The 94,815-nt window shown below is 60.9% G+C and carries 88 protein-coding genes (1 of these 88 only partly in view); 24 read left to right on the forward strand and 64 right to left on the reverse strand.

Annotated features, from left to right (window positions below):
* The 7 genes from LOY45_RS26420 to LOY45_RS26450 form a co-directional block, all read right to left on the reverse strand.
* Positions 1-454, reverse strand: the 5' portion of a protein-coding gene (locus LOY45_RS26420) for a response regulator (RefSeq protein ID WP_115084644.1). Its footprint begins 443 nt before the window's first position; only the first 454 of its 897 coding nucleotides appear in the window; the start codon lies at positions 452-454; its stop codon lies off the left edge, out of view.
* A 152-nt stretch (positions 455-606) separates the two neighbouring features.
* Positions 607-1,365: a phosphate signaling complex protein PhoU gene (gene phoU, locus LOY45_RS26425; RefSeq protein ID WP_038997986.1), complete on the reverse strand. Its 759-nt coding sequence runs from the start codon at positions 1,363-1,365 to the stop codon at positions 607-609.
* A 121-nt stretch (positions 1,366-1,486) separates the two neighbouring features.
* Entirely contained in the window at positions 1,487-2,320 is an 834-nt protein-coding gene (gene pstB, locus LOY45_RS26430; RefSeq protein WP_115084643.1) for a phosphate ABC transporter ATP-binding protein PstB, read from the reverse strand.
* Between the two features lie 97 nt (positions 2,321-2,417).
* On the reverse strand, positions 2,418-4,034 hold the full coding sequence (gene pstA / locus LOY45_RS26435) for a phosphate ABC transporter permease PstA (RefSeq protein WP_177414932.1): 1,617 nt from the start codon (positions 4,032-4,034) through the stop codon (positions 2,418-2,420).
* A 71-nt stretch (positions 4,035-4,105) separates the two neighbouring features.
* Positions 4,106-6,394, reverse strand: a complete 2,289-nt coding sequence (locus tag LOY45_RS26440; RefSeq protein WP_258578584.1) for an ABC transporter permease subunit — start codon at positions 6,392-6,394, stop codon at positions 4,106-4,108.
* 139 nt (positions 6,395-6,533) lie between these two features.
* Positions 6,534-7,532: a phosphate ABC transporter substrate-binding protein PstS gene (locus LOY45_RS26445; RefSeq protein WP_010225946.1), complete on the reverse strand. Its 999-nt coding sequence runs from the start codon at positions 7,530-7,532 to the stop codon at positions 6,534-6,536.
* 161 nt (positions 7,533-7,693) lie between these two features.
* Complete coding sequence (locus LOY45_RS26450) at positions 7,694-8,983, reverse strand: MFS transporter (protein ID WP_115084638.1); 1,290 nt, start codon at positions 8,981-8,983, stop codon at positions 7,694-7,696.
* Positions 8,984-9,354: 371 nt separating this feature from the next.
* Here LOY45_RS26450 and LOY45_RS26455 point away from each other — a divergent pair, with 371 nt between their 5' ends.
* Positions 9,355-9,756, forward strand: coding sequence for an acyl-CoA thioesterase (locus LOY45_RS26455; RefSeq protein ID WP_009402429.1), 402 nt, complete (start codon positions 9,355-9,357; stop codon positions 9,754-9,756).
* A gap of 72 nt (positions 9,757-9,828) precedes the next feature.
* Positions 9,829-10,725: a D-hexose-6-phosphate mutarotase gene (locus LOY45_RS26460; RefSeq protein WP_115084636.1), complete on the forward strand. Its 897-nt coding sequence runs from the start codon at positions 9,829-9,831 to the stop codon at positions 10,723-10,725.
* 52 nt (positions 10,726-10,777) lie between these two features.
* Here LOY45_RS26460 and LOY45_RS26465 read toward each other — a convergent pair whose 3' ends face one another.
* The 5 genes from LOY45_RS26465 to LOY45_RS26485 form a co-directional block, all read right to left on the reverse strand.
* On the reverse strand, positions 10,778-11,311 hold the full coding sequence (locus LOY45_RS26465; protein ID WP_166675759.1) for a DUF3299 domain-containing protein: 534 nt from the start codon (positions 11,309-11,311) through the stop codon (positions 10,778-10,780).
* Positions 11,312-11,361: 50 nt separating this feature from the next.
* Positions 11,362-11,610 (reverse strand): GlsB/YeaQ/YmgE family stress response membrane protein, encoded by a 249-nt coding sequence (locus LOY45_RS26470; RefSeq protein WP_010222807.1) that lies wholly within the window; start codon positions 11,608-11,610, stop codon positions 11,362-11,364.
* 93 nt (positions 11,611-11,703) lie between these two features.
* Positions 11,704-12,786: a 5-(carboxyamino)imidazole ribonucleotide synthase gene (locus tag LOY45_RS26475; RefSeq protein WP_115084632.1), complete on the reverse strand. Its 1,083-nt coding sequence runs from the start codon at positions 12,784-12,786 to the stop codon at positions 11,704-11,706.
* A 10-nt stretch (positions 12,787-12,796) separates the two neighbouring features.
* Positions 12,797-13,288: a 5-(carboxyamino)imidazole ribonucleotide mutase gene (gene purE, locus LOY45_RS26480; protein ID WP_115084630.1), complete on the reverse strand. Its 492-nt coding sequence runs from the start codon at positions 13,286-13,288 to the stop codon at positions 12,797-12,799.
* 200 nt (positions 13,289-13,488) lie between these two features.
* The gene (locus LOY45_RS26485; protein WP_010222804.1) at positions 13,489-14,400 is read right to left on the reverse strand and encodes a LysR substrate-binding domain-containing protein; all 912 of its coding nucleotides are present in this window, start codon (positions 14,398-14,400) and stop codon (positions 13,489-13,491) included.
* 177 nt (positions 14,401-14,577) lie between these two features.
* Between LOY45_RS26485 and aspA the strand changes: the two genes are divergently transcribed.
* The 6 genes from aspA to LOY45_RS26515 all read left to right on the forward strand — a co-directional run bounded on the left by aspA (position 14,578) and on the right by LOY45_RS26515 (position 22,140).
* A complete protein-coding gene (aspA, locus tag LOY45_RS26490) occupies positions 14,578-16,002 on the forward strand; it encodes an aspartate ammonia-lyase (RefSeq protein ID WP_045199650.1) in 1,425 nt (474 codons plus the stop codon).
* Positions 16,003-16,337: 335 nt separating this feature from the next.
* Positions 16,338-17,747: an alanine/glycine:cation symporter family protein gene (locus LOY45_RS26495; RefSeq protein WP_115084628.1), complete on the forward strand. Its 1,410-nt coding sequence runs from the start codon at positions 16,338-16,340 to the stop codon at positions 17,745-17,747.
* A 62-nt stretch (positions 17,748-17,809) separates the two neighbouring features.
* Positions 17,810-18,802: an asparaginase gene (locus tag LOY45_RS26500; protein WP_258578585.1), complete on the forward strand. Its 993-nt coding sequence runs from the start codon at positions 17,810-17,812 to the stop codon at positions 18,800-18,802.
* 60 nt (positions 18,803-18,862) lie between these two features.
* Complete coding sequence (locus LOY45_RS26505) at positions 18,863-19,855, forward strand: AraC family transcriptional regulator (protein WP_258578586.1); 993 nt, start codon at positions 18,863-18,865, stop codon at positions 19,853-19,855.
* 141 nt (positions 19,856-19,996) lie between these two features.
* Positions 19,997-21,043 (forward strand): histone deacetylase family protein, encoded by a 1,047-nt coding sequence (locus LOY45_RS26510; protein WP_258578587.1) that lies wholly within the window; start codon positions 19,997-19,999, stop codon positions 21,041-21,043.
* The gene (locus tag LOY45_RS26515) at positions 21,040-22,140 is read left to right on the forward strand and encodes a polyamine ABC transporter substrate-binding protein (protein ID WP_115084624.1); all 1,101 of its coding nucleotides are present in this window, start codon (positions 21,040-21,042) and stop codon (positions 22,138-22,140) included. The genes LOY45_RS26510 and LOY45_RS26515 overlap by 4 nt, the downstream gene beginning before the upstream one ends.
* Positions 22,141-22,143: 3 nt before the next feature.
* Here the strand turns inward: LOY45_RS26515 and pdxR are convergent, their stop codons facing one another.
* Positions 22,144-23,673, reverse strand: coding sequence for a MocR-like pyridoxine biosynthesis transcription factor PdxR (gene pdxR, locus LOY45_RS26520; RefSeq protein WP_258578588.1), 1,530 nt, complete (start codon positions 23,671-23,673; stop codon positions 22,144-22,146).
* 90 nt (positions 23,674-23,763) lie between these two features.
* Between pdxR and LOY45_RS26525 the strand changes: the two genes are divergently transcribed.
* The 3 genes from LOY45_RS26525 to LOY45_RS26535 are packed head-to-tail and all read left to right on the forward strand — an operon-like array spanning position 23,764 to position 25,533.
* Positions 23,764-24,393: an FMN-binding negative transcriptional regulator gene (locus LOY45_RS26525; protein ID WP_258578589.1), complete on the forward strand. Its 630-nt coding sequence runs from the start codon at positions 23,764-23,766 to the stop codon at positions 24,391-24,393.
* Positions 24,394-24,405: 12 nt separating this feature from the next.
* Positions 24,406-24,852, forward strand: a complete 447-nt coding sequence (locus LOY45_RS26530) for a GNAT family N-acetyltransferase (protein WP_115084621.1) — start codon at positions 24,406-24,408, stop codon at positions 24,850-24,852.
* A gap of 15 nt (positions 24,853-24,867) precedes the next feature.
* The gene (locus tag LOY45_RS26535; protein WP_258578590.1) at positions 24,868-25,533 is read left to right on the forward strand and encodes a GNAT family N-acetyltransferase; all 666 of its coding nucleotides are present in this window, start codon (positions 24,868-24,870) and stop codon (positions 25,531-25,533) included.
* Positions 25,534-25,601: 68 nt separating this feature from the next.
* Here the strand turns inward: LOY45_RS26535 and oadA are convergent, their stop codons facing one another.
* Both oadA and LOY45_RS26545 read right to left on the reverse strand, forming a co-directional pair.
* Complete coding sequence (oadA, locus tag LOY45_RS26540) at positions 25,602-27,410, reverse strand: sodium-extruding oxaloacetate decarboxylase subunit alpha (protein ID WP_115084619.1); 1,809 nt, start codon at positions 27,408-27,410, stop codon at positions 25,602-25,604.
* A 10-nt stretch (positions 27,411-27,420) separates the two neighbouring features.
* Positions 27,421-28,836: an acetyl-CoA carboxylase biotin carboxylase subunit gene (locus tag LOY45_RS26545; RefSeq protein WP_010222792.1), complete on the reverse strand. Its 1,416-nt coding sequence runs from the start codon at positions 28,834-28,836 to the stop codon at positions 27,421-27,423.
* Positions 28,837-29,038: 202 nt separating this feature from the next.
* Here LOY45_RS26545 and LOY45_RS26550 point away from each other — a divergent pair, with 202 nt between their 5' ends.
* Positions 29,039-29,986 (forward strand): LysR family transcriptional regulator, encoded by a 948-nt coding sequence (locus tag LOY45_RS26550; protein ID WP_258578591.1) that lies wholly within the window; start codon positions 29,039-29,041, stop codon positions 29,984-29,986.
* Here LOY45_RS26550 and LOY45_RS26555 read toward each other — a convergent pair.
* Positions 29,928-30,146 carry a PA3496 family putative envelope integrity protein gene (locus LOY45_RS26555; protein ID WP_026001293.1) on the reverse strand — a complete coding sequence of 73 codons (219 nt, stop codon included), beginning with the start codon at positions 30,144-30,146 and terminating at the stop codon, positions 29,928-29,930. The two genes, LOY45_RS26550 and LOY45_RS26555, sit on opposite strands and share 59 nt — an antisense overlap.
* Positions 30,147-30,291: 145 nt before the next feature.
* Positions 30,292-31,158 (reverse strand): transcriptional regulator HexR, encoded by an 867-nt coding sequence (gene hexR, locus LOY45_RS26560; protein ID WP_010222789.1) that lies wholly within the window; start codon positions 31,156-31,158, stop codon positions 30,292-30,294.
* Between the two features lie 104 nt (positions 31,159-31,262).
* On the opposite strand from hexR, the gene zwf reads away from it, so the two are divergent.
* Positions 31,263-32,705 carry a glucose-6-phosphate dehydrogenase gene (gene zwf, locus LOY45_RS26565; RefSeq protein ID WP_115084618.1) on the forward strand — a complete coding sequence of 481 codons (1,443 nt, stop codon included), beginning with the start codon at positions 31,263-31,265 and terminating at the stop codon, positions 32,703-32,705.
* On the opposite strand, the gene LOY45_RS26570 is transcribed toward zwf, so the two are convergent.
* Complete coding sequence (locus tag LOY45_RS26570) at positions 32,702-35,572, reverse strand: EAL domain-containing protein (protein WP_115084617.1); 2,871 nt, start codon at positions 35,570-35,572, stop codon at positions 32,702-32,704. The genes zwf and LOY45_RS26570 overlap by 4 nt on opposite strands.
* 223 nt (positions 35,573-35,795) lie before the next feature.
* Here LOY45_RS26570 and uvrD point away from each other — a divergent pair, with 223 nt between their 5' ends.
* From uvrD to LOY45_RS26585, 3 genes are all read left to right on the forward strand, one after another.
* Positions 35,796-37,979 (forward strand): DNA helicase II, encoded by a 2,184-nt coding sequence (uvrD, locus tag LOY45_RS26575; RefSeq protein WP_115084616.1) that lies wholly within the window; start codon positions 35,796-35,798, stop codon positions 37,977-37,979.
* A 179-nt stretch (positions 37,980-38,158) separates the two neighbouring features.
* Positions 38,159-39,013: a Tim44 domain-containing protein gene (locus tag LOY45_RS26580; protein WP_115084615.1), complete on the forward strand. Its 855-nt coding sequence runs from the start codon at positions 38,159-38,161 to the stop codon at positions 39,011-39,013.
* Between the two features lie 112 nt (positions 39,014-39,125).
* Positions 39,126-39,533, forward strand: a complete 408-nt coding sequence (locus tag LOY45_RS26585; RefSeq protein ID WP_115084614.1) for an SMI1/KNR4 family protein — start codon at positions 39,126-39,128, stop codon at positions 39,531-39,533.
* Positions 39,534-39,667: 134 nt separating this feature from the next.
* Here LOY45_RS26585 and LOY45_RS26590 read toward each other — a convergent pair whose 3' ends face one another.
* Positions 39,668-41,428, reverse strand: a complete 1,761-nt coding sequence (locus tag LOY45_RS26590; RefSeq protein WP_115084613.1) for a cation:proton antiporter — start codon at positions 41,426-41,428, stop codon at positions 39,668-39,670.
* A gap of 324 nt (positions 41,429-41,752) precedes the next feature.
* Between LOY45_RS26590 and LOY45_RS26595 the strand changes: the two genes are divergently transcribed.
* Positions 41,753-42,238: an acyl-CoA thioesterase gene (locus LOY45_RS26595; protein WP_010222782.1), complete on the forward strand. Its 486-nt coding sequence runs from the start codon at positions 41,753-41,755 to the stop codon at positions 42,236-42,238.
* On the opposite strand, the gene pdxY is transcribed toward LOY45_RS26595, so the two are convergent.
* Positions 42,235-43,107 (reverse strand): pyridoxal kinase PdxY, encoded by an 873-nt coding sequence (gene pdxY, locus LOY45_RS26600; protein WP_134065240.1) that lies wholly within the window; start codon positions 43,105-43,107, stop codon positions 42,235-42,237. The two genes, LOY45_RS26595 and pdxY, sit on opposite strands and share 4 nt — an antisense overlap.
* Before the next feature lie 118 nt (positions 43,108-43,225).
* Between pdxY and LOY45_RS26605 the strand changes: the two genes are divergently transcribed.
* Positions 43,226-43,618 (forward strand): DUF3301 domain-containing protein, encoded by a 393-nt coding sequence (locus LOY45_RS26605; RefSeq protein WP_010222780.1) that lies wholly within the window; start codon positions 43,226-43,228, stop codon positions 43,616-43,618.
* Here LOY45_RS26605 and LOY45_RS26610 read toward each other — a convergent pair.
* Genes LOY45_RS26610 through zigA form a run of 3 tightly spaced genes read right to left on the reverse strand, consistent with a single transcriptional unit; the run spans position 43,615 to position 46,445 of the window.
* Positions 43,615-44,586: a CobW family GTP-binding protein gene (locus LOY45_RS26610; RefSeq protein WP_233673840.1), complete on the reverse strand. Its 972-nt coding sequence runs from the start codon at positions 44,584-44,586 to the stop codon at positions 43,615-43,617. The genes LOY45_RS26605 and LOY45_RS26610 overlap by 4 nt on opposite strands.
* A gap of 42 nt (positions 44,587-44,628) precedes the next feature.
* The gene (locus tag LOY45_RS26615; protein ID WP_233673841.1) at positions 44,629-45,237 is read right to left on the reverse strand and encodes a DUF1826 domain-containing protein; all 609 of its coding nucleotides are present in this window, start codon (positions 45,235-45,237) and stop codon (positions 44,629-44,631) included.
* Entirely contained in the window at positions 45,237-46,445 is a 1,209-nt protein-coding gene (zigA, locus tag LOY45_RS26620) for a zinc metallochaperone GTPase ZigA (RefSeq protein ID WP_115084609.1), read from the reverse strand. The genes LOY45_RS26615 and zigA overlap by 1 nt, the downstream gene beginning before the upstream one ends.
* A 119-nt stretch (positions 46,446-46,564) precedes the next feature.
* Here zigA and LOY45_RS26625 point away from each other — a divergent pair, with 119 nt between their 5' ends.
* Positions 46,565-46,951, forward strand: a complete 387-nt coding sequence (locus tag LOY45_RS26625; RefSeq protein WP_115084608.1) for a glutamine synthetase — start codon at positions 46,565-46,567, stop codon at positions 46,949-46,951.
* A 24-nt stretch (positions 46,952-46,975) separates the two neighbouring features.
* On the forward strand, positions 46,976-47,863 hold the full coding sequence (gene folE2, locus LOY45_RS26630) for a GTP cyclohydrolase FolE2 (RefSeq protein WP_115084607.1): 888 nt from the start codon (positions 46,976-46,978) through the stop codon (positions 47,861-47,863).
* Between the two features lie 6 nt (positions 47,864-47,869).
* Here folE2 and LOY45_RS26635 read toward each other — a convergent pair whose 3' ends face one another.
* Complete coding sequence (locus tag LOY45_RS26635; RefSeq protein ID WP_115084606.1) at positions 47,870-48,397, reverse strand: DUF3617 domain-containing protein; 528 nt, start codon at positions 48,395-48,397, stop codon at positions 47,870-47,872.
* 127 nt (positions 48,398-48,524) lie between these two features.
* On the opposite strand from LOY45_RS26635, the gene cls reads away from it, so the two are divergent.
* Positions 48,525-49,964 carry a cardiolipin synthase gene (gene cls / locus LOY45_RS26640; protein WP_115084605.1) on the forward strand — a complete coding sequence of 480 codons (1,440 nt, stop codon included), beginning with the start codon at positions 48,525-48,527 and terminating at the stop codon, positions 49,962-49,964.
* Between the two features lie 6 nt (positions 49,965-49,970).
* Here cls and cfaB read toward each other — a convergent pair whose 3' ends face one another.
* Positions 49,971-51,155: a C17 cyclopropane fatty acid synthase CfaB gene (gene cfaB / locus LOY45_RS26645; protein ID WP_115084603.1), complete on the reverse strand. Its 1,185-nt coding sequence runs from the start codon at positions 51,153-51,155 to the stop codon at positions 49,971-49,973.
* Positions 51,156-51,364: 209 nt separating this feature from the next.
* Here cfaB and lpdA point away from each other — a divergent pair, with 209 nt between their 5' ends.
* Positions 51,365-52,765, forward strand: coding sequence for a dihydrolipoyl dehydrogenase (lpdA, locus tag LOY45_RS26650; protein WP_258578592.1), 1,401 nt, complete (start codon positions 51,365-51,367; stop codon positions 52,763-52,765).
* Here lpdA and LOY45_RS26655 read toward each other — a convergent pair whose 3' ends face one another.
* The 12 genes from LOY45_RS26655 to LOY45_RS26710 all read right to left on the reverse strand — a co-directional run bounded on the left by LOY45_RS26655 (position 52,766) and on the right by LOY45_RS26710 (position 65,304).
* Entirely contained in the window at positions 52,766-53,971 is a 1,206-nt protein-coding gene (locus LOY45_RS26655; RefSeq protein WP_115084600.1) for a benzoate/H(+) symporter BenE family transporter, read from the reverse strand.
* A gap of 111 nt (positions 53,972-54,082) precedes the next feature.
* Positions 54,083-55,015 (reverse strand): catechol 1,2-dioxygenase, encoded by a 933-nt coding sequence (gene catA / locus LOY45_RS26660; protein WP_134065250.1) that lies wholly within the window; start codon positions 55,013-55,015, stop codon positions 54,083-54,085.
* A 39-nt stretch (positions 55,016-55,054) separates the two neighbouring features.
* The gene (catC, locus tag LOY45_RS26665; protein WP_115084596.1) at positions 55,055-55,345 is read right to left on the reverse strand and encodes a muconolactone Delta-isomerase; all 291 of its coding nucleotides are present in this window, start codon (positions 55,343-55,345) and stop codon (positions 55,055-55,057) included.
* A 15-nt stretch (positions 55,346-55,360) separates the two neighbouring features.
* Positions 55,361-56,482 (reverse strand): muconate cycloisomerase family protein, encoded by a 1,122-nt coding sequence (locus LOY45_RS26670; RefSeq protein ID WP_258578593.1) that lies wholly within the window; start codon positions 56,480-56,482, stop codon positions 55,361-55,363.
* Positions 56,483-56,501: 19 nt separating this feature from the next.
* On the reverse strand, positions 56,502-57,260 hold the full coding sequence (locus tag LOY45_RS26675) for a 1,6-dihydroxycyclohexa-2,4-diene-1-carboxylate dehydrogenase (RefSeq protein ID WP_115084592.1): 759 nt from the start codon (positions 57,258-57,260) through the stop codon (positions 56,502-56,504).
* A gap of 65 nt (positions 57,261-57,325) precedes the next feature.
* Entirely contained in the window at positions 57,326-58,336 is a 1,011-nt protein-coding gene (gene benC, locus LOY45_RS26680; protein WP_134065254.1) for a benzoate 1,2-dioxygenase electron transfer component BenC, read from the reverse strand.
* Positions 58,337-58,361: 25 nt separating this feature from the next.
* On the reverse strand, positions 58,362-58,850 hold the full coding sequence (gene benB / locus LOY45_RS26685; protein WP_233673847.1) for a benzoate 1,2-dioxygenase small subunit: 489 nt from the start codon (positions 58,848-58,850) through the stop codon (positions 58,362-58,364).
* Entirely contained in the window at positions 58,847-60,205 is a 1,359-nt protein-coding gene (gene benA / locus LOY45_RS26690; protein ID WP_134065258.1) for a benzoate 1,2-dioxygenase large subunit, read from the reverse strand. Before benA ends, benB begins: the two co-directional genes overlap by 4 nt.
* Before the next feature lie 106 nt (positions 60,206-60,311).
* The gene (locus tag LOY45_RS26695) at positions 60,312-61,268 is read right to left on the reverse strand and encodes an AraC family transcriptional regulator (protein ID WP_134065260.1); all 957 of its coding nucleotides are present in this window, start codon (positions 61,266-61,268) and stop codon (positions 60,312-60,314) included.
* A 185-nt stretch (positions 61,269-61,453) separates the two neighbouring features.
* On the reverse strand, positions 61,454-62,707 hold the full coding sequence (locus tag LOY45_RS26700) for an OprD family porin (protein WP_258578594.1): 1,254 nt from the start codon (positions 62,705-62,707) through the stop codon (positions 61,454-61,456).
* A 147-nt stretch (positions 62,708-62,854) separates the two neighbouring features.
* Positions 62,855-64,186, reverse strand: a complete 1,332-nt coding sequence (locus tag LOY45_RS26705; RefSeq protein ID WP_115084584.1) for an aromatic acid/H+ symport family MFS transporter — start codon at positions 64,184-64,186, stop codon at positions 62,855-62,857.
* A gap of 161 nt (positions 64,187-64,347) precedes the next feature.
* Positions 64,348-65,304 (reverse strand): AraC family transcriptional regulator, encoded by a 957-nt coding sequence (locus tag LOY45_RS26710; protein WP_115084583.1) that lies wholly within the window; start codon positions 65,302-65,304, stop codon positions 64,348-64,350.
* 130 nt (positions 65,305-65,434) lie between these two features.
* Between LOY45_RS26710 and LOY45_RS26715 the strand changes: the two genes are divergently transcribed.
* Positions 65,435-66,319 (forward strand): LysR family transcriptional regulator, encoded by an 885-nt coding sequence (locus tag LOY45_RS26715; RefSeq protein WP_233673849.1) that lies wholly within the window; start codon positions 65,435-65,437, stop codon positions 66,317-66,319.
* Positions 66,320-66,337: 18 nt separating this feature from the next.
* On the opposite strand, the gene hcnC is transcribed toward LOY45_RS26715, so the two are convergent.
* From hcnC to LOY45_RS26745, 6 genes are all read right to left on the reverse strand, one after another.
* The gene (gene hcnC, locus LOY45_RS26720; protein WP_115084579.1) at positions 66,338-67,594 is read right to left on the reverse strand and encodes a cyanide-forming glycine dehydrogenase subunit HcnC; all 1,257 of its coding nucleotides are present in this window, start codon (positions 67,592-67,594) and stop codon (positions 66,338-66,340) included.
* 3 nt (positions 67,595-67,597) lie between these two features.
* Complete coding sequence (gene hcnB, locus LOY45_RS26725; RefSeq protein WP_134065266.1) at positions 67,598-68,992, reverse strand: cyanide-forming glycine dehydrogenase subunit HcnB; 1,395 nt, start codon at positions 68,990-68,992, stop codon at positions 67,598-67,600.
* Positions 68,989-69,303, reverse strand: a complete 315-nt coding sequence (gene hcnA / locus LOY45_RS26730) for a cyanide-forming glycine dehydrogenase subunit HcnA (protein ID WP_038997941.1) — start codon at positions 69,301-69,303, stop codon at positions 68,989-68,991. Before hcnA ends, hcnB begins: the two co-directional genes overlap by 4 nt.
* 484 nt (positions 69,304-69,787) lie before the next feature.
* Positions 69,788-71,797: an FUSC family protein gene (locus tag LOY45_RS26735; RefSeq protein ID WP_258578595.1), complete on the reverse strand. Its 2,010-nt coding sequence runs from the start codon at positions 71,795-71,797 to the stop codon at positions 69,788-69,790.
* Positions 71,797-72,708 (reverse strand): efflux RND transporter periplasmic adaptor subunit, encoded by a 912-nt coding sequence (locus LOY45_RS26740; protein WP_258578596.1) that lies wholly within the window; start codon positions 72,706-72,708, stop codon positions 71,797-71,799. The genes LOY45_RS26735 and LOY45_RS26740 overlap by 1 nt, the downstream gene beginning before the upstream one ends.
* A 10-nt stretch (positions 72,709-72,718) precedes the next feature.
* The gene (locus tag LOY45_RS26745) at positions 72,719-72,907 is read right to left on the reverse strand and encodes a DUF1656 domain-containing protein (protein ID WP_258578597.1); all 189 of its coding nucleotides are present in this window, start codon (positions 72,905-72,907) and stop codon (positions 72,719-72,721) included.
* Between the two features lie 108 nt (positions 72,908-73,015).
* Between LOY45_RS26745 and LOY45_RS26750 the strand changes: the two genes are divergently transcribed.
* Complete coding sequence (locus LOY45_RS26750) at positions 73,016-73,819, forward strand: AraC family transcriptional regulator (RefSeq protein ID WP_258578598.1); 804 nt, start codon at positions 73,016-73,018, stop codon at positions 73,817-73,819.
* A 173-nt stretch (positions 73,820-73,992) separates the two neighbouring features.
* On the opposite strand, the gene glmS is transcribed toward LOY45_RS26750, so the two are convergent.
* From glmS to rpmH, 21 genes are all read right to left on the reverse strand, one after another.
* Complete coding sequence (gene glmS, locus LOY45_RS26755; RefSeq protein WP_115084574.1) at positions 73,993-75,828, reverse strand: glutamine--fructose-6-phosphate transaminase (isomerizing); 1,836 nt, start codon at positions 75,826-75,828, stop codon at positions 73,993-73,995.
* A complete protein-coding gene (locus LOY45_RS26760) occupies positions 75,828-76,607 on the reverse strand; it encodes a DeoR/GlpR family DNA-binding transcription regulator (protein WP_134065270.1) in 780 nt (259 codons plus the stop codon). The genes glmS and LOY45_RS26760 overlap by 1 nt, the downstream gene beginning before the upstream one ends.
* Before the next feature lie 186 nt (positions 76,608-76,793).
* Positions 76,794-78,161, reverse strand: a complete 1,368-nt coding sequence (glmU, locus tag LOY45_RS26765) for a bifunctional UDP-N-acetylglucosamine diphosphorylase/glucosamine-1-phosphate N-acetyltransferase GlmU (RefSeq protein ID WP_258578599.1) — start codon at positions 78,159-78,161, stop codon at positions 76,794-76,796.
* A 123-nt stretch (positions 78,162-78,284) separates the two neighbouring features.
* Complete coding sequence (locus tag LOY45_RS26770) at positions 78,285-78,704, reverse strand: F0F1 ATP synthase subunit epsilon (RefSeq protein WP_038997917.1); 420 nt, start codon at positions 78,702-78,704, stop codon at positions 78,285-78,287.
* A 44-nt stretch (positions 78,705-78,748) separates the two neighbouring features.
* Positions 78,749-80,125 (reverse strand): F0F1 ATP synthase subunit beta, encoded by a 1,377-nt coding sequence (gene atpD, locus LOY45_RS26775; protein WP_115084568.1) that lies wholly within the window; start codon positions 80,123-80,125, stop codon positions 78,749-78,751.
* Positions 80,126-80,152: 27 nt separating this feature from the next.
* Entirely contained in the window at positions 80,153-81,013 is an 861-nt protein-coding gene (gene atpG, locus LOY45_RS26780; RefSeq protein ID WP_038997915.1) for a F0F1 ATP synthase subunit gamma, read from the reverse strand.
* Between the two features lie 50 nt (positions 81,014-81,063).
* Positions 81,064-82,608, reverse strand: coding sequence for a F0F1 ATP synthase subunit alpha (atpA, locus tag LOY45_RS26785; RefSeq protein WP_038997914.1), 1,545 nt, complete (start codon positions 82,606-82,608; stop codon positions 81,064-81,066).
* A gap of 21 nt (positions 82,609-82,629) precedes the next feature.
* Positions 82,630-83,166, reverse strand: a complete 537-nt coding sequence (locus tag LOY45_RS26790) for a F0F1 ATP synthase subunit delta (protein WP_115084566.1) — start codon at positions 83,164-83,166, stop codon at positions 82,630-82,632.
* Positions 83,167-83,178: 12 nt separating this feature from the next.
* Positions 83,179-83,649, reverse strand: coding sequence for a F0F1 ATP synthase subunit B (locus tag LOY45_RS26795; RefSeq protein WP_010222733.1), 471 nt, complete (start codon positions 83,647-83,649; stop codon positions 83,179-83,181).
* Positions 83,650-83,706: 57 nt separating this feature from the next.
* Positions 83,707-83,964 carry a F0F1 ATP synthase subunit C gene (gene atpE, locus LOY45_RS26800; protein WP_003097235.1) on the reverse strand — a complete coding sequence of 86 codons (258 nt, stop codon included), beginning with the start codon at positions 83,962-83,964 and terminating at the stop codon, positions 83,707-83,709.
* Positions 83,965-84,107: 143 nt separating this feature from the next.
* Positions 84,108-84,977, reverse strand: coding sequence for a F0F1 ATP synthase subunit A (gene atpB, locus LOY45_RS26805; RefSeq protein WP_115084564.1), 870 nt, complete (start codon positions 84,975-84,977; stop codon positions 84,108-84,110).
* A 16-nt stretch (positions 84,978-84,993) separates the two neighbouring features.
* Entirely contained in the window at positions 84,994-85,401 is a 408-nt protein-coding gene (locus LOY45_RS26810; RefSeq protein WP_010222722.1) for a F0F1 ATP synthase subunit I, read from the reverse strand.
* A 149-nt stretch (positions 85,402-85,550) separates the two neighbouring features.
* Positions 85,551-86,423 carry a ParB/RepB/Spo0J family partition protein gene (locus tag LOY45_RS26815; RefSeq protein WP_258578600.1) on the reverse strand — a complete coding sequence of 291 codons (873 nt, stop codon included), beginning with the start codon at positions 86,421-86,423 and terminating at the stop codon, positions 85,551-85,553.
* Between the two features lie 9 nt (positions 86,424-86,432).
* Positions 86,433-87,224 (reverse strand): ParA family protein, encoded by a 792-nt coding sequence (locus LOY45_RS26820; protein WP_010222720.1) that lies wholly within the window; start codon positions 87,222-87,224, stop codon positions 86,433-86,435.
* Between the two features lie 18 nt (positions 87,225-87,242).
* Positions 87,243-87,887, reverse strand: a complete 645-nt coding sequence (rsmG, locus tag LOY45_RS26825) for a 16S rRNA (guanine(527)-N(7))-methyltransferase RsmG (protein ID WP_115084562.1) — start codon at positions 87,885-87,887, stop codon at positions 87,243-87,245.
* Positions 87,884-89,776, reverse strand: a complete 1,893-nt coding sequence (gene mnmG / locus LOY45_RS26830) for a tRNA uridine-5-carboxymethylaminomethyl(34) synthesis enzyme MnmG (RefSeq protein ID WP_115084996.1) — start codon at positions 89,774-89,776, stop codon at positions 87,884-87,886. Before mnmG ends, rsmG begins: the two co-directional genes overlap by 4 nt.
* A 517-nt stretch (positions 89,777-90,293) precedes the next feature.
* Positions 90,294-91,664: a tRNA uridine-5-carboxymethylaminomethyl(34) synthesis GTPase MnmE gene (mnmE, locus tag LOY45_RS26835; protein ID WP_258578601.1), complete on the reverse strand. Its 1,371-nt coding sequence runs from the start codon at positions 91,662-91,664 to the stop codon at positions 90,294-90,296.
* 83 nt (positions 91,665-91,747) lie between these two features.
* A complete protein-coding gene (yidC, locus tag LOY45_RS26840) occupies positions 91,748-93,430 on the reverse strand; it encodes a membrane protein insertase YidC (RefSeq protein WP_258578602.1) in 1,683 nt (560 codons plus the stop codon).
* Between the two features lie 2 nt (positions 93,431-93,432).
* Complete coding sequence (gene yidD / locus LOY45_RS26845; RefSeq protein ID WP_080764817.1) at positions 93,433-93,678, reverse strand: membrane protein insertion efficiency factor YidD; 246 nt, start codon at positions 93,676-93,678, stop codon at positions 93,433-93,435.
* Positions 93,671-94,075 carry a ribonuclease P protein component gene (gene rnpA, locus LOY45_RS26850; protein WP_010222710.1) on the reverse strand — a complete coding sequence of 135 codons (405 nt, stop codon included), beginning with the start codon at positions 94,073-94,075 and terminating at the stop codon, positions 93,671-93,673. The genes yidD and rnpA overlap by 8 nt, the downstream gene beginning before the upstream one ends.
* A 13-nt stretch (positions 94,076-94,088) precedes the next feature.
* Positions 94,089-94,223 carry a 50S ribosomal protein L34 gene (gene rpmH, locus LOY45_RS26855; protein ID WP_002551315.1) on the reverse strand — a complete coding sequence of 45 codons (135 nt, stop codon included), beginning with the start codon at positions 94,221-94,223 and terminating at the stop codon, positions 94,089-94,091.
* Positions 94,224-94,815 lie beyond the last annotated feature (592 nt).

The raw sequence follows: 94,815 nt of genomic DNA on the forward strand, positions 1-94,815 counted from the left end.
GGGCACTCAGCGAGTCGTTGGCAAACGCCGAAGTAGCGCGGGTCGGTGCACTGGCCAGCAAAGTGTCGAGCTTGCCGACCTTGGTCAGGGCTTTTTTCACCTTGGTCAGCAGCTGCTCGTTGGTGAATGGCTTGCCGACAAAGTCCGAGACCCCGGCCTGGATCGCCTGAACCACGTTCTCCTTGTCGCCACGGCTGGTCACCATGATGAACGGCAGGGTCTTCATCGACTCCTGCTGGCGACACCAGGTCAGCAGCTCAAGGCCGGACATTTCCGGCATTTCCCAGTCGCACAGGACCAGATCGAAGGTCTCACGGCTCAACAAGGTCTGGGCCTTGCGACCGTTGACCGCGTCTTCGATCACAACACCGGGGAAGTAGTTACGCAGGCACTTCTTGACCAGATCGCGAATGAACGGCGCATCATCCACAACCAACACACTGACTTTACTCATCGCCACTCCTATTGAATCCCGACTAGCATAACGCTGACTGATGGCCATTTGCCAAACATTGGGTCACGCCGGGACTCGTTGTTTCGTTCGCGGCTGCCTCACCCGCAAACGAAAACGCCCGGCCAAGGCCGGGCGTTCATTCTCGGGCAGTCTTAGTTATCGTCAGATTTGCCCGGAACATTAGCCTTTTCGCCGCTGCGCTGAACCTCTTCCTGCATGCGCTTGAGGCCCAGGTGACGGACGTCGGTGCCGCGCACCAGGTAGATCACCAGCTCGGAGATGTTGCGCGCGTGGTCGCCGATACGCTCCAGCGAGCGTAGGGCCCAAATTACGCTGAGAACACGCGAGATCGAGCGTGGATCTTCCATCATGTAGGTGACCAGCTCGCGCAGGGCGGTCTTGTACTCGCGGTCGATGGTCTTGTCGTACTGGGCCACCGACAGCGCCAGGTCGGCGTCGAAACGGGCAAAGGCATCGAGGGCATCGCGGACCATGTTGCGCACCTGGTCGCCGATATGGCGCACTTCGACGTAACCGCGGGGCGACTCGCCTTCTTCGCACAACTGGATGGCGCGGCGGGCGATCTTGGTCGACTCGTCGCCGATGCGCTCCAGGTCGATCACCGACTTGGAAATGCTGATGATCAGGCGCAGGTCGGACGCCGCCGGCTGACGACGGGCCAGAATGCGCACGCACTCTTCGTCGATGTTGCGCTCCATCTGGTTGATCTGCTCGTCGACTTCGCGCACCTGCTGGGCCAGGCCCGAGTCGGCCTCGATCAGCGCGGTAACCGCGTCGTTGACCTGCTTCTCGACCAGGCCGCCCATCGCCAGGAGGTGGCTGCGAACCTCTTCGAGTTCGGCGTTGAACTGCTGGGAGATATGGTGGGTAAGGCTGTCTTTATCGATCATGCTTTCGCTCCGCGAAAAAGCTTCAAGTAGCAAGCTTCAAGCTTCAAGTTTGTTCGTGTCGTTCCCGGGCTTCACGCTCGCCACTTTCTTGCAGCTTGCGGCTTGAAGCTTGCAACTGCCGTTAGCCGTAACGGCCAGTGATGTAGTCTTCGGTCTGCTTCTTCGCCGGGTTGGTGAACAGCGTGTCGGTATCACCGAACTCCACCAGCTTGCCCATGTACATGAATGCGGTGTAGTCCGAGACCCGCGCCGCTTGCTGCATGTTATGGGTAACGATGACGATGGTGTACTTGGACTTGAGCTCGTAGATCAGCTCTTCGACCTTCAGCGTCGAGATCGGGTCGAGTGCCGAGCAGGGTTCGTCGAGCAGCAGTACTTCCGGCTCCACGGCGATGGTGCGGGCAATCACCAGACGTTGCTGCTGACCACCGGACAGACCCAGCGCCGACTCGTGCAGGCGGTCCTTGACCTCTTCCCACAGCGCCGCGCCCTTGAGCGCCCACTCCACGGCTTCGTCGAGCACACGCTTCTTGTTGATGCCCTGGATGCGCAGGCCGTAGACCACGTTCTCGTAGATGGTCTTGGGGAACGGGTTGGGCTTCTGGAACACCATGCCGACCCGGCGGCGCAGCTCGGCAACGTCTTCGCCCTTGCGGTAGATGTTGTTGCCGTAGAGGTTGATCGCGCCTTCCACGCGGCAGCCGTCAACCAGGTCGTTCATGCGGTTGAAGGTACGCAGCAAGGTCGACTTGCCGCAGCCGGACGGGCCGATGAAGGCGGTCACGCGCTGCTTGGGGATGTTCATGCTGACATCGAACAGGGCTTGCTTGTCGCCGTAGTACAGGCTCAGGCCAGGCACTTCGATGGCTACGGTTTCTTCAGCCAGGCGCAGGCTCTGTTTGTCGCGACCCAGGGCCGACATGTCTATACCGTGAGAATGGGTTTCATGTTGCATGATTTCACTCCGTTTGTAGCTGCTAGCTTCTCGCTGCAAGCTGCAAGTTTGAGCAAAAGCGGCTTGTAGCTTGCCGCTTATGGCTAATAGCTTTCAGTCAGCTGTCCAGCGCCTTGTACTTCTCGCGCAGGTGGTTACGAATCCATACCGCCGAGAGGTTCAGGGTGGCGATTACCAGCACCAGCAGCAACGCGGTGGCGTACACCAGCGGCCGCGCGGCCTCGACGTTCGGGCTCTGGAAGCCGACGTCATAGATGTGGAAGCCCAGGTGCATGATCTTCTGGTCCAGGTGCAGATACGGGTAGTTGCCGTCCACCGGCAGCGAAGGCGCCAGCTTGACCACACCCACCAGCATCAGCGGCGCGACTTCACCTGCGGCGCGGGCCACGGCGAGGATCATGCCGGTCATCATCGCCGGGCTGGCCATCGGCAAGACGATCTTCCACAGGGTCTCGGCCTTGGTCGCACCGAGCGCCAGCGATCCTTCGCGGACCGTGCGCGGAATCCGCGCCAGACCTTCTTCGGTGGCCACGATCACCACCGGCACCGCCAGCAGCGCCAGGGTCAGCGAAGCCCAGAGCAGGCCCGGGGTACCCAGGGTCGGCGCGGGCAGCGCTTCAGGGAAGAACAGGCGGTCGAGCGAGCCACCCAGCACATAGACGAAGAAGCCCAGGCCGAACACGCCGTAAACGATCGCCGGAACACCCGCCAGGTTGTTCACCGCAATACGAATCAGGCGGGTCACCGGGCCCTGACGCGCATACTCACGCAGGTACACCGCCGCCAGCACGCCGAACGGGGTGACGATCACCGCCATGATCAGGGTCATCATCACGGTACCGAAGATCGCCGGGAAGATCCCGCCTTCGGTGTTGGCTTCACGCGGGTCGTCGCTGAGGAATTCCCAGACCTTGGCAAAGTACACGCCCAGCTTGGTGAACACGCCCATGCCGTTCGGCTGGTAGGCGTGCACCACCTTGCTCAGGTTGATTTCCACCTCACGACCATTACCGTCCTTGGCTACCAGGCTGTCGCGGCCGAAGTCCTGGTGCAGGCCGCCCAGGCGCTCTTCGATGGCCTTGTAACGGTTGTTCAGCTCGGCGCGCTCGGCTTCGATATCGGCCTGGGCAGCGGCATCCAGCTTGCCATCCAGTTCCAGCTTGCGGGTCTGCAGGCGCAGGCGCTCAAGGCCGTAGTTGATCGCACCGATGTCTTTCTTCTCAAGCTTCTGCAGTTCGCCGGCCAGTTTGTCGGCACGCTTGAGGCGGTTTTGCAGTTCGTTCCAGGCCGCCTGGCCTTCGGCGACAACCTTGCCGTTTTCCTTGACGCTGACCAGGTAACCGTAGAAGTTGCCCCACTCGCGGCGCTCCAGGGCGATCAGCTCGACCGGCTTTTGCTGGTCGGCCAGCCATTCGCCGACCACCCAGGTGAAGTCGCTGCCGTTGAGGTCGCGGTTACCGACCTTGATCAGCTCGCGGGTCATGAACTCCGGGCCTTCGTCAGGCACCGGCAGGCCGGCGCCCTTGAGACGGGCACGAGGTACTTCTTCCTTCTGTACCACTTCGCCCACGACGATGTGATTGGCCTGGCCAGGCACGTTGTAGCTGGCTTGCAGCAGGTCGGCCGGCCAGAAGTGGCCGAGGCCGCGCACGGCGATCACGGCGAGCAGACCGATGGTCATGATCACCGCGATGGCGACCGCGCCACCGCTCATCCAGACGCCGGGGGCGCCGCTCTTGAACCAGCTTTTGAGGGAATCCTTTTTCACGGATCGCTACCTTTCTATCAAAGCGACGAGTATTTCTTGCGCAGACGCTGGCGAATCAGCTCGGCCAAGGTGTTCATCACGAAGGTGAACATCAGCAGCACCAGCGCGGCGAGGAACAGCACGCGGTAATGACTGCCACCGACTTCCGACTCGGGCATCTCCACCGCAACGTTGGCCGCCAGGGTGCGCATACCTTCGAACAGGTTCATTTCCATGACCGGGGTGTTGCCGGTGGCCATCAGCACGATCATGGTTTCACCCACGGCGCGGCCCATGCCGATCATCAGCGCCGAGAAGATCCCCGGGCTGGCGGTCAGGATGACCACACGGGTCAGGGTCTGCCACGGCGTGGCACCGAGCGCCAGCGAACCCAGGGTCAGGCTGCGCGGCACGCTGAACACGGCATCTTCGGCGATCGAATAGATGTTCGGGATCACCGCGAAGCCCATGGCGATACCGACCACCAGAGCGTTGCGCTGGTCGTAGGTGATGCCCAGATCGTTGGTGATCCACAGGCGCATGTCGCCGTCGAAGAACCAGGTCTCGATGAACGGGCTCATGTACAGGGCGAACCAGCCGGTGAACAGGATCACCGGGATCAGGATCGCCGCTTCCCAGCCGTCCGGTACCCGCAGGCGCAGCGACTCGGGCAGACGGCTCCAGGCAAAACCAGCCACCAGAACACCCAGCGGCATCAACAGGAACAGGCTGAACACGCCCGGCAGGTGCCCTTCAAGGAACGGCGCCAGGAACAGGCCGGCGAAGAAGCCGAGAATCACCGTCGGCATCGCTTCCATCAGCTCGATCACCGGCTTGACCTTGCGGCGCATGCCCGGGGCCATGAAGTAGGCGGTGTAGATGGCGGCGGCAATGGCCAGCGGCGCGGCGAGAATCATCGCGTAGAACGCCGCCTTCAGGGTACCGAAGGTCAGCGGCGACAGGCTCAGCTTGGGTTCGAAGTCGGTGTTCGAGGCGGTCGACTGCCAGACGTACTTCGGCTCATCGTAGTTCTCGTACCAGACCTTGCTCCACAGCGCACTCCAGGACACTTCCGGGTGCGGGTTCTTCAAAGTCAGCGGCAGCAGCTTGCCGCCTTCTTCGATGATGATGCGGTTGGCCCGTGGCGACAGCGCCAGGACGCCCGCGCCTTCAGCGGCCGGCTCGACCAGCAGGGTACGGTGCGCGGTGCTGTGGAACACACCGAGCTCGCCATCGGCATCGAGGGCGATGAAGCCCTTGCGGCGTTCTTCAGCATCGATCTGGACGATCGGCGCCTTGCCCATCTGGAACTCGCGAATGCGCTTGAAGCGCTGTTCGCCGTCCGGATCGCGGGCCATGAACCACTGGGCCAGGCCACCTTTGGAGTCACCGATGATCAGCGAGATACCGCCCACCAGCTGAGTGCTGGCAGTAACTTCGGCATTGCCGTCGTCGAGCAGTTTGTAGCGGCCGTTGAGGCTCTTGTCGCGCAGGCTGAAGACGTCGGCCTGGGCGCGACCGTTGATTACATACAGCCACTGCTGGCGCGGATCGATGAAAATGGCTTTGACCGGCTCGGTCATTTGCGGCAGCTCGATACGGCTCTGCTCGCTGGTGACTTCGCCGGTCATCATGTTTTCTTCGCGGCTCAGCGACACAACCTGCAGGTGCGCACCGGTAGAGCCGGCCACCACCAGGGTCTCGCCATTCACGTTGAGGCTGACATGCTCCAGCGCCCGGCCCTGTTCATCCAGGGTGAACGGCGCCTGGCCATAAGGGAAGTCGATGCCCGGGCTGATGGTTTTCTTGTTGTCCGGGTAGGTGATCTTGTAGCTGTGGCTGAACGCCAGCGCCTGACCGTTGGACAAACCCAGCACCACCAGCGGGTTGCCCGGCTGATCGGCACCGATCGAGGTCACCTGGGTACCGGCTGGCACCGGCAACTCGACGCGCTTGAGCTCGGCACCGGTCTTGGTGTCGAAGAACAGCGCCTGGCCCTTGTCGGAAACCCGCATGCCGACCAGGTTCTGTTCTTCCAGGGCGATCATCAGCGGCTTGCCGGCGTCCTGCTGCAGCCAGGTCGGCTCCAGGGCCTTCTTGCTGGTCAGTTCGGCGCCCTGGAACAGCGGCACGACCACGTAGGCCAGGTAGAAGAAGATCAGGGTAATTGCCGCCAGCACGGCAAGCCCGCCCACCAGTACATACCAGCGGGTCAGGCGGTCCTTGAGCGCACGCATGCGCCGCTTGCGTTGCAGTTCGGGCGTATTGAAGTCAATCCGCACGGGGGGAGAATTTTGGGTCATTGTGGAGTTGGCCAGATCATTCATGCGCACACCCTAGCGGTCCCGTATGACAAAAACATGACAATGCAGTGACGCAAAAAAGCCCGCCGCGCAGATACCCCTGGCAGCGGACTCGCAATTTGTGGCGAGACCAGGTCAAAACCTGACCCCGCCGGTCTTTCAGTTACTTCTTCGCAACGTTGCCGTTGTGATTCAGACCCAGGTCCGCCAGGGCTTTATCAACCACTTTGGCAGGGAGTGGGATATAACCGTCCTTGACCACGACTTGCTGGCCGGCTTGCGACAGGACCAGTTTGACGAACTCGGCTTCCAGCGGGGCCAGAGGCTTGTTCGGTGCCTTGTTGACATAGACGTAGAGGAAGCGCGACAGCGGGTAGGTGCCGTTCAGGGCGTTGGCTTCGTTGTCTTCAACGAAAGCACCGCCTTCCTTCTTGGCCAGTGGCACGGTCTTGACGCTGGCGGTCTTGTAGCCGATGCCCGAGTAACCGATGCCGTTCAGCGAGCTGCTGATCGACTGCACGACCGAAGCCGAGCCAGGTTGTTCGTTGACGTTAGGCTTGAAGTCGCCTTTGCACAGGGCTTCTTCCTTGAAGTAGCCGTAGGTGCCGGACACCGAGTTACGACCGAACAGCTGCACTGGCTTGTTGGCCAGGTCGCCGGTCACGCCCAGGTCGCCCCAGGTTTTGACGTCGGCCTTGGCGCCGCACAGGCGGGTCGAGGAGAAAATTGCATCGACCTGGGCCATGGTCAGGCCTTTGATCGGGTTGTCCTTGTGCACGAATACGGCCAAGGCGTCGACGGCAACCGGGATGGCGGTTGGCTTGTAGCCGTATTTCTGTTCGAAGGCCTGCAGCTCGACGTCCTTCATCTTGCGGCTCATCGGGCCGAGGTTGGCGGTGCCTTCGGTCAGCGCGGGTGGCGCGGTGGAGGAGCCGGCAGCCTGAATCTGGATGTTTACGTTCGGATATTCCTTCTTGTAGGCCTCGGCCCACAGGGTCATCAGGTTCGCCAGGGTATCGGAACCGACGCTGGAGAGGTTGCCCGACACACCGGTGGTCTTGGTGTAGGTCGGAATAGCTGGGTCAACAGCGGCAACCGCATTGGCGGTGGCAACGCCAGCGGCGACGAAAGTCAGGGCCGCCATCAAACGCTTCAGTTTCATGCCTTGCTCCTAGCAGGAATTGGGGTGAGATGGATCGGGCCCAAGTATCTGCAGGCCGTATGACTACTCTATGAATCGAATGTGACAATTAGATGAAAGGCCATCACCGGCTAGCGGTGATGGCCTTTTCAAAATGTTGCGAGGGTTGTGTTAGAGCGGTTTCAGCGCTTCTTCGCCGTCAGATAAATACCCACGAGCAGACCAATGGCACAGATGCCAGCAACATAGTAGGCCGGTGCCATCGGGCTGAACTTGAGCAACGCGGTCACTACCATCGGCGTCATCCCGCCAAAAATCGCGTAGGCCAGGTTGTAGGAAAACGACAGTCCGCTGAAACGTACGACAGGCGGGAAGGCTTTGACCATGACGTAAGGCACGGCGCCGACAATGCCGACACACAGTCCGGTCAGGGCATACAGCGGGAACAGCCACTCCGGGTGGGTAGGCAAGGTGTGATAGAAGGTCCAGGACGTGACCAGCAGCGCCAGGCTACCGACGATGAATACCCGGCCGGCGCCAAAGCGGTCGGCCAATGCACCGGTGCCGATGCAGCCGAGGCTGAGCAGGACGATGGCCAGGCTATTGGCCTTCAGCGAGTCGGTCGGGCTGACCTGGTAAAGACTCTGCAGCAGCGCCGGGGTCATCAAAATCACCACGACGATGCCAGCCGACAGCAGCCAGGTCAGCAGCATCGACAGGACAATGGCACCACGGTGGTCACGCAACACCGCGCGCAACGGCACCTCTTCGGCCAGCGCCTTGCGCGCCTGCATCTCGGCAAACACCGGGGTTTCATGCAACCAGCGGCGCAGGTACACCGCGAACAGGCCGAACACCCCGCCGAGCAGGAACGGGATACGCCAGGCGTAATCGGCGACTTCCTGCTGGCTATAAACAGTGTTGATCAGCGTTGCCACCAGCGAACCGAGCAGGATCCCGGCGGTCAGGCCCGCCGTCAGCGTACCGCAGGCGTAACCGGTATTGCGCGCCGGCACGTGCTCGGAGACGAACACCCAGGCGCCCGGCACTTCACCACCAATCGCCGCGCCCTGGATCACCCGCATCACCAGCAACAGGATCGGCGCCCACAGGCCGATCTGCGCGTAGGTCGGCAGCAGGCCCATGATCAGCGTCGGCACGGCCATCATGAAGATGCTCAGGGTGAACATCTTCTTGCGCCCCAGCAGGTCGCCGAAGTGGGCCATGACGATGCCACCCAGAGGCCGTGCCAGGTAGCCGGCGGCGAAGATGCCAAACGTTTGCATCAAACGCAGCCATTCAGGCATTTCGGCGGGAAAGAACAGCTTGCCGACCACCGTGGCGAAGAACACGAAGATGATGAAATCGTAGAACTCCAGCGCACCGCCCAGGGCGGAAAGCGACAGGGTCTTGTAGTCACTGCGGGTCAGCGGCCTCGAAGGCTGCGCGATACTGCCGGGCACGGAGGTCATAGGTCTCTCTTGTTGGCATTTCTTATTGGGGTGCAGGCCGCCTGGCACGCGGGTTTCGGCCTGGGAAGCATCGAAAGATAGCAAATTGGCGGAAAAAGCACATAGCAGTACAAATTCAATACAAGTATTCATGACTGCATGGTCGTCGCTGCGCTTTCGGCTCTATATACTGGCCGCTTGTAGGAAAAGGTTGGGTCTTCTGAAGGATGTTGTGCGAAAACGCCGCTAGGTATGCTTAGTCGGTTTCGCAGAGTTTCCCTTCGCCGCCTGGCAAAGCGAAAGCAGCGTAGAATAGTTGTGCTGAATCGTTTTTCGAGGCGTCTGTCATAGCGCCAACCAACGAAGCGTCATGGGTCAGAGGCACCCCCGGCATGATTGAACTCGAACAAGAAGATCCTATCCCGCAAGGCGACCTGGCCTTGCAGATCACTGCATTGCCCCGTGAAACCAACGGTTTTGGCGATATCTTCGGCGGCTGGCTGGTCGCTCAGATGGACCTGGCCGGTACCGCCATGGCCAGCCGCGTTGCGGGTGGCAGAGTGGCTACCGTAGCCATCGATCGCATGGCATTCCTGGTGCCGGTGGCTGTCGGCGCGCAGTTGTCCTTTTATACCCAGACCCTGGAAATCGGCCGCAGCTCGATCCAGATGATGGTCGAGGTGTGGAGTGACGATCCGCTGTCCAGCGAATGGCGCAAGGTTACCGAAGCCGTATTCGTGTTCGTCGCCATCGACGGCAGCGGTCGCACCCGTTCGGTTCCTCCTCGTCGCTGAGACCGCTGCGCGGTAAACTCGAAGGCATGCAAGCGGTCCAAGGCCGTACGGCAAACCAACGAGATAAAGCGCATGTCCACACCCAAGGTCGAATCCGAAAAGCACGGCGAGCTCAATTGCTGGCGCATCACCAGCGACACGGCTGAATTGCTGGTCGCCCAGCAGGGCGCGCAGGTGCTGAGCTATCAGCGCCTCGGCGAGCCGCCTTTGCTGTGGCTCAGCGAACAAGCCATCTTCAGGCAGGGTAAATCCGTGCGCGCCGGGGTTCCGGTGTGCTGGCCCTGGTTCGGCATTTTCAAGCGCAACCCCGAAGCCGTGCAGGCCATGTATCACGGTGAAGACGGCCCGGCCCATGGCCTGGTGCGCGGCCGTGACTGGCAGTTGCTGGGCATCGACAGCAGCGGCGACAGCGTGCGCGCCGAGTTCACCCTGCCCGCCAGTCAGGGCGATCTCCCCGGCTGGCCTCACATTGTCGAGCTCAAGCTGACCATCGTCATGGGCGAACAGCTGAGTATCACCCTCTCCAGCTACAACCTCGACAACGTTCCGGTCACCCTGAGCCAGGCGCTGCACAGCTACTTCGCCGTCAGCGATGTGCGGCAGGTGCAGGTCGAAGGTGTCGATGGCCTGAGCTACATCGAAACCCTGGCCAACTGGGAGCAGCGCCAGCAGCAAGGCGCGCTGGGCTTTGCCGGTGAAACCGACCGCATTTATCTGCAGGCGCCCGAGCAACTGAGCATCGTCGACCCGGCCTGGAACCGCCGCGTGGTGATAACGGCCAAGGGTTCGCGTACGGCAGTGATCTGGAACCCCTGGACCGAGCGTGCCGCCGAGTTGCCGGACATGGCCGAGGATGGCTGGCAGCGCATGCTCTGCATCGAGACCGCCAACGTGGTGGATGACCTGGTGACACTGGCGCCGGGGGCGACCCATTCGCTGAGCCTGACGATCGGCAGCCAGGCGCTCTAGATCGCTATCGCGGGGCGCATGATCTGTGGGAGCGGGCTTGCCCCGCGATCATTCACAAATCTGCGTCTTCAACCACTCGCACCTTGGCCGCATCCATTGCATAGGCGGCATCGGCCAGGTCATTGCTGACCGTTTCCACCTTCAAGGTGCCGTTGACCCATAGCGGCGTGTAGATATCGTCGAGCTTCAGGCCCTTGGGGTAGCGCACCAGCACCAATTGGTTCGGTGGCGGTGGCGGCACGTGGATGCAGGCGCCCGGGTAAGGCACCAGGAAGAACAGTGTGCTGTTGCCCTTGGCGTCGGTTTCCAGCGGCACCGGATAACCGCCCAGCCGGATGTGCTTGCCGTTCATGGCCGGCACGGTCTTGGTCGAATACATCACCGCCGGCAGGCCCTTGCTCTGCTTCAGGCCACCCTTGTCGGTGAAGGTGCCCATGGCTTCCGGGGAGTTGTGGTCGATTTCGGGCATCTGCTCGAGGGCTTTCTGGTCCGACTTGGGCATCAGTTCCAGCCAGTCGGTTTCCGGCATTTCAGCCCGGGCCAGGCCGCTCAGCAGCAATAGGGAGAGAAGTAATACACGGTGCATGAAAAAGCTCGGCAACGAAGGAGTTCGGTGCCGAGCATTCTAGCCTGCCGTCAGCTCTTTTTGACGACCAGGCCGTAGATCACCAACAGGACAATCGCGCCCACCAGCGCGCCGAGGAAACCCGCACCCTCTCCGGCCTGATAGATGCCCAGCGCCTGGCCGCCGTAGGTCGCGGCAAGCGAACCGGCAATACCCAGCAGAATGGTCATGATCCAGCCCATGCTGTCGTCGCCCGGCTTTAGAAAGCGTGCCAGCAGACCGACGATCAGGCCGATGAAGATGGTTCCGATGATACCCATGGCAATCCCTCTGAGTTGAATGGCGCATGCCAAAGCCTAGTCAGCGCTTTGGCATCCTGCCATCAGAGGGATAGAGCAGCGGGAAGGTTCCCTTCAGCCCTTGATCAGGGCTTCGACTTGCTGGATTTTTTGCTCCAGGGTCGCCATGTCGTCGCAACGCAGGGTGGCATGGCCGACCTTGCGCCCGACCTTGAAGGCCTTGCCGTAGTGGTGCAGGTGGCATTCGTCGATGGCAATCACCTTGTCGACCGCCGGCACTTCACCGATGAAGTTGAGCATGGCGCTTTCGCCGACCTTGGCAGTCGAACCCAGCGGCAGGCCGGCAACGGCGCGCAGGTGGTTTTCGAACTGGCTGCACTCGGCGCCTTCGATGGTCCAGTGCCCGGAGTTGTGCACCCGCGGGGCGATCTCGTTGGCCTTGAGGCCGCCATCGACTTCGAAGAATTCGAAGGCCAGCACGCCGACATAGTCAAGTTGCTTGAGCACGCGGCCGGCGTAGTCTTCGGCCAGGCTCTGGAGCAAGTGGTCTTCGCTGGCCACCGACAGGCGCAGGATGCCGCTCTCGTGGGTGTTGTGCACCAACGGGTAGAAACGGGTTTCGCCATCACGGGCGCGCACGGCGATCAGCGACACTTCGCCGGTGAACGGCACGAAACCTTCGAGCAGGCACGGGACGCTGCCCAGTTCGGCGAAGGTGCCTACAACATCCTCGGCAGTTCGCAGCACTTTCTGACCTTTGCCGTCATAACCCAGGGTGCGGGTCTTGAGCACGGCAGGCAGGCCGATGCTGGCAACGGCGGCATCCAGGTCGGCTTGCGACTGAATATCGGCGAAGGCCGGAGTGGGAATGCCCAGGTCCTTGAACATGCTCTTTTCGAACCAGCGATCGCGGGCGATGCGCAGCGACTCGGCACTCGGGTAGACCGGCACGAACTGCGACAGGAAGGCCACGGTTTCAGCCGGGACGCTTTCGAACTCGAAGGTCACCAGGTCAACTTCGTCAGCCAGCTGCCGCAGGTGATCCTGGTCACCGTAATCGGCGCGCAGGTGCTCGCCCAGAGGCGCCGCGCAGGCGTCCGGAGCCGGGTCGAGGAAAGCGAAGTTCATGCCCAGCGGGGTACCTGCCAGGGCCAACATGCGGCCCAGCTGGCCGCCACCGATTACACCGATTTTCATGCTTTTGACCTCAGGCCTGGCGCGGATCTGGATGGTCCAGAACGTTGTCTGTCTGTTCAGTGCGGAACTGTTTGAGCACAGTGTGGAACTGCGGGTGCTTGGCGCCGAGGATGCTCGCCGAGAGCAGCGCGGCGTTGATCGCACCGGCCTTGCCGATGGCCAGGGTGGCTACCGGAATACCGGCTGGCATCTGCACGATCGACAGCAGCGAGTCGACACCGGAAAGCATCGACGACTGTACCGGCACGCCCAGCACCGGCAGGTGGGTCTTGGCCGCGCACATGCCTGGCAGGTGGGCAGCGCCACCGGCTCCAGCGATGATCACCTCGATGCCACGGCCTTCGGCCTCTTCGGCATACTGGAACAGCAGGTCCGGGGTCCGGTGGGCAGACACCACCTTGACCTCGTAGGGAATGCCGAGTTTTTCCAGCATATCGGCGGTGTGGCTAAGGGTGGACCAATCGGACTTGGAGCCCATGATCACGCCAACCAGTGCACTCATCGTCGAGCCTCTTCTCTTGGGCGCCCGCAGGCGCGTCAAAAAACAACAAGCCACGCGGGACGACCGGCGTGGCTTGTTATACGAATTAGGGCCGGGCATACCGACCAAAGGCCGCGCAGTATACCGCAAAGGAACGTCTTGGATGCACCCTGACGACCAACTGTCGGCCTTATTTTTCGGGGCTTTGGCTGACTTTCGGGTCAAGCCCCGGCGGCTGGCGAACCACCCTCCAGCTTGCGCCACAGCAGGCGCACGTTGGCCTTGCGCACCAGGGCGCAGCGATACAGGCGGATTTCCAGTGGTACGTGCCACTGGCTGCCGCCGCAAATCACCAGCTCACCGCGCTCAAGCTCGGCCCGCGCCGACAGCCGTGGTACCCAGGCGATGCCCAGGCCTTCAAGGGCCATGCTCTTGAGGCTGTCGGCCATCGCCGTTTCATAGACAGTGGTAAAACGCAGGTTGCGCTGGCGCAGCAGCAGATTGACCGAACGTCCGAGGAACGCCCCAGCGCTGTAGGCCAGCAACGGCACACTGCCCTCGCCTTCCAGGTCGAACAGCGGCTTGCCCTCGGCATCGGCGGCGCACACCGGCAACATCTCGGTGTGGCCCAGGTGCAGCGACGGGAAAATTTCCGCATCCATCTGCAAGGCTGCATCCGGGTCGTAGAAGGCCAGCATCAGGTCGCAGCCGCCTTCGCGCAGGGCATGCACGGCGTCGCCGACGTTGGTCGCCACCAGGCGCGTGGCAATGTTCAGGCCGTCGTTACGCAGTTGCGCAATCCAGCGTGGAAAGAACCCCAGCGCCAGCGAGTGCGCCGCCGACACCTGGATCACCTCGCCCTGCCCGCCTTCCAGGTGATGCAGATGGCGCAGCACCTCGCCCAACTGATCAACCACCGTACGCGCCGTCACCAGAAACAACTGCCCCGCCGCCGTCAGCTCGATAGGCGTGCGTGAGCGGTTGACCAGGGTCAGCCCCAGCGCCGCTTCCAGGCTGCGAATCCGCCGACTGAAGGCCGGTTGGGTGACGAAACGGCGCTCGGCGGCCTGGGAAAAACTGCGGGTCGCGGCCAGGGCACTGAAGTCTTCCAGCCATTTGCTCTCAAGGTTCATGGGCTCTCCAGGCATGCACCAAAATTGAACACGCTCGATCGGCAGTTGGCGTCACACCAACCTGTATGCCGTTTGTGCATAGGTTAGCGCGCAACAGCATTGGCCGCAAAATCGGCGCAAGCCTAGGATTGGCGCCATTCCGGCATGTGCCGGGCCAAACTCGAGATGATATCTATCATGTCCGCTGCTGCATCGTTCCGTGTCGAAAAAGATCTGCTTGGCACCCTCGAAGTCCCTGCTGATGCCTACTACGGTATCCAGACTCTGCGTGCTGCCAACAACTTCCACCTCTCCGGCGTTCCGCTGTCGCACTACCCTAAACTGGTTGTGGCCCTGGCCATGGTCAAGCAGGCTGCTGCCGACGCCAACCGTGAGCTGGGTCACCTGAGCGATGCCAAGCACGCTGCCATCAGCGAGGCTTGCGCCCGCCTGATCCGCGGCGACTACCACGAGCAGTTCGTGGTCGACATGATTCAAGGCGGTGCTGGTACTTCTACCAACATGAACGCCAACGAAGTGATCGCCAACATCGCGCTGGAGGCCATGGGCCACCAGAAAGGCGAGTACAAGTACCTGCACCCGAACAACGACGTGAACATGGCGCAGTCGACCAACGACGCCTACCCGACCGCGATCCGCCTGGGTCTGCTGCTGGGTCACGACGCCCTGCTGGCCAGCCTCGACAGCCTGATCCAGGCCTTCGCTGCCAAAGGTCAGGAATTCGACCACGTACTGAAGATGGGCCGTACCCAGCTGCAGGACGCCGTGCCGATGACCCTGGGCCAGGAATTCCGCGCCTTCGCCACCACCATGACCGAAGACCTCAACCGTCTGCGTTCCCTGGCGCCAGAGCTGCTGACCGAAATCAACCTGGGTGGTACCGCCATCGGTACCGGCATCAACGCCGACCCAGGCTATCAGCTCCTGGCCGTACAGCGCCTGGCCACCATCAGCGGCCAGCCGCTGGTACCGGCTGCCGACCTGATCGAAGCCACCTCGGACATGGGCGCCTTCGTCCTGTTCTCGGGCATGCTCAAGCGTACCGCGGTCAAGCTGTCGAAGATCTGCAACGACCTGCGTCTGCTGTCCAGCGGCCCACGCACCGGCATCAACGAAATCAACCTGCCGGCGCGTCAGCCAGGCAGCTCGATCATGCCAGGCAAGGTCAACCCGGTAATCCCGGAAGCGGTCAACCAGGTGGCCTTCGCCATCATGGGCAACGACCTGGCCCTGACCGTCGCGGCCGAAGGTGGCCAGCTGCAGCTGAACGTCATGGAGCCGCTGATCGCCTACAAGATCTTCGACTCGATCCGCCTGCTGCAACGCGCCATGGACATGCTGCGCGAGCACTGCATCGTCGGTATCACCGCCAACGAACAGCGCTGCCGCGAACTGGTCGAACATTCGATCGGCCTGGTCACTGCCCTGAACCCGTACATCGGCTACGAAAACGCGACCCGTATCGCTGCCATCGCCCTGGAAAGCGGCCGTGGTGTGCTGGAACTGGTACGTGAGGAAGGCCTGCTGGACGAAGAGATGCTCAACGACATCCTGCGTCCGGAAAACATGATTGCTCCGCGTCTGGTGCCGCTCAAGGCGTAACCGATGCTGTAACACGCTCACCAGGTCGAGGGACTAGACACCTCTCACCTTTTGAGGGCCCAGGGATCACTCCCCGGGCCCTTTTTTTATGCCCTCCTGCCGCACCTTCTATCCCTGTGGGAGCCGGCCTTGCCGGCGATAAAACCCGCACGGTTTCAGCTACTGCGCGGCGCCCGCATCGCTGGCAACGCCAGCTCCCACAACGGCAACCACAGGGCATATCCGCCACGCCAAGGCAGACGCGCGGCGCTCGCATCGGTATAGTGCCCGCCCTCTTGCGTGCCAGCACCCCGGCGCTACACGCAGTAAAAGCCATTAAAAGCGAGGAACACTCCATGCTTGAAGTCATTAACGACTTCCTCTCGGGCAAGGTACTGATCGTGCTCATTGTCGGTCTGGGCAGTTACTTCACGATCCGCTCGCGTTTCGTTCAGTTGCGTTACTTCACCCACATGTTTTCGGTATTTCGCGACAGCCTGCGCAGCAGCAGCGAACAGCTCAGCTCGTTCCAGGCGCTGATGCTCAGCCTCGCCGGCCGCGTCGGTGCGGGCAATATTGCCGGTGTCGGCATCGCCGTGACCCTCGGCGGCCCCGGCGCGGTGTTCTGGATGTGGGTGACGGCGCTGGTGGGTATGTCCAGCAGCTTCATCGAATGCACCCTCGGCCAGCTGTACAAGCGTTGCGACAGCGAAGGCCAGTACCGCGGCGGCCCGTCGTATTACATCGAACATGGCCTGGGCAAACGCTGGCTGGGCATGGTCATGGCGTTCCTGCTGCTGATCACCTTCGGCTTCGCCTTCAACGGCCTGCAAGCCCACGCCGTGACCCACTCGCTGAACAACGCCTTCCAGTTCGACACCACCTATACCGGCATTGCCCTGGCCGTGCTGCTGGGCCTGGTGTTCATCGGCGGCATCAAGCGCATCGCCGCCGTCGCCGACCTGCTGGTACCGGTCAAGACCCTGGCCTACATCGCCGTGACCCTGTACGTGATCGTGCTGCAGTTCGACCAGGTACCGGACATGCTGATGACCATCGTCAAGAGCGCCTTCGGCCTGGATCAGGCCTTCGGTGGCCTGGTCGGCAGCGCCATCATCATGGGCGTCAAACGCGGCGTGTTCGCCAACGAAGCCGGCCTTGGCAGCGCACCCAACGTCGCCGCCGTGGCCCAGGTCGACCACCCGATTGCCCAGGGCGTAGTCCAGGCGTTCTCGGTGTTCCTCGACACCTTCATCATCTGCACCTGCACCGCCTTGCTGATCCTGCTCTCGGGCTTCTATACCCCGGGCTTCGAAGGCGACGGCATCGCCCTGACCCAGAACTCGCTGGCTGCCGTAGTCGGTGACTGGGGGCGGATCTTCATCAGTGTCGCCCTGGCGCTGTTCGTGTTCACCTCGATCCTCTACAACTACTACCTGGGCGAGAGCAACCTGCGCTTTCTGGTCGGTGACAACCGCAAGGCCCTGATCGGCTACCGCGCACTGGTGTTGCTGCTGATCTTCTGGGGCGCGGTGCAGAACCTGGGCACGGTGTTCGCGTTCGCCGACATCACCATGACCTGCCTGGCCTTCGTCAACCTGATCGCCCTGGCCCTGTTGTTCAAGGTGGCCATGCGCGTGCTGCGCGACTACGACGACCAGCGCGCTGCCGGGGTGAAAACGCCGGTGTTCGATTCGGCCAAGTTCGCCGACCTCGACCTCGACACCAAAGCCTGGCCAGCCAAGGTCGAAGACTCCAAGCGCTGACAGCCTGCGCGGTGATGGCGTACTGTGGTCGGTCTTCCTCAAGCTGACCACGGAGACAGGCGATGGCAACTGCGCAACCGGCCCGCAACATCATGGTGCTGTACACCGGCGGCACCATCGGCATGCAAAACAGCGCCAATGGCCTGGCCCCGGCCTCGGACTTCGAGCAAAGGATGCGCGAGCATCTGGCCGGGCAGGCCGACCTGCCCGCCTGGCAGTTCCGAGAACTGCTGCCACTGATCGACAGCGCCAACATGACCCCGCAGTACTGGCAGCGCCTACGCGCAGCGATTATCGAGGCGGTCGACGGGCAAGGTTGCGATGCCGTGCTGGTGCTGCATGGCACCGACACCCTGGCTTACAGCGCCGCGGCGTTGAGCTTCCAGTTGCTTGGCCTGCAGGCCGCGGTGCTGTTCACCGGCTCCATGCTGCCAGCCGGCGTGGCCGACAGCGATGCCTGGGAAAACCTCACCGGGGCACTACAAGCCCTGGCTGCCGGCGTCCCGCCGGGTGTGCAACTGTACTTTCACGGTGAACTGCTGGCCCCGCACCGTACGGCCAAGGTACGCAGTTTTGGCCGTCATCCATTCGTCACCCTGAAGCGCTTTGCAGGTTCTGCCACGCCGCAGCCCTTGCCGGCAGCGCTCGACTATCGCCAGCCAAAACAGCTCGCCAATGTCGCGGTGCTGCCCCTGGTGCCGGGGTTTGGCGCGCCGCTGTTGCAGGCCGCGCTCGCCAGCGGTGCACAGGGCCTGATCCTGGAGTGCTTCGGCAGTGGCACCGGCCCATCCGACAACCCCGACTTTCTCGCGGCCCTGGCTGAGGCTCGGGCACGTGGCATCGTCGTAGTCGCCATCACCCAGTGCCATGAAGGCGGGGTCGAACTGGATGTCTACGAGGCCGGCAGCCGCTTGCGTCAGGTCGGCGTGCTGTCGGGGGCCGGCATGACCCGTGAGACGTTGTTCGGCAAGTTGCAGTTGCTGCTGGGCTGTGGCTTGCCGGTTACCGAGGTACGCCGCCTGGTCGAACAGGATCTTTGCGGTGAATTGCTATAAGCGGCTGAAGGCATACAAATTGCTCGACTTGTTCGGCCAACCTGTCGAAAGAAGCCGAGCATGCTCCATTCACACCTCACCACCCTGAACGCCGTGTCCTTGGTTCTACAAGCCTTTCAAGGCCAGGGCCCTGGCGATGAAGCCTTGCTTGCCGGCAGCGGCATCAGCCCGGCACACCTGGGCCGCGCCGACTCGCGCATCACCACCCGCCAGGAGATGCTGGTGTGTGCCAATGCCGTGGCCCGGCGCCGCGAAGTGGGGCTGGAGTTAGGCCGGCGCATGCATGTTTCCTGCTACGGCATGCTCGGTTACGCCCTGCTCTCCAGTGCCACCTTAGGTGACGCTTTGCGTCTGGCGATGCAATACCCGGCGCTACTGGGAACACTTTTCCAGCTGCGCCTGATCGACGATGGCGAGCGGGTCTGGTTCAGCGCCAGCGATTATCGCGAAGAACCACAGCTGGCAGCCTTCAATGCCGAGTTCTGCCTGACCTCGCTGAAAGTCATCTGCGACGACCTGCTTGGCCAGCCGCTGCCACTGCTGGCTGCACGCTTCGCCCACCCGACCCCGGATTACCATGCGCTGTATGGCGACAGCTTCGCCTGCCCGTTGCGCTTCGACGCCGCGGACAATGCCTTCGCCTTCGCCCGCACATGGCTGGACCAACCTCTGCCGCTGGCCGACCTGATCACCCACCGGGCCATGAGCGAGCGCTGCCGGCGGCTTAACCTGGAATTCACCGGCCGCCAGGCCTGGCTCGGTCGGATCCGCCAGCTGCTGCTCGACCAACTCGATGCAGCTCCCGGCCTGGAAGGCCTGGCGCGACAGATGAACTGCTCGTCACGCACCTTGCGCCGGCACCTGCAGGAGCTGGGCAGCAGTTATCAACAGCTGCTCGATGAACTGCGTTTCGAGCGAGCCAAGCAGCTGTTGGCCGAAGATCAGCTGCCCATCTACCGCATCGCCGAACTGCTGGGCTTCAGCGAAACCGCCAGCTTTCGCCACGCCTTCATGCGCTGGAGCGGGGTTGCACCGAGTCACTTCCGCGCCTGAATACAACGGTTGCACCGCCAGGGGGCGAAATCCGGACAACCAGGTTGGCCATATTGATCCCCTTTTGGCCGTTTCCGTCGTTCTGCCCCGGACCCGCGCCACCAACAATGGAGCGACGCCAGTGACCCGGAGAACAACAAAATGCTGACGATCTATTCCGATGACCACCGCCTGCACCACGGCCGCTGCGAGCTGATCGACGGGCAACTGATGCCCTGCTTCGAGATGCCCTCGCGCGCCGACCATGTTCTGGAGCGGGTAAAAACCCGCGAGCTGGGCGCAATCAAGGGCCCTGCCGATTTTGGCCGCGCGCCCTTGCTGCGCGTGCACAGTGCCGATTACCTGAACTTCTTCGAAGGTGCCTGGCAGCGCTGGACCCAACTGGGCCACGAAGGCGACCTGCTGCCCTTCACCTGGCCGGCGCGCACCCTGCGCAGCGTCAAACCCACCGGCCTGCACGGCGAACTCGGTTACTACAGCTTCGATGCCGGCGCGCCGATTACCGCTGGCACCTGGCAAGCGGCCTACAGCGCCGCGCAAGTGGCCCTGACCGCCCAGGCTGCGATCCAGGCCGGTGCCCACAGCGCCTTCGCCCTCTGCCGACCACCGGGACATCACGCCGCCAGTGACATCATGGGTGGCTACTGCTACCTGAACAACGCCGCCATTGCCGCCCAGGCGTTCCTCGACCAGGGCCGGCGCAAGGTGGCAATCCTCGATGTCGACTACCATCACGGCAACGGTACCCAGGAAATCTTCTACCAGCGCCGTGACGTGTTCTTCGCTTCGATTCACGGTGATCCGCAGGCCGAGTTTCCATTTTTCCTCGGCTATGCCGACGAGCAAGGGGAAGGTGAAGGCCTGGGCTGCAACGTCAACTATCCGCTGCCTGCCGGCAGCGACTGGCCGACCTGGAGCAAGGCCCTGGATGAGGCCTGTGAACGCATCGCCGCCTATGGCCCGGACGTGCTGGTGATTTCCCTCGGCGTCGACACCTTCAAGGACGACCCGATTTCCCAGTTCAAGCTCGACAGCCCCGACTACCTGAAGATGGGCGAACGCATCGCCCGCCTCGGCAAGCCGACGCTGTTCGTCATGGAAGGTGGTTATGCCGTCGAGGAAATCGGTATCAACGCGGTGAACGTACTCGAAGGTTTCGAACGCGCCCAACAGGAAGCTCAAGCATGACCCGACTCAAGCGCCTGCTCGCCCCCCTGCTCTGCAGCACCCTGCTCGCCGGTAGCCTGGAAGCTGCCGAACAACGCACCCTGCGGGTCTACAACTGGTTCGACTACATCACCCCGCAAACCCTGGTGGACTTCCAGAAAGACAGCCAGGTCAAACTCATCTACGACATCTTCGACACCAACGAAGCCCTGGAAGCCAAGCTGCTGACCGGCAACTCCGGCTACGACGTGGTGGTGCCGTCCAACGTGTTCCTGGCCAAGCAGATCGAAGCCGGGGTGTTCCAGCCGCTGGACCGCAGCAAGCTGCCGAACTGGCAGCACCTGGACCCGAAACTGATGAAGCTGATCGAGGCCAACGACCCCGGCAACAAGTTCGCCGTGCCGTATATGTACGGCACCGTGCTGATCGGCTTCAACCCGGCCAAGGTCAAGGCGGCGCTGGGCGACAATGCTCCGGTCGACAGCTGGGACCTGATCTTCAAGGAAGAGAACATCGCCAAGCTCAAGCAGTGCGGCGTGGCCTTGCTCGACTCGCCGTCGGAGATCCTGCCGCTGGCCTTGCAGTACCTGGGCCTGCCACCGAATAGCACGAAGCCGGCGGACTACAAAAAGGCTGAAGAACTGCTGCTGAAAATCCGCCCGCACGTCACCTACTTTCACTCCTCGAAGTACATGGCCGACATAGCCAATGGCGACATCTGCGTGGCCGTGGGCTACTCCGGCAGCTTCTCCCAGGCGGCCAACCGCGCCACTGAAGCGAAGAACGGCGTGGTGGTCGATATGCGCCTGCCCAAGGAAGGCGCGCCGATCTGGTTCGACATGCTGGCGATCCCCAAAGGAGCGGCCAATGCGCAAGATGCCTACACCTTCATCAACTACCTGCTGCAACCGAAGGTGATCGCGCCCATCAGCGACTTTGTCGGTTACCCGAACCCGAACAAGGACGCCACCGAGTTGGTTGCCCCGGCCATCCGCAACAACCCCAACCTTTACCCGACAGAAGAGGCCATGGCCAAGCTCTACACCCTGCAACCGCTGCCGCGGGATGCCGAGCGGGCGCGCACCCGCGCCTGGACCAAGATCAAGGCCGGGACCTGATCGTCACTCACGCCAGGCCCGGCGCAAGCGGGCCAGGGCGTCGGCAATAGCGGCTTCGTCCACTGCGGCGAAGCCCAATACCAGGCCAGCACGCTTATCCACAGGGGTGAGCGAGTCCGGCAGCCAGTAATCGCTCAGGGCGTTGAGCTCGACGCCCACCGTTTCTGCACGGGCAATGAGTTCCTGCTCGCGGGCGAAACTCTCGACATCGACTTTCACATGCAGCCCCGCTGAAACTTCGGGCATCGGCCCAAGACCGGGAACATCAACCGCCCAGCCGGCCTTCAATGCGTTGCGCCGGTTCAACGCAGCTCGGCGCATGCGCCGGATATGCCGCTGAAAATGCCCCTGGGCCATGAACTGCGCCATTACCGCCTGGGTGCCCACCTCCGAATGCCGCACCGCCAGCGCCCGGCAGCGGGAAAACGCCTGCACCAGTTGCCTGGGCAATACCAGGTAGCCCAGGCGCAGCGCCGGGAAGGCAATCTTGCCGAAGGTCCCGACGTACAACACCCGCCCGGTACGATCCAATGCCGCGAGCGGCGCCAGTGGGTCACCGCTGTAGCGGTACTCGCCGTCGTAGTCGTCCTCGATGATCCAGCCGTCCCTGCGCTCGGCCCAGGCCAGCAGTTCCAGGCGTCGGGCCAGGCTCATGGTGACCCCGGTCGGGTACTGGTGGGACGGCGTCACGTAACTGAGGCGGCAATGTTCCACGGCATTGAGCGCTGTGCAGTCCAGACCTTCGTGATCCACCCCTACACCCTGCACCTTTGCCCCGGTCAGCGCGAAGGCATTGCCGGCGGCACGGTAACCGGGGTTTTCCACAGCCACTACCTCACCAGGCTCCAGTAGCAGCTGTGCACAAAGGCTGATTGCCTGCTGCGCGCCACTGGTGATCACAATTTGTTCACCCGTGCAGGAAAGCCCACGAGATCGGCGCAAATAGGTGGCGATCAGCTCTCGAAGTTGCGGCTCGCCTGCAGGATCACCATACCCAAGCGCAGCAGCTCCGGGATTTCGCCAGAAACCCGCCTGCAGCTTGGCCCAGACGTCGAACGGGAACAGGTCGAACGCCGGCAACCCGACGCGAAAAGCCCGCGGCGGACCGCTTTTAGGTTCCGGCAAATGGTTATTTTCCAGGCGGCTCAAAGGACCACTGTGGATAACTTTACTGGATAAACCCTCAGTGCTTTCAGCGGTTTTTGTGGATAACCCTGTGGAAAAACCCAGGGATAACCCTGTGGATACTTTTGTGGATAATTTTGGCAGCTGACTGACATAGGTGCCATCGCCGACCCGGCTTTCGATAAAGCCTTCGGCGTACAACTGGTCATAGGCGCGCACCACACTGTTGCGTGACAGCGCCAGCGCCGCCGCCATGTCGCGGCTGGCCGGCAGGCGCGTACCACTGCTCAGGCGGCCGTCCAGCACCCGCATGCGCAGGGCCTGATAAAGCTGGCGGCTGAGTCCCTGGCGGCGATCAAGAACGATGCCCGTTGGGTCGAACGGCAAGGTGAAGGGACGCTCGCTCATGACAATGGACCTATGAAATTAGCTGGAAATGGCTCTTACCATAGGCCAATAGCCTGCCTAGGATTGAGCCATTCGCCAAGGACAATCCATATGTTCACACCTTCGAGCCACAAGGAAACCGATCTCGACCGCCTGCATCAGCAGATCGAACAAACGCGCCTCGCCGTGCTGGTCACCCACGGCGCCCAAGGTTTGCAGGCCAGCCACCTGCCCTTGCTGCTGGATCGCAGCCAGGGCAGCAACGGCACCCTGTACGGCCACTTCGCCCGCGCCAACAAGCAATGGCAGGAGCTGGCCAACGGCGCCGAGGCGCTGGTGGTGTTTGCCGGGCCTGATGCTTACGTCAGCGCCGGCTACTATCCCAGCAAAGTCGACGACCCGCGTACGGTGCCGACCTGGAACTACGTGACGGTGCACGCCTGGGGCAAGGCCGAGGTGTATCACGACGCCGAGCGCCTGCTGGCTATCGTCCAGCGCCTGAGCGATCACCATGAACAGCGCCAGTCCAAACCCTGGTCAGTGGATGAGGCGCCGGCCGACTACATGGCCGGCATGCTCAAGGCGATCGTCGGCTTCGCCCTGCCCATCGAACGCCTGCAAGGCACACGCAAACTCAGCCAGAACCGTTCGGCCATCGATATCGAAGGCGTGCGCAACGGCCTGGCCAACAGCACCGACCCCCTGGACAACCAACTGGCCGCCCTGATGGGCCAACCTTGAAGGAACATACCTATGCCTGGCGTAACCATCCGTCCCGTCACTGCCGATGATCACACTGCCTGGCTGCCGCTGTGGCAGGCTTATCAACGCTTCTACGAAACCCGGATCGCCGACGAGGTCAGCGCCGTGGCCTGGGAGCGTATGCTCGACCCAAACGAACCCACCAACGCCGCGTTGGCCTGGGTCGACGGCAAGGCGCTGGGCATGGTTCACTGGATCTATCACCGCTCCAACTGGAGCATCGAGAATTCCTGCTACCTGCAAGACCTGTACGTGCACAGCGAACAACGGGGCCTGGGTGTCGGCCGCCAACTGATCGAACACGTCTACGCTACGGCAAAGGCGGCAGGTTGCGCCAAGGTGCACTGGCTGACCCACGAAACCAATGCCACGGCCATCAGCCTGTACGAACAGGTTGCCGAGCGGCCCGGCTTCATCCAGTTCCGCAAACCGCTGTAAGCCAGAGGAGCCACCATGAGCAGCCCATTGAACTGGCATCCGGCCAAGCGCCCACAACCTGCAACACTGACCGGGCGCTTCGTGCGCCTGGAGAAACTCGACCCCAAACGCGACACCGAAGACCTCTGGGAAGTGTTCCAGGGCCCCCGGGCCGATAACAAACTGTGGGATTACCTGGCCTACGGTCCGTTCAGCGAACGCGAGGATTTCGATCACTGGCTCGACACCAACGCCGCCAGCAGCGATCCGCTGTTCTATAGCGTCATCGACCTTGCCAACGGCCAGACCCAGGGCATCCTCAGCCTGATGTCGATCGTTCCTGACCAGGGCCGCATCGAGATTGGTCATATCGCCTTCGGCGCCGCCATGCAACGCACGCCCAAGGGCAGCGAGGCCGTCTACCTGCTCGGCAAGCTGGCGTTCGCGCTGGGCAACCGCCGCCTGGAATGGAAGTGCAACAACGACAACGCCCGCTCCAAGCGTGCCGCGCTACGCTTTGGCTTCACCTTCGAAGGGGTGTTTCGCAAGCACATGGTGATCAAGGACCGTAACCGCGACACGGCGTGGTTCTCGATTACCGATGATGAATGGCCGGCAATTGCGGCGGGGTTCGAGCGCTGGTTGGCGGAGGATAACCAGCGGCCCGAGGGGCAGGTGCACACACTGCAAGCGTGCCGGTAGGAGCGGGCAAAAAAAAGGGGAGCATACGCCCCCCAGAGGTTAACCGCTTGTAGATGAGGGCGTGAAAATCAGCCCTCGATCTCGATCAGGATCTCGCCCGGGTTGACCCGGTCGCCCTTGGCCACATGAATGGCGGTGACCTTGCCGGCAATCGCGGCCTGCACTTCGGTCTCCATCTTCATTGCCTCGGTGATCAGCACTGGCTGGCCGGCCTTGACCATGTCGCCTTCCTTGACCAGCACATCGACGATGTTGCCCGGCATGGTGGTGCTGACATGGCCCGGCGCGCTGGCCTGCTTGCGTTTGCTGCTGCCGCCGCCGACGAACTCGTTGAGCGGCTCGAACACCACTTCTTCCGGCATGCCGTCGATGGACAGGTAGAAGTGGCGTTTGCCTTCGGCCTTGACGCCAACACCGGTGATGTCCACCCGGTAAGTTTCGCCGTGCACGTCGATGACAAACTCGGTCGGTACGCCTTCGCCACCAGCCGAAGCCACAGCGCCTGCTTCCGGAATCGGCAGCAGCACTTCAGGGGTCAGGGTGCCGGCCTCACGCTCCTCGAGGAATTTGCGCCCGATGTCCGGGAACATGGCGTAGGTCAGTACGTCTTCTTCCGACTTGGCCAGGGCGCCAATGTCGTTGCGCAGCTTGGTCATTTCTGGCTTGAGCAGGTCGGCCGGACGGACGTCGATGACTTCTTCGCTGCCGATGGCCTGGCGCCGCAGGTTTTCGTCGACCACACCCGGGGCCTTGCCGTAGCCGCCTTGCAGGTACAGCTTCACCTCGTTGGTGATGGTCTTGTAGCGCTCGCCGGCGAGTACGTTGAAGAACGCCTGGGTGCCGACGATCTGCGAAGTCGGGGTCACCAGTGGCGGGAAGCCGAGGTCTTCGCGGACCCGCGGGATTTCCGCCAGCACTTCGTTCATGCGGTTGAGCGCGCCCTGCTCCTTGAGCTGGTTGGCCAGGTTGGAAATCATCCCGCCCGGAACCTGGTTGACTTGCACGCGGGTATCGACAGCGGTGAACTCGCTTTCGAACTGGTGGTACTTCTTGCGCACGGCATAGAAGTACAGGCCGATTTCCTGCAGCAGTTCCAGGCTCAGGCCAGTGTCGAATTCGCTGCCCTTGAGGGCCGCGACCATCGACTCGGTGCCCGGGTGGCTGGTGCCCCAGGCAAAGCTGGAGATGGCGGTGTCGATATGATCGGCGCCGTTCTCGATAGCTTTGAGCTGGCACATGGCAGCCAGGCCGGCGGTGTCGTGGGAGTGGACGAACACCGGCAGCGACTGCTCGGCCTTCAGCGCCTTGACCAGCTCGCCGGTGGCGTACGGGGTCAACAGGCCGGCCATGTCCTTGATCGCCACCGAGTCGCAACCCATCGCTTCCATCTGCTTGGCCTGGGCGACGAAAGCTTCGATGGTGTGCACGGGGCTGGTGGTGTAGGCGATGGTGCCTTGGGCATGCTTGCCAGCGGCCTTCACCGCTTCGATGGCCACGCGCAGGTTGCGCACGTCATTCATGGCGTCGAAGATGCGGAACACGTCAATGCCGTTGACCGCCGCCTTGGCGACGAAGGCTTTGACCACGTCATCGCTGTAGTGGCGGTAGCCGAGCAGGTTCTGCCCGCGCAGGAGCATCTGCAGGCGGGTGTTGGGCAGTGCCGCGCGCAGCTTGCGCAGGCGCTCCCACGGGTCTTCCTTGAGGAAGCGCACGCAGGCGTCGAAGGTTGCGCCACCCCAGACTTCCAGCGACCAGTAGCCGACCTTGTCGAGCTTGTCGCAGATCGGCAGCATGTCTTCGGTACGCATGCGGGTGGCCAGCAGGGACTGGTGGGCGTCGCGCAGGATTGTGTCGGTTACAAAGATCTTCTTGGACATTATGGGTTCCTCACAGGCCTGCGTGGGCGGCGATGGCGGCAGCGATGGCCAGGGCCAGCTCTTCGGGTTTGCGCTTGATCGAGTAGTTGGTCAGTTCCGGGTGGCTTTCAACGAAGCTGGTATTGAACTGACCGCTGCGGAATTCCGGATTGCGCAGGATTTCCTGGTAGTAGGCGGCGGTGGTCTTCACCCCTTGTACGCGCATGTCGTCCAGGGCACGCAGGCCACGGTCCATGGCTTCTTCCCAGGTCAGCGCCCAGACCACCAGTTTCAGGCACATCGAATCGTAGAACGGTGGAATGGTGTAGCCGGTATAGATCGCCGTGTCGGTGCGCACACCGGGGCCGCCGGGCGCGTAGTAGCGGGTGATCTTGCCGAAGCTGGGCAGGAAGTTGTTCTTCGGGTCTTCGGCATTGATCCGGAACTGCAGGGCGAAGCCGCGGTGCTGGATGTCTTCCTGCTTGACCGAGAGCGGCAGGCCGGAGGCAATGCGGATCTGCTCGCGAACGATATCGATGCCGGTGATTTCTTCGGTGATGGTGTGTTCCACCTGCACCCGGGTGTTCATCTCCATGAAGTACACCTCGCCATCGGCGAGCAGGAACTCCACGGTGCCGGCGTTCTCGTAACCCACAGCCTTGGCCGCACGTACCGACAGGTCGCCGATGTAGGCGCGCTGTTCGGGGGTCAGTTGCGGGCTCGGGGCGATTTCGATGAGTTTCTGGTTGCGCCGCTGGATCGAGCAGTCGCGCTCGAACAGGTGCACGACGTTGCCGAAGCTGTCGCCGAGAATTTGCGCCTCGATGTGTTTCGGGTTGACGATGCATTTTTCCAGGAACACTTCCGCAGAACCAAAGGCCTTGGTCGCTTCGGAGATCACCCGCGGGAAAGCCTGTTCCAGCTCTTCACGACTGTTGCAGCGACGAATACCACGGCCGCCACCACCGGAAGTGGCCTTGAGCATCACCGGATAACCGATGCGGTCGCCTTCGAGCAGCGCTTCATGGATGTCGGCGACGTTGCCCTCGGTGCCCGGGGTGACCGGCACGCCGGCCTTGATCATGCTGCGGCGGGCTTCGGTCTTGTCACCCATGCGGCGAATGACTTCCGCCGAAGGGCCGATGAATTTGATCCCACGTTCGGCGCAGATGTCCGCAAGTTCAGCGTTCTCAGACAGAAAACCATAACCGGGATGCAGCGCATCACAACCGGTTTCCACAGCCAGGTTCACCAGCTTGCGCGGGTTCAGGTAGCCGGCCAGGGGCTCGGCACCAATGCTGTGGGCCTCATCGGCACGTTTGACGTGCAAGGCATGGCGGTCGGCGTCGGAGTAGATCGCCACGGAACGGATGCCCATCTCGGCGCAGGCACGCACGATTCGAACAGCAATTTCACCGCGGTTGGCGATCAGGATCTTTTTTATCACTGGAGTATTCCCAAGGCCGCTAGAACAAACGAGCCGGCAACGCCGGTCGGCGCGTGACCAATCGTCGCTGGCCAGTCGCATCTTTACCCTAGCGCTGTCTCTGGATAAACAAAAATCAATATTTATTAGGGTGTGCATAAGCAAAAGCTTATAGTGCTGTTACAAGGTTTGCCGGGGCTTGAGAGAAATGCGTAAGTCATTGATGCGTATGACATTGCGTCAACTTCAGATCTTCAATGAGGTCTGTGATTTGCGTTCCTACAGCCGGGCGGCCGAGGAGATGAACCTGACGCAACCCGCCGTTAGTCTACAAATCCGTCAACTCGAAGAACTGGTTGGCCAGCCGCTGTTCGAGTACGTCGGCAAAAAGCTCTACCTGACCGACGCCGCCGAAGCGCTGCAGCGCGCCAGCCGCGACATCTTCGGGCGCCTGGAGAGCCTCGACATGCAGCTCTCGGACATGCAGGGCTCGCTGCAGGGGCAACTGAAGCTGGCGGTCGAATCCAGCGCCAAGTACTTCGTTCCGCACCTGTTCGCCGCCTTCAAACGCCTGCACCCGGAGGTCAATCTTACCCTCACGGTAGTCAACCGGGCCCAGGCCATCCGTCGCCTCTCGGACAACCGTGATGACCTGATCATCATGTCCATGGTGCCCCAGGACATGGGCCTGGAGTTCCTGCCGTTCCTGAATAATCCGATCGTTGCCGTGGCACCGCCCGATCACCCGCTGTGCAAGCTCGACAGCCTGCGCCTGCAGGACCTTGAGCCGCACACGCTATTAGTGCGCGAACAGGGCTCGGGCACGCGCAAGGCTTGCGAAGAGTACTTCAAGGAAAAGCGCGTGCACTTCACCCAGACGTTGGAGGTGGCCTCCGCCGATGCCCAGCGCGAATGCGTGATCGCAGGCCTGGGTATCGCCCTGCTGACCCGTCACGCCCTGAACCTGGAACTGGCGACCGGCGTGCTGCGCGAACTGCCGGTCGAAGAGCTGCCACTGTACCGCAGTTGGTGCGTGGTGCAGTCCAAGGCCAAGCGGCAGTCGCCGGTGGCCCTGGCCTTTTTAGCGTTCATTCGTAGCGAACGTGCACAGATCAGCGGGCTTGTTGAGCGTTTCTCGGGGACTCTGCCGCCGATACCTGCCACACGCTGAGGGTCTGCAAGTCGGCGTAATCGGTGATCTCCTGCAGCAGGCGGCGCTGCTCGGAATAGCTTTCGATCGCGCGGCGAAACTCCATGCGGCGCTGGTCTTTTTCCTGCTGTTTGCGGGATTTGGCGTTGGGTTGGTACGAGCCATCGAATTCACGAGCCATTGCATATCTCCCTTTTCGAGTGCGGGAGCTTCAGCCTGACGTCGTGGCATTACGGTTTGGCGGCGGGCCAATGACAAATCAATGAACCTCTAGGAGCGGGCTTGCCCCGCAATTCGCGGGGCAAGCCCACTTCTAAGAGGATGTATCAGTCATCCATCGCCTTGATCGACTTGGGCGACAAACGCAGGCTGCGCAAGCTGCGCTTGACGCTCTTGAGGTGGTTGACCAGGCTCGGCCCGCGGGCCATGGCCACGCCCATGGCCAGCACGTCGATCACCACCAGGTGGGCAATACGCGAGGTCAGCGGGGTGTAGATCTCGGTGTCTTCGTGCACGTCGATGGCCAGGTTGACGGTCGACAGCTCCGCCAATGGCGTCTGGCTCGGGCACAGGGTAATCAGCGTGGCGCCGCTTTCACGCACCAGGTTGGCGGTGATCAGCAGGTCCTTGGAGCGCCCCGACTGGGAAATGCAGATGGCCACATCGCCAGGCTTGAGAGTAACCGCCGACATTGCCTGCATATGCGGGTCGGAATACGCCGCCGCCGTCAGCAGCAGGCGGAAGAACTTGTGCTGGGCATCGGCCGCTACCGCGCCAGAGGCACCAAAACCGTAGAACTCGACGCGCTGGGCCTGGGCCATGGCGGTCACCGCACGCTGCAAGGCCTGTGGATCGAGGTGCTCGCGCACTTCCATCAGGGTATGCAGGGTGGTGTCGAAGATCTTCAGGCTGTAGTCGGCAACCGAGTCGTCCTCATGAATGGCGAACTGGCCGAAACTCGCGCCCGCCGCCAGGCTCTGGGCCAGCTTGAGCTTGAGGTCCTGGAAGCCGGAACAACCGATCGCACGGCAAAAACGCACGATGGTCGGCTCGCTGATGCCGACGCTGTGGGCAAGGTCGGCCATGGAGCTATGCATGACGGCCGCAGGATCAAGCAGCACGTGATCGGCAACCTTGAGTTCCGATTTGCGTAGCAGATGGCGCGACTGGGCGATGTGTTGCAACAGATTCAAGGGCAGGACTCGGTTATGATCGACTGACCGGGTTGTAGCTTTCTTGTAGTTATACTACATGACCGGCGACCCGCCCAGCTAAACGAACTAGGAGAGTGGTGGTATTGACTATCCCTTGCGACATCATGGTGTTCGGCGGCACCGGTGACCTGGCCCTGCACAAACTGCTTCCGGCGCTCTACCACCTGTATCGCGAGGCTCGCCTACACCCCGCCGTGCGCATCATCGCCCTGGCCCGCAGCAATCTGCCACGCAATGAATTCCTCAAGCTCGCCGAACGCCGTTGCCGGGCGCAGATCGCCCGTGCCGACTTCGATGAAGATGTCTGGGCGCGCTTCTCTGCCCGCCTCGACTACTTCCCCATGGACGCCTCGCAAAGCGCCGATTTTGTCCGTCTGGCACGGTTTCTGGGTGAGGCCGGCGGCCTGACCCGGATCTACTACCTGGCCACCGCACCCAACCTGTTCGTGCCAATTGCCAACCACCTCAAAGTCGCAGGCTTGGCCGATCACGATGCGCGCATCGTGCTGGAAAAACCGATCGGCCACTCGCTGGAGTCGGCGACGGCAATCAACGAGGCCTTCGGCGCCGTTTTCGCCGAGTCGCAGGTGTTTCGTATCGATCACTACCTGGGCAAGGAAACCGTGCAGAACCTCATGGCCCTGCGCTTCGCCAATGCCCTGCTCGAGCCCGTGTGGCGCAACAACCAGGTCGATCATGTGCAGATCAGCGTCTGTGAAACCCTCGGTGTAGAGAACCGCGGCGCCTACTACGATCGCGCCGGCGCCACTCGCGACATGCTGCAGAATCACTTGCTGCAGCTGCTCTGCCTGGTGGCCATGGAGCCACCGGCACAGTTCGAGGCCGAAGCGGTACGCGACGAGAAGGTGAAGATCCTCAAGGCCCTGCAACCGATCACTGGCCAGGATGTGCAGGACAAGACCGTGCGCGGCCAGTACAGCGCCGGCAAGATCGGCGGCCAGGAAGTTCCGGCCTACTACTTCGAGAAAGATGTCGACAACGACAGCGATACCGAGACCTTCGTCGCCGTAGAAGCGCATATCAACAACTGGCGCTGGGCCGGCGTGCCCTTCTACTTGCGTACCGGCAAGCGCCTGGCCAAGCGTTCGTCGCAGATCGTCATCCAGTTCAAGCCGGTGCCCCATCGCCTGTTCGAAGGTGATCAGGCCAACCAACTGCTGATTCAACTACAACCCGATGAGCGCATCAGCCTGCAGATGATGACCAAGACCCCCGGCAAGGGCATGCGCCTGGAGCCGGTGGAACTGAACCTCAACCTGGCCCAGGTGTTCGGCCAGACCCGTCGCTGGGACGCCTATGAGCGGCTGTTGCTGGATGTGCTCGAAGGCGACTCGACGCTGTTCATGCGCCGTGACGAGGTCGAGGCGGCCTGGGCCTGGATCGACCCGATCCTCACTGGCTGGCAGGAGCACTTCCAGGCCCCACGCCCCTACCATGCCGGCAGCAACGGCCCGGACCAGGCGCACAGCCTGCTGGCGCACCAGGGCCGCGCCTGGCACCTTTAAAAGCTGTAGCGGCTGGCCAGTAACCCGGCCAGCTCCTGCGCCGGTACCGGTCGGCTGATCAGATAGCCCTGCACTTCATTGCAGCCTTGCTTGCGCAGGAAATCCAGCTGTTCATGGGTCTCGACGCCCTCGGCCACCACCTGCAGGTCCAGGCTCTGGGCCATGGCGATGATTGCCCGGGTAATGGCCGCGTCTTCGCTACCCTCGCTCAGGCCACGGATAAAGGCCTGATCGATTTTCACGTAATCCACCGGGAAGCGCTTGAGGTAGCTGAGCGATGAATAGCCGGTGCCGAAGTCGTCGATCGCCAGCTTTACCCCCAGTTCGTGTAACTGGCGGAAGGTGGCGATGATGTGCTCGACGCTGTCGAGCAACTGGCTCTCGGTCAGCTCCAGTTCCAGCAGGTGCGGGGCCAGGCCGCTTTCCTCCAGCACCTGGCGCACCAGGCTGACCAGCTTGCCCTGACGCAACTGATAGACCGACAGGTTCACCGACACGCGGATCGGCTCCAGGCCCATGCGCTGCCACTCGCAGGCCTGCCAGCAAGCCTGACGCAAGACGAACTCGCCCATCGGCGCAATCAGCCCGGTTTCTTCGGCCAGGCCGATGAAGTCCGACGGCGGCACCATGCCCCACTGCGGATGCTGCCAGCGCACCAGCGCCTCGGCTGCATGCAGACGGCCAGTGGCCAGACACAACTTGGGTTGGTAGTACACCTGCAATTGGCGCTCTTCGATGGCCTTGCGCAGGTGGTTCTCCAACTGCAGGCGCTGCAGGGTGCTGGCCTGCAGGCTCTCGGTGTAGAACTGGAAGTTATCGCCCCCCAGGTGCTTGGCGTGTTGCATGGCGGTATTGGCCTGGCTGACCAGCACCGTGACATCCCGCGAGGTGTCGGCCAGCAGGCTGATGCCCACCGAAGCGCTGATCACCAGCTCGTGGCCATCGACCCGCAGCGGCACACGCAACTTGTCCAGCAAGCGGCTGGCGACCCGCACCAGGCTCGACAGGTTGCTATAGGCATCGAACAGCACGGCAAACTCGTCGCCGGAAAGCCGCGCCACCGTGTCGGCCTCGGGCATGGCATTGCTGATGCGCTGGGCCATCTGCTTGAGCAAATGGTCGGCAACTTCATGGCCAAGGCTGTCATTGAGCAGCTTGAAGCGGTCCAGGTCGATGTGCAGCAGCGCCAGCCCGCGCCCGCTCTGACGCAGGCGCTCACCGGCCTCATGCAGGCGCAGGCGGAACAAGGCGCGGTTGGCGAGGCCCGTCAGCTCGTCATAGTGGGCCAGGTAACGCAGGCGCTCCTCGGACTCGCGGCGTGCCGACAGGTCGGTAAAGAAGCCGACGATGCTGGTCAGGTTGCCGCGGGCATCGCGCACGCCGTTAAGCTGCAGCCACTGTGGATAAAGCTCACCGTTCTTGCGCGCCTCGACCAGCTCACCCTGCCAGCTGCCCTGCTGCTCCAGCGCCAGTTCGATGGCCTGGGAATGCCGGCGTGCATCCCGGCTGCACGGCAGCTCCAGCAAACGGCCCTGGAGCAGTTCTTCGCGGTTGTAGCCGGTAACCCGGCAAAAGGCCTGATTGACCGCCAGCAACACATAGTCAGGATCGAGAATCACGATGCCTTCGCTGGCCGCTTCGAATACGGTGGCGGCCAGGCGCTGTTGTTCTTCCTGGGCTTTTTGCGCGCTGATATCGCGGCGGGTGCCGAGCATACGCAACACCCGCCCGCTGGCATCGCGCTCCACCGCCCGACCACGGTCTTCGATCCAGCACCAGTGGCCCTGGCGGTGACGCACCCGGTAGTCGATGCGGTAATCCTCGCTGCGACCCTTGAGGTGTTCGACCAGGGTGCGCTTGAGCAGCGGCACGTCATCGGGATGCAGCCGTGGCTTGAGGTGCGCGAGCATTTCCTGGACCTGTTCAGGCTCCAGGCCGAACAATTCACGCAATTGGGTATGGTGGATCTCGTCGGTTTCCAGGTTCCAGTCCCACAGCCCCAGTTCGCTGGCCTCCAGGGCCAGGGCCAGGCGCTGTTCGCTCTTGCTCAGCGCCTGGTTGGCAACATCGAGCTCCTGGCTGCGCTGGGCGACGCGCGACTCAAGTCCCACTTGCGCCTCGCGCAGTTGTTCCTCGATCAACCGACGCTGCTCGACCTCCCCGGCCAATGCCTGGTTAAGTCGTTCGCTGCGGCTTTGCGCAGCTTGCAGGTGCTCGATCAGTTCCTGATTCTGAAAGCGCCGCAACAGCCCACGCTCGATCAGCCGGTTGACCTGCCAGGCCACCACTGACAAGGCGATCAATAGAATCAGCCCAAGCCAGCCCCAGCCGCGCTGCTGTTCATCGCCATTCCAGAACAGGAAGGCAATCGGCGGCAGCAGGCAGGGCAAGGTAAAACTGAGGAAGGCCGGCAGGCTGACGGCATAGGCAACGCTGGCCGATAGCGTCGCCGCCCCCAGCAGGCCAAACACCCAGGCCTGCTGCACGAAGTTATCCACAGGCACCAGGGCTATTGCCGCGCTGGCCAGGGTCAGGCCGCTGAAAGCCGAACCGAGCAGGAACATTCGCCACCAGCTGGGCTGGGCCTGACGATCGGGCATGGCGGCATCGAAGGCGGCGACCTGAATCACCCGCAACGCCACCAGGGCCATCAGCCAGACGATCCACACGCTGACCAAAAGGTAGCGCGCCGGGCTCCAGAGCAACCAGGCACAGACCAGACCATTGAGCAGCATGAACAGGGTCGGCAGCAACGAGCCCTGGTATAGCAGGCGGGTGCGCTCGACAGCCAGTTGGGTTGCGAAGTGTTTGCGAATACTCCGGCGCGCTTCGGAAGGGGCGCTCATGGAGTCGGAACCGAGTGTCATAGGCAGTGTTCTTGTAATGGTTAGCCTTAAACGTGCACGGAGCATACACAAGCAAGCCCCCGGGCCAAACTGCTCTGGATCATAATTATTTCATCGCATTTCCCGACGGCAGGCGCTCAAGCGCGCAGGCCTTGGGCTGCAGCCGATGACCGGCCGGTCGTCAGTGGCAAGTTTTTCTACTGTATATTTGCCCAAGGGTCGTCTGCGCCCCTAAAATGGCCGGATGCGCGATGATCTCTCTCTCCTGTTGAATTCTCTCAACGACGCCCAACGCCAGGCTGTAGCTGCGCCGGTTGGTCGTCAGTTGGTCCTGGCCGGTGCCGGCTCCGGCAAGACCCGTGTGCTGGTGCACCGCATCGCCTGGTTGATCCAGGTCGTGCAGGCCTCGCCGCACTCGATCCTGTCGGTGACCTTCACCAACAAGGCCGCTGCCGAGATGCGCCAGCGTATCGAACAGCTGATGGGCATCAACCCGGCCGGCATGTGGGTAGGCACCTTCCACGGCCTGGCGCACCGCCTGTTGCGCGCGCACTGGCAAGAGGCGGGGCTGAACCAGAACTTCCAGATCCTCGACAGCGACGACCAGCAGCGCCTGGTCAAGCGGGTAATCCGCGAGCTGGGCCTGGATGAACAGCGCTGGCCGGCGCGCCAGGCGCAATGGTTCATCAACGGCCAGAAAGACGAAGGCCTGCGCCCGCAACATATCCAGGCCAGTGGTGACCTGTTCCTGGGCACCATGCGCAGCATCTATGAAGCCTACGAGGCAGCTTGCCAGCGCGCCGGCGTCATCGACTTCTCCGAGCTGCTGCTGCGCGCCCTGGACCTGTGGCGTGACCACCCCGGCCTGCTCGAACACTACCAGCGGCGCTTCCGCCATGTGCTGGTCGACGAGTTCCAGGATACCAACGCCGTGCAGTACGCCTGGCTGCGACTGCTGGCCAAGGGTGGCGACAGCCTGATGGTGGTCGGCGACGACGACCAGTCGATTTACGGCTGGCGCGGCGCCAAGATCGAGAACATCCACCAGTACACGGCCGACTTCCCCGACGCCGAGTTGATCCGCCTGGAGCAGAACTACCGCTCCACCGCCGGCATCCTCAAGGCGGCCAACGCCCTGATTGCCAACAACAGCGGGCGTTTGGGCAAAGAGCTGTGGACCGACGGTGGCGATGGCGAGCCGCTGAGCCTGTACGCCGCCTTCAACGAACACGACGAAGCCCGCTACGTGGTCGAGAGCATCGAAAGCGCGCTCAAGACCGGCCTGGCCCGCAACGATATCGCCATCCTTTATCGCTCCAACGCCCAGTCGCGGGTGCTTGAAGAAGCGCTGCTGCGCGAACGCATTCCTTACCGCATCTATGGTGGCCAGCGCTTCTTCGAGCGCGCCGAGATCAAGAACGCCATGGCCTACCTGCGCCTGCTCGAAGGCCGCGGCAACGACGCCGCCCTTGAGCGGGTAATCAACGTGCCACCGCGTGGCATCGGCGAGAAAACCGTCGAAGCGATTCGCGAGCACGCGCGCCACGCCCAGGTCTCGATGTGGGAATCGATGAGCCTGCTGATCGCCAACAAGGCGCTCAAAGGCCGCGCTGCCAGTGCCCTGGGCGCGTTCATGGAAATGATCGAAAACCTTGCTGCCAAGGTCCTGGAGATGCCCCTGCACCTGATGACCCAGACGGTTATCGAGCAGTCCGGGCTGATCGTCTATCACCAGGAAGAAAAAGGCGAAAAAGGCCAGGCCCGGGTAGAAAACCTTGAGGAACTGGTCAGCGCCGCGCGCAACTTCGAAAACAGCGAAGAAGACGCCGAGCTTTCGCCATTGGCGGCGTTCCTCGGCCACGCCTCGCTGGAAGCCGGCGACGCCCAGGCCGACGAGCACGAAGACAGCATCCAGCTGATGACCCTGCACAGCGCCAAGGGCCTGGAATTCCCCCATGTGTTCCTGGTCGGCATGGAAGAAGGCCTGTTCCCGCACAAGATGAGCCTGGAAGAACCCGGCCGCTTGGAAGAAGAGCGCCGCCTGGCCTACGTCGGCATCACCCGCGCCATGCAGCAGTTGGTGATGACCTACGCCGAAACCCGCAGGTTGTATGGCAGCGAGACCTACAACAAGGTCTCGCGCTTCGTACGCGAGATTCCGACCGGCCTGGTTCAGGAAGTACGCTTGTCCAACAGCGTCAGCCGTCCGTTCGGCTCGGGCCAGCAGCAGAACTCGAGCAGCCTGTTTGCCAACGCCAACATCCCGCAGACCGCCTTCAATCTGGGCCAGCGGGTGCAGCACGCGGTATTCGGCGAAGGCGTGATCCTCAACTTCGAGGGTTCCGGCGCCCAGGCCCGGGTCCAGGTCAACTTCGCCGAGGGCAGCAAATGGCTGATGCTCGGTTACGCCAAGCTTGAGGCCCTGTAGGAGCGGGCTTGCCCCGTGATGCAATGTGACTTGCAAACCGCAAATCGCGGGGCAAGCCCGCTCCTACAGCGTATACAGACAATTCAGGCAAAAGCTGGAAACATTATGGCGCTGGTCATGTGTCCTACAACCTGTGCACCATGACGCGCGTGCAATCCACAAAACGGGAATACCCTTCTATGCAACGTTTTCTTAGCATCGCTTTGGCGCTGTGCATCGGCCTGACGATGAGTCTCGACGCCAACGCCAAACGCTTCGGCGGCGGCAAGAGCTCGGGCGCCGCGCCGACCCACCAGACCCGTCAGGCGGCCCCGGCTACTCCGGCTGCCTCGCCAACCGCGCCAGGTCGCGCACCTGCCGCTGCCAGCGGTGCTTCGCGCTGGCTCGGCCCACTGGCCGGTCTCGCCGCCGGTGGCCTGCTGGCCTCCATGTTCATGGGCGACGGCTTCCAGGGCATGCAGATCTTCGACATCCTGATCATGGCGCTGATCGCCTTCCTGGTGTTCCGCTTCATCGCCGCCCGTCGTCGCAAGCAGCAGCCACAAATGGCCGCCGCCGGCCACGCGCCATTCCAGCGTGAAGTGCACCAGCAGCCTGCCCAGCCGTCGATCTTCGGTGGTTCCGCTGCGCCTGCCGCCGCTGCCCGCCCGGTGATCAACGCCCCGGCCTGGTTCAACGAGCAGAGCTTCCTCGCGGCTGCCCGCAACCACTTCCAGTCGCTGCAGCAGCACTGGGACGCCAACGAAATGGACAAGATCGCCGAGTTCGTCACGCCGCAGATGCTGCAGTTCCTCAAGCAAGAGCGTGCTGACCTGGGTGATGCATTCCAGTCAACCTACATCGACGACCTGAACGTGCAGCTCGAAGGTGTCGACGACCGTGCCGACAAGACCATCGCCACCCTGACCTTCAGCGGTGTGTCGAAGACCTCGCGCTTCGACCAGGGCGAAGTGTTCAGCGAAAGCTGGAACATGGAACGCGCGCCGGGCGAAAACCAGCCTTGGCTGGTCGCCGGGATCCGTCAGAACGGCTGATCTTGAGGCATTGCACAAAAAAACCCCGGGCTTGTCCCGGGGTTTTGCTTTTAGCGCAGCGGGCTACTAGGGTATAACGCGCAGCGTGTCGTAAAGGTTAGAGGATAGAACCGTGGAAGAAGTCATCGAACAGCTCCGAGAAGCCAATGAACCGGTACCGGTGCCGCTGGAGTTGCCGGACGAAGACCAACTGGTCGAAATCGAAGAAGAGTTGTTCATCAACATTCCGTTCGTCTTCAAGGAATTCCTGCTGACGGTCAGCGACGTGGTCTACGGTAGCCTGGAGCCGGTCACCGTCACCGACTCGCAGTCGCATACCTACTTGCCGGACGTGGCAGCCAATGCCTGGGATGCCGGCGTGCCGCGCGACCTGATCCCGATCTGCCAGGATGGCGACGACTACTACTGCGTCGAAGAAGACGGCACCGTGGTGCTGTGGTCCGGTGAAGAAGAAATCGTTACCGAAGACAGCTGGGAATCGGTCTGGCACTGGGCCCGGGACGTCTGGCTGGAAAGCTGAATGAGAAATAACCGCATAAAATAATGGCTCTTGGCTATTAATGTTCGTAGAATCGCCACGCCTTCCTGCGCGTGGCGCTTCGCTACCGCTCCATCCCCTCGGACATTCGAACCGCCCCGCGCAGGAAGCGCCTCTTAGTGGTGGTTCTCCTGGTTGTTTTCCAGGGTCTCCAGCAAGGCGATCTGCATGCGTGTGTGCACGCGGATGAACCAGCGCCACAGCACTGCAACCACCACCGCCGCGACCACCACGATCAGTAATAGCAGCTCGCTGGTAGGCAGAATGCTGGCCGACAGCGCCGACAGCAGCAGGAAAATCACCAGCAGCGACAGCAGTGGGATCACCTCGGCAATCACCCGTCGAACCCGCTGGGTGTGCCGTCCGGCCATCTCCGGCTTGACCCCCATCTCCGCCAGCAGCATCGACAGCGCCTTGAGCTTGCGATACGCGGCGATCAGGAATGGCAGCGACAGCATCAGCGCCGCGCCCCAGATCAAGGCCTTCTGCTGGCCAACATCACTGACCCATTCGCTCAGGTAGTCACCAATGCGCGCGGCAAAATAGCCACCGCTGAAGAAGATCGCCACCACCAGCGCCAGGTTTACCCCCACCTGCAGCAGAATTCGTCGGATCATCGAGGCCAGCAATGCCCCTTCGCCATGGGGCTGGATGCTGCGCAACCACTCGCCATACAGCGACAACACCCGCGACAGGCGCCCCGGCACGACCTTGGCCAGCTTCAACGACAGTGGGTCGGCAGCACGAATCAGGTAAGGCGTGAGCAGTGTGGTGATAGCCGAAACCGCTACCGCCACCGGGTACAAGAAGTCGCTGGTGACCTGCAGGGTCATGCCCAGTGCGGCGATGATGAAAGAGAATTCGCCAATCTGTGAAAGCCCCATCCCTACCCGTAGCGAGGTACGTCCGTCGTTACCGGCGATAAAGGCGCCCATGCCGCAGGACAGCATCTTGCCCAGCACCACGGCGATGGTGATGACCACGATCGGCCAAGCGTACTCGACCAGGATCGAAGGGTCGATCAGCAAGCCGATGGCGACGAAGAAGATGGCACTGAACAGGTCGCGAACCGGCTCGATCAGCCGCTCGATCTTCAGCAACTGACGCGACTCGGCCATGATCGCACCGATCAGGAAGGCGCCCAGGACCATACTGTATTCAAGCTTGACCACCAGCAGGCAGAAGCCAAAACACAGGCCCAGGACGGTGATCAGCAGCATCTCGTTGCTTTCGAAACGGGCCACGTATGCCAACAGGCGCGGCACCAGCAAAATGCCGATGACCAGGGCGACGATCATGAACAGCGACAGCTTGCCGACTGTGGAGAACACTTCGCCGGAGCTCACCGTGCCACTGACGGCGATGCCCGAGAGCAAGGCGATGATGCCGATGCCAAGGATGTCCTCGACGATCAGCACGCCAAAGATCAGCTGGGCAAAGCGCTCGTTCTTCATCTTCAGGTCGTTGAGCGCCTTGACGATGATGGTGGTCGAGGAGATTGCCAGGATGGCACCGAGGAACAGCGAATCCATGGTGTTCCAGCCGAACCAGCGGCCGATCTCGAAGCCGATCCAGATCATCAGCACGATTTCCAGGAACGCGGCGATGAACGCCGTGGCCCCGACTTTGAACAACTTGCGCAGGCTGAACTCCAGCCCCAGGCAGAACATCAGGAAGATCACCCCGAGCTCGGCCAGGGTCTTGATCGTGTCTTCGTCGTGAATCAGGCCAAACGGCGGGGTGTGCGGGCCGATGATAAAGCCGGCAACAATGTAGCCAAGCACTACGGGCTGCTTGAAGCGGTGGAACAGGATAGTGACCACCCCGGCAACCAGCATGATCACTGCCAAATCCTGAATAAAGCTGATGGCATGCACGGCGTGGGACTCCTTACCTGGTATCCAGAGACAAGCCGCAACTCACCCGATGAATTGTCTGATTGAGTTGCGGGTACATAGCGTTTTAAATGTAGGAAGCCCACGTTGCATGGGCCTCCTCAGGTTAACACCGCCGCTTGTCGCAAATAGCCGGTGCAATATGAAGAAACAGATCGACCAAAGCATCGCTGCAAATGGCACAAACAGCGTGACGGCAAGGCCGCTGTCAGCGTCCCGTCTACGTAGATGGGAATCGTATTGGGGGAAAGAAGCGTGAATAGCAATCGCCACCCCGCCTCAGCGCAACCTTACCGTGAGCACACTATGGAACCTGGAAACGCCCAGCTGTCGATGACCGTCCTGATGACCCCGGACATGGCCAACTTTTCTGGCAACGTCCACGGCGGCACCCTGCTCAAATACCTCGATGAAGTGGCCTATGCCTGCGCCAGCCGCTATGCCGGCCGTTATGTGGTGACCCTGTCGGTCGACCAGGTGGTCTTTCGCGAACCGGTGCATGTCGGCGAGCTGGTGACCTTCCTCGCCTCGGTCAACTACACCGGCAACACCTCGATGGAAGTCGGCATCAAGGTGGTCACCGAAAACATTCGCGAACGTTCGGTGCGCCACAGCAATAGCTGCTTCTTCACCATGGTCGCCGTCGACGATGACCGCAAGCCGGTGGCGGTGCCGCCGCGCCAGCCTGAAACCAGCGAGGAAAAGCGCCGTTTCCTGCAGGGCAAACAGCGCCGGCTGATCCGTCAGGAGTTGGAAAAACGCTATCAGGAGCTCAAGGGCGACGCCCTTTAAAAGGCCAGAGGCTGCGCTGCAAAGCGCAACCGCGGGTGCACGATGCGGTCCTGGGCACGCACCAGCTCCAGCTCGTAGCTGGCGCAGGCCTGGGTTTCCAGCAGCACTTCGTGCACCGCGGCGGCGGTGAACTCAAAAGCCGCCACCCAATCCTCGCCCAACAGCAAGCGCGCCAGGAACAAGCCTGAAGTCAGGTCGCCAACGCCTACCGGCTGGCGGGCAAACGCCAGCAGCGGGCGGCGGATATGCCAGCTGCCTTCGGCAGTCACCAGCAGCATTTCAAAGTCTTCGGCACCACGCCCAGGATAAGCCAGGTGCTTGACCAGGATCGCCTTCGGGCCCCGCGCCAGCAGGCTGCGGGCCATGTCGACACAGTCTTGCAGCGACTCGGCACGGCGCCCGCAGAAGCTGTCCAGCTCCAGCTGGTTCGGGCACAGTACATCTGCGCTGGTCAGCGCTTCTTCAACCAGAAACTCGCTGACCTCGGCCGGGACGATACAGCCCTTCTCCGGATGGCCCATCACCGGGTCGCACAGGTACAAGGCGCGCGGGTTGGCGGCCTTGATCCGGGCCACGCCGCTGAGGATCGCCCGCCCCTGCTCGGCACTGCCCAGGTAGCCGGACAACACTGCATCGCAATTGCCCAGCTCACCGATCGTCGCAATCCCCTCTACAAGTGCAGGTATTTGCGCTGGAGCAAGCACTTCTCCGGTCCACTGGCCATACTGAGTATGGTTGGAGAACTGCACGGTATTGAGCGGCCAGACCTTCACCCCGACCCGCTGCATGGGAAACACCGCAGCGCTGTTGCCGGCATGGCCGAATACCACGTGGGACTGGATGGCGAGCAGATGCGGTGTACGTTTCATGCAGGTCTTCCGAAGCGTAGGAATGAAAAACAAGGCGCGCAGTATGGCGCTAAATGCCACCTGTACGACAGACCGGGGAGGCAGTTAAGCTGGGCATACCTCGTTGGAGCATATGTAAATGTTGACCCTGGGAAATCTCTTCGTGCTGATGCTGCTGGCCACGGCAGGCGCCTGGTTGTGGCATAACCACGGCTTGCGTGAAAAGGCCCTGGAGCGGGTCAAGCAGCACTGCGCCAAGCTTGACCTGGAACTGCTCGATGGCAATGTCGCGCTCAAGCGCATCGGTTTCGTGCGCGACGCCAACGGCCGCAAGCGCCTGGCCCGCGTGTACAACTTCGAATTCACCGTGACCGGCGAACAGCGCCACCCCGGTACCGTTACCCAGTTCGGCGCCCACACCATGCAGATCGAACTGGCGCCCTACCCGTTCGAGATCAAGACGCCTCAACACCACGACAATGTCGTCGAGATGAACCAGTGGCGTCAGGATCATAACCGCTGGCGCAACTAGGCGCGGCAGGCCAGCATGGCTTGCTTTAGTCGTTCAGGGTCTTGCGGCTCGACGAAGATCAGCTCCAGGCGCGAGTCGCGGCGCCATTCACTGCTGCTCCACAGCAACGAAGGCTGCCCTGCCAAGGCGTTGATCGACTGCCAGCCGTCCAGGCTGTGGATAACTGCCTTGGCGCGGCGCCAGTCCAAGCCCTTCAGAAAAAGCTCCACGCGGCTACGATCAAACACCTGACTCGGGTGCCATCGCCAACCTATGCTCCAACCCTCCGCGGCCTGCTGAATACTGCAAATAGGCTCCTGCGGATTTGTCCACAGGCTGCTGACAACCCCGGAAACATTGACCGCCGCCAGCTTATCCACAGCGCCGGAAAATGGCGCTGCAGCGCTTTCCACAGGCACTTCGGACAAGGGTATCTGGCCAAAATCGGTCCAGAACAGACGGGCAGCAGGTAGCTGAGAAGTTATCCACAAGCGCTGTTGTGTCTCCAACCCGGCGGATTTGTTCAGCACCAGCAACCCGGCGCTGGCCAGGGTGGATTGTTGTGCTTCAGGCAGGGCAAAACCTGCAGCCAGTTGCTCGGCATCCAGCACCAGCACTGCCGGTTGTACCGCCAACACCCCCTGCCAAGGCGGCAAACGCAGCTGCTCAAGCAACTGCAACGGATGGCCTAATCCGGACGGCTCGATAAACACCCGATGCGGCCTGGCCTTGCGTAGCAACCGACCCAGGCCGACCTGGAACGGCATGCCGTTGACGCAGCACAGGCAACCGCCGGCCACTTCACCCAGGGCAATCCCATCGTCATCGGTAGCCAGCAGCGCCGCATCCAGGCCGATCTGGCCAAACTCGTTGATCAGCACAGCCCAGCGCTCATCGGCGGGCCGCTGCGCCAGCAACTGACGAATCAGGCTGGTCTTGCCGGCACCGAGCGGGCCGGCAATCACGTGGGTAGGAATGTTCTGCAACATGGGACGGAGAGTGCCTGAAATTTTCACCACTATGCCGCTATTTCAGGCCATCCAGTCAAGGCTGAGGATCAGACGACGTTCGCCGTTCACCAGCATCGGCGAACGATGGACCAGCCCGGCGCCCTGATTGCCGAGCCATTTCTCGCCCTTGAGCAAAGCCACCTCGCCCACGGCCAACTGGCGGACGGCATTGGCATCCGGTTGTTCCCGGGCGAGCTGCGATCGGTCGACTGCGCCTTCTTCCAGCCATTCACTGCCCGGGCCGGCGTATGTGCTCAGCAAACGCAGGGGGACATGATCGACATGAAACCGCGGGCACATGGCGTTGCTCAGCGCCTGTAACCGCAGTCCGACACGCCGGGCATCAAGCAGGCAAGCGTAGGCGGCTACCAGCCAGGCAACATCGGTCAGAAACGCCACGTGGCCCTCCAGGTCGGCATAACCGCCCAGCAAGCCACTGAGGTCCGGCAGCTGTTGCTGCTCATCCAGTTCGATGACCCGGCTTTCACCGAGCGGTTGGTTCAGCGACAACAGCAACCGGGCAAAGTCCTCGATCTGCACCGGCAGGCGCCGCTGCCACACCGCGAGGTTCACGCCATCCTGCAACGCCTCGGTGAGTACCTGAGGGGTTTCGCCGAATGCCTGGCGCATCACGCCGCTTCCTCGTCGAACCAGGGGCCAAACGGATCGGACAATTGCCGCCAGCTGTGCACGCCTGCGGCCATTTCTGCATCGCTGAGCAGGCAGGCCGAGAGCTCGGCATCCAGCCGGGCGAAGTCGATGTTCTGCCCAATGAACACCAGCTCCTGGCGGCAATCGCCGCATTCGGCATTCCAGTTCTTGAGGATGGCTGCAGTACTCTGCTCATCCTGCGGCCAATGCTCGCGTGGAACAAAACGCCACCAGCGCCCGGCAAAACCATGGCGCATCATACCGCCCGCTTGCGACCAGCTCCCGGCGTCCTGGTGCTTGCTGGCCAGCCAGAAGAAACCCTTGGAGCGCAGCAGCCGGCCGTTGTCCCAGGGCTTGTGGATAAAGTCGAAAAAGCGCTGCGGATGCAGCGGCCGGCGCGCTTGCCAGGTAGTGGCGGCAATGCCGTACTCCTCGGTTTCCGGCACATGCTCCCCGCGCAGTTCCTGCAGCCAGCCGGGCGCCTGGGCGGCGCGCTCGAAGTCGAACAGACCGGTGTTGAGGATCTGTTGCAACGGCACCTGGCCCATGACCATCGGCACAATCTGCGCCTGGGCGTTGAGACTGCGCAGAATGGCACTGAGCTCTTCGCGCTCGGCGCTGCTGATCAGGTCGATCTTGCTCAGCAGAATCACGTCGGCAAATTCCACCTGTTCGATCAGCAGGTCACTGATCGAGCGCTCATCTTCTTCACCAAGGGTTTCGCCACGGCTGGCCAGGCTTTCGGCTGCCTGATAATCACGCAGGAAGTTCAAACCATCGACCACGGTGACCATGGTGTCCAGGCGTGCCTGGTCGGCCAGACTGCGGCCTTGCTCATCACGAAAGGTGAAGGTCTCGGCTACCGGCAACGGCTCGGAGATGCCGGTGGACTCAATCAACAGGTAATCGAAACGCCCCTCACGGGCCAGGCGGGCGACCTCTTCGAGCAGGTCTTCACGCAGGGTGCAGCAGATGCAACCGTTGCTCATCTCCACCAGCTTCTCTTCGGCGCGGTTGAGGCTGACGTTGCGCTGGACCTCACTGGCATCGATGTTGATTTCACTCATGTCGTTGACGATCACCGCGACCCGCAGGTTGTCGCGGTTTTTCAGCACGTGATTGAGCAGCGTGCTTTTGCCGGCACCCAAAAAGCCGGAGAGCACGGTGACGGGAAGACGGTTGGGCATGGGGGCTATCCTCATCAGGGCGAGTGCATTCGAACGATGCATTGCGCAATGTTATATTATAACAATACAATCTCGCCAACCCACTTCGCTCAGAACATGACCAAAGGCCGACCTGAAAGATGAAATCGCGTTGCTTGTTTGCCTTCGCCGCATTGCTGCTGTGCGAGTTCGCCAGCGCGAACACCGCGCCCCTCAGCAACGGCCTGGCGCTCTGTACCCGCAGCGCAACACTGCTTGCCTGCAGCGATGCCCAAGGCAATTACTACAGCGTGCAAACCCAGGGCAGCACTACCTACCTGCGCGGCTTTGAAATGGAAGGTCGCAGGCTATGGGCACAAACCAACAGCCGTTATGGCCAGCTGACCTTTTACACAGGCGTGGCGAGCAACGGTGAAACCTGGGTCGGTTACAGCCGGCGCGTGGGTTGGACCACCTTGAACAGCGTGTCCAGTTCCACCGGGCAGCGTTTCAATCTGCGCTGCAATCGCCTGAGCGGCTGCCAATAGTCTTCCTTGAAAAGTGAACCACTGATGAGCGCTTTCACCCTTCCTGACATTGCTGCCCAAGCCACTAACAGCCAGTTGCCACTGGATTGGGTGGGCATGAGTGGTATTGCCCTGCCCCTACGGATCAATGGGCAGAATTTGCCAGCAAGTGCCGACGCGGGTGTCAGCCTTGATGATGGCGCCTCTCGGGGCATTCACATGTCACGCTTGTACCTGGCGCTGGAAGCTCTAGAACAACAAGCGTTGAGCCCTGCGTTAGTGAACGGAGTTCTGGAGCGGTTTCTCGATAGTCATATCGGGCTTTCCGCCAGCGCGTTCTTGACCCTTCGTTTCGAACTGATGCTCAAACGACCTGCCCTGATCAGCCCGTTGGCGGGCTGGAAAGCCTATCCGGTTACCCTGGATGCGCAGATAAAAGACGGAGTGTTCCACGTGGAACTATTTGTCGATGTGGAGTATTCCTCCACCTGTCCCTGCTCCGCTGCCTTGGCTCGACAGTTGATTCAGCAGCAGTTCCTCACCGACTTTGGCAATCGCAGCTTGAGCCATGAAGCTGTCTTGAGTTGGCTGGGCAGTGCCGAAGGTATCGTCGCTACCCCTCACAGCCAACGCAGTGTGGCGAAGCTGCAGGTTCGTTTGAGGCAAGGGATTAACGAACTGCCGCTAGAAGCGTTGATCAACCAGGCCGAAAATGCCTTGGGCACTGCGGTACAAACTGCGGTAAAGCGCGCCGATGAACAGGCCTTTGCCTTGGCTAATGGACAGAATCTTATGTTCTGTGAGGATGCCGCCCGGCGACTGCACGTGGCCTTGAAAACCCTGCCCTGGCTCGGCGGCTTCAACCTGCGCGTGGAACATGCCGAAAGCCTGCACGCCCACGACGCAGTCGCTCACAGCCAATGGCGGTGGTGAGGCGCTTCAGGTTCGCGGTTTGACCGTACCGCAATCATTACCCAGCCACACCGCACGGGTGTTCATGCTGCCTTGCTGTTGCACGCCGGAGGCATTGAAGGTGCCGTTGACCTTGGTCAAGAACTCGCGGTCGCTGAGGAACTGAGCCTCACCATTGCCCTGGGCTTTCGGGCAGCTGAAGGTGAACTTCCAGACATTGCCGTTGCGCTCGGTGATTTTTTGAGTACAGCCGGACTTGGGATCCTGCAGCGGGATGTCATTGGTTTTCACCTGCTCAGGCGTCAGACAGGAACGTACGCCCTGACCGGCCACGCTGATCCCTTGCTTGGCCAGGCCACCCTCGATCATCGCCCGTTGTTCAGGCGGCAGGTTCTTCAGTTGGCCGAGCATGAAGCCCATGTCCGGCAACGGCTTGCCATCGACCTGCATGTTGCTGGTGGTCAGCTCCCACAGGCCAGGTTGCAGCACCTGCGCATGCACCAACGGGCTTGCCAGGCCCAGCACCAGTGCCAGCAGCGGCAGACGATTCTTCATGTAATGACTCCTCGAAACTCCAGCCCCAAGCTGGAACACAGCTTAGACGTCAATTTGTGCTTTCGGTTGCAAGTGCTGCCATGAACATGCTCTGTTAGGGGCAGAGCCTTCGGACAGCAGGATGCGTATGGATTACCACAGCCCCTACTTCTTCGGTTACCTCATTGGCGTGATTCACCTGCTTGGCGCAATCGCCGCCTTGCACGCAGTGTTCACCGTGCGCACGGCTCAGGGGGCTATTGCCTGGGCGTTATCGCTGCTGTTCATTCCCTACTTCACCCTCATTCCCTATCTGGTATTCGGCAGCCGAACCTTCGACGCCTACATCCAGGCTCGGCGCCAGGCCAACCGCGAAATGCACGTGGCCATGGCCGACCTGAACTGGCGACCCTGGGTCGAGGAAGCCTTGGCCGCGCGCAACTCGGAATCCTATGGCGCACTGCGGGCGATGCCCAAGCTCGGGCGCATGCCGTGCCTGGCCAATAACCAGGTGCGCTTGCTGGTCGACGGCAAGGCCACCTTCGATGCGATCTTGCGCGCCATTGCTGGCGCTCGCGATACGGTGCTGGTGCAGTTCTTCATCATTCACGACGATACCCTCGGGCGGCAGTTGCAAACCCTGTTGCTAGAAAAAGCCGCCGAAGGCGTGAAGGTCTACGTGCTCTATGACCGCGTCGGCAGCCACGCCCTGCCTTCCGCCTACAGCCAGAAGCTGCGTGACGGCGGCGTGAACATCCGCGCCTTCGCTACCCGCCGCGGCTGGTTCAACCGCTTCCAGGTCAACTTCCGCAACCACCGCAAGATCGTCGTGGTCGATGGCCTGCAGGGGTTTCTTGGCGGGCATAACGTTGGCGATGAGTACCTCGGCGGCAACCCCAAGCTGTCGCCCTGGCGTGATACTCACGTACAGGTCAGCGGGCCGGTGCTGGCCTGCCTGCAGGAGTCGTTCGCCGAAGACTGGTTCTGGGCGTCGCGAAACCTACCGCCACTGATTCTGCCGGATACCTACCCGGAAGACGGTGTGCTCTGCCAGGTGTTGGCCAGCGGTCCGGCCGACCCACAGGAGACCTGCTCACTGTTCTTCGTCGAGGCCATACACGCGGCGCGCGAACGGCTGTGGATCACCAGCCCCTACTTCATCCCCGACGAGGCCGTGTTCGCTGCCTTGCGCCTGGCGGTATTGCGCGGTGTGGATGTGCGCATCCTGATTCCTTCGCGACCGGACCACCGCATCGTCTACGCCGCCTCCAGCCTGTTCGCCTTCGAGGCGGTGCGCGCCGGGGTGCGTATGTTTCGCTATGAGCCGGGGTTCCTGCATCAGAAGGTGGTGCTGGTCGATAGCGAGATCAGCGCCATCGGCAGCGCCAACCTCGACAACCGCTCGTTCCGCCTCAACTTCGAAATCATGCTGCTGACGGTGGACCGCGAGTTCGCCGACCAGGTCGAAGCCATGCTCGCCCATGACTTCGATCGAGCCCGGGAGATCACCGCCGAAGACACTCGCGACACGCACCGCCTGCAACAACTGGGGATGCGTATCGCCAGGTTGATCTCACCGATCTTGTAAGGCGCTTCAGCGGTAGAAGTCTGCACGAGTCAGCGGCAGGTCATGGCTGCCATCGGCGAAAGGTTTCACCGCGAGGATCTGGTGCAGGTTGATCCAGCCCTTGGCAAAGGCGTAGGAACAACCGGCCAGGTACAGGCGCCAGATGCGCAGGGCCTTCTCTGGCACCAGCGCGCCAGCCTTGTCGAGTTGTGCTTCGAGACGGTTGCTCCAATGTTCCAGGGTCCGCGCGTAATGCAGGCGCAGGCTCTCGACGTCGACGATTTCCAGGCCCGCCTCGCTGATCCGCGCACTGATCATCGACAGGTGCGGCAGCTCGCCATGGGGAAATACGTAGCGCTCGATAAAACTACCGGCGCCACGCCCGACCGGTCGTCCATCGGTGTGCTTGGAGGTAATGCCGTGGTTCATCACCACGCCGCCTTCGCGCACTGCCCCGAACAGCCGCTGGCAATACAGCGCCAGGTTGGCATGGCCGACGTGTTCGAACATACCGACACTCACTACCTTGTCGAAGCGGCCGTCCTGGGGCAGGTCACGGTAATCAAGAATCTGCAGCTCCACCTGCCCTTCCAGGTCTTCGGCCTTGACCCGTTCACGGGCCAGCTTGAGCTGCTCCTGGCTCAAGGTGATGCCGAACACCTTGGCGCCGAACTCCCTCGCCGCATAGCGCGCCAGCCCGCCCCAGCCACAACCGACATCGAGCAGGTAGTCGCCTTTCTGCAGGCGCAGCTTGCGGCACAGGTGCTCGAACTTGTTCTGTTGGGCTTGCTCCAGCGTGTTGGTTGCCGATTTGAAATAGGCGCATGAGTACGCCATGTCGCTATCCAGCCACAGCTGGTAGAAGGCGTTGGACAGGTCGTAGTGGTAAGAGATCGCTGCCGCATCGGTAGCCTTGTCATGCTCGGTACGCACCGGCTGATCGTCTTCTTCATCCTTGAGCAAGGCCACGCTGAGTTCGTCGCAGACACGGATCACCTCAGCGATGGAGCCTTCCAGTTCCAGCTTGCCTTCAACGAATGCCGCACCCAGTTCATCCAGGCTCGGATGGGTCAGCTGGGTGATCAGTTGCGGATCCTTGACCAGGATGGTGACCTGCGGCTTTGGTCCCAGATCGAACGCATGCCCATCCCAGAGCTTCAATCGCAGCGGCAGTTGCAGGCTTTGCAGAACAGGTGGAAGTTGCGCAAGCATGAAATGAGCCTCCTTTTTTCATCGGACGTCTGTCGAAAAGGGTAGTTCATCTACAGCAAGTTTCAGCTAATGCCGACCATAGTCTGAGCCTATCTGCCCCGTTCCAGACCTTGCGACGCCTGATCAAGCCCGCGATCAATTGTATACAATCAATCGAATTGCGGATTAGTCTTGGCGCCATTGTCGATTCTTCATCCTGGAGTACAACAATGAAAAACTATGATGTGGTGATCATCGGCGGCGGGCCTGGCGGCTACAACGCGGCCATCCGCGCTGGCCAGCTGGGCCTGAGCGTAGCGTGCGTGGAAGGCCGTTCAACCCTCGGCGGCACCTGCCTGAACGTCGGCTGCATGCCGTCCAAGGCCCTGTTGCATGCCTCCGAGCTGTATGAGGCGGCAGTTGGCAGCGAGTTCGCCAGCCTCGGCATCGAAGTCAAACCAACCCTCAACCTTGCGCAGATGATGAAGCAGAAGGACGAAAGCGTCAGCGGCCTGACCAAGGGCATCGAGTTCCTGTTCCGTAAAAACAAGGTCGACTGGATCAAGGGCTGGGGCAAGCTCGACGGCGTCGGCCGGGTCAAAGTGACCGACGACCAGGGCGCTGTCACCGAGCTGCAGGCCAAGGACATCGTCATCGCTACCGGCTCCGAGCCAACGCCGCTGCCAGGTGTCACTATCGACAACCAGCGCATCATCGACTCCACCGGCGCCCTGGCCCTGAGTGAGGTGCCCAGGCACCTGGTGGTGATCGGCGCCGGCGTGATCGGCCTGGAGTTGGGTTCGGTGTGGCGCCGGCTGGGCAGCCAGGTGACCGTGGTCGAGTACCTTGATCGCATCTGCCCCGGCACCGATGAAGAAGCGGCAAAAACCCTGCAACGCTCCTTGGCCAAGCAAGGCATGAAATTCAAGCTCGGCAGCAAGGTCACCCAGGCCAGCGCTTCGGCGCACGGGGTGAACCTGAGCCTGGAGCCTGCCGCTGGCGGCAGCGCCGAAACCCTCGAAGCCGATTACGTGCTGGTCGCCATCGGCCGGCGCCCCTACACCCAGGGCCTGGGCCTGGAAAGTGTCGGCCTTGAGACTGACAAGCGCGGCATGCTCGCCAACCAGCACCACCGCACCAGCGTGCCGGGGGTCTGGGTGATTGGCGATGTCACTTCCGGGGCGATGCTCGCGCACAAAGCCGAGGACGAAGCCGTCTCCTGCATCGAGCAGATCGCCGACAAGGCTCATGAGGTCAATTACAACCTGATCCCGGCGGTGATCTACACCCGCCCGGAGCTGGCCAGCGTTGGCAAGACAGAAGAACAGCTCAAGGCCGAAGGGCGCGAGTACAAGGTCGGCAAGTTCCCTTTCAGCGCCAACAGCCGGGCCAAGATCAACCACGAGACCGAAGGCTTTGCCAAGGTCCTGGCTGACGCCCGTACCGATGAAGTGCTGGGTGTGCACCTGGTCGGCCCGAGTGTCAGCGAGATGATCGGCGAGTACTGCGTGGCCATGGAGTTCAGCGCCTCGGCTGAAGACATCGCCCTCACCTGCCACCCGCACCCGACCCGCTCCGAAGCCCTGCGCCAGGCAGCGATGAACGTCGACGGCAAAGCCATGCAGATCTGATCAGTCAGCCTGCACCCCTGCCCTGCCAGCCTGTGGCGTCAATCGCCGCAGGTTGAGCAGCCAGTGTGCGAACAGGCCGAAAATCAGCCCCCAAAACGCCGCCGACAAACCAAGAAATGACATGCCCGAAGCGGTCACGAGAAAGGTGATCAGCGCCGCTTCACGGTCACTCGGCACGCTCATCGCCCCGGCCAGTGCGCCGCCAATCGCCCCGAACAACGCCAACCCGGCCAGGGCCGCAATCAAGGCAGCGGGGAAGGCGGTGAACAGTGAAACCAGGGTCGCGCCGAATAATCCCAGCAGCAAATACAGCACGCCACCCCAAACCCCGGCCCAATAGCGGCGGCCAGGGTCGTCATGAGCCTCGCGTCCGGTACAGATTGCTGCGGTGATCGCCGCCAGGTTAAGGCCATGGCAACCGAACGGCGCCAGCAATAGGCTGGTCAGGGCATTGCTGGCAATGATCGGGCTGGCAGGTGTGCGATACCCGTCGTTGCGCAACACCGCGATGCCCGGCACGAATTGCCCGGTCAGGGCCACCATCACCAGCGGCAGGCTGATGCTCAGTACTGCATTCCAGCTAAACGCTGGCGTGGTCCATACCGGCGTGGCCAGGCCGATCACCAGTGCCGAGCTGTTCAACTCACCGCCCAGCACAGCAATGCTCACGCCGCAGACCAGCACCGCCAGCACCGCATAGCGCGGGGCCAGACGCTTGAACAGCAGGTAGCTGACGAACATCGCCAGCACCAGGGTTGGCTGCGATTTCAGCGAAACGAACAGACCCGTGCCGAAGCTGAACAGGATGCCCGCCAGCATCGCTGCCGATATGGCTGGCGGCAGCTTGCCGACGATACGGTCGAAGGCGCCGGACAGCCCCACCAGCAGGATCACCAGGTTGGCGACGATGTAGGCACCGACGGCTTCGGCAAAGGCGACTCCCGGCAACAACGCTACCAGCAATGCCGAGCCCGGTGCCGACCAGGCAATCACCAGTGGCACCTTGTAGCGCAGGCTGAGGATTACCCCGAGCAGGCCGCTGCCGATGGAAATCGCCCAAACCCATGAAGACAGTTCGGCCGCCGACAGCTGGGCGCTGTGGGCGGCCTGGAAGATGATCACCAAGGGGCCGGCGTAGGAAATCAGGGTGGCGATGAAGCCGGCGACCAGGGCGGAGAGGGAGAAGTCCTGGAATATTGTTTTCATGAATTTATCCAGTCGTGGGCTTCTGAAAGGCATCGCTGGCAAGCCAGCTCCCACAGGGTTTGCACTGAACCTTGTGGGAGCTGGCTTGCCAGCGATGGATTCAACCCGGCCTCAAATGTCCTGCAACGCCCGCGGCCGCTGGCTGCGCTGCTCACTGGCAGGCTTGGGCGCACTCAACAGCTGGAAGTCAAAGTCCATCTCGGCAAAGCGCCCCTCCACACCACGAACATCGGCCGCCGCCGCATCCTCGACAAAGCGCAACTCGCCAATCAACCCGTCACGGGTGGCGTAGGCGAAGTCATCCCACAGGTACTCATCGCCCGCCAGGTTGATCTGGGTGGTCAGGTGCCGGTAGCCAGGGGCCGAGATGAAGAAGTGGATATGCGCTGGGCGATTGCCGTGACGACCGAGCTGAGTGAGCAACTCCTGGGTCGGCCCGTCCGCAGGGCAACCGTAGCCCGACGGCACGATACTGCGGGCGCGGTAGCGGCCTTCGGCGTCGGTAACGATGCGCCGGCGCAGGTTGAACTCGGACTGCGTGCTGTCGAAATACGAGTAGGTGCCCTGAGTGTTGGCATGCCACAGGTCGACCACGGCGCCAGCTACCGGCTGGCCCTGTTCATCCAGCACGCGGCCCTGGAGGAACATCACCGTGCCCGGGTCACGGCCATCGTCCATACGCACCTCGCCTTCGGCCAGCGGGGCACCCGCCACATACAACGGGCCTTCGATGGTCCGCGGGGTGCCGCCACTGATGCCGGCTTCGGCATCCTGGGCGTCCAGTTGTAGGTCCAGATAGTGCTCGACGCCGAGCCCGGCAACCAGCAGCCCGGCTTCCTGGCGCGAGCCGAGGCGGTTGAGGTAGTCGACCGCCTTCCAGAACTCGTCGGGGGTCACTTGCAGGTCTTCGATGAGGCGCGCCACATCGTTGACGATGCGCTGGGTCAGCAGCTTCAGGCGCGGACTGCCCTGGTCGTTGTGCAGGCCACTGACTTCTTCGAAGAATTTCTGGATATCGGCAGTGTGAGCAATCTTCACGGTCATGACGGGTTACCTCGAATTGTTGTTATCGGCGCTCGTTGTTCAGCGGTCGTCGCTGTGGATCGATGACGGGTGGCGGCACAGGCCGTCGACTTCGATGTCCATGTAGGGGAACAACGGCAGTTGCATCAGGGTGTCGTGCAGGGCTTCGACGCTGGGCAGGTCGAACACGCTGTAGTTGGCGTAATGCCCGGCGATGCGCCACAGGTGGCGCCAACTGCCTTCGCGCTGCAGGCGCTGGGCCAGTTCCTTCTCGTCGGCCTTGAGCTGCGCGGCTTTGGCCGGGTCCATGTCCAGGGGCAATTTCACAGTCATTTTCACGTGGAACAACATGGCGTCTCTCCTTGCTTACGTGCGGCTGAAGAACGCCAGGCGCTCTTCGTCCAGGGTCAGGCCAAGGCCGGGAGTGCGGGGTACCTGCAGGGCGAAGTCGCGGTACACCGGCGCATCGATCACGATTTCTTCAGTCAGCAGCAGTGGGCCGAACAGCTCGGTATGCCAGGTCAGTTGGTTGAGGGTGACGAAGGCATGGGCGGCAGCCAGGGTGCCGATCGAGCCTTCGAGCATGGTCCCGCCGTACAGGGCAATACCGGCGGCTTCGGCAATTTGCGCGGTACGCAGCACAGCGCGTGGGCCACCGTTCTTGGCGATCTTCAGGGCGAAGATGCTGGCGGCGCCGTCAGCCGCGAGGCTGAAGGCATCCTCGACGCTTTCGATTGATTCATCAGCCATGATCGGTGCCGGGCTGCGCTGGTTCAGGCGCACCTGGCCGGCACGGTTGATGCGCGAGATCGGTTGCTCGATCAGGTCGATGCCGTTGTCGCCCAGCACCTGGCAGGCGCGGATCGCCTGGGACTCGTCCCAGTACTGATTGACGTCGACGCGCACGCTGGCACGCTCGCCCAGTGCCCGCTTGATCGCGATGACATGGCGCAAGTCATGGGCCACTTCGTTGGCGCCGATCTTCAGCTTGAAGATCCGGTGACGGCGCAGGTCGAGCATCTGCTCGGCCTCGGCGATGTCGCCCCCGGTGTCGCCGCTGGCCAGGGTCCAGGCCACTTCCAGGCTGTCGCGTACACGCCCGCCGAGCAGCTCGCTGACCGCCAGGCCCTGGCGTTTGCCTTGAGCATCGAGCAAGGCGCTTTCGATCCCCGAGCGGGCAAAGGTATTGCCCTTGATCACCTTGTCCAGGCGCTGCATGGCGGCGTTGATGTTGCTGGCATCCAGGCCGGTCAGCAGCGGCGCGAAATAGCTGTCGATATTCTGCTTGATGCTTTCCGGGCTTTCGTTGCCGTAGGCCAGGCCACCGATGGTGGTGGCTTCGCCGAGGCCTTCGATACCGTCGCTGCACTGCAGGCGGATGATCACCAGGGTTTGCTTCTGCATGGTGTGCATCGCCAGCTTGTGCGGGCGAATGGTTGGCAAGTCGACGATCAGGGTCGAGATGCGCTCAATCAGGGGATGACTCATCAAGGTTCTCCAGGGGCGCTCAACCGAGGTCGCCGCCGCCGACCGGCAGCACCGTGCCGGTGATGTAAGAGGCTTCGTCGCTAGCGAGGAAGAGGATTGCGCCAACCTGTTCATCGAGATTGCCGTAGCGTTTCATCAGGCTGCTGTCGAGGGTCTGATCGACGATCTGCTGGTACCAGACTTTCTCCTCGGCGCTCTGCTCGGCACTGTTGCGCGGTACCCGCCGTGGCGGTGCGTCGGTGCCGCCGGGCGCCGTGGCGTTGACCCGCACTCCGCGTCCGGCGGTTTCAAAGGCCAGGCAGGCAGTCAGTGCATTGACGCCACCCTTGGCCGCGCCATAGGGCACGCGATTGATGCTGCGGGTAGCGATCGAGGAGACATTGACGATCGCCCCACTGCCCTGCTCAAGCATGTAGGGCAGCGCCGCATGGCAGCACCACAGCGTGGGAAACAGCGAGCGGCGCACTTCCGCTTCGATCTGCGCCGCTTCGTAGTGCTCGAACGGCTTGGCCCAGAGGGTGCCGCCAACGTTGTTGACCAGCACATCGAGGCGGCCGAAATGCTCCACCGCAGCGGCCATCACTCGGCTGCACTCGCTGTGCTGTTCAAGATCGGCGGTCAAACTCAGCACGCCCTCGCCTTGCAGTTCATGCACCAGCTCCGAGCGATCCACGGCCACCAGCGTCGCGCCTTCTGCAAGCAGACGCTCGCACAGACGACGGCCGATCCCCTGCGCCGCGCCGGTAACCAGCGCGACCTTGTTGGTGAATCTGTTCATGACAACCTCGAATAAAAAAGGGGCCGACCGTACCCGCACGATGCGCCCGGCCCCATAAAATGGCTTCAGGCAGCGGCGGCGGCGAATTTTTCGTAGTAGAAGTTCGCCGGGGTGATGCCCTGTTCGCGGATGTACTGGCTGACCGCCTCAACCATCGGTGGCGGCCCGCACAGGTACACATCGACATCGCCTTCGTTGAGGTGGCGCGGCTCGATGTGCTGGGTGACATAGCCCTTGAGCGGATGCTGGCTCTCGGGGTTGGCTACGCAGGCGCCAAAGCTGAAATTCGGGATGCGCGCAGCAAAGGCCTGCAGGCGGTCGAGTTCGACCAGGTCGAAGTCGTTGGTGACGCCGTAGATCAGGTGCAGCGGATGCTCGCTGCCCTCTTCGGCGATTTTCTCCAGCATCGCGGTGAACGGCGCCAGCCCGGTACCACCGGCCAGCAACAACAACGGCCGACGGATCTCGCGCAGGTAGAAACTGCCCAGCGGGCCGGCCAGGGTCATGCTGTCGCCCGCCTTGGCCAGGCCGGTAAGAAAGCTGCTCATCAAGCCGCCCGGCACGTTGCGGATCAGAAAGCTGACCTCACCGTCCTTTTGCAACGAGCTGAAGGAATAGGCGCGAGTCTGCTCACTGCCGGGCACGCCGAGGTTGACGTACTGCCCCGGCAAAAACGCCAGGCGGCTCAGGGCCTCGCCCTTGATCGACAGGGCAATGGTGCTGTCGGACAACTGGCGCACGGCGCTGATGCTGGCCTGATAGCTGGCCTGCTCGGTCTTGCACAGTTGCGACGAAGCCGGCACACGCACCACGCAATCGCTCTCGGCGCGCATCTGGCAGGTCAGCACATAACCCTGGGCGGCTTCTTCCTCGCTCAAGGCGTCTTCGATGTATTCCTGACCGAGGTCGTAACGGCCAGCTTCGGCGAAACACTTACAGGTACCGCAGGCGCCGTCGCGGCAATCCAGCGGAATGTTGATGCCCTGGCGGTAAGCGGCATCGGCCACGCTTTCGTCAGCGGTGGCGTCGATGAAACGGGTGACCCCGTCCTCGAAATTCAAGGCGATCTTGTGCATGGCGCACCTCGCAGCAAAGCAGGATTCAGATGTGATAAACGTCGATGACCTGACGCACGTAGTCGTTCTTGAGCACTACCTTCTTGGCCTTGATCAGCGGCCGTTCGCCACGGATATCGAGGGTGTAGAAGCTGGTGCCGAAGTGGCTGTCGACGGTCTTGTAGCGAAAGCTCAGGGTGTGCCAGTTGAAGCGCACCTTGCACAGGCCTTCGCCCTGCTCCAGCAGCTCGATATTGCTGATGTTGTGCGAGGTCCGGGTGTCGGGCATGGTCGCGCTGGAGCGTTCGGTCTTGATCCGGAACACCCGGTCTTCCAGGCCACCACGATTGCCGTACCAGATCAGCGAGATTTCCCGTTGCGGGTCTTCGGTGAGCTGGTCGTTATCGTCCCAGGCCGGCATCCAGAAGGTGGCGTCGGCGGCGTAGCACTCCAGCCACTGGTTCCAATGGCTGTCGTCCAGGTAGCGTGCTTCTTCAAAGAGAAAGTCGCGCACTTGCTCGAAGGAAATGCTCATTGCACGGCCTCCACGGGGATCAACTGCTGGTCGGCGGCGAGGGCCTTGAGCATGGTTTCCTGCCAGTACTTGTGTTGCAGCACGAACAGGCCTTCGTCTTCGGTGCGCACGCCGCTCAGTTGCGGATGCAGGTCGATTTCCTGCGCGGCGGCATCGGCGCCTTCGACCCAATGGGTGGCACCACGGGACATGTCGTTCCAGCCCCGCCCGCCCTGATAGCCCATCTGGCAGGAGCGGAATTCTTCCAGGTCATCCGGGGTGGCCATGCCACTGACGTTGAAGAAGTCTTCGTACTGGCGAATACGCTGGGCTCGCGCCTCGTCGCTCTCGCCCTTGGGGGCGATGCAATAGATAGTGATCTCGGTCTTGTCCACGGCGATCGGCCGAGCGATGCGGATCTGCGAGCTGAACTGGTCCATCAAGTACACGTTCGGGTACAGGCACAGGTTGCGCGAGTTCTCGATCATCCAGTTGGCGCGAGCCTGGCCGAAGTCAGCCGCCAGTTCGTCACGGCGCTCGAACAGCGGCCGGTCCTCGGGGTTGGCCCAGCGAGTCCAGAGCAGCAGATGGCCCTTGTCGAAGGAATAGAAACCACCACCGCTCTTGGCCCAGCCGCCCGCGCTCATGGTCTTGACCTCATCACCGGCTTCACGCTGCTTGCGCTGGTTCTGGGTAGCGGCGTAGTTCCAGTGCACGGCGCTGACGTGGTAACCATCGGCGCCGTTTTCAGCGGTCAGCTTCCAGTTGCCTTCGTAGATGTACGAGGACGAACCGCGCAGCACTTCCAGGCCATCGGCCGACTGGTCGACGATCATGTCGATGATCTTCGCCGACTCACCCAGGTGCTCCACCAAGGGCACCACGTCCGGGTTGAGGCTGCCGAACAGGAAGCCGCGGTAGGACTCGAAACGGGCGACCTTGGTCAGGTCGTGGGAGCCTTCGCAGTTGAAGCTGGCCGGGTAGCCGGCGTCGACCGGATCCTTGACCTTGAGCAGCTTGCCGGAGTTGTTGAAGGTCCAGCCGTGGAACGGGCAGGTGTAGGACGAGCGGTTACCGCTCTTGTGTCGGCAAAGCATCGCACCGCGGTGGCTGCAGGCATTAAGGAAGGCATTGAGCACCCCATCCTTGTTGCGCGCGATGAAGATCGGCTGGCGCCCCATGGTGGTGGTGAGGAAGTCGTTCTTTTCAGGAATCTGGCTTTCGTGGGCAAGGTACAGCCAGTTGCCCTCAAAGATATGTTTCATTTCCAGATCGAACAGACGGGGGTCGGTGAACATCTCGCGCTTGCAGCGAAAGACGCCCTTCTCCTGATCTTCTTCAAGCAGGGAATTAAGGTAATCGAATCCCAGGGACATGGCCGGGGCCTCCGTTGTTATTGTGTTCAGGCCATGTCAGGTTAGGGAGCGAGGGGCACGGTAAATATCCGCTTTGTGCAGACCTTTATCCGTTTTCTGCAAAGTGTCAGAGGCGGCGCTTGAGGGTGTCGGAGGGCAGTTCGCCGAATAGCGACTTGTAGTGTTCAGAAAAACGCCCGAGGTGGACGAAGCCATAGTCCATGGCCAGCTCGGTGATGTTGCGCACCTTGCAGTCGGGGTCGCTGAGGCTGGCGCGGATGCGTTCGAGTTTCTGCTGGCGGATGTACAGCTTGGGCGTGGTGCGAGCGTTGCGCTCGAACAAGGCATACAGCGAGCGCAGGCTCATGCTCGCCTGCTGCGCCAGCTGTTCGCTGCAGATGTCCTGCTTGAGGTTGGCACTGATGTACTCGGCAATCCGCTCGAAGGATGCCGCCTGGCTGCTCAGGGCTTCACGGCTGACGTTGGTGTGCATCAGGGTCAGCAGCTTGCTGGCGACGATCTGGCTGTAGTGCTCCTGCACCCGCAGCATCGGCTCGTTGCTTTCGGCCTCCTGGCAGACCATCGCCAGCAGCCCGGCAAAGCCTTCCAGCGCCAACAGCTGGTAGTGATGATCGAGAAAGCGCACACCTTCGCTGGGGCGCTGCCAGCGTTGCTCGTCGCACACTGACTCGAGCAGGCGGGTGGGCAGCTTGAGGATGAACTTCTCGCAATCCGCGGAATAGGCCAGGTCGACCGGTTCGTCGGGGTTGATCAGCAGCAGCCCGCCGGGGGTCAGCAGACGCTCTTCACGGCCACGGCGCCAGAGGCAGTGGCCACGCAGCAGGATCTGCAGGTGAAAGACGTTCTCCAGCGCTGGCGACATCACCCGCACATCGCCGCCGTAGCTGATCCGGCACAGGTCGAGGCTGGCGAACTTGCGATGGTTGAGGTACGCCTCCGGATGCCCGTAGCGCGGCAGGCGAATGCAATGGGGGCCGACATGCTGGTTGACGTAGGTCGACACCGCATGAGGGTCTGCACGCTCGAACACCCGGCTGCGTTCGCTGAGCAGGGGACTGTCCATACCCATATCGGCCATACCAGCCATACCAGGTCACTCGTTGTAGTTATGCGGCCAGTCTAAGCGATAGCACTGGCCGGCGAGCAACCTGGGGATGGACGGTGTGTTTCCAAAAGCATCGCTGGCAAGCCAGCTCTCACAGAGTTACCCACAACCCCGGTAGGAGCGGGCTTGCCCCGCGATATGGCCTACAACAACGTCCAGGTGTAACTCAGGATCACCCGGTTCTCATCAATGTCCGAACGGTAATTGGACCGTGCCATGGCGTTGCGCAGCCGTATCCCCAGCCCTTTGAGCAGCCCGCTCTGCACCGCATAGCCAAGGTCAAGATCGCGCTCATGTTCCTTGCCCTCGAAGCCCAGCCCGGTATCGACGTTATTGCCCTTCAGGTAACGCACGGTGGCAGTCAAACCCGGTATGCCCATGGCCACGAAGTCATAGTCATAACGTACCTGCCAGGAACGCTCATCGGTGTAGGAGAATTCATAGGTTGGCACTTCGTTGCCCAGCGGCGAGATGTTCGGGAACACCCGCGGGAAGGCATCGTCACCATAGATTGCCTGGTAGCCGACGCTGAAGGTGTGCCCGCCACGCTTGGCCGACAGCAGCGAATAGAACGCCCGGTTGTCGACATCACCAAGGCGCGCATCGCCCTGCTCCCTGGCGGTGAAGTAACCGAGGTTGGCGCCCAGGGTCCAGTCGCCCAGGGGCTGGCTGTGCTTCAAGCCCACGAAGCCTTGTTGATAGATATCTTCGAGGCGCCCGTACCAGAGGCTGGCGGTGGTGCGATTGGCGTTGAAGCTGTAGTCGCCACCGGCATAGTTGAAGGCATCGCTGTCGGCCTGGCGCTGGGGCAAGTGGCCGAGCATGGCGATCATTTTCTCGTCCCCGGCTTCGTTGCGCAGGCTGGTAGAACTCAGGTGGCCGGCCTGCAGGGTCAGGCCGGTTATCTCGGCCGAGGTCAGGCTGACGCCCTGGTAGGTTGGTGGCAGCAGGCGCGAGTCGTTGTATTGCAGGATGGGCAGATTGGTTTGCAGCTCGCCGACTTTCAGCTCGGTCTTCGAATAGCGCATTTTCAGCGTGGCGCCGACCCGGCTGTACTCATCGGCAGCGCGGCCATCGTCCTGCACCGGCAGCAAACCGGTGCCGGTGCGATCCGGGCTGCTGTCGAGCTTGAGGCCGAGCAGGCCAATGGCATCGACGCCCACCCCCAAGGGGCCCGGGGTATAACCGGACTTGAAGTTGAAGATAAAGCCCTGGCCCCATTCCTCAGCCTTTGATTGCTGGTTGGCACCGACAATGCCGGAAAAGTCGCGGCTGAAGTAGTAGTTACGCGCTTGCAGGGTAGCGCTGGCGTCCTTGATAAAACCCGGCTCGGCGGCATTGGCGCAGAAACTCAGGGCGCAGAGAAACAGCAACCCGCAGTGTGGGAAGTTGGTCATGGTAGTGGTGCTCTTGTTATTGTTGTTTTGGCTTGTAAATTTGTGGCGCCTGCATCGCTGGCAAGGCCAGCTCCCACAAGAACGCTATGTACTCCGACCACTGTGGGAGCTGGCTTTGCCAGCGATAGGGCCAACGCGGTTATTTGGCTATGCCGCTGACTGCAACGCCGCCCTGCCCCTGGCAGCACCACGCCCGGCAAACACCATCATCGCCACCGCCGCTACCGCCCCCGGCAGCGCAAAGGCCATGAAATTCAGCGCCAGCGGCAGCTGAATCCCCAGCAGCATCCCACCCAGGATCGGCCCGATAATCGCCCCGCTGCGACCGATACCCGATGCCCAACCCAATCCCGTCGAACGGATCCCCATGGGGTAGTACTGGGCTACACAGGCATAGGCGAGAATCTGCGTGCCGATGGTGGTCGCGCCGGCAATGGCGATCAGCAGGTACAATACCGGCGTCGGGCTCTTGAAGCCGAGCAGGCTGATCGACAACGCCGCCACGGCGAAGAACACCACCAGCACCCGATCGAGCTTGAAGCGGTCACCAATCCAGCCGCCGCCCACCGCGCCGAAGATCGCGCCGAAGTTCAGCACCAGCAAAAACGCCAGGCTCGAGCCCAGGCCGTAGCCGGCGTTGTTCATCAGCTTGGGCAGCCAGGAATTGAGGGCATAGACCATCAACAAGCAGCAGAAAAACGCGACCCAGAGCATCAACGTACTCAGCGCTCGCCCTTCGCGAAACAGCTGCGGTACCGAGCCACCGGCTTGAGTACCGGTCACCACCTCCAGACGATCACCCGCTTGTGGCTGATAGCTCGGCTCGACCCGCTGCAGCAACTGGCTGGCCTGTTCGGTACGGCCCTGGCGCACCAGAAACCCCAGGGACTCGGGCAGGTAACGCAGGATCAGCGGTAGCACCAGCAAGGGGATGATCGCCACATAGAACACCGACTGCCAACCGAAGGCCGGCAACAGCACGATGCCCAACCCGGCCGAGAGCATGCCGCCCACCGAGTAGCCACTGAACATGATCGCCACCAGGGTGCTGCGCATGCGTTTGGGCGCATATTCGTTCATCAGCGCCACCACGTTGGGCATCACCCCGCCGATCCCTAGCCCTGCCAGAAAGCGACAGAGGCCGAACTCGGCAGGGTTGCGGGCAAAGCCGTTGAGCACGGTAAAGCCGCTGAACAGGATCACGCAGAGGGTGATGGCCTTCTTGCGCCCGATCCGATCCGACAGCGGGCCGAACACCAGGGCGCCGAACATCATGCCGAACAGCGCATAGCTGCCCAGGGCACCGGCCTGCAGCGGGGTCATGCCCCACTCCTGCATCAAGGCCGGCAGTACCACGCCGTAGATGACCAGGTCGTAACCGTCGAAGATGATGATCAGCGCACACCAGAACAGCACACGCCAGTGAAAGGAATTGAACTTCGCCTGATCGATCAGGCTATTGATATCGATCGCTCGCATGAGGCGCGTCTCTTTTGTTGTTGTTATCGAAACCTGAATGGCGATACCTGCCGGGCGCGGGGCCGGGCAGTGTTCGCAAGGTCAGGTTAGGAGCAGCAGCAAGGCGCCAATAGCCGTTTCCTGCGAATCGCTATCCAGATTGCGCAGGGGCCGATGAGCGTTCAGCGGTGGCGTTTGAAGGTAACCGAAGGCAGCTCGCCGAAGCGCTGGCGATAGCTTTCGGCGAAGCGGCCCAGGTGCAGGAAGCCGTAGTCCAGGGCGATTTCGGTGACATTGCGGACCGGGCTGGAGGGGTCCTGCAGGGCCGCGTGAATCCGCTCGAGCTTGCGCTGGCGCACATACCCCTTGGGTGACAGGCCGGCGTGACGCTCGAACAGCGTATACAACGAACGCTCGCTGACCCGCGCGACCGTCATCAACTGGCTGACCCCGATATCCTGATGCAGGTTGACGTCGATATAGGCCACCAGCTGTTCGAACGAGTGGGTCTGCAACCCCGGCTCGCAACGATCGATGTTGTTGCCCAAAAGGCTCAGCAACTTGCTGGCGACGATGCGCCCGTAATGCTCCTGCACCTGCGGCAGCGACTGGGTGGATTCGGCTTCGTCACACACCAGCCCGATCAGGCCGATAAACCCCGCCAGCGCGCCAGTGGCATGACGCGCGCTGGTGAAGCGGATACCGCCTTCGGGCAGTTGCCAGCGCTGTTCCAGACAAGCCTGTTCGAGCAGGTTGGCCGGCAACTTGAGGATGAATTTTTCGCAATCGGCCGAGTAGGTGAGGTCAACCGGATCGTCCGGATTGATCAGCAGCAGCTCGCCGGGCACATAGTGATGCTCATCGCCGCGACAGCTTGAATGGCAGTGCCCTTTAAGCAATATCTGCAGGTGATACAGGGTGCCCAGCGCCGGTGAAGTAATCCGCGCCCTGCCCCCATAGCTCAGGCGGCACAGGTCGAGGCTGGCAAACTTGCGATGGTTGATGCTCGCCTGCAGGTCACCGCTACGCGGCAGGCGCAGACTGTGGCCGCCAACGTGCTGGTTGACGTAGTCGGACACCGCATAAGGGTCGGCATGCTGGAACACACGGCTGCGCTCGCTCAACAGTTGGCTGCTCATGGGCTGGCCTCATTGTTATGGTCGTACGACGATATCCACAGGGTCTGGTTATCCACAAGGCAGCAGCTTGCGCCAGCGCCTGCAGGCAGTCCAATATCCGTTGGGTAGGCAACCATACCCTGGAGGTATCATGGAACTGCGTCATCTGCGCTACTTCCGGGTACTCGCGCAAACCCTCAATTTCACCCGCGCCGCCGAGCAGCTGCACATCGCCCAGCCGCCCCTGAGCCGGCAGATCCGCCAGCTGGAAGACACCCTCGGAGTAGAGCTGCTGGAGCGCGGCAGGCCGCTGCGCCTGACCGAGGCCGGGCGGTTTTTCCACGAACAAAGCGCCGCCCTGCTCGACCAGCTCGAACAGATCGCCGAAGGCACCCGGCGCATCGCCAACAGTGAACGCCAATGGCTGCGCATCGGCTTTGCGCCGTCGACGCTCTATGACTTGCTGCCCGAGTTGATCCGCCAGCTGCGGCGCAATGAGGAAATGGAGCTGGGCCTACAGGAAATGATCACCCTGCAGCAGGTCGAGGCACTCAAGGCCGGGCGCATCGATGTCGGCTTTGGCCGCATCCACATCAAGGATCCAGCCATCGAACAGGTGTTGCTGCGCGAGGAACCGTTAGTCGTTGCCCTGCCCTGCGGGCACCCTTTGCTCGGCCAGCCCCTGGACCTCAAACGCCTGGCCGACGAGCCTTTCGTGCTCTACCCCGCCAACCCGCGGCCGAGCTACGCCGATCACATCATGGCGCTGTTTACCGCCCAGGGTGTGAACATCAAGGTAATCCAGTGGACCAACGAACTGCAGACCGCGCTGGGCCTGGTTGCTGCTGGCCTGGGGATAACGTTGGTGCCAGCGTCCGTGCAAAGCCAGCATCGCGCCGACATTGTTTATGCACCACTGCCAGAAAAAACCGCAGTGTCACCGATCATACTCAGTCGCCGGGCTGGGGATAACTCGCCACAGGTCCGGCAGTGCTTGAGTTTAGTGGCACAGATGAATACCGGCCCCCAGGGCTGAAGGCCGGTTTATCCACAATCAGGCCAGGGCAGCCTGCTTGTTTTCCACAGCAAGCAAGTCAAAACGCTCGGCCAGGAATGGAGTGATATCCAGCGGCAGGGCTTCCTGATGCACGACCTTGTCGATCAGCACCCCGGTGATGGCCGAAGTGAGGATGCCGGTGCGAAAGTGTCCACAGGCATTCAGGTAACCACTGACTTCCGTGACCGGCCCCAAAATCGGTAGTTCGTCCGGCGAGCCCGGGCGCAGGCCGGCCCACGTGCGTTTCAGGTTGATCTGCGCCAGCTCCGGTACACAGCGAACCGCCCCCTGAACCAGGCCGTTGATTTCCGGGAAGGTGTTGCTGACGTCGAAGCCTTTGTCCTCGGTGGTGCTGCCGATCAGGATCTCGCCGTTGTCCTTCTGCGCCATGTAGCAATCGCTGGTGGTCAGGCAGCCTTGCAGCAGCTTGGGCATGCGCTCGGTGAGGATGATCTGGCCTTTGACCGGCTTGACCGGAATCCGCAGGCCGGTGGCCCATTCGCTCAAGTCTGCGGCCCAGGCGCCAGCGGCGTTGATCAGGGTATCGCAGTGAAAGGTGCCCTCTTCTGCGGTTTGCACACCGCTGACCCGAGAGCCCTGGTGCAGCACGCCGGTGATGTTGGTGTTGTGGAACAGGTCGACGCCGTTCTGGCGCGCCGCTTCCATATAGGAATCGGCCAGGCGGAACGGGCTGACCTGGTGATCGCAAAGGAACTCCAGAGCGCCATGGGCCTGATGGCTGACTGCCGGCTCCGCCTGGCGCAGGGCCTCGCGGTCGAGCCAGCGTACCTGGTCGGCCAGATGCGGAATCTGCGCGACGATGTGTTCGGCGTACAGGCGGTCTTCATCGTCGTAGATCACGTACTTGAGGCCGGTGCGCTCGAACTTGAAGTCCATGCCGTGGCGGTCGATCAGCTCGCGGTGCAGCTGTGGATAAAGTGCGTTGGACTGCAAGGCAAAGTCGAAGAACGACTGCGGCAGGATATGCGGCGTGCTCGAATCCACCGCCACTGCCGCGCCATGGGCTTCGCGCTTGTGCTTGGCCGACATCATGCGAAAGAAGATTACCCCGCAGCCCAGGCCCACCGACTCACCAATGGCCCACAGGCCGCCGGCCGAGGCGCGGGTGGCATTTCCGGGGCGCTTGGCATCGATCAGGGCGATCTTCAAGTTCTTGCGTTTGGACAGCTGGTAGGCGCAGGACGCACCGATCACACCGCCACCGGCGATGACCACATCATAGGTTCTGTTCATGCTTCAGGCTTCCGTGCCGAGTTGCTGGAATGCGGAGAATGGAATCGGGTCGATCGGGAAACGCGGGCGTAGCCAGCCTACGTCGGCGCGCCCGGTGGCTTCGCGCAGGCGATCGCTGCAGTAGCCGACGCACATGCGCCCCTGGCAGTCGCCCATGCTCACCCGGGTGCGCATCTTCAGCCCGGCCATGTCTTCGACGCCCTGCTCCAGGGCGCGGTCGATGTCGCTGCGGGTCACGTGTTCGCAGCGGCAGATCACCGTGTCGGGCTGCGGCAGGTCAATCTGCTTGGTGCCGCGGTGGGTGTAGCGTTCTACGCCAGCGCGAAAGCGCTTGATTGCCGCCAGTTGGCCGAGGTACTTCTCGCGCAATTCGATGGCCTGTTCAGCGTTGAGCACTTCGCGCTGCAGCAGGATCGAGACGGCGGCGATGCGCCCGGTGAGCATTGCCGCTTCGCCACCACGGATGCCGCCCATGTCGCCAGCCAGGTGGATATGCGCCTGGCTGCTTTGCTGCCAGACGTTGCTTTCCGGGCGCAGGTAGCCGTCTTCGTTGAAGCCGTGGTCCAGACCCAGTTGCTGGCTGAGTTGCGTGCGCGGGATAAACCCGTAGCCCACCGCCAGGGTTTGCGCCGGTTCGCGTTGAGCGCGGGAGAGGTCTGGTTGCCAATCGTCACCGTAGGGTGCCACGGTCACTTCAGCCAGTTCGCCCTCGCCCTTGGCTTCGACGACGCCCCAGCCGTAGTACATGGGGATGCCATTGAGTTTCATGTAGCCGAGCATGCTCAGGCCATCGAGGAACAGTTGCGGCTTGTTCATCAGCGCCAGGCTTTCACGGGCGATCTTGCTGAACGGGCAGGCTTCATAGACACCGGCGACTTTCGCCCCGGCCGCGTGCAGTTGGCAGGCCACCAGCGGCAACAACGGCCCGGTACCGGCGATCACGGTACTGCCCAGGGGTTTGACCACGCCGCTCTTGATCTGCAGTTGCAGCCCGCCGAGCAGCATGACGCCAGGCAAGGTCCAACCGGCGAAGGGGACGTTGCGCTCATGGCAACCGGCCGACAGCAGCAGGTGGGAATAGTCGATCTCGTGCAGGGTTTCTTCGGCATCGAGCACCATCAAGCGCTGCTCGTCACCACCCACCACGCGGCTGTTCAGGCGCAGGTCGATACGATCGCCGCAGGCGGCAAAATCCTTGTGCAGTTTCTTCAGCGCCTTGCTGTAGCGGGCGCCCAGGTAACCCAGGTCGACGCCGCTGCGCAGCGGCCCGCGAAAGACCACGCCACCCGGACGCGAGGCTTCATCGAACAACAGGCTGGAAACACCGTGGTTGGCCAGCTCGATCGCCGCCGCCATACCCGCCGAACCACCCCCGACAATCACTGGACGCAGGCTCATGGTGCCTCCTGCCCGGCAAAGCGGTTGGTCCCGGTTTCGACCTGCATACCCGGCTGCACCACAGTCTGGCAGGCGCGGCGCTTGGGCCGGCCGTTGATCGACACCAGGCAGCAATGGCAGACACCCATGCCGCAGAAAGCGCCGGTCAGTTGATCGTGATCGTTGCGCGCCACCTGGCGCAGGCCCACAGCGTTGAGCACGCTGAGCACGGTTTCACCGGCGGCGACAGCGACTGCCTGGCCGTTGAGTTCGATGGTCATGTCCGCCCGCGACAGGGGCTGGATATCAAGCTTTCGCTCCAGAGTCTGCATAGCTTTTCGTCCGTGAAAAAGAAACATGGACTGCGCACACTATGCCAAGCGCGCGCCTGGACTATTGATCCAGGCCAGCTAATGGGTCTGCTTGCCGGACAAACCGACAAAACAGGGCAGATGGCCTGTGCTTATCTGGCCGACGTTTCTCAACGGGCGATTCTAGAAAAAAGTGCATTCAAATCGGTGACCCGATTTTAATGCACAAGGGAGGAGCACGTTATGTCTGTTCGAACCGCGATTAGCGTCTGTAGCAGAGTACTCACATGATCGCTTTGGAATACCGGAAGAGGCGCAGGTCAGTCTGTTTTTTTACTAGTGTTCGAAGTCGATGGCGCAATTGGCTTCTTTTCGGACCGACCTTTGTCCTGACTGCGCTCCTCTTTGAATCTTTGGTGCCATCGCTCCAATGCCTCTGCACCATCTGATGCTTGGCTAAGCGGGCTGAGGAGCAAGAGAGCAAGCAGGATTGAGCTAACCAGTTTCATGAGAACCTCACTTTTTTACTTTGAACGTGTCCGTACTGTCCCAACAACCAGGCCAAATCATCGAAGATCGCAGCGAAATGCATCGCGCCAAGCCGACGCAATGAATTTGCGGTTCGGTGTGATTGAAGGATCATCCGGGGGTAGCTTTGAGGGGAGCGAGCGAGGCGGCTCAGACCAGCGCCGATGAGCTGCGCGATCGGGCCTTGAGGGTCAAGATGCTTCAGGTCGGCATGCACCCGCCTCAGTTCACGCGCTAGTTGCAGTGACAACCTGCCCAGGTACTCGTGTTGATGTTGGCTATCGAGTGTTGCCGGTGCCAGTGCAGCCAACGAGGCGAGCCGGTGCTGCTGGCGTACCTGCCATGAGTGATCACTACCGGCAGCACCCCGTCGAAGCAATACCAGAGTCTCGCGATGAAGGGCTTCAACTAGCCCATCGAAATTCCTGTCATTTCGTTTTGGTAGTAGCTGGTACGCAAGCAGACAGATACCTAAAGCGATGATCCATGAAACGGATTGATTCGCGAAATCATTGAAGTCATAGGCGGGTACGAGAGTAGTAGATACCAAAGTGTTGAAGGCGATCAGAAAAGCTACCCCTTGGAAAGCGCGGGAAGGCAAGGTAGTCGCGTGAATGCCGAACGACCAGAAAAGGCTCAGGCTGACCAGAAGCAGTGGCAGACCATTGATCTGCGGCAGGATGAGGAACTTGCACGCGAGCGCTGCGGGAATCGCATACAGCGTCCCACGTAGAAAGCTTTCGGTGCCTTTTTCGGGGGTGGGCATTGCAGCGATCAGTGTGCAGTAGGGCCCCAGAACTGCCAGCAGGGTCGGGCCTTGGTCCCAGCCACTTATGTACCAGACAGCACCTGCCAGCAAAGTTGCCAGAAGGGCTCTGATCCCGTTACGCAGGCCGTCGGCGTAATGGCGATGAAAGCGAAATGGGCGATGAACATGAGCAGTTTCTTGCTCTAGGGAAGAGAAGCCTTCCAGGGCCAAAGCGAACTCTTCCAACTGCTCGTCCAAGCGCCTGAACGCAAGGAGGGTACGTTGTACTGGATGACTCGATTGGGGAGCCGAAGCTATTTTGCTTGCTAGCTCGTCACGAATATTTCGAACTCGGACCTTGGCCTCTGACAGGCTCAGAGAGTGCTCGCTTAATGCCCTGCTTACCGAAGCAAGCTGAAGGCCCGTTGCCGAAACCGCATGTGTTGATTCCAGTACCGACAAGTCGGCAGGCAACTCATGTTCCAGCAGTGCCGATTGCAAGTAAGCCGAGCCAGACCTGATGGCTTTCAAATTGTCACTGATGACCCAGGATTCACCTCGACCCAGACCGAGGAGATCGTCCATCTTGTTGATCTCTGCCGCGAGGACAAGACGGTTGCGATGCGCCTGCTCATCTGCAGGTTGTGCGTATTTCTCTGCAATCAATGCTGCGGCCTTGACACACAAGCTGATCACGGTGTCGCGTATCCGAGCCTCGACTGTCTTGCGACTGAAGAGAACGGTAACCAGAGTCAGACTAATAGCCCCGACCACCACCGCAGTGGCACGGGAGACGATGTGTTCAAAGCTGATCTGAGGTTCGACAATGGCTGGCCCCAACGCCAGGCAAACGGTGTAGCCGGCCACTACGGCGGTTGTTGCGTAGTAATGCCGAACTACAGACATAGCGGCTACACATAGCCCAAGCCATATCCCAACGCCCAATATCAACAGGATCATTTGCTGGGCGAAACACACCACCAGAACGAATGCGGCTACGGCACCTACCAGTGTGCCGGCGATACGATGCAGACCTTTGCCAACCACAGCTCCCTGAACGGGATTGACCAGCAGGAGCACGGTAGAGGCCGCGGAGAATGGCGAGTCCAGATGCAGGTAGAGACCTACGCATAATGCCAGAGCTGCTGCCATGCAACTGCGCAAGACATACAGGCTTGTAGAAGAAGTAAAGGGCAACGGCAATGCACCAAACCGTTTACCTATAGCTACGGCGCCCATTACAGATACTCCTGGAGCCAATGAGTCAGACGCTGATGGTTTGGTGCATCAGCCTGGTCCACCTCAATACTTGCTGTCATGCCTGCTGCAAGCTCCACGCCCTCCGGGATGTGGTCAATTTCAATGCGCACCGGCAATCTCTGGGCCAGTCGAATCCAGCTGAACGTCGGGCTCACCTGAGGTAAACCGTTCTGCGCCCGCACTTCATTGGTATCTGAGACTCCCCGTCCTATGCTCGACACATGACCGGAGAGCAGCGGCGAGAACCCCATGAGCTTGACCTTGGCACTGGCTCCAAGAGGAATATTTGTGAGTTTGGTCTCCTCGAAATAGCCGGTGACCCAGAAACTCTTGCTGTCGACAACGAACATGTTGGTGCCACCTGCAACGGCATAATCACCGGGTTGCAGACGCAGTTGGGTGACGTAGCCATCTACGGGCGCAAAGATCTTGGTGCGTTGTAGTTCCAGTTGAGCCTGTGCCAACTGGGTCTGTGCAATGTTCAGCCGAGCTTTGGCGATTGCACTGGAGCGTACAGCGTTATCGATCTCTTCCTTGGGCACTACACCTACAAGCAGCTTCCTGCGGCGTAGCTCTTCGTTGCGCTGCTGGAACACCTCCTTGACCTCGGCCAGTTCGGCGGCTTTTTGATCGACTGCCAGGGCATAGCTTCGAGCATCGATGCTGTACATCAGATCGCCCTTTTGCACCCACTGGTTATCACCGACCCAAACCCGCTCGATGCTGCCGGATACCTCGGGAGCGATTCGGATAACCTGAGCACTAATGCGGCCATCTCGGGTCCATGGTGCCAATACATAAGCATTCCAAAGTGACAGGCAGAAATAGAGTGAAAAGGCACCAACAACCAGGGTGGCCAGGAACTTGAACAATCTCACTACGTGATTCATCGACGCCTCTTCAGAAATTGATGACCAGCAGAGAAAGCAAGGACACCGACAGGAAGAATCGGAGCAGGTTTGGATGCCACATCAGGTCCAACCAACGTCGCGTCATCCTTTCCAAAATGAGATAGAGCACCGTTGCTACCAGCAGGTAGATGAACAGTGGAGGGAAGTACACGTTGGCAAAGGAGAACTCGCTGAGCATGGATCGCACCTGTTGCTGGCCAAGTCAGCGCATCGTAGAAAATGCAGCTTGATTCAGATATGGACTATTAAGACAATAAATAATCAAATTAAGACATAGCGGCACTTTATGGCTACGACCGCTTTCCCTCTAGATCTTCATGATCCTGATTCACTTGCGCAGCCGGCTGTGGCCTTGCTGATCGAGTCTCAACAAAACGACACTGAGGTACCTGTCCACTACCACCGCAAGGGCCAACTGGTCGTGGCATTGAAAGGGGGAAACGTGTGCACCATCGAAGATGGCTTATGGATGGTACCGCCAGGCTTTGGTGTATGGGTTCCAAGTGGAACAGTTCATAGCAACCGCGTTACGGCCAACGGCAAGATCTGCTTGCTGTTCATAGAGCCTGGCATCGCTCAGCTTCCGGAGCATTGCTGCACCCTGGCATTGAGCCCACTCATCCTGGAGTTGGTTTTGCATCTGGCAGGCTGCCCTAACGATTATCCTGCCGATGGCCAGATTACGCGGCTTGCTGGGGTGCTACTTGAGCTCCTGGAACAAGCACCTACTGAGCGTTTTTATCTACCGCTTCCGAAGAGCCCGCAAGTACGGAAGATTGCTAGCGCCTTGGCTGAGGCCCCTGCTAGTCGTGTGACAGTGGCCGAGTGGGCAGACAGGGTTGCCATGAGTGAGCGGACTCTTGCGCGGCTGATCAAAAGCGAGACGGGCCTTACCTTCGGACATTGGCGTAAGCAATGGCAGATAATCGTTGCGTTGCAGCACTTGGTCGAGGGCGCATCGGTGCAGAGCACCGCCGAAGCGTTGGGCTATGAGTCTGTCAGTTCTTTCATCAGCATGTTTCGCAAAACGCTTGGAAACTCACCAGCTCGCTACGTTCGTGAAGCGATCGTGAGTCAGAAACTGAGATAGCACACAGGCTAAAGCAGCATGACGCTGGCATGGCCGGCAAGTGTCGAACGAGGGTTGCGGCAAGCGCAACAGGAGATAGGAAGGGCGCGTCAAAGAAGGGAGCCAGTGGCGGCTCCCTTCATCCGCGACAGTTTTAATTCTTTAAAACCATCTGGACTTTACCGCAGCGACCGTTACTCGACGGTCACCGATTTCGCCAGGTTACGCGGCTGGTCGACGTCGGTACCCTTGAGCACCGCCACGTAGTACGACAGCAGTTGCAGCGGGATGGTGTAGAGGATCGGCGCCAGGGCATCGATGATGTGCGGCACGGCGATTACATGGGTGCCTTCGCCATTGCTCATGCCGGCCTGCTCGTCTGCGAAGACGATCAGCTCGCCACCGCGAGCGCGGACTTCCTGCAGGTTGGACTTGAGCTTTTCCAGCAGCTCGTTGTTCGGCGCCACAGTGACCACTGGCATGTCGCTGTCGACCAGCGCCAGCGGGCCATGCTTGAGCTCGCCGGCCGGGTAGGCTTCGGCGTGAATGTAGGAGATCTCTTTGAGTTTCAGAGCACCTTCCATCGCTACCGGGAACTGCGCGCCACGACCGAGGAACAGGGTGTGGTGCTTGTCGGCGAACAGCTCGGCGGTCTTCTCGACGATCGCATCCATGGCCAGGGCTTCGCCCAGGCGGGTTGGCAGGCGACGCAGTTCTTCCACCAGCTCGGCCTCGACACCGGCGGCCAAGGTACCACGCACCTGGCCCAGGGACAGGGTCAGCAGCATCAGCGACACCAGCTGGGTGGTGAAGGCCTTGGTCGAAGCTACGCCAATTTCCGGGCCGGCCTGGGTCAGCAGGGTCAGGTCCGACTCACGCACCAGCGAACTGATGCCGACGTTGCAGATTGCCAGGCTGCCGAGGAAGCCCAGTTCCTTGGCGTTGCGCAGGGCAGCCAGGGTGTCGGCGGTTTCACCCGATTGGGAGATCGAGACGAACAGGGTGTCAGGCTGCACCACCACCTTGCGGTAGCGGAACTCGCTGGCGACTTCGACCTGGCAAGGAATACCGGCCAGGCTTTCCAGCCAGTAACGGGCAACCATACCGGCATGGTAGCTGGTGCCGCAGGCAACGATCTGCACATTGCGCACTTTGGCGAACAGCTCGGCAGCTTGCGGACCGAAAGCCTGGACCATCACGTGATCCTTGCCCAGGCGGCCTTCCAGGGTGCGTTGCACCACGGTTGGCTGCTCGTGGATTTCCTTGAGCATGAAGTGACGGTACTCGCCCTTGTCAGCCGCTTCGGCGCCTTCATGGTATTGCACGGTTTCGCGCTGGACCTGGGTGCCGGCGACGTCCCAGATGGTGACCTGTTCGCGGCGGATTTCGGCGATGTCGCCCTCTTCCAGGTACATGAAGCGGTCGGTGACCTGGCGCAGGGCCAGTTGGTCGGAAGCCAGGAAGTTCTCGCCGTGGCCCAGGCCGATGACCAGCGGGCTGCCGCTGCGGGCTGCCAACAGGCGATCAGGCTGCTTGGCGCTGATCACTGCCAGGCCATAAGCGCCGTGTAGCTGCTTGACCGCAGCCTTGAGGGCATCGGCCAGGTCAGGCAAAGATTTGAGGGTGTGAGCCAGCAGGTGAACGATCACCTCGGTATCGGTCTCGGAGCTGAATACGTAACCCAGGCCCTTGAGCTTTTCACGCAGTTCTTCGTGGTTCTCGATGATGCCGTTGTGCACCACCGCCAGTTCATGACCGGAGAAATGCGGGTGAGCATTGTGCTCGGTTGGGGCACCGTGGGTGGCCCAACGGGTATGGGCGATACCCAGGTTGCCGGCCAGCGGTTCAGCGCCGACTGCAGCTTCCAGCTCACTGACCTTGCCGATACGACGGCGGCGCTCGAGGTTGCCCTGCTGGGTGTAAACGGCCAGACCTGCGCTGTCATAGCCGCGGTACTCGAGACGCTTGAGGCCTTCGATCAGAATGGTTGTGATGTTACGTTCGGCGACGGCACCAACGATTCCACACATTAGTCATGCTCCTGGGTGATAGCGGCGCAAATCACGTTGATGCCGCGGGCTTCAATCTGTTCGCGTGCCTCGGTGGGCAGGCGATCATCAGTAATAAGGGTGTTGACGCTGCTCCACGGCAGCTCAAGGTTGGGGATCTTGCGCCCGACCTTGTCGGACTCGACCATGACGATCACTTCCCGGGCGACGTCAGCCATCACCCGGCTCAGGCCCAGCAGTTCGTTGAACGTGGTGGTGCCGCGCGCCAGGTCGATGCCGTCGGCGCCAATGAACAGTTGGTCGAAGTCGTACGAGCGTAGTACCTGCTCGGCTACCTGGCCCTGGAACGATTCCGAATGCGGGTCCCAGGTGCCACCGGTCATCAGCAGTACCGGTTCGTGTTCCAGTTCGCTGAGGGCACGGGCCACATTCAACGAGTTGGTCATCACCACCAGACCGGGTTGATGACCCAGCTCCGGGATCATCGCAGCGGTGGTGCTGCCACTGTCGATGATGATTCGTGCGTGTTCGCGGATACGTCCCACAGCAGCCTTGGCGATGGCCTGCTTATAAAGGGAGACCGGCTGGCCCTGATCAGTAAACAGTTCCTGCGGCAGAGTTACCGCACCGCCATAGCGACGCAGCAGCAGGCCGTTGGCTTCAAGGGCAGCCAGATCCTTGCGGATGGTGACTTCCGAGGTTTCGAAACGCTTGGCCAAAGCGTCGACGCTCACCTCGCCCTGCTCATTGAGCAAAGCCAGGATGTTATGACGACGTTGGGGAGTGTTACGTTTCGACATGGTGCCTTAAGTTTCGTTTCGAAAGATAATGATGCCAATCAAAACCTATAGCGACTCATGCGTCAAGGACGCTGAAAAGATTTTCTTAATGTGAACAACTTTCTCCACAGCACGACTTTATCCACAGAATGAAAAAGGCCGACTTATGCACAATCCCGTCGGCCTTCTTTTTCAGCTGTGGGTAACTCAGCTCTTCTTGATCTTCTCCGGCCGCTTCCAGCCATCGATATTGCGCTGACGCGCCCGACCGACCGCCAACTGCGCCGCTTCAACGTTCTGGGTAATAGTTGAACCCGCTGCGGTGGTGGCGCCGTCGAGGATATCCACAGGCGCTACCAGCGAGTTGTTCGAGCCGATGAACACGTCTTCACCCAGCACGGTCTTGAACTTGTTGGCGCCGTCATAGTTACAGGTGATGGTGCCGGCCCCAATGTTGGTACGCGCGCCGACCTCGGCATCACCCAGGTAAGTCAGGTGACCGGCCTTGGCGCCTTCACCCAGGTGGGCGTTCTTCAATTCGACAAAGTTACCCACATGGGCACACGCTTCGAGCACGCTGCCTGGACGCAGGCGGGCAAACGGGCCGGCATCACTGCCTTCACCCATGATCGCGCCTTCCAGATGGCTGTTGGCTTTGACCACCACACCCTTGCGCAGGGTGCTGTTCTTGATCACGCAGTTCGGGCCGATGACGACGTCGTCTTCGATGACCACGCGACCTTCGAGGATCACGTTGATATCGATCAGCACGTCGCGACCAACGGTCACTTCACCACGTACATCGAAGCGCGCCGGGTCACGCAGGGTCACGCCCTGGGCCATCAGGCGGCGGCCTTCGCGCAGCTGATAGTGACGCTCCAGCTCAGCCAGCTGGCGACGGTCGTTGGCGCCCTGCACTTCCATCGGGTCCAGCGGCTGTTCGGTGGCGACCACCAGGCCATCGGCCACGGCCATGGCGATGACGTCGGTGAGGTAGTACTCGCCCTGGGCGTTGTTGTTCGACAGCCGGCCCAGCCAGTCAGCCAGGCGCGCGCCCGGGACGGCGAGGATGCCGGTGTTGCCTTCGTTGATAGCTTTCTGTGCGTCGCTGGCATCCTTGTGCTCGACGATCGCCGCCACCTGACCCTGGGCATCACGGACGATGCGGCCATAGCCGGTCGGATCATCCAGGGTCACGGTCAGCAGGCCAAGCTGCTGCGGGGTGACCTTGGCAAGCAAACGCTTGAGCGTGTCTACCTCGATCAGTGGTACATCGCCGTAGAGGATCAGCACGGTATCGGCATTCAGTGCCGGTAGGGCCTGGGCCACGGCGTGGCCGGTGCCCAACTGCTTGTCTTGCAGCACGAAGTTCAGGTCATCGGCGGCCAGTCGTTCACGTACCAGCTCCGCACCATGCCCGATCACCACATGAATACCCTGCGGCTGCAGTTGGCGGGCACTGTGGATAACATGGCCGAGCATGGAGTCGCCGGCGACCGGATGCAGCACCTTGGGCAGCGCCGAGCGCATGCGGGTACCTTGGCCTGCGGCGAGAATAACGATATCGAGAGACATTGACTGGCTACCAATCCTGGGGGGTCAGCGCTGTGACCAGAAGAAGAAATTCGGAAAAAGAAAAAGGGTAGCCGAGGCTACCCTTTAACTCAATCGCAACGGAAGTGATCGGCGAGCGCCAGATTACTTGCCTTTGCGCATTTGCTGGACGGTACGCAACTGGGCTGCGGCCTCGGCCAGACGTGCGGCGGCGGCGCCGTAGTCGAAATCCGCGCCTTTCAGATTCAGGGCGTTCTCGGCAGCCTTGAGGGCTTCCTGAGCCTGAGCCTCGTCCAGGTCTGCAGCACGTTGCACAGTATCGGCAAGCACCTTGACCATGTTCGGCTGGACCTCGAGGAAACCACCAGAGATGTAGAACACCTCTTGGGCGCCACCCTGCTTGGTCAGCGTGATCGGACCTGGCTTCAGATTAGTGATCAGCGGGGCGTGGCCTGGAGCGATACCAAGATCACCCAGGTTGCCGTGCGCAATCACCATCTCGACCAGACCGGAGAAAATTTCCCCTTCCGCGCTGACGATATCGCAATGGACTGTCATAGCCATCTGCTTGCCTCAACCTGATTAGCGCCCCTTGCGGGGCGCCGGGATTACAGTTTCTTGGCTTTCTCGACGGCTTCTTCGATGCTGCCGACCATGTAGAACGCTTGTTCTGGCAGGTGGTCGTAGTCACCTTTGAGGATGCCGCTGAAGCCTGCAATGGTGTCTTTCAGGGAAACGTATTTACCTGGAGAACCGGTGAAGACTTCGGCCACGAAGAACGGCTGGGACAGGAAGCGCTGGATCTTACGAGCGCGCGATACCAGCTGCTTGTCGGTTTCGGACAGTTCGTCCATACCCAGAATGGCGATGATGTCCTTCAGCTCTTTGTAGCGCTGCAGAACATACTGAACGCCACGAGCGGTGTCGTAGTGCTCGTTGCCGATCACGTTCGGGTCCAGCTGGCGCGAAGTCGAGTCCAGTGGATCGACCGCTGGGTAGATACCCAGGGAGGCGATGTCACGGGACAGTACGACGGTAGCGTCCAAGTGGGCGAAGGTGGTCGCTGGCGACGGGTCGGTCAGGTCGTCCGCAGGTACGTATACGGCCTGGATCGAGGTGATCGAACCTTCCTTGGTCGAAGTGATACGCTCTTGCAGAACGCCCATCTCTTCAGCCAGGGTCGGCTGGTAACCTACTGCCGAAGGCATACGGCCCAGCAGAGCGGATACTTCGGTACCGGCCAGGGTGTAACGATAGATGTTGTCGACGAACAGCAGAACGTCGTTACCTTCGTCACGGAACTTCTCAGCCATGGTCAGGCCGGTCAGCGCTACGCGCAGACGGTTTCCTGGTGGCTCGTTCATCTGACCGTAGACCAGCGCTACTTTGTCGAGAACGTTGGAGTCCTTCATCTCGTGGTAGAAGTCGTTACCCTCACGAGTACGCTCACCCACACCGGCGAACACGGAATAACCGCTGTGCTCGATGGCGATGTTACGGATCAGTTCCATCATGTTTACGGTTTTGCCTACACCGGCACCACCGAACAGACCAACTTTACCGCCCTTGGCGAACGGGCAAACCAGGTCGATAACCTTGATGCCGGTTTCCAGCAGGTCGTTGCCGCCTGCCTGGTCAGCGAACGAAGGAGCGTCGCGGTGGATACCCCAGCGCTCTTCTTCACCGATCGGACCAGCTTCGTCGATTGGGTTACCCAGGACGTCCATGATCCGGCCCAGGGTCGCTTTACCGACTGGTACGGAGATGGCTGCGCCGGTGTCTGCAACGTCCAGACCGCGCTTCAAGCCTTCGGTCGAGCCCATCGCAATGGTACGAACCACGCCGTCGCCCAGCTGCTGCTGAACTTCCAGGGTGGTTTCCGCGCCTACTACTTTCAGCGCGTTGTAAACACTCGGAACGCTGTCACGTGGAAATTCCACGTCGATGACGGCGCCGATGATTTGAACGATACGTCCGCTACTCATAGCTGGATCCTCTGAATATTTGAACCGTTAAACCGCGGCAGCGCCGCCGACGATTTCCGAGATCTCTTGGGTGATCGCAGCCTGACGCGCCTTGTTGTAGATCAGCTGCAATTCGCTGATCAGGTCACCGGCGTTGTCGGTGGCGTTCTTCATCGCGATCATCCGGGCAGCTTGTTCAGCTGCGTTGTTCTCGACCACCGCCTGGTAGACCTGCGACTCCACGTAACGCACCATCAGGCCGTCCAGCAGCTCTTTGGCGTCAGGTTCGTAGAGGTAGTCCCAGTGGTGCTTGAGTTCTTGATCCGGGGTTGCAACCAACGGAATCAACTGCTCGACCGTTGGGGCTTGCGTCATGGTATTGACGAACTTGTTCGATACCACGGACAGACGGTCGATACGACCATCCAGGTAAGCGTCCAGCATGACCTTGACGCTGCCGATCAGATCATTGATCGACGGCTCTTCGCCCAGGTGGCTGATTGCGGCTACGACGTTGCCGCCGAAGCTGCGGAAAAACGCCGCACCCTTGCTGCCAACCACGCAAAGATCGATCTCGATACCTTGCTCGCGGTTGACCGCCATGTCCTTGACCAGAGCCTTGAACAGGTTGGTGTTCAAGCCACCGCACAGACCACGGTCACTGCTCACGACGACATAACCAACGCGCTTTACTTCGCGTTCGATCATGAAGGGGTGGCGGTATTCCGGGTTGGCGTTGGCCAGATGACCGATAACCTGGCGGATACGCTCCGCGTAAGGACGGCTAGCAGCCATGCGCATTTGTGCCTTGCGCATTTTACTGACCGCCACTTTTTCCATGGCGCTGGTAATTTTTTGCGTGCTTTTGATGCTCGCAATCTTACTGCGAATCTCTTTTGCGCCTGCCATGTAACACCTATCAGGTTAGCAAGCGGGGGCCGCAAAGCCCCCGCTGCGGCTTACCAGGTTTGGGTGGCCTTGAACTTCTCGATACCGGCTTTGATGCCAGCGTCGATTTCGTCGTTGAAGTCACCCTTCACGTTGATCTTCGCCATCAGTTCGGCGTGATCACGGTTGAAGTAAGCGATCAGTGCTTGTTCGAAGCTACCAATCTTGGCGATTTCAACGTCGGTCAGGAACCCACGCTCAGCGGCATACAGCGACAGCGCCATGTCCGCGATGGACATTGGAGCGTATTGCTTCTGCTTCATCAGCTCGGTAACACGTTGACCGTGCTCGAGTTGCTTACGGGTGGCTTCGTCCAGGTCAGAAGCGAACTGGGCGAATGCCGCCAGTTCACGGTACTGAGCCAGAGCGGTACGGATACCACCGGAGAGCTTCTTGATGATCTTGGTCTGAGCGGCACCACCCACACGGGATACCGAAACACCGGCGTTCACTGCAGGGCGGATGCCCGAGTTGAACATGGCCGATTCCAGGAAGATCTGACCGTCGGTGATGGAAATCACGTTGGTCGGAACGAACGCGGAAACGTCGCCAGCCTGGGTTTCGATGATCGGCAGTGCGGTCAGGGAACCGGTCTTGCCAGTTACAGCACCGTTGGTGAACTTCTCGACGTACTCTTCGGAAACGCGCGATGCACGCTCCAGCAGACGGGAGTGGAGATAGAACACGTCACCTGGGTACGCTTCACGTCCTGGTGGACGGCGCAGCAGCAGGGAGATCTGACGGTAGGCAACGGCCTGCTTGGACAGGTCATCGTATACGATCAGCGCGTCTTCACCGCGGTCACGGAAGAACTCGCCCATGGTGCAACCGGCGTATGGCGCCAGGAATTGCAGTGCGGCGGATTCCGAAGCACTGGCAACCACCACGATGGTGTTGGCCAGGGCGCCGTTTTCTTCCAGCTTGCGAACGATGTTGGCAACGGTGGAACGCTTCTGGCCGACAGCAACATAAACACAGAAAATACCGGAGTCTTTCTGGTTGATGATGGCGTCGATCGCCATGGCGGTCTTACCGATCTGACGGTCACCGATGATCAGCTCGCGCTGGCCACGGCCGACCGGGATCATGGCGTCGACAGATTTGTAGCCAGTCTGTACAGGCTGGTCTACCGACTTACGCCAGATCACGCCCGGAGCAACTTTCTCGACCGCGTCGGTCTCGGTGTTGCCCAGTGGGCCTTTGCCGTCGATTGGGTTACCCAGTGCGTCGACTACGCGACCCAGCAGTTCCTTACCAACTGGAACCTCGAGGATGCGGCCGGTGCACTTGGCGCTCATGCCTTCAGCGAGGGTGTCGTAGGCGCCCAGTACTACCGCACCAACGGAGTCTTGCTCCAGGTTGAGGGCCATACCGAACACGCCACCTGGAAACTCGATCATTTCGCCGTACATAACGTCGGCCAGACCGTGAATCCGCACGATACCGTCAGAAACGCTGACGACGGTACCCTCGTTGCGGGCTTGGGAGGTCACGTCGAGTTTCTCGATGCGACCCTTGATGATTTCACTAATTTCGGAAGGATTGAGTTGCTGCATTGCTCTGCTGCCCCTTCAAACTCAAGATTTCAATGCTTCGGCCAGTTTCGCGATTTTGCCGCGAACCGAGCCATCGATTACCAGGTCGCCGGCGCGGATCACGACACCACCGATCAGGGTGGCATCCTCCGTCGCATGCAGGCGCACTTCCCGGCTGAGCCGTGCACTGAGAACCTTGGCGAGTTTGTCTTGCTGTTCTTGGTTCAACGCAAAAGCACTGGTGACTTCCACGTCCACGGATTTCTCTTGTTCAGCCTTGTACAGGTCGAACAAAGCCGAAATCTCCGGCAAAAGCAGGAGACGGTCGTTTTCCGCGGCAACATGAATGAAATTCTGTGCCTGTGCATCGAACTTGTCACCGCACACGTCAATAAACGCGGCGGCCTTTTCTGCGCTCGTCAGTCGCGGGGCCTTGAGCAGGCGCTGCATCGTGTCGTCTTCCGACACTGCAGCAGCCAGGCCGAGCATGGCTGACCAATTGGCCAGTTGCTGATGGGCCTGGGCGTGCTCAAAGGCCGCCTTAGCGTAAGGTCGGGCCAACGTGGTCAGTTCTGCCATGATCGCCCTCGCTTAAATTTCAGCGGCCAGTTTATTAACCAGCTCCGCATGCGCGTTTTGATCGATTGTGGCGCCAAGGATCTTTTCAGCACCGCCGACAGCCAGCAGACCCACTTGGGCACGCAGGGCGTCTTTGACACCGTTAATTTCCTGTTCGATCTCGGCCTGAGCCTGAGCCTTCACACGGTCAGCTTCGACGCGGGCCTGATCACGGGCTTCCTCGACGATCTGAGCACCGCGCTTCTTGGCTTGCTCAATGATTTCGGCTGCCTGAGCTTTCGCTTCGCGCAGTTGCTGACCCGCTTTGTCTTGGGCCAACTCCAGGTCGCGAGCTGCTCGGTTGGCAGCGTCCAGTCCATCCGCGATCTTCTTCTGACGTTCTTGCAATGCCGCGATGACCGGAGGCCACACGAACTTCATGCAGAACAGCACAAAAATGAAGAACGCAACGGACTGACCAATCAGGGTTGCATTAATGTTCACGCCAACACCTCGCTCGTTCTTTGTCCATCACACCAAACCACTCGAGAATTCGAGTGATTAGCCGGCGATTTGACCAACGAAGGGATTAGCGAAGGTGAAGAACAGAGCGATACCAACACCGATCATGGTTACGGCGTCGAGCAGACCGGCAACGATGAACATTTTAACTTGCAGCATTGGAACCATCTCTGGCTGACGAGCAGCGCCTTCCAGGAACTTGCCGCCCAGCAGGCCGAAACCAATGGCGGTACCCAGAGCACCCAGGCCGATCAGCAGAGCAACAGCGATAGCGGTAAGACCAACTACAGTTTCCATCTTTCCTCCCGACTTTTACGTCGTATTGGTTAGGTTTTTTAGTTTGAAGCGGTAAAACAAAATCGTTTGGTACAGCTGCCCTTGCGGACTTTTTCGACCCTTCCCCGTACCGGCGCAAGGGTCATCAGACACGCCAGGCGGTCTTAATGGTTATCTTCGTGAGCCATCGACAGGTAGACGATGGTAAGCATCATGAAGATGAACGCTTGCAGGGTGATGATCAGGATGTGGAACACAGCCCACGCCCACTGCAGCACCACGCCCAGGCCGCTGAGCCAGAGCAGGCCGCTGCCGAACATCACGGCAATCAGGATGAACACCAGCTCGCCGGCGTACATGTTGCCGAACAGACGCAGGGCCAGCGAGATTGGCTTGGCAATCAGGGTCACGAATTCGAGCAGGAAGTTGACCGGAATCAGCAGGATCTGAACGAAGATGTTCTTGCTGCCGAACGGGTGCAGGGTCAGCTCGCCGAGGAAGCCGCCGAGGCCTTTGACCTTGATGCTGTAGAAAATGATCAGGGCGAATACGCTGAAGGCCATGGCCAGGGTCGCGTTCGGGTCGGTGGTCGAAACGGCACGGAACGGAATGTGCGGATCACCGGAGATCAGGATGGCCAGTTGCGGAATCCAGTCGACCGGGATCAGGTCGACGGCGTTCATCAGGAAGACCCAGACGAAAATGGTCAGCGCCAGCGGGGCGATCACCGGGCTGCGGCCGTGGAAGCTGTCCTTGACGCTGCCGTCGACGAACTCAACCAGCACTTCTACGAAGTTCTGCAGGCCGCCAGGCTGACCGGAAGTCGCCTTCTTGGCTGCCATGCGGAACAGGAATACGAAAAGCAGACCCAGTGCGACCGACCAACCCAGGGTATCCAGGTGGAAAGCCCAGAAGCCCATTGCCTTGGCTTCTGCTGCGGAATGGGCAAAGCCCCAACCGCCGTCTGGTAGTTGACCGAAGGTCAGGTTCTGCAAGTGGTGCTGGATATAGCCCGAAGCGGTTTCTGCTGCCATGGTTGCCTCAAACGCCCTAAGGTCTCGAAAGTCTTATATTCATCAGCAGGGGCGCGAACCAGCTGACCAACTGGGTCAGCAGAAAGACACCGAAGACTGCTAACGGCGCCAATGGCTTCACTCCTGCGAACGTCAGTGCAAAAAGCACTGCCGTCAAAATCAACTTGCCTGCCTCGCCAGCGTAGAACGACTTGACGATGGCCTGCGCTGCCCTGGCTCCCGTGTAACGAAAAGCCTTCCAGGCGAAATACACATTCGGCAGCCAGGCAATCAGCCCTCCGCAGAGTGCCGAATATCCACTGACCGCCCCGTGCCACTGCCACAACGCCAAAGTTGCCAGCAGAAACACGACACATTGAGCCAACAGTACCGGAAAAACCGCCCAGCGATGGAAAGGCAAGCGGTTTGGCGTGCGGGTTTCCATCACAACTGCTCCTCGAAAGTCGACCAACCAGTCAGCTATGACTTGGCATAATTTGTGCCGACAAAATGCGCGCAGAGTATAGGGGCGGTTTAACCCCTATTCAACTGCCGGGTAGTGATTTCCGACTACGCGCTACAAAAGGAATTGTTTCAGCGGATGTGAGCAAGCACACCTTGCAACTCATCTAGTGAGTTGTAACGGATAACTAACTGGCCCTTGCCCTTGTTGCCGTGACGAATCTGTACGGCCGAGCCCAGACGCTCTGCCAGACGCTGTTCAAGGCGGGTGATGTCCGGGTCCGGCTTGGCAGGTTCTGCGGCCTCAGGCTTACCGTTGAGCCACTGGCGAACCAGTGCTTCAGTCTGGCGCACGGTCAGGCCGCGTGCGACAACGTGACGCGCCCCATCGACCTGCTGTTCATCCGGCAATCCGAGCAATGCCCGGGCGTGACCCATTTCCAGGTCGCCGTGGGACAACATGGTCTTGATCACCTCTGGCAACGAGATCAAGCGCAGCAGGTTGGCCACGGTTACCCGCGACTTGCCCACAGCATCGGCGACCTGTTGCTGGGTCAGCTGGAATTCCTGCTGCAGACGCTGCAGGGCGATGGCCTCTTCCACCGGGTTGAGATCTTCGCGCTGGATGTTCTCGATCAGGGCCATGGCGATGGCCGCTTCATCCGGCACATCGCGGACCATGGCCGGGATGGTGTCCATGCCGGCCTGCTGGCTGGCGCGCCAGCGGCGTTCACCGGCGATGATCTCGAATTTGTTGTCAGCGATCGGGCGCACCACGATCGGCTGCATCACGCCCTGGCTCTTGATCGAGTGGGCGAGTTCTTCCAGAGCCTGCGGGTCCATGTTCCGGCGCGGCTGGTACTTGCCGCGCTGGATCAGGTCGAGCGGCAGGTGTTGCAGTTCCTTTTGGTCGACCTGGACAGCCTGCTCTTCGAGCGCGCTGACGGTCGGACCACTGAGCAGTGCATCCAACCCACGTCCGAGACCCCGTTTCTTAACGGCCATGCGGATTCCTTAAGTTGTCTGTGCAGTGCGGGTTTGACGACGTTGGCGACGAACCAGTTCCCCGGCCAGTGCCAGGTATGCCAGGGCGCCACGCGATTGCTTGTCGTAGGCCAGGGCCGGCATGCCGAAGCTCGGGGCCTCGGCAAGGCGGATGTTGCGTGGAATCACGGTGTCGTACAGCTGGTCGCCGAAGTGTTCCTTGAGCTGTGCGGAAACATCGTTGATCAGGCTCAGACGTGGGTCGTACATGGTCCGCAGCAGGCCTTCGACCTTGAGCTGCGGGTTCAGCCGCTCGCCGATCCGCTTGATGTTATCCACAAGGTCGCTCAAGCCTTCCAGGGCAAAGTATTCACATTGCATCGGAATGATCACGCCATCGGCGGCGACCAGGGCGTTGAGGGTCAGCATCGACAGCGACGGCGGGCAGTCGATCAGGATGTAGTCGTAATTCTCGCGGATCGGCGCCAGCGCGGTGCGCAGGCGGCTCTCCTTCATCTGCATTTCCAGCAGGACCACTTCGGCGGCGGTCAGGTCGCGGTTGGCCGGCAGCAGCTGATAGCCGCCGTGCTCGGAGAAGTGCATGGCCTGGGCCAGGTCGCATTCGCCGATCAACAGGTCATAGACCGAATGTTCCAGGACGTGTTTATCCACACCGCTACCCATGGTGGCGTTGCCCTGTGGATCGAGATCGATCAGCAGCACGCGGCGCTTGGTTGCCACCAGCGATGCTGCGAGATTGATACAGGTGGTGGTTTTGCCCACACCACCTTTCTGGTTCGCGATTGCGAATACCTTAGCCATTCTTGCTTGTGTTCCCAGTCATGCCGTGCGGCGCAGTATCAGCAGATGGCGTTGGCCTTGGCAACCCGGAACGGTCAAGGCCTGCTCGCTATCCACTCTGAAATCTGCCGGCAATGCTACCAGCTCATCGGCAGGATGCAGCCCTTTCATTGCCAGCCACTGCGTCTGGGCGTCACCGAGGTGGCGCGTCCAGTTGGTGAAGTTCTCCATGCTGCTGAAAGCACGGGAAACAATTCCGGTGAAAGGCAGCTCCGGTTGGAACTCCTCTACCCGCTTGTGGATAACTGTGAGGTTATCCAGTTTGAGTTCAAGCTTTACCTGGGTCAGGAAGCGGGTTTTCTTGCCGTTGCTGTCGAGCACCGTGACTTGCTTGTCCGGATGCAGGATAGCCAAAGGAATGCCCGGCATGCCACCGCCGCTGCCGACATCCAGCCAGCGCTCGCTGTGGATAAACGGCATGACGCTGAGGCTGTCGAGCAGATGGCGGGAAACCATTTCGTCCGGATTGCGCACGGCGGTCAGGTTGTAGGCCTTGTTCCACTTGATCAGCAAGGCCAGGTAGGCCAGCAGTTGTGCCTGCTGGGCCTCGCTCAGCTCGACACCGAGCTGGCGGGCGCCTGTGGACAACTCTTCGGCGTGTTGAGGGGTGACCTGAGAACTCAAGCGCTTTGCTCCAACTCGCGGCCTGCGCCGCGTTTTTTCAGATGAATCAGCAACAGGGAAATCGCCGCCGGGGTCACGCCGGGGATACGCGAAGCCTGGCCCAGGGTCTCGGGCCGGGTCTGGCCGAGCTTGCCCTGGATTTCCTTGGACAGCCCGGAAATACCGCTGTAATCGATATCGTCGGGCAGGCGGGTGTCTTCGCTGGCGCGCAGCCGGGCGATTTCTTCCTGTTGCCGGTCGATGTAACCGGCGTATTTGGTCTTGATTTCAACCTGTTCGGCCACCTGCGGGTCGATCTCGGCACCGCCGGTCACTTCCATCAGCCCGGCGTAATCGATTTCCGGGCGAGTCAGCAGGTTGAGCAGGTTGTATTCATGGCTCAACGGCGTGCCGAATTTCTCGGCAATGGCCTGACCTTGGGTGGTGTCCGGGCGGACCCAGGTGGATTTGAGACGCTGTTCTTCCAGGGCGATGCTTTCGCGCTTGGCACTGAACGCGGCCCAGCGCTCGTCATCGACCAGGCCCAGTTCGCGACCTTTCTCAGTCAGGCGCAGATCGGCGTTGTCTTCACGCAGGATCAGCCGGTATTCGGCGCGCGAAGTGAACATGCGGTACGGCTCCTGGGTACCCAGGGTAATCAGGTCGTCGACCAGCACCCCGATGTACGCTTCATCGCGGCGTGGGCACCAGCTTTCGCGGCCTTGCGCACGCAGTGCGGCGTTGGTACCCGCGAGCAGACCCTGGGCACCGGCTTCTTCGTAGCCAGTGGTGCCGTTGATCTGGCCGGCAAAGAACAGCCCGCCAATCACCTTGGTTTCCAGGCTGTACTTGAGATCACGTGGATCGAAGTAGTCGTATTCGATGGCGTAGCCCGGGCGCACGATGTGGGCGTTTTCCATGCCGCGGATCGAGCGGACGATCTGCAACTGCACATCGAACGGCAGGGATGTGGATATCCCGTTCGGATAGAGCTCGTGGGTGTTCAGGCCTTCGGGCTCGATGAACACCTGATGGCTTTCCTTGTCTGCGAAGCGGTGGATCTTGTCTTCGATCGACGGGCAGTAGCGTGGGCCAATGCCTTCGATGACCCCGGAGTACATCGGCGAACGATCGAGGTTCGAGGCAATGATCTCGTGGGTCCGGGCGTTGGTGTGGGTAATCCAGCAGCTGACCTGACGCGGATGCTGCTCCTTGGAGCCCATGAACGACATCACCGGGATCGGCGTGTCACCCGGTTGCTCGGTCATCACCGAGAAATCCACAGAGCGGCCGTCGATGCGCGGCGGCGTACCGGTTTTCAAGCGACCAACGCGCAGCGGCAGTTCACGCAGGCGGCGAGCCAGGGCAATCGATGGCGGATCGCCGGCGCGGCCGCCGGAGTAATTCTGCAAACCGATGTGGATAAGTCCACCGAGAAAGGTTCCGGTGGTCAGCACTACGGAGTCAGCGAGAAAACGCAGACCCATTTGCGTCACCACCCCACGTACCTGGTCCTGCTCGACGATCAGGTCGTCGCACGACTGCTGGAATATCCACAGGTTGGGCTGGTTCTCGAGAATCTCGCGCACCACCGATTTGTAGATGGCGCGGTCGGCCTGGGCGCGAGTAGCGCGCACGGCTGGGCCTTTGCGGTTGTTCAAAACACGGAACTGGATACCGCTCTTGTCAGTGGCCAGTGCCATCGCACCGCCGAGCGCATCGATTTCCTTGACCAGGTGGCTCTTGCCGATGCCACCGATGGCCGGGTTGCAACTCATATGACCGAGGGTTTCCACGTTGTGGGTCAACAGCAGGGTTTTTACACCCATGCGTGCAGACGCAAGCGCAGCCTCGGTACCGGCATGGCCGCCGCCGATGACGATCACTTCAAAACGGGAAGGGAAATCCACCACGCACCTCGTGCCTGTTTCGGGAATAGATAGGGATAACGCACAAGTATAGGGACTTACCCCCCTCTAAAGGAACCTTTTGCACAAAATTTAACCAGGCTGTGGATGAATGGCGAGTAATAGAAATTAAAAGAGAGAAATTTATTAAAGCTTTGTTTTTATGTTTATTCTTAGTCAGGCACCTTTCTGTGGATAAGGTTCTACAGGCCTTTATTTACCTTATGTACAGAGATTCAAAACCCTGTGGTCTACCCGGGATGAGCGTTCTGGATAAGCGCTTTAAGCCTGTGGATGAAATGGTCAGTTACCCACAAGCGTAGTTATCTCCAGCCTTGAAGGCCAGTTATCAACGGAGCTGAAGGTGGGTTTTCCACAGGGCTTATGTCAGAGAATTGTGGATAGACGCGCAGGCATCAGCGCAGCACGAGCACTGTGGCTGTACTGACCAGGAGAGGGGATTGGAGAAAAAGGCTGCTGCAGTCGGGTCCGTTGCAGACCCGACGGTAGATCAGGATGTTTACTTGCCGATACAGAAACTGGAGAAGATCCGCCCAAGCAAGTCATCAGAGCTGAATGCCCCGGTAATCTCGCCCAGGGCTTGTTGAGCCTGGCGCAGATCCTCTGCCAGCAGTTCACCGGCACCGGCAAGGGTCAACTGGGCGCGGCCGTGCTCCAGGTGTGCACTGGCCTGACGCAATGCCTCCAGGTGGCGCCTGCGTGCGCTGAAGCTGCTTTCGGCAGTCTGTTCATAACCCATGCAGGCCTTCAGGTGCTCGCGCAGCAGCTCAAGGCCCATGTCGCTGTCCTTGGCACTGAGGGTAATGGTGACATGGCCATCTTCACTCTGTTCCATGGCAATCGCGTCGCCGCTCAAATCCGCCTTGTTACGAATCAGCGTGACCTTGGCCGGATCCGGACGCAGATCGAGGAATTCCGGCCACAGGGCAAACGGATCACTGGCTTCCGGTGCTGTGGAGTCGACCACCAGCAATACCCGATCGGCTTCGTTGATAGCCTTGAGGGCGCGTTCGACGCCGATCTTTTCCACATGGTCATCGGTATCACGCAACCCGGCCGTGTCGACAACGTGCAGCGGCATGCCGTCGATGTGGATATGTTCGCGCAGGATGTCCCGGGTGGTGCCGGCGATATCGGTGACAATCGCCGCCTCGCGGCCAGCCAGAACGTTAAGCAGGCTCGACTTGCCGGCGTTCGGCCGGCCGGCAATCACCACCGTCATGCCGTCACGCAGCAAAGCCCCCTGCCCGGCTTCGCGCTGCACTGTGGATAAATTGTTGCGCACGTCATCGAGCATACCCAGCACGTGACCGTCGGCGAGAAAGTCGATTTCTTCTTCGGGGAAGTCGATTGCCGCTTCCACATAAATACGCAGGCTGATCAATTTCTCCGTGAGGTTATCCACACGTCGGGAAAACTCGCCCTGCAGCGAGCGCAAGGCATTACGCGCCGCCTGGGAAGAACTGGCTTCGATCAGGTCGGCGATTGCCTCGGCCTGGGCCAGGTCGAGCTTGTCGTTGAGGAACGCACGCTCGCTGAATTCCCCCGGACGCGCCAGGCGGCAACCCAGTTGTACACAGCGCTGCAGGAGCATATCGAGCACAACCGGGCCGCCGTGGCCCTGCAGCTCCAGCACGTCTTCACCGGTGAAGGAGTTGGGCCCTGGGAAAAACAGCGCAATGCCTTCATCCAGTACCAGGCCATCTTCAGCGCGGAACGGGCCGTAATGGGCGTGCCGCGGCGTTAACGTTTTTCCACAGATGGCCAGCCCGGCTTGTTCGGCCAGAGGGCCGGATAGCCGCACGATCCCCACGCCCCCACGTCCCTGGGCGGTAGCGATGGCGGCAATGGTTTCACGCACAGTGTTCATGCTCGAAGGCCTCACGACAAAAACGACAGATAGCAAAACGCCCCACGAGGGGGCGTTTATCCACAGGTTAGCTGGCTAACCCGTCAAGCAGCGGCTTTCTTGGTAGCCTTTTCGATGCCGCGGGTGATGTACCACTGCTGTGCGATCGACAAGCAGTTGTTCACAACCCAGTACAGCACCAGACCTGCAGGGAACCACAGGAAGAAGAAGGTGAAGATGATTGGCATCAGCTTCATCACCTTGGCCTGCATCGGATCCGGCGGAGTCGGGTTCAGCTGCTGCTGGATGAACATGGTCGCGCCCATGATGATCGGCAGGATGAAGAACGGATCCTTGATCGACAGGTCAGTGATCCAGAACATCCATGGCGCCTGACGCATCTCGACGCTTTCCAGCAGAACCCAGTACAGCGAGAGGAAGACCGGCATCTGCACCAGGATCGGCAGGCAGCCGCCGAGCGGGTTGATCTTCTCTTTCTTGTACAGCTCCATCATGGCTTGCGACATTTTCTGCCGGTCGTCGCCATGTTGTTCTTTCAAGATCGCCAGTTTTGGTGCCACGGCACGCATGCGCGCCATCGAACGGTAGCTGGCAGCCGACAGCGGGAAGAACAGTGCCTTGATCAGCATGGTCAGGACAATGATCGACCAGCCCCAGTTGCTGAGCAGGCTGTGGATATGTTGCAGCAGCCAGAAGATGGGCTGGGCAATGAACCACAGAATGCCGTAGTCGACGGTCAGTTCCAGACCTGGGGACAACTCTTTGAGTTTGTCCTGAACCTTGGGACCGGCATACAACACGGTGCTGGTTTCGGCTTTACCGCCGGCGGCAACGTTCAATGCCGGGCCGGTGAAACCGATGATGTAATTGCCTTGGCTGTCCTTACGGGTCTGAACGATGTTGTTGTCAGACTTGTTAGGAATCCAGGCAGTTACAAAGTAGTGCTGCAGCCAGGCTACCCAGCCACCGGAAACATTTTCTTTCAGATTTCCCTTGTCGATGTCTTTCATCGACACCTTTTTGTAGGGCTCCGAACTTGTCCACAGGGCGGCACCCAGATAGGTCGCCGTACCGGTTGCGGTGCTCGAGGAAGGATCCGAGCTGGCGTCGCGCTTGAGTTGCGCGAACAGGTTACCGGTCCAGGGCTGGGCGCTCTGGTTGTCGATCAGGTAGGTGACGGTCAGGTCGTACTCACCGCGTTTGAAGCTGAAGCGCTTGATGTAGTTGACGCCGGCATCGCTGAACTTCAGGTCGACGACCAGTTGGTCCTGACCATCGGCCAGTTGATAACTTTTCTGATCAGCGGCATACAGCGGACGGCCAGACGAACGTGCATCCGGGCCGTTGGCGCCAGTCAGACCGCTCTGTGCCAGGTAAGTACGCTCACCACCGTTGTCGAACAACTGGAACGGAATGTCCGGATGGTCCTGACGGCGTGGGTACTTCGGCAGCATCAGCTGGGCGATGTCACCACCTTTGGGATCGATAGCCAGATCGAGGACATCAGTCTTGACCCGAATCAGGTCCTTGCTGACCACTACCGGGGCAAGTTCTGCTGGGCTGGATTCAGCGTTGGCGCTCGGTACATCGGCGCTGGCGCCAGTGTTACCGGCCTGCGCGGTGTCCGGCAGGGCCGGGGCAACGTTGCTGGCAGCAGTATTCTGAGTCGGCAGGGCAGCCTGGCCATAGTCCTGGTTCCAGTTAAGGACCATGACGTAGGACACGATTGCCAGGGCGACGATCAGGATCGTGCGTTTAATATCCATGATTACTCGGCTATCGAAGAAGTACGGGAAGAGGAGGCAGGTGGAACCGGGTCAAAACCACCGGCATTCCACGGATGACAACGCCCCAGGCGACGAACGGTAAGCCACCCGCCGCGTAAAAGGCCATGTGTTTCGATGGCTTCGTACGCATAGCAGGAGCAACTGGGGTAGAAACGACAGTGACTGGCCATCAGAGGACTAATGGCATAACGGTAAAACTGGATCGGAACGAGCGCCAGTTTACGCATCTTGACTGTCTACCCCCACAGAGTCGGTGTTAACCACTGGAGCGGGCCGACTGCGTGCAAGGCGCTTCCAGAGCTTGCCAAAATGTTGGTGCAATTCTGGGTTTTCAATCTCGCCCAACCCTTTGCGCGCGACGATCACGATATCCCAACCGGCAAGCGAATGCTGGTTCAGGCGAAACGAATCGCGCATCAGGCGTTTCAGGCGATTGCGTTGAACGGAGAGCTTGACGCTCTTTTTCCCGATCACAAGCCCCAGGCGGGGATGATCAAGACCGTTCTCGCGAGCAAGGATCAGCAGGCATTTCCCTGGAACCTTGCCGGTTGGGGAGTCGAAGACCGCTTTGAAGTGTCGGGGAATAAGCAGACGCTTTTCCCGACTGAAGTCCTGACTCACCACCAGTGCCGAAAAATCAAACTGCCAGGCGCTTACGGCCTTTGGCACGGCGACGCGACAGAACGGCACGACCGTTCTTGGTGGCCATACGGGCACGGAAACCGTGAGTGCGAGCGCGCTTGATGGTGCTTGGTTGGAAAGTACGTTTCATGGCGTGTTACCTGGTTCGTCGACAACGGGCCGGAATGGCCCCCGTTTTAAGAGACCGGCGATTCTAGAGAAAGCAGGGCCGTAGGTCAATTTCCAACCAGCTTTTCCTTATGGACGGAAAATCGGCTTCATTCGGGGGATCGCTCGGAGCGGGCTGACAGGTCGCGAGTAACGGATCACTTAAACATAGAAAAAAAGAGAGGACTTATTTAAAGCTTTTTAGTGAATCTTATAAATCTTATGTGGACGATTTCTGTGGATAACAAGCTAGAGCCCTTGAAACACGTAATGTACAGAGGAAAGAAACCTTGTCGAGAAGAGGTGCTCTGACTGTGTTGTACCCTCGGAAAAGCTGTGGATCAAATGGCCTGTTATCCACAGGCAGGTTATCCACCGATTTCGACCCCCAGTTGTGCAAAGACCTCAGGCGCGGTTATCCACAGGGCTTATTCACATGGCCAGAACGACATTTTGGTCACTAAACTGCTGATTTATCGCCATCCTCGACGCACCTGCATGTGGATAACTGCGCTGGCGCTGGGTACAATGGGCGCTTGTTTTTGCCTCACCGGCTTTCAACTCAGGGGATATCC

It is taken from the genome of Pseudomonas wadenswilerensis (assembly GCF_024749185.1).
GTDB classification, from domain to species: Bacteria; Pseudomonadota; Gammaproteobacteria; order Pseudomonadales; family Pseudomonadaceae; genus Aquipseudomonas; species Aquipseudomonas wadenswilerensis.

Bases quoted from the DNA above. Each gene is read 5' to 3' on its own strand.
- phoU (WP_038997986.1), bottom strand. From the start codon at position 1,365: ATGATCGATAAAGACAGCCTTACCCACCATATCTCCCAGCAGTTCAAC.
- pstB (WP_115084643.1), bottom strand. From the start codon at position 2,320: ATGCAACATGAAACCCATTCTCACGGTATAGACATGTCGGCCCTGGGT.
- pstA (WP_177414932.1), bottom strand. From the start codon at position 4,034: ATGAGCGGTGGCGCGGTCGCCATCGCGGTGATCATGACCATCGGTCTG.
- LOY45_RS26440 (WP_258578584.1), bottom strand. From the start codon at position 6,394: ATGAATGATCTGGCCAACTCCACAATGACCCAAAATTCTCCCCCCGTG.
- LOY45_RS26445 (WP_010225946.1), bottom strand. From the start codon at position 7,532: ATGAAACTGAAGCGTTTGATGGCGGCCCTGACTTTCGTCGCCGCTGGC.
- LOY45_RS26450 (WP_115084638.1), bottom strand. From the start codon at position 8,983: ATGACCTCCGTGCCCGGCAGTATCGCGCAGCCTTCGAGGCCGCTGACC.
- LOY45_RS26455 (WP_009402429.1), top strand. From the start codon at position 9,355: ATGATTGAACTCGAACAAGAAGATCCTATCCCGCAAGGCGACCTGGCC.
- LOY45_RS26460 (WP_115084636.1), top strand. From the start codon at position 9,829: ATGTCCACACCCAAGGTCGAATCCGAAAAGCACGGCGAGCTCAATTGC.
- LOY45_RS26465 (WP_166675759.1), bottom strand. From the start codon at position 11,311: ATGCACCGTGTATTACTTCTCTCCCTATTGCTGCTGAGCGGCCTGGCC.
- LOY45_RS26470 (WP_010222807.1), bottom strand. From the start codon at position 11,610: ATGGGTATCATCGGAACCATCTTCATCGGCCTGATCGTCGGTCTGCTG.
- LOY45_RS26475 (WP_115084632.1), bottom strand. From the start codon at position 12,786: ATGAAAATCGGTGTAATCGGTGGCGGCCAGCTGGGCCGCATGTTGGCC.
- purE (WP_115084630.1), bottom strand. From the start codon at position 13,288: ATGAGTGCACTGGTTGGCGTGATCATGGGCTCCAAGTCCGATTGGTCC.
- LOY45_RS26485 (WP_010222804.1), bottom strand. From the start codon at position 14,400: ATGAACCTTGAGAGCAAATGGCTGGAAGACTTCAGTGCCCTGGCCGCG.
- aspA (WP_045199650.1), top strand. From the start codon at position 14,578: ATGTCCGCTGCTGCATCGTTCCGTGTCGAAAAAGATCTGCTTGGCACC.
- LOY45_RS26495 (WP_115084628.1), top strand. From the start codon at position 16,338: ATGCTTGAAGTCATTAACGACTTCCTCTCGGGCAAGGTACTGATCGTG.
- LOY45_RS26500 (WP_258578585.1), top strand. From the start codon at position 17,810: ATGGCAACTGCGCAACCGGCCCGCAACATCATGGTGCTGTACACCGGC.
- LOY45_RS26505 (WP_258578586.1), top strand. From the start codon at position 18,863: ATGCTCCATTCACACCTCACCACCCTGAACGCCGTGTCCTTGGTTCTA.
- LOY45_RS26510 (WP_258578587.1), top strand. From the start codon at position 19,997: ATGCTGACGATCTATTCCGATGACCACCGCCTGCACCACGGCCGCTGC.
- LOY45_RS26515 (WP_115084624.1), top strand. From the start codon at position 21,040: ATGACCCGACTCAAGCGCCTGCTCGCCCCCCTGCTCTGCAGCACCCTG.
- pdxR (WP_258578588.1), bottom strand. From the start codon at position 23,673: ATGAGCGAGCGTCCCTTCACCTTGCCGTTCGACCCAACGGGCATCGTT.
- LOY45_RS26525 (WP_258578589.1), top strand. From the start codon at position 23,764: ATGTTCACACCTTCGAGCCACAAGGAAACCGATCTCGACCGCCTGCAT.
- LOY45_RS26530 (WP_115084621.1), top strand. From the start codon at position 24,406: ATGCCTGGCGTAACCATCCGTCCCGTCACTGCCGATGATCACACTGCC.
- LOY45_RS26535 (WP_258578590.1), top strand. From the start codon at position 24,868: ATGAGCAGCCCATTGAACTGGCATCCGGCCAAGCGCCCACAACCTGCA.
- oadA (WP_115084619.1), bottom strand. From the start codon at position 27,410: ATGTCCAAGAAGATCTTTGTAACCGACACAATCCTGCGCGACGCCCAC.
- LOY45_RS26550 (WP_258578591.1), top strand. From the start codon at position 29,039: ATGCGTATGACATTGCGTCAACTTCAGATCTTCAATGAGGTCTGTGAT.
- LOY45_RS26555 (WP_026001293.1), bottom strand. From the start codon at position 30,146: ATGGCTCGTGAATTCGATGGCTCGTACCAACCCAACGCCAAATCCCGC.
- LOY45_RS26570 (WP_115084617.1), bottom strand. From the start codon at position 35,572: ATGACACTCGGTTCCGACTCCATGAGCGCCCCTTCCGAAGCGCGCCGG.
- uvrD (WP_115084616.1), top strand. From the start codon at position 35,796: ATGCGCGATGATCTCTCTCTCCTGTTGAATTCTCTCAACGACGCCCAA.
- LOY45_RS26580 (WP_115084615.1), top strand. From the start codon at position 38,159: ATGCAACGTTTTCTTAGCATCGCTTTGGCGCTGTGCATCGGCCTGACG.
- LOY45_RS26595 (WP_010222782.1), top strand. From the start codon at position 41,753: ATGGAACCTGGAAACGCCCAGCTGTCGATGACCGTCCTGATGACCCCG.
- pdxY (WP_134065240.1), bottom strand. From the start codon at position 43,107: ATGAAACGTACACCGCATCTGCTCGCCATCCAGTCCCACGTGGTATTC.
- LOY45_RS26605 (WP_010222780.1), top strand. From the start codon at position 43,226: ATGTTGACCCTGGGAAATCTCTTCGTGCTGATGCTGCTGGCCACGGCA.
- LOY45_RS26610 (WP_233673840.1), bottom strand. From the start codon at position 44,586: ATGTTGCAGAACATTCCTACCCACGTGATTGCCGGCCCGCTCGGTGCC.
- LOY45_RS26615 (WP_233673841.1), bottom strand. From the start codon at position 45,237: ATGCGCCAGGCATTCGGCGAAACCCCTCAGGTACTCACCGAGGCGTTG.
- zigA (WP_115084609.1), bottom strand. From the start codon at position 46,445: ATGCCCAACCGTCTTCCCGTCACCGTGCTCTCCGGCTTTTTGGGTGCC.
- LOY45_RS26625 (WP_115084608.1), top strand. From the start codon at position 46,565: ATGAAATCGCGTTGCTTGTTTGCCTTCGCCGCATTGCTGCTGTGCGAG.
- folE2 (WP_115084607.1), top strand. From the start codon at position 46,976: ATGAGCGCTTTCACCCTTCCTGACATTGCTGCCCAAGCCACTAACAGC.
- LOY45_RS26635 (WP_115084606.1), bottom strand. From the start codon at position 48,397: ATGAAGAATCGTCTGCCGCTGCTGGCACTGGTGCTGGGCCTGGCAAGC.
- cls (WP_115084605.1), top strand. From the start codon at position 48,525: ATGGATTACCACAGCCCCTACTTCTTCGGTTACCTCATTGGCGTGATT.
- cfaB (WP_115084603.1), bottom strand. From the start codon at position 51,155: ATGCTTGCGCAACTTCCACCTGTTCTGCAAAGCCTGCAACTGCCGCTG.
- lpdA (WP_258578592.1), top strand. From the start codon at position 51,365: ATGAAAAACTATGATGTGGTGATCATCGGCGGCGGGCCTGGCGGCTAC.
- LOY45_RS26655 (WP_115084600.1), bottom strand. From the start codon at position 53,971: ATGAAAACAATATTCCAGGACTTCTCCCTCTCCGCCCTGGTCGCCGGC.
- catA (WP_134065250.1), bottom strand. From the start codon at position 55,015: ATGACCGTGAAGATTGCTCACACTGCCGATATCCAGAAATTCTTCGAA.
- catC (WP_115084596.1), bottom strand. From the start codon at position 55,345: ATGTTGTTCCACGTGAAAATGACTGTGAAATTGCCCCTGGACATGGAC.
- LOY45_RS26670 (WP_258578593.1), bottom strand. From the start codon at position 56,482: ATGAGTCATCCCCTGATTGAGCGCATCTCGACCCTGATCGTCGACTTG.
- LOY45_RS26675 (WP_115084592.1), bottom strand. From the start codon at position 57,260: ATGAACAGATTCACCAACAAGGTCGCGCTGGTTACCGGCGCGGCGCAG.
- benC (WP_134065254.1), bottom strand. From the start codon at position 58,336: ATGCACAAGATCGCCTTGAATTTCGAGGACGGGGTCACCCGTTTCATC.
- benB (WP_233673847.1), bottom strand. From the start codon at position 58,850: ATGAGCATTTCCTTCGAGCAAGTGCGCGACTTTCTCTTTGAAGAAGCA.
- benA (WP_134065258.1), bottom strand. From the start codon at position 60,205: ATGTCCCTGGGATTCGATTACCTTAATTCCCTGCTTGAAGAAGATCAG.
- LOY45_RS26695 (WP_134065260.1), bottom strand. From the start codon at position 61,268: ATGGACAGTCCCCTGCTCAGCGAACGCAGCCGGGTGTTCGAGCGTGCA.
- LOY45_RS26700 (WP_258578594.1), bottom strand. From the start codon at position 62,707: ATGACCAACTTCCCACACTGCGGGTTGCTGTTTCTCTGCGCCCTGAGT.
- LOY45_RS26705 (WP_115084584.1), bottom strand. From the start codon at position 64,186: ATGCGAGCGATCGATATCAATAGCCTGATCGATCAGGCGAAGTTCAAT.
- LOY45_RS26710 (WP_115084583.1), bottom strand. From the start codon at position 65,304: ATGAGCAGCCAACTGTTGAGCGAGCGCAGCCGTGTGTTCCAGCATGCC.
- LOY45_RS26715 (WP_233673849.1), top strand. From the start codon at position 65,435: ATGGAACTGCGTCATCTGCGCTACTTCCGGGTACTCGCGCAAACCCTC.
- hcnC (WP_115084579.1), bottom strand. From the start codon at position 67,594: ATGAACAGAACCTATGATGTGGTCATCGCCGGTGGCGGTGTGATCGGT.
- hcnB (WP_134065266.1), bottom strand. From the start codon at position 68,992: ATGAGCCTGCGTCCAGTGATTGTCGGGGGTGGTTCGGCGGGTATGGCG.
- hcnA (WP_038997941.1), bottom strand. From the start codon at position 69,303: ATGCAGACTCTGGAGCGAAAGCTTGATATCCAGCCCCTGTCGCGGGCG.
- LOY45_RS26735 (WP_258578595.1), bottom strand. From the start codon at position 71,797: ATGGGCGCCGTAGCTATAGGTAAACGGTTTGGTGCATTGCCGTTGCCC.
- LOY45_RS26740 (WP_258578596.1), bottom strand. From the start codon at position 72,708: ATGAATCACGTAGTGAGATTGTTCAAGTTCCTGGCCACCCTGGTTGTT.
- LOY45_RS26745 (WP_258578597.1), bottom strand. From the start codon at position 72,907: ATGCTCAGCGAGTTCTCCTTTGCCAACGTGTACTTCCCTCCACTGTTC.
- LOY45_RS26750 (WP_258578598.1), top strand. From the start codon at position 73,016: ATGGCTACGACCGCTTTCCCTCTAGATCTTCATGATCCTGATTCACTT.
- glmS (WP_115084574.1), bottom strand. From the start codon at position 75,828: ATGTGTGGAATCGTTGGTGCCGTCGCCGAACGTAACATCACAACCATT.
- LOY45_RS26760 (WP_134065270.1), bottom strand. From the start codon at position 76,607: ATGTCGAAACGTAACACTCCCCAACGTCGTCATAACATCCTGGCTTTG.
- glmU (WP_258578599.1), bottom strand. From the start codon at position 78,161: ATGTCTCTCGATATCGTTATTCTCGCCGCAGGCCAAGGTACCCGCATG.
- LOY45_RS26770 (WP_038997917.1), bottom strand. From the start codon at position 78,704: ATGGCTATGACAGTCCATTGCGATATCGTCAGCGCGGAAGGGGAAATT.
- atpD (WP_115084568.1), bottom strand. From the start codon at position 80,125: ATGAGTAGCGGACGTATCGTTCAAATCATCGGCGCCGTCATCGACGTG.
- atpG (WP_038997915.1), bottom strand. From the start codon at position 81,013: ATGGCAGGCGCAAAAGAGATTCGCAGTAAGATTGCGAGCATCAAAAGC.
- atpA (WP_038997914.1), bottom strand. From the start codon at position 82,608: ATGCAGCAACTCAATCCTTCCGAAATTAGTGAAATCATCAAGGGTCGC.
- LOY45_RS26790 (WP_115084566.1), bottom strand. From the start codon at position 83,166: ATGGCAGAACTGACCACGTTGGCCCGACCTTACGCTAAGGCGGCCTTT.
- atpE (WP_003097235.1), bottom strand. From the start codon at position 83,964: ATGGAAACTGTAGTTGGTCTTACCGCTATCGCTGTTGCTCTGCTGATC.
- atpB (WP_115084564.1), bottom strand. From the start codon at position 84,977: ATGGCAGCAGAAACCGCTTCGGGCTATATCCAGCACCACTTGCAGAAC.
- LOY45_RS26810 (WP_010222722.1), bottom strand. From the start codon at position 85,401: ATGGAAACCCGCACGCCAAACCGCTTGCCTTTCCATCGCTGGGCGGTT.
- LOY45_RS26815 (WP_258578600.1), bottom strand. From the start codon at position 86,423: ATGGCCGTTAAGAAACGGGGTCTCGGACGTGGGTTGGATGCACTGCTC.
- LOY45_RS26820 (WP_010222720.1), bottom strand. From the start codon at position 87,224: ATGGCTAAGGTATTCGCAATCGCGAACCAGAAAGGTGGTGTGGGCAAA.
- mnmE (WP_258578601.1), bottom strand. From the start codon at position 91,664: ATGAACACTGTGCGTGAAACCATTGCCGCCATCGCTACCGCCCAGGGA.
- yidC (WP_258578602.1), bottom strand. From the start codon at position 93,430: ATGGATATTAAACGCACGATCCTGATCGTCGCCCTGGCAATCGTGTCC.
- yidD (WP_080764817.1), bottom strand. From the start codon at position 93,678: ATGCGTAAACTGGCGCTCGTTCCGATCCAGTTTTACCGTTATGCCATT.
- rpmH (WP_002551315.1), bottom strand. From the start codon at position 94,223: ATGAAACGTACTTTCCAACCAAGCACCATCAAGCGCGCTCGCACTCAC.